The following is a 91,043-nucleotide window of genomic DNA, read 5'->3' on the forward strand; positions in this document are numbered from 1 at the left end:
TAAACGGGGCTATCCAGAACGACTCGCAAGCCGTGATCACACCTGACACGGGCGAGATCATCGCAGAGCAAGATTACTTACGGGACAGCCCTTAGTGACAGGTGGGGCGATGGCGGTAGTCCGATGGCGGAAAGCAGTCGAACGTTGACGCGATTGCGCTGAGCCGCTGGACGCGGACATGCGGCGGCCGCGACGGCTCCCCCTCCGCGCCGCCGCGGCCGTTCCCCCGTGCCCCCGTGCGGGTTTGGTCTACTTGGGCTTCGGCGCCGAGGCGTGGGCGTCGAGAGTGGTGATCTTCTCGTCCGAGGCATGCGCGTCAGCCGGCTTGAGGGGCTCGCTCGAAGCGTGAGCGTCCTGCGTGGTGATTTCCTCGTCCGAGGCATGCGCGTCGGTCGGCTTGATGATGCCGCTGTTGTCGGCCATGAAGGTCAACTCCTGAAAGCGTGGACGTAATGGATGGGGCGCCCGTCCGGCGGTTCCCCCGTGGATCGCCGGACGGGCATTCCAGGGCCGTTCACCCTAACGGTGAGGCCACACCACGATCCGCCTGCCCCCCGACGCGACGGATCGATGAGTAAGAGAGTGGCCCGGGGCGATAAACGAATGATGAACGCGGCTACCCGAACCTCAGACCACGGAAGCCGGGTGGAGAAGGGCACGCACATCGTCTGCTTCGGACGACCCCAACTCCTCGAAGACTGTGAGTGCTTCCAGCCAACAGGCCTGCGCGCGGTCGGTCTGGCCGAGCGGTGTGAGGCTGAGGCCGAGTACGGTCAGGATGTTCGCCCGTCGCCACTCCCCGCCGATCCCGTGCAGGACGGCGAGGGCCTGTTCCGCCTGTGAGGCAGCCTGTGCGTGCTGACGGTCGGCCAGGTCCACTTCCGCCAGCCGGAACAGCGTCATGCCGTGCCAGAACCGTTGGCGGCTCTCGCGGAAGACAGTCAGCGCCTCGGTGAGCACCTGACGTGCCTCGGAGGTCTGGCCCGCTCCGGTGAGGGCCAGACCGAGAGCGTACTTCCCATTGGCCAGCCGGAGCGCCTGTTCCCGTCCGCCCGACTCGTAGAGGGAGATGCCCTGTCGGGCCAGCACCACCGCACTGGTCTTACGGTCTGTGGCCAGGTGGACCCTGGACATGTTGCACAGCGCCGACGCTTCGCCCGACGTGTTCTGGTCGGCCCGGAAGGCGCCCAGGGCCTGGGCGAAGTGGGCCTCGGCCTCGGGGTGCCGGTTCTCGTACAGGGCGATGATCCCGAGCTGGTTGGGCGCTTGGCTGGAGGAGACCGGGTCTCCGGCGGCGAGTCCCAGTTCCAGGGCGCGTCGCGCATCGCTCTCCGCGTCGGCGAACCGCCCCGAAATGCTGTGGACATGCGTCAGCATGGTGCGGGCACGGCCTTCCGCCTGGACGTCCCCAGCCGCCTGCGCGGACTCGGAGACCGCCTTCGCGGCTTGGGCGAACTCATGCGAATTCGCCCCTGACTCGCCCAGGTCCACGGCAGCCATGAGGAGATCGGCGGCTTTGCGGAGCATGCCATGTGTCGCGGACTGCCGGGCGCACGCGAGCACCCCGCTGGACTCGCTGAACAGCCAGTCCAGCGCTTGTGCCGGAGTCGAGAACGGCAGGCCGGGCCGGCCCGTGGGCTCGAAGTGGTCGAGCACCCGTTCTCCCGGCCGCTCCAGCGCGTACACCCCCGCAGCCGTAGCCAGATAGAAGTCCAGCAGCCGCGACAACGCCGACTCCCGCTCCTGCGGAGCCTCCTCGTCCCGCTCCGCGCAGGAACGCGCGTAGAGGCGGACCAGGTCGTGGTAGCGGTAGCGGCCGGGGGCCGCCGACTCCACCAGGGACGTGTCGACCAGGGCCTCCAGGAGGTCCTCCGCCGCGTGCGGCTCCAGGTTCAGCAGGGCGGCCGCGGCGGCGAGGGAGATGTCGGGGCCGTCCGCCAGGCCCAGCAGGCGGAAGGCGCGGGCCTGGGCGGGCTCCAGCTGGCCGTAGCCGAGTTCGAAGGTGGCCTTCACCGCGAGGTCGCCCGCCTGGAGTTCGTCCAGCCGGCGGCGTTCGTCCGCGAGCTTGGCGGCCAGGACCGAGACCGTCCAGGTGCGGCGGGCGGCCAGCCGGGAGGCGGCGATGCGGATGGCGAGCGGGAGGAATCCGCAGGCGGCGACCACGTCCAGGGCGGCCTCGCGCTCGGAGTTGATGCGCTCCTCGCCCACGATGCGGGTGAAGAGCTGGAGCGCCTCCTCGGGCGACATCACGTCCAGGTCGACCAGGTGCGCGCCCGCCAGGTCCACCATCCGCACCCGGCTGGTGACCAGCGCCGCGCAGCCCGCCGTTCCGGGCAGCAGCGGCCGGATCTGGGCCGCGTCGTGGGCGTTGTCCAGGAGGATCAGGATGCGGCGGCCGTCCAGCGTGGAGCGGTAGAGCGCGGCGCGTTCGTCGAGGGAGTCGGGGATCGCGGAGTCGGCCGTGCCCAGGGCGCGCAGGAACGCGCCGAGCACCGTCTCCGGCTCTGCGGTGCGGGAGCCCGCGCCCTGCAGGTCGACGTACAGCTGGCCGTCCGGGAAGTGCGGGCGGGCCTGGTGGGCGACGTGCACGGCCAGGGTCGTCTTGCCGACGCCGCCGATGCCCGCGAGGGCGGAGACGGCCATCACGGAGCCCTCCGCGGTGGCGAGCCGGTCGCCCAGCTCGCGGACGAAGGAGGAGCGGCCGGTGAAGTCGGGGACGGTGGCCGGGAGCTGGGCGGGCCGGACCGGGGCGGCGGCCTGGACCGGCTCGTCGACCGGGCGGGCCAGCTCCTCGTCGGCCCGGAGGATGCGCTGCTGGAGCTGGGCCAGCTCGGGGCGCGGGTCCACGCCCAGTTCCTCGGCGAGCAGCCGCCGGGTGTCGGCGTACACCGCGAGGGCCTCGGCCTGCCGGCCGCTGCGGTACAGGGCCACCATCAGCAGCTCGCGCAGCCGTTCGCGCAGCGGGTGCGCGGCGGTGAGCGCGGTCAGTTCGGAGACCGCCTCCGCGTGGCAGCCGACCTCCAGGTCCAGGTCGAGCCGGGTCTCGGTCAGCTGGAGGCGCCACTCCTCAAGCCGGGTGCGCTGGTTCTCCGCGTACGGTCCGGGCACAGAGGCCAGCGCCTCGCCGTCCCACAGGGCGAGCGCCTTGTTCAGCAGCTCCCGGGCGCGGCAGCGGTCACCCGCGGCGCGGGCCTTCTCCGCGTCGGCGGCCAGTTCCTCCGCCACGGTCACATCGAGCGCGCCGGGCCCGGTGCGCATCGCGTACCCGCCGGAATCGCTCGCCAGGGTCTGCGGGCCCAGGACCTTGCGGAGCCGGGAGGCGTACGTGCGTACCGCGGCCAGCGCCTGGGAGGGCGGCTCGTCGCCCCAGATGGCGTCGATGAGTTCATTGGCCGTCGCGGTGTGGCCGCCCCGCAGCAGCAGGGCCGACAGCAGGGCGCGCTGCTGCGGCGAACCGGACGGCAGCGTCTCGTCGCCCCGCCTGGCCCGTACCGGTCCGAGCACGGAGAAGCGCAGCTCTGTACCGTCCGCCGGCTGCCGCTCCGGAGCTCGTTGATCCGGAACACGCACCCGTGACCCGTCGTCACGGCCCATTGCCGCCTCCTGTCCTGGTCTCTGCGCACTGCCCAGTGCCGCACCGAACATGTCGGGACACCGCCGAGGAGATCCGGATTGCTCCATACCGTTCGTATCGCCGTCAACAGTCTGCCTTGTGAAGGGCGGACACGTCAGCAGTGGGTGGCTGTCTGCACGAGCCCTCGACAACGATTGTGGAACGGAGCCTCGCACAGATAGCTGACGGTTCGTCAGATCAGCGCTACCGTGGTACGCATGGAGACCTTCCCGAAGATCATCTCGGTGGACGACCACACGGTGGAGCCCCCTCATGTCTGGCGGGACCGGCTCCCGTCCAAGTACGCGGACTCCGGTCCGCGCATCGTCCGGGCGCCGCTCAAGGAAATGACGTTCATGGGTGGAAAGTTCGCGCCCGTGATGGGCGCGAAGGGCGACGAGGGCCCGATCGGTGACTGGTGGGTGTACGAGGACCTGCACCGCCCGCTCACCCGCCTCGACACCTCCGTCGGCTACGACAGGGACGAGATCAAGCTCGAAGTCATCACGTACGAGCAGATGCGCCCCGGTTCGTTCTCGGTGCCCGAGCGGCTCGCCGACATGGACATCAACCACGTGCAGTCCGCACTCTGCTTCCCGACCTTCCCCCGCTTCTGCGGGCAGACCTTCACCGAAGCGAAGGACCGTGAACTCGGCCTGCTCGGCGTGCGCGCGTACAACGACTGGATGGTCGACGAGTGGTGCGGACCGGACGCGCACGGCCGGCTCATCCCGCTCACCCTGGTCCCGCTCTGGGACGCGCGGCTGGCCGCGGAGGAGGTCAGGCGCAACGCGGCGCGCGGGGTGCGTGCGGTGGCGTTCTCCGAAATACCTCCACATCTCGGACTGCCGTCCATTCATACGGACGAGTGGGATCCGTTCCTCCGGGCCTGCGACGAGACCGGGACGGTGATCGCCATGCACATCGGCTCGTCCTCGAAGATGCCGTCCACCTCGGCCGACGCCCCGCCCGCCGTCGGTTCCACCATCACCTTCGCCAACTGCTGCTTCTCGATGGTCGACTGGCTGATGAGCGGCAAGTTCGAGCGCTTCCCGAACCTGCGGATCATGTACGCGGAGGGGCAGATCGGCTGGATTCCGTACATCCTGGAACGCGCCGACGTGGTCTGGGAGGAGAACCGGGGCTGGGGCGGGGTCGCGGACAAGGTCCACCGGCCGCCGTCCGAGCTGTTCACCGAGCACGTCTACGGCTGCTTCTTCGACGACGCCTTCGGGCTGAAGAACCTGGACGCGATCGGCGTCGCCAACGTCCTGTACGAGACGGACTACCCGCACTCCGACTCGACCTGGCCCAAGTCCCGCGAGGTCGGGGAGGAGCAGATGGGGCACCTGGACGCGGACGTGGTGGACCGCATCGTGCGCCGCAACGCGATCGATCTGCTCGGGCTCACCGACGATGGGCTGTGGGCGGGCCCCGGCGCGTAGAGGTGGTGGGGCCGCCCGTATGACGGTCGGCCCCACTCTCAGGTCGGGCCGCCCGTACGAGGGGCCCCCGGGGTCGGGCCGCCCGTACGCGGGGCGGCCCGACCCCCAGGCCGTCAGGCTCCCCTGACCACCGGCTCCTGGAGCTCCGTCACCCACCGCGACTCGTCCTCCGGGCACTCCAGGGTGACCTCGCGGGCGTACCCGGCCGACCGGTAGCCGGAGCCGTCGATCCAGCGGGCCAGGGTCTGGGACGTCGGCAGTACGCCGTCCATCGCGCCCCGGTGGATGACCGTCGCCGCCTCGACCGGGGGCAGTTCGACCACCGTGATCCCGGTGTCACCCAGCGGTCCCGGCGGCGCGGAGACCGTCACCCCGGCGTGGACGACGACCGCGCCGCCGCCCTCCGGGGCGTCCTCGTAGCGCGCGATCCCGGGGCCCGCCGGGGAGACCCCGGCCCGGTCCAGCAGCGGGAACAGCTGCTCGTACAGGGGGCGGATCACCGGAGTGATGTCCTGCGGTCCGTAGCCCGCGGCCACCCCGGTCAGCTCCGCGACCCGTACCGCCGCGACGTTCCTGACCACTACATCGTCCACTGGCATGTGTCCCTCACTCTCGATCGACCGGAGCCTCGCCTCGACCTGGGCCAGCCGGGCCGCCGCCGCGGCCACCGCCTCCGCCAGCTCCGAGCGCCGCAGCCGGAGCATCCCGCGCAGCTCCTCCGGACCCACCTCCTCGTCGAGGACGGCCCGCACCTGCTGGAGCGTGAAGCCGAGATCCTTGAGGGCGATGATCCGGTTGAGCCGGGCGAGCTGACCGCCGCCGTAGTGGCGGTAGCCGGTTTCGGGGTCGGTACTGTCGGGGGGCAGCAGCCCGATCGCGTCGTAATGACGCAGCATCCGGGCCGACACCCGCCCGTGGCGGGCGAAGTCTCCGATGGTGAACATGATGTCTCCCAGTGCACGGCCTCACACGGTGTCAAGGTCAAGCATCGCGTGGCCCCGGCGCGGGTGTGACGCAGGCCACTGGAACCTGCCGCCCGCCGGGGACAGGACATGACGTGGAGCATTCTCTGAGAGCCCGGATACGGGCAGGCGACCCGGACGCGTTCGGCGGCCTCTTCGACGACCACGCGCAGACGGTGTTCCGGTACGCGGTCCGCTCGACCGGCGACTGGGCCGGCGCGGAGGACATCGTGTCGCTCACCTTCCTGGAGGCGTGGCGGCTGCGCGCGACCCTGCGGGAGTCGGACGAGGAGCTGAGGCCCTGGCTGCTCGGCATCGCGACCAACGTCCTGCGCAACACCCGCCGCGCCGCCCGCAGACATGACGCCGCGCTGACCCGGATGCCGGTGCGACCCGCCGTGCCGGACTTCGCGGACGAGCTGGTGGGCCGCATCCATGACGCGGAACAGCTCGCCGCCGCACAGGCCGCGCTGCGACGGCTCAGACCCAAGGAGCGGGAGGTGTTCCTGCTCTGTGTCTGGGACGGCCTGGACTACCGGGACACGGCGCGGGCGCTCGGAGTACCCGTCGGAACCGTCCGCTCCAGGCTCTCCCGGGCCCGGAAGCGGCTGAGGGAACTCACCGAGGACGAGAAAAAGAAAATCACAGAAACCGCAAGAAACACGGAACTACCCGGATCAGCCGGACAGTACCCGAGTGACCGCGCCACCGCGGTCCGGTCGAACGAGAAGGAGGGAAACCGATGAGTGCCGACGCGGAGAAGGTTGCGGGGGAGCTCAGGGCGCAGCTGCCCGAGCCGCACGGACCGGTCCTGCCGGGCGACCGTCACCGGCTGCTCAGGGAGCATTTGATGAACGAGATCCACCAGGCACAGGCGCAGGCGCAGGACAAGGCCCGGGGCGAGAAGGCCCCGGCGGCGATACGGCCGCGCCGCAACCGCGCCTGGTACGCCGTACCCGTGGGCATGGTCGCGGCCGGTGCGCTCGCCTTCACCTTCCTGGCGGGCCCCGGCGGGACCGGCGGCGACACCGGGTACCACCTCAGCGCGGCCCCGGTGGTCAAGGTCGAGGTCGGCTCGGCGAACGGCGTCGGCGCGCTGATGGAGAACGTCGCGGAGCGCGCCTCGCAGGGCCCCGCGGCCCGCGTCGGCGTGAACCAGTTCGTCTACGTGCGCTCGCACTACTCCAACATGCAGGCCGAGGGTGACGGCCCCTTCAAGCTGAAGACGTACTACCGGGAGGCGTGGACGTCCCAGAACCCCGACAAGGTGCGGAGCCGCCTCAAGCAGCCGGGCGACGACATCATCTGGTCGGCGCCGCGCGACGGTGACGAAGGACTGGCCGAGTGGAACCGCAACCACACCTACGCCGCGCTGGAGAAGCTGCCCACCGAGCCCGGCGCGCTGCTGAAGAAGCTCCGTGCGGACGCCGCGTACTCCGGCTCGTCGGATCAGAACCTCTTCGAGTACGTGGCCGGCCTGATCGACGAGAACATCCTGCCGCCCGAGACCGGCGCCGCGATCTACCGCGCGGCGGCGAAGATCCCCGGCGTCGTCGCGCTGGACAGGGCCCAGGACGGCGACGGCCGCCCCGGTGTGGCACTCGCCCGCACGGACGAGAGGGACCACGAGCGCAAGGAACTGGTCTTCGACGCCAACAGCTACGACTACCTGGGCATGCGCGCCTACCTGGTCCGGAACACCGAGCTGGGCAAGAAGGGCACGGTGACCGAGATGCAGGCGGTACTCGACCGAGGGGTCGTCGACAGCCGCGACGAGACGCCCAAGAAGTAGGGCACACAGGCAGGAGCCCCGCTCCTCCGCCGAGGCGGGGGAGCGGGGCTCCTTGGGTACTGCGTTACCGGCCGCGATCGGCCGACCCGGGCAACTAGGCCGGGGTGACGTTCTCAGCCTGCGGACCCTTGGGTCCCTGAGTGACGTCGAAGTTCACGACCTGGTTCTCCTCAAGGGAGCGGAACCCGGACGCGTTGATCGCGGAGTAATGGACGAAGACATCCGGGCCGCCGCCGTCCTGGGCGATGAAGCCGAAGCCCTTTTCAGCGTTGAACCACTTGACGGTTCCGGTAGCCATAAGCCCTCCTTGGGCCAAAGGGTTGCCCTGCTCCAGAACCTGCAAAGAAGTCTGAAAACTACAAAAGCCTGCGGGTTACATGCTCCGCAGGCTCTGTACTGCAAGGGAAACCAAACTGCAACTTGGCGTTGAGCCTAGCACGCAGGATGTGCGGAAGGGTAGAGGGAAAGATCACGCGACGCGAATGTTTGATTGCCGTGTGCGCGAGCGGTCCTGGACCCCTTCGAGCAGGGCCGGGAGCCCTTGGGAGAGCCCCCTCCGGCGGGGCTGCGAGGACGGGTCGGAGACCATTCCGGCGCCCCCCGGAAGAGGGGCGGGTGACCCGCCGGGAGAGGGATCGCGCGGCGCCGCGCGCCCCCGGTGGGGCTGTCGGGGGCCGACAGGTCTAGCCTCGCGATGTGGACAATTCAACCGTCTCAACCGTCGCAGGCGACGACCGTCGCAACCGGCCGCGCGTCGGCCACATCCAGTTCCTCAACTGCCTTCCCCTCTACTGGGGGCTGGCACGGACCGGGACCCTGCTCGACCTGGAGCTCTCGAAGGACACCCCGGAGAAGCTCAGCGAGCAGCTGATCAGGGGCGATCTGGACATCGGCCCCATCACTCTCGTGGAGTTCCTGCGCAACGCCGACGACCTGGTCGCCTTCCCCGACATCGCGGTCGGCTGCGACGGGCCCGTCATGTCGTGCGTGATCGTGTCGCAGCGCCCCCTGGAGGACCTCGACCGGGCCCGGGTGGCGCTCGGCTCGACCTCCCGCACCTCCGTCCGGCTGGCGCAGCTGCTGCTCGCCGAGCGGTACGGGGTGACCCCGGACTACTACACCTGCCCGCCCGACCTCGGCGTGATGATGCAGGAGGCGGACGCCGCCGTCCTCATCGGTGACGCCGCGCTGCGCGCCAACCTGCACGACGCCCCCCGCCTCGGCCTCCAGGTCCACGACCTGGGCGCGATGTGGAAGGAGTGGACGGGGCTGCCGTTCGTCTTCGCCGTCTGGGCTGCCCGCAAGGACTACCTGGCGGCCGAGCCCACCGCGGTCCAGAAGGTCCACGAGGCGTTCCTGGCCTCGCGGGACGTCTCCCTGGAGGAGGTCACCAAGGTCGCGGAGCAGGCCGCACGCTGGGAGGCCTTCGACGCGGAGGTCCTGGAGCGCTACTTCACGACCCTCGACTTCCGCTTCGGCCCGGCGCAGCTGGCCGGCGTCCAGGAGTTCGCCCGCCGGACCGGCCCGACGACCGGCTTCGCCGCAGACGTGAACGTGGAACTGCTCGGCGGCTGAGCGCACGCCCCGGACCCGTCGCGCGCACGCCCCGCCCGGACCCGCTGCCCGAATTCGGGCAGCGGGTCCCGTGATGTGGTTCCCGGGGTGCGTCCATGCGGAATTGGGCCGGATCGAATACCGACCCGCCGGGAGTCGGCCGGGTATCTATTTCAATTGCCCCGGAATATCGCTTCCATCGCAAAGGCGGCTGTCGTCCGGATTAGGAAGGGCGATCGCGGTAACCGGGAGCGAACCGGAATAAACTCCTCCGCGGCGGCACACTCATGCGTGGGAGTCCGGAGCCCTGCCCATTCGGCTATTCGCGCACCGATCGATTGCACCGGGCCGTGACGGAGCCCGGAAAGTCGCTGTTCGCATGGATGCCGGAATCGCCCTGTTCGAGATCGTGAGCCGGAACGGGGCATCGCTGAGCCGGACGGCGCGTCCGCCGTGTCACCCCGTCCGGCGCAGTCAGCACCTGGTCATTGCCCGGCGGTCCTAGGCCGTGTCTGCCACATACCGCCTGGCTCACGACGCCTGGCACTTCCCCGAGCTCTCGGCTTCGCTTGAGCAGGGGAGACCCCACTGCTCGCGGCGTTGTCGGAGTCGCCCGAGTACGGTCCAGCCCACGGGCGATCCTCCGCCTTGCGATCGCACGCACCAGGCGCCGCGAGCCCCGCCCTGTGGGCGGACGGCGCTATGTGGCAGACACGGCCCAGCGCTGACCTGAACGCTTCCGGCCATCGCGTGGTCTTCGCCTTCGACGAGACGGGCCGCGAGATGTCACGCCGGATCGGTGACTCGCTGACCGTCGAGTGCACCCACGACCCGGCGGGCCGCCTGACCGACCAGCACGTCCGCGCCCCGGGCGACCGGATCCTCCGGCGCCGCACGTACGAGTACCGTGCCGACGGCCACCTCACCTCGGTCGATGAACTGCCTGGCGGACACAAGCGGCTGGAGATGACCCGCGAGGGCCGGGTCACGGGCGTCACCGCCGACAACTGGTCCGAGCGGTACGCATACGACGAGGCCGGCAACCTCACCACCGCGACCTGGCCCGGTGGTGACAGTGCCTCCGGACCGCGCGAGTACACCGGGACCCGCATCACCCGCGCGGGCCGCGTCCGATACGAACACGACGCTCAAGGGCGTGTGGTCCTGCGGCAGAAGGCCCGCCTCTCCCGCAAGCCCGACACCTGGCGCTACGTCTACGACGCATTGGGGCGTCGCACCGCCAAGCAGCGGCTGTCGGTGGACGGTGCGACGGTTACCGAGGAGGTGACCTTCACCTGGGACAGCGACACCCTGTGCGAACAGGTCAGCTCCACAGCGGGCTCCTCGGACTCCGTCGCCCTCACCTGGGACCACGATGGCATGAAGCCCGTCACCCAGGTGGAGCGCAGGTTTCTGGACCAGTCGGAAGTCGACCACCGCTTCATGGCGATCATTACCGACCTGGTCGGAACGCCCCGTGAACTCATCGACGAACAGGGCGAGGTGGCGTGGCACACCCGCGCCACGCTGTGGCCCTGTGTGGATGACGAACGTGATGGGCGCCGTCGGAGATCGCGACACCACCCTGTCGATCACCCTCGACGGGATGCCGAACAGCCGGGGCGAGATAGGCAACTGGAACACCCCGCAAGACATCACGGACGCATTCCAGAGAGCAGCCCAGCACGGGGCGCAGTTCAATACCTCGCATGAAGCCAACTACCCTCGCTGCGGTGACGGAACTGCATGGGAGATGAGCGAAGTGGCCTACGCAGTCCGCAACTACGAAGGGGCTGCCGCGTGGCGGGACCCTGAGGACAAGCGCCCTGGAATGCTGAAGTGTCGCAGAACGCACAAGACATCGTGGCCGCAGAATGGGCGGCCGTTCTGGCTTACGGCCAGGACCGCATCGACCCGGTTGTGCCCCGCACGGCCTATGGTCACCCGTCGTTGCGCACCCTCTTTCCCATGGTCAGCCATGGGGTTCTGTACTTGAGCCGGTGCACCGGATACCCCTGGACGCACGACGTCGGAACCGCCTTTCCGCAGGTCGCCGGCGGATACCGAGTGCGTCGGGAATCCAACCACACCCTCATCGGGGAGGCGGCAACCGTTGAGGAGGCGTATGAACTGATCGCAGCCAGCCTTCCCGAAGGGTGTGGGCCGGCTATCGACGGTACGCCGGGAGATCTATGACTCAGGCCGTCCGACGCGGCTGAGGTGTGCGGTGTGCCGCACAGCTATCGTGTGGCACCGAGCGGCGGCACGCGCCGCGTGGGCGGGGGCGGGGCCGATGAGCGGGCACAGCACGACAGCGGATCCGCCGGGCACACCCGAGGCCGCGGTGAGCGGGCCGGGGCGGCCGGTTTCGGGCCTGCGGAAGCTGTTCGGCTCGCTGATGTGGGCCGTGCTCCTTCCCGCCCTCATGGTTCTCGGAGCCGCGCTCGCCAACTGGGTGATGTGGGCCGGTGTGGTCGTCATGCTCGCGGTCGTCGCGTTCGCCGCCTGCCTGATCGGTGGCGTCTGGAGCCGCGCGGGCGCCGCGACGCTGGTCTGCGTCAGCGGCTTCGCGCTGATGCTCTTCGCGGGCCCCGCGCTGTACGACGTCTACATGAAGACCGCGGGTGATCCGGTCGCGGCGGTGGTGACGGACGTGACCGAAGACAACGACGGCGAGGGCTCCGACTGGCACTGCAGCGTGGCGGAGGACGGCGGCGACCACGAGGAACACGAACTGTCCCAGCAGCAGAACTGCTTCGGCGGGGTCAAGACGGGCGAGCACGTCGAGATCCGCAAGGATCCGCTCGGCCTGTTCGAACCCCGGATGCCCGACGGCCCGGGGCACTCCGACGCGAAGATCTCGGCGGAGATCGCCGCGGGCCTCCTCCTGCTGACCTCGGGCACCGTGTTCTACGGAAGCCGGCGCCGACGGCCCTGACGCACGCGCCCTCAGGAAGGCGAAAGACTTTAGGCTTCGGTCGGAGGTCAGGGCCGGTGTCCACAGGGGGAGTCCGCATATGCAGCCGCTGGAAGCCGGCGAACCACTGAGCATCGGTGCCTACCGGCTGATCGGCAGACTCGGTGCCGGCGGCATGGGGCGCGTCTACCTGGGACGCAGCGCCGGCGGCCGCACCGTCGCGGTCAAGGTGGTCCATCCGCACTTCGCGCTCGACGAGCAGTTCCGCGCCCGGTTCCGCCGCGAGGTGGACGCGGCGCGGCGGATCGGCGCCCAGTGGACCGCGCCCGTCCTGGACGCCGATCCCGACGCCCCCGTCCCGTGGGTGGCGACCGGCTACGTGGCCGGGCCACCGCTCTCCGCCGCGGTCACCGAGCACGGCCCGCTGCCCGAACAGGCGGTACGCACCCTGGGCGCGGGGCTGGCCGAGGCACTCGGCGCGGTCCATGAACAGGGACTGATCCACCGGGACGTCAAGCCCTCCAACGTGCTGCTCGCCCTCGACGGCCCCCGGCTGATCGACTTCGGGATCGCCAGGGCCATCGACGCCACCGCCTCGCTCACCTCCACCGGCGTCTCCGTCGGCTCGCCCGGCTACATGGCGCCGGAACAGATCCGGGGCCAGGAGATCTCGGGCGCGGCCGACGTCTTCTCGCTGGGCGCGGTGCTCGCGTACGCGGCCACCGGTGCCGCGCCCTTCCTCGGGGACTCGTCCGCCGTACTGCTCTACAAGGTGGTGCACGAGGAGCCGGAGCTGGGCGGTCTGGAGGGCGAGCTGCGCGAGGTCGTCGCCTCCTGTCTGGCGAAGGACCCGGCGCACCGGCCCAGCCCCGCCCGGCTCGCGGACCGGCTGGCCCCCGGCGGCGCGGCGGCCCGGGTGGCGGCGGGCTGGCTGCCCGGACCCCTGGTGCGCGAGGTCAGCCGCGCCGCGGTCGCGCTGCTGGACCTGGAACCGCAGGACGCCCCGGTGCGGTCGGGGCCGGTGCCGTTCACCAACGCCTCGCACGGGTTCAACGGGGGCCCCGCCCTCGGGGTGTTCGGCCCGCCGGTCGAACCGGCGGCCCACCTGACCGGACCGGGTACGAGCCCGCCGCCGTACCCGCCCGGCTCCGGGACGGACGGGGTGCCGGGGCAGCGCGCGTCCGATTCCCGGTTCTCCGTGAGTGTCAGCGCCGACTCCCGGCCGGGCGAGCAGCACCGGGGGCGCAGGCTGAGCTGCACCGTCGCCCTCGCGGTGGCCGGTGCGCTCGCCGCGGTGACCGTGGGCAGCGCCTACGTCTTCGACCTGATGCCGGGCGGTGGCGGCAGCGACACCGCAGACCACGGAGGCACCGACCGCACCCCGGGCGCCACCGCCTCGCCCAGGCCGACCAGTCCGGGTGACAGCGCCGCCACCCCGGGCGGCCAGGTCAGCGAGGTGCCGAAGAGCTTCATCGGCACCTGGAAGGGGCCGCTCACCGAGAAGACGACCGGCCAGCCGCACGGCACGCTCAGCGTGGTGATCAGGAAGGGGAAGAAGGGCGCCGACGTGGTCCGTACGAGCACGACGATCTCCGCCCTCGGCGTAGAGGTCAGCTGCCACAGCGTCGCGTCTCTCGCCTCTGCCACCGACAAGGAGCTGACGCTGCGGGAGCGCGCCGACCCGGAACGCCCCGGCACCGCGGGCCTGTGCACGACCACCACCACGGACATCCACTTCACCCGCGTCGACGACGACACCCTCCGCTTCCGGTCCGACGAGCGGGGCGCCGGGCTCCCCTACGGCACGCTCAACCGGTCCGGCGGCTGACCTGCGGCAGGGCTGGCGTACGCTGAACCGGTCCGTAGATCCGTTGAAAAACCGCCGAAAGGTGACAGCCCGGTGACCGAGAAGGCCGACCTCCAGCCCATCCTCGACCGAGCCGCCGAAGGCGGGCGGATCACTCCGGCGGAGGCGCTCGACCTCTACCGCTCCGCCCCGCTGCACGCGCTGGGCGCGGCCGCCGACGCCGTACGCCGGCGCCGTTACGCCGGTACGGAGCACATCGCGACGTACATCATCGAGCGCAACATCAACTACACGAACGTGTGCGTGACGGCGTGCAAGTTCTGCGCGTTCTACGCCGCGCCCAAGGACACCGCCAAGGGCTGGTCCCGCGATCTCGACGACATCCTGCGCCGCTGCGCGGAGACCGTCGAGCTGGGCGGCACCCAGATCATGTTCCAGGGCGGCCACCACCCGGACTACGGCGTGGAGTACTACGAGGAGCACTTCTCCGCGATCAAGAAGGCGTTCCCGCAGCTGGTCATCCACTCGCTCGGCGCCTCCGAGATCGAGCACATGGCCCGGATCTCGAAGGTCTCCGCGGAGGAGGCCATCAGCCGCATCCACGCCGCCGGTCTCGACTCCTTCGCGGGCGCGGGCGCCGAGCTGCTGCCGGCCCGGCCGCGTACCGCGATCGCCCCGCTCAAGGAGTCCGGCGAGCGCTGGCTGGAGATCATGGAGATCGCCCACGGCCTCGGTGTCGAGTCGACCTCCACCATGCTGATGGGCACGGGCGAGACCAACGCCGAGCGCATCGAGCACCTGAGCATGATCCGCGACGTACAGGACCGCACGGGCGGCTTCCGCGCCTTCATCCCGTACACGTACCAGCCGGAGAACAACAAGCTGAAGGGCCAGACGCAGGCCACGCTCTTCGAGTACCTGCGGATCATCGCCATCGCCCGGCTCTTCCTGGACAACGTCGCGCACATCCAGGGTTCCTGGCTGACCACCGGCAAGGAGGTCGGCCAGCTGTCGCTGCACTACGGCGCGGACGACCTCGGCTCGATCATGCTGGAGGAGAACGTCGTCTCCTCCGCCGGAGCCAAGCACCGCTCCAACCGGCTGGAGATCATCGACCTGATCCGCAAGGCGGACCGGGTCCCGGCCCAGCGCGCCACCACGTACGAGCACCTCGTCGTCCACGACGACCCGGCGAACGACCCGGTCGACGAGCGCGTCGTCTCGCACATCTCGTCCACCGCGATCGAGGGCGGCACCGCCCACCCGGAGCTCAAGCTCCTGAACGCCAACTGACGCCGTCGTGCTGACCGTCCACGCCGCGCCGCTGGTCCTCCCGGTCGGCGCGGGCCCCGTCGAGCGGGGCGCGGTGGCGGTGGACGGGGACCGGATCGTCGCCCTCGGTCCGTACGAGGCGGTCGCCGCCGCTCATCCGGCGGCGCGCGTACGGCAGTGGCCGGGCGTCATCGCCCCGGGGCTCCGGCAGCGGCACGCGGAGTGGCTGCTGACCCGTTGCTACCACCCCGACCCGCGCGAGGCGGACGAACTCGGCGTCGAACCGCTGTCGGGCGAGGCGTTCGCACGGCTGGCACGGGAGCTGGACGCGACCCGGTGGGCGGGCAGCGTACGCCGGGGTCTCCAGCAGATGCTGCGGCACGGGACGACGCACCTCACCGGCCCGTTCCACGACCCGGCCGTGCGGACCGCGGTGTCCCGGTCCGGCCTGGTGGAGGTGCTGCCCGTCGCCGGGGCTCCCGAGGGTGAGGTCCTGGACCTCGATCCGCTCGCCGGGGGCCGTGACCTGGCGGGCTCCGTGCACGCCCCGCTCGTCACCGGCGCCCGCGCCGACTTCGCCGTGTTCGACGTACCGGACGAAGCCGCGCTCGTCGCGGTGGGGGCGGCGTCCTGCGTGGTCACCGTCCTGGCCGGGCGGCTGGTGTACCGGCGGCGCTGAGCGCGTCGGGCGCCTCAGGAGCCTCGGGTGCGTCAGAAGTCTCAGGGTACGGAGGGTCCGCCCAGGTAGTGGCCCTTGGCGTCGTAGGGCCAGGCGTTGGCGACGCATCCCTTGAGTCCGTCGATCTGCTGCATCATGGCGGGGGCCGGGCGTCCCTTGCCGGGGCAGGTTTCGTGGCCGTGGCCGAGCCAGTGGCCGACTTCGTGGTTGATGATGAGGGCGCGGTATTCGGCCAGGGGTCCGTTGAACTCGGGTGAACCGGTCTGCCAGCGCTTGAGGTTGACCATGACGTCTACGCCGACGCGGCAGTTGACCTCGCCGTGCGTGTCCAGGCCGCTCTTCCCGCAGATCCGGTCCGTGGTCCGGGGCGAGGCTATGCGTATGACCAGTCCCGCAGGGCCCTCTGCGACCTGGCGGAAGGTGTTCTCGCCGTGGTGCGACCAGCCCCGGGGCGCGGCCAGGATGCGGGCGACCTCGGCCGCCTCCTTGTCCGGGTCCAGGCCCGAACCGTCCTCCACCTCGACCCGGTAGGCGTGGCCCTTGCCGGTGTCCGACGCGGCCGCGCGGGCGACGGTGAAGGAGGCGGTGGAGCCGGAGCCGGCCGCGCGCTCGTGCTTCCACCGGAGCCCTGCCACGGTGGCCGCCACCAGCACGACCGGGACGACGGCCATGACGAACAGCCGTTTCCGGCCACGTCTCCGCTGACCCCGCTGACGCACGTCCGATCCGGACATCCGCGCCCCTCCTCAGTGCTCAGGTGTTCGTACTTCTCCCTGTAATGACTGTTGCCGGATCGGATTGGTTCAGTCCACTCACTTATGAAGCGGGCAGGGCGGGTGCCTCAGGAGTCACAGGAGCCTCATGGCACGGAGGGTCCGCCCAGGTACTGGCCCTTCGCGTCGTAGGGCCAGGCGTTGGCGACGCATCCCTTGAGTCCGTAGATCTGCTGCATCATGGCGGGGGCGGACCGGCCCCTGCCGGGGCAGGTTTCGTGGCCGTGGCCGAGCCAGTGGCCGACTTCGTGGTTGATGATGAGGGCGCGGTATTCGGCCAAGGGTCCGTTGAACTCGGGTGAACCGGTCTGCCAGCGCTTGAGGTTGACCATGACATCGACGCCGACGCGGCAGTTGACCTCGCCATGGGTGTTGAGGCCGCTGCTCCCGCAGATCCTGTCGACGGTCGCCGCCGTGGCGATCCGGACGACCAGCCCCGCAGGGCCCTTCCTGACCTGGTGGAACGTGTGCTCCCCGCCGTGCGCCCAGCCGCGCGGGGCGGCGAGGAACCCGGCGATCTGGGTGGCGGCCGCGTCCGGGTCGACGCCGGTGCCGTCCTCGACCTCGACCCGGTAGGCGTTGCCACCGCCCGAGGTCGCGCCCGCCCGCGCGACCGTGAAGGTGCCGGGGCCGTGGGAGGGAATGGCGGGATGGCCGCCGCCCTTGGAGCCGGAGCCCGGTTTGGTCTTCGCGCTGACCTTGGGCTTGGCGCGCGCCTTCGGCTTCGTACTCGCCCCGGCCTTCGAACCGGAAACGGAGGCGGAATCCTCTGCGAGCGACTCATCACCGGAAACGGAAGGGGAGTTGGCCGATCCGGACGCTGCTGCGGCGCTCGAAGGATCGTCCCCGCCGGTCCACAGCGGCGAGGCGGCCACCGCGACGCAGATCACGGCCGTCGGCACGAGGACCGCGACCAGCAGCCGTATCCGGCCGCGACGGCGACGTTCCTGCCGTGGGCGCCGCCGGGCCCCCCGGCCGCCCCGTCGCTGCCCCTGCTGTCTCCGTACCTCAGCCGACACGATCCGCGTACTCCTTCGATTCCATGGGGTGTGCCGCCGCGTACTTCACGAGATCCATGAACCCGGAGTCCCCCGCGACGGCGAGCAGTTGATCGGCGGTGACGGGTGACGGCCCCCCTGTGCCGTCGTCACCGCCGACCGAGAGGACGACCGCGCTGTCGCCGTACGTGAAGCGGACGAGGGTGCTCGTGGCGGCCGGTGACCCGTCCGGGCCGGCGACCGACGTCACGGCCTGGGCCTCGGTCCCGTCGGGAAGCACCGCCCGCTCGCAGCGCAGCAGGCCGTCCGGGTACTGGCGGCAGGGCGCTTCCTGCGGAGCGACACTCCGGTCGCTCTCGGGGCGCACCGAGAGGACGACCGGGTAGATCTCGCCGCCGACCCCGGCCCGGTACTGGCTGACGGCGAGGTCCACCGGGTGGACCGGGCCCACCTTCCGTGGCAGCAGCTTCCCGAGCACCAGCGCGACAAGCCGCTGGAACTTCTCCTGCCGCTTCCGTTCCGCGGCCGGCAGATCGGCCATGGTCGCCTGTCCGGGGGACGGCTCGATGTGCACGGTGGACGGTTCCGGCGCATCCGTGGGAACCGGTGACGTCGGGGCCGACGACGCCCCCGAGGGCGCGTCCGACGACACGGGTGACGGCACGTTCGTCGGGGCGTCCTCCGGGCCCGGCGTCGGCGCGATGCTCGTGGGCCGCGCGGCGGCGGACCACGTCCGGGCGGGTTCCGTACCGCCGCCCCCGCCCCACAGGGGCAGCACCGCGCCGAGTGCGCCGAGCGCCACCACCCCCGTCACCACCGCCCCTATGGTCGCGCGGGCCCGGGTGCGGCGCCGGTGGCCCTGGACCAGGGCGGCGGGCACCAGGTCCGGCAGGGTCGGCGCGCCGTCGGTCGCCTGCTCCATGGCCGCCCGGATCAGCAGGGTCTCGGCCACCTCCACTTCGGCGGCGGCCTCGGCCCCGTCGTCCGCGGCCCGGCCGGGAAAGCGGTCAGAAGACATGTCCACGACGGTTCTCCTCAGCTTCGGGTGGTGTAGAGGTGTGCGTCGCCCAGCCGCGTACGCAGGGTGGCGAGCGCGCGCGAACACTGGCTCTTCACGGTGGACGGGCTGCACCGCAGCAGTTCGGCCACGGTCTCCACGCTCAGGTCCTCCCAGTAGCGCAGTACGACCATCGCCCGTGCGCGGGGCGGCAGTTCGGCCAGCGCGGCCAGCAGGGTGACCGTCAGTTCGGGTCCGACCGCCGGTGCGTGCGCGGCGATCGGCGTATGGGCACGGACGTCGCGCAGCCGCCGGCGGCGCTCGGCGATGTAGGTGCGGGTCAGCACGGTCCTGGCGTAGGCGTCCGGGTGGTCGGCGGCGCTCACCCGGTGCCAGTGCTGGAACAGCTTGGCCAGCGTCGTCTGGGTCAGATCGCGGGCCGCCTCCGCGTCGCCGCACAGCAGGTACGCGGTCCGGTACAGCCGTCGCTGGCCCGCCCGCGCGAACTCCTCGAAGCTGTTGCCGGCGTCCCGGCCGGTCCCCGCGCTCATCCGGCCCCCTTCACGGTCCGTCGTGGTCTCTCCTCCTGTTACTGAGAGCGCACGGGCCGGAAAGGTTGAAGCCGAATTCAAACCCGTGTCCGAATCCCGGACAGGACGGTGCGAAGCGGGGCGGGGCCTCGGCGGCCGGGTGAGCAGGGCGGGGGAAACGGCCGGGTCCGGATGGCGGGGTCAGGACTGTTCGGGCCCCGGCACCGCAGGAGTCGCACAGGCCGAGGAGACGGCCGCAGGCTCCGGGAACACCGGCGCGCAGGCGCTGCACAGAGACGGCAGGCCCCTGCGGTGCAGCGCGGACAGCAGGCAGAGCCTGAGCCTCGGTATCCCGTCGAGTTTCGACCGGATATTGGTGAGGTGGAACTTCACCGTCCGCGGAGAAATATGCAGACGGGCCGCGATCTCCTCATTCGACGGCGCGCTGTGCAAGGTGGCGAAAAGCTGCTCTTCCGTGGCGGTGAGCGGACGGAGAGGCGGTGGTACGAGACGGGTCGCGGACGGGCTTTCATGCGGGTCGTCAAAAGCCCGGTCGTCCATGACCGGGCCGGTACAGACAAGGCATTGAACCGTCATGATCCCCCCAGGGTGCTGGTTCAAGAGCGGCAGGAACGTAGCACGGAGGGCGCACGGATTCTGGGCGCGGACCACGATGCGGGCGCCGCGAGAGGGGGGTTCGGGGCGATTTTTCAGGGCGACGCAATGAGTGAAGCGGCGAGTTTGAGTCGATTCTTGAGCTGCTTCTTTGCCAGGTCGAGCGTTTCTGCATTCTTGTCGATCTGCCGCTTCTGGTAAGCGGACTGGACCGCGAAGTACACGCCGACCAGGCCGACTTCCTTTTTGCAGGCGACATCAGCCCTGGCGGCGGTGATGGCGGCGGGGGTGCCGAGAGCGTCGTCGGTGATGCCCAGCTCTGTGGTGGCGTTCATCGGATCGCTCGCTGTGTGTCCCTTCCGCGCCATGCAGCCGGACCAGCGCTTGTTGACCTTCTTGGTACGGGAGTCCTCGCGCGAGCGTGACTCCGCCTGGGACTTGAGGTTGAAGACGTACAACGCGTCCACGGCGTTCGGCTCGGGGGCGTACAGCTTCAGGAACGCCTCACGTCCACAGCCGCCGACGGGCACCGCCCTGCCGTTGATCCGCTGCTTGCCGCCGCCCTTCTTCTCGGCCTCCGCCTGGCTCCTCGGCATGTCGCCGGGGGTCAGATCGGGTGCGCCGTGCAGCGCGATCTCCTCGGACGGGGTGAGGCTCTGCGGAGTCCGCCGGGGCGCTTGTGCTTCTCCTGGGTTGCCGTAGCCGTACTGGGCCGCCTCGCTCGCGTCCACCACTCCGAAGACCCGTGCGTTCGACCGGCCGGATTCGGCGGAGGCGGGTCGCGACGGGAGGCTGTAGCGGAAGCCGAAGCGTTCCATGCAACGGGAGATGAGAACGCCCTGGCCTTCCTGTAGCGCGGCGGCCTCCTCCTGCGTCGCGTCGTAGGCGTCCAGGGGGAACCGTGCCCCCACGGTGCTGAGCATCGTGGGAGTGGCCGAGATCTCGGGTTCCGACGCCCCGTCGGTCTGCCCCTTGTCGGTGGGGGAGGAGCAGGCGGCGAGAAAGGCGGCGGCGCAGATCGCGACGGCGGAGCGGTGGAGGTGGCGGCGGCCGGGGAGCGGGTGCATGCGGATCCTTCGCGGGTGGCCTGGTCGTACGATGTGGCAGCCGCTGTTCTGCCCGGCGCTTACGGGCAGAACAGCGGTGCGTATCAGCGGGTGGTGGTGTACGTCTGCGGGCCGGTCAGAAGTAGTACGCCGACGAGATCTCGTTCTTGAACGTGGCGGACGCGTTGCCGTAGTAGTCGAGCGGCAGGGAGCCGTGGATACCGCCTCGGAGCGGATTGGTGTACACGTCCCAGGTGGTCACGTCGCGATTCCAGTACGACGCGGTGTTGTCATCGGGGGTCTGGTTCTGACCGGGGCAGGTCTGCGAGGTGGTCGACGAGACGAAGCGGTCGTCGGAGAATCTCTCGTCCGAGTAGAGCAGGTCGAAGACGCAGCCGACGTAGTTCGAGTTGTAGTAGAGCCCGAACTCTCCGCTGTCGACGTTCCCGTTCTTGTGTCCGGCAGCGGTTGCCGTGCCGGCGGTCGTGAGTATCAGCCCGGTGACCGCGGTCGCGGCCAGGGTGATACCGGTCAGCCGCCGCATAGCGGTTGAACGAGTCATTTGGTCTCTCCTCCATGTGCTGACGGGTCGTGCTGGGGCTGATGAGTCGTGAGCGCCAGCAATTCAATGCGGCGTGCATGGAGATGGGTACTGCCCTCAAGGACAGTTGTTGTCCGCGAACGGGCTCGGTATCTTGGCTGTCCGATACTTCGTCACCGGCCGCCAAGTCGCCTGTCGAGAGCGTCTGTTGGATGCGTGATGAGCGGCGTCCGCCTCATGCGCGGTGACTGTTTCCCCCACGCCGCTGTTTCTCTCCCGGGAGTCCTGTATGCGCCCCGTTCCTGCTGTCGCCAGATGCGCCGCGGCGCTGGTGCTGCTCTCCCTCGTGACCGCCGGATGCTCCGGCTCGACGGCCACCGGGCAGGCGAAGCCCACCCGGGAAGCGACGGACACCGCGTATTACCGATGCCTGGAGGACCAGGGGATCCCGTTGGACACGACCGGCGACGGCGGGCTGCGGGTCAAGAAGGGGCAGAACAACGACACGGCCATTCTGGCGGCGGAGAAGGAGTGCGTAGGTCTCCAGCCCTCACCGACCACGGTGCCCGCGTCCGAGGAGGACATGGAGCGGGCCAGGAAGCTGAGCGCCTGTCTTCGGGAGCACGGGGTCAAGGGCTATCCGGAACCCGGTCCGGACGGGGCTGCCCCACTCAGCGGTGAGATGGCCCACGCGATGAAGACGAACCCCGACTACCGCAAGGCGAACCGAGTGTGTGACCCCCGGCCTGCGGGCGACACAGTAGTCGGCGGCTGACCTGTCCGGGGGAGAGGTCTTCGATGAGCAGCGAGCCTGTTGAGCCTGACGACAGCACCCAGAACGAAGAGGGTGGCGGCATCGACGGGCAGGCGCCGGACAGCGGGCTGGCCCGGCGCCGTCGTTGGGTGGTTGCGGTCGCCGTCGCCGCCGCGGTGCTCGGCGCCGCCGGGGTCGGTGCGTCGATGGTCATCAAGTCCCCCGCCCAGGCAGCGGCGGAAGCCCGTGCTCCGAAGGAGGATGTGCTGACCGCGGTGGTGGAGCGCCGGGTCCTGGTGTCCTCGGTGATCACCCGGGGCCAGGTGCGGGCGGGGCAGACCGTGAACGTCTCCCCGCAGGTGTCCGGCGGCGGCGAGGGAGCCACCGGCGCGGTCATCACCAAGCTGCCGGTCAAGGCGCAGGACGTCCTGAGCAGTGGTCGCCTGCTGATGGAGGTCTCCGGCCGCCCCGTGTTCGTGCTGCGGGGGAGGGTTCCGGTCTACCGGGACCTGCGCCCCGGCAGTGAGGGCGATGACGTCGGGCAGCTCCAGAAGGCGCTGCGGGACCTCGGACACCCCACCGAACCTGACGCGGACGGCACCTTCGGCGCGGGGACCAAGACGGCGCTCAACTCCTTCTACGCGTCCATCGGCTACGAACCGCTGCCGGCCCAGGATGACGACGGCGAAGGGGTCGGGGCGGCCGCGGAGGCGGTGCGGTCGGCCGAGCGGGCGCTGGAGGATGCCAAGGACTCCGGCCCCGCGGCGAAGGGCGATGCCGGCACCCCTGCCGATCCGCACAAGGCCGTGGAACGGGCCGAGGAGGACCTGGCCGACGCACGCGCCGACTATGCGGAGATACAGGCGAAGTCGGGCCCGATGCTGCCTGCGGGCGAGACGGTGTTCCTGGACAGCTTCCCGGCCCGGGTGAGCGCGGTGCAGGGCGTCGTGGGCGGCAAGGTGTCCGGAACGGTCATGACGCTGTCCTCGGGCAGGCTGGCCGTCCGGGCGTACGTCCCCGAGTACCAGAAGGGGCTGTTGCGTGCCGGCCAGCACGTGGAGATCTACTCGGAGGCCACCGGGGTGTCGGCGCGCGCCGAGGTCACCCGTGTCGCCGATACGCAGACGGCGCCGGACCGGAGTGACGCCGAGCCCGGGGCGGGCGGAGGCGAGGGTGGTGGCACTCCGGCAGCCGGACCCGTGGGCTATCTGGTGCAGATCACTCCGGACAAGTCGCTTGATGCCCAACTGTCGGGTCAAGACGTGCGGTTGACGATCGAGGCGGCTTCGACCGGCGGTCGGGCACTGGTGGTTCCGATCACCGCGATCACGGCGGGCGCGGACGGCAGGACGGTAGTGACCGTGGCCACCGGGTCCGGAGACCAGAAGCGAGTGGAGGTACGTCCCGGCACATCCGGCGACGGCTACGTGTCCGTCCAGCCTGTGGCGAAGGCCGCCCTGCGCGCGGGCGACAGAGTGGTCACCGGGGTGCGGAAGTGACTGAGCCCGAGCCCGAGCCCGCACCCGTACCCGTACCCGTACGCGTCCCCGTACCCGTCATCGAGTTCCGCCAGGTCGCCCTGACGTATCCCGGCCCACCGCCGGTCGCCGCCTTCCGGCCCTGCGATCTGGTGATCGAACGGGGCGAGTTCGTGACCGTCGTCGGTCCTTCCGGCTCCGGTAAGTCCACGTTCCTCAACATCGCAGGTCTGCTGGACGCCCCGACCGGCGGCAGCTACCTCCTCGACGGCCTGGACACCGGAGCGATGAAGGACGGCGACCGCACCGCGCTACGCGGCCGCCGGATCGGCTTCGTCTTCCAGTCGTTCCACCTCCTGCCCCACCGCAGCGCCCTGGAGAACGTGACGCTGGCCATGGTCTACAGCGGCGTCGCCCGCAAGGAGCGCCGCCGACGGGCGAACGAGGCCCTGGTACGGGTCGGGCTCGGGCACCGTGTCGACTCCCTGCCCACCCGGCTGTCCGGCGGAGAGCGGCAGCGGGTGGCGATCGCGCGGGCGCTGGTGGCCAGGCCCTCCCTGTTGCTCTGCGACGAACCGACCGGCAACCTCGACACGGCCAACGCACGCTCTGTGCTGACCCTGCTCGCGGACCTGCACGCCGATGGCATGACTGTGCTGGTGATCACACACGACCCGGAGGTGGCGGGACGCGGCGCGCGTACGGTCACGATCCGCGACGGCGTGCTGCACGAGCGCGAGGGGGCGGCCACGTGATCCGAGGGAGGCTGCGAAGGCGCCGGAGCCGCCTGGTGGAGTCCTCGGTGTTCTCCTCCGGCGACCTGCTGGCCGAATCACTCGCCGGCATGCTCCAACGTCCCGCCCGGTCGGCTCTGACCGCGCTCGGAACGGTCCTCGGTGTGGGGACGTTCGTCGCGATCCTGGGGCTGACCGCCACGGCCTCCTCGCAGATCGACGCGCGCTTCGACTCGCTGAGTGCCACGGAGGTGTCGGTCGAGGACAAGGCCTCGGAACGATACGAGTTCGCGGAGCCCGCGTTTCCGCCGGACGCCGACGTGCGGGTGGAGAGGCTGAACGGGGTGCGCAGCGCCGGGGTGTACTGGCCGGTGCGTCTGGCCGCCGACGTCACCGTGCGCTCCGCCCCGGTGGGCGGTACGGCCGGTGGCGGGCGGACGCAGGTGATCGCCGCTTCCCCCGGCGTACTGGAGGCGGCCGAGCCCTCGCTGGCCCAGGGCCGGATCTACGACGATCTGATGTCCGACGACGGTGCGTTCGTCGCGGTGATCGGGTCGGGTGTCGCGGCCCGGCTCGGAATCACCACTCTGGAGACCCGGCCGGCCGTCTTCGTCGGGGACCAGCCGTTCACCGTCACCGGGATCATCGAGAACACCGAACGCAAGGCGGACCTGCTGCTGTCGGTGGTCGTCCCGCGCACCACGGCCGAGAAGGTCTGGGGGCCGCCCGAGGGTGGCAGTGCGACGATGCTGGTCTCGACGGAACTGGGCGCCGCCCAGCAGATCGCCAGGCTGGCCCCGACCGCGCTGCGACCCGACCACCCCGAATACCTCAAGGCGCTCCCGCCGCCCGATCCCCGGATGCTCCGTTCCGGAGTCAGCGGCGACCTGAGCCAGCTGTTCCTGCTGCTGGCGGGCATCTGCCTGGTCATCGGGGCGGTCGGCATCGCCAACACCACCCTGGTGTCGGTCCTGGAACGCACCGGCGAGATCGGGCTGCGGCGCGCCCTCGGCGCACGGGCCAGACACATCACCCTCCAGTTCCTCGCCGAGTCCGGTGTGCTGGGAGCGCTGGGCGGCCTTGTCGGGACCTCGCTGGGTGTGGTGACCGTGGTGGGGGTGGCGGTAGCCCGCGACTGGACCCCGGTCGTGCACCCGGCCACCGCCGCGGCGGCCCCCGCGATCGGTCTGGTCACCGGCGTACTGGCGGGGCTGTATCCGGCATGGCGGGCATCCCGTACCCAGCCCGCCGAGGCGCTGCGTCGCTGACCCCACACCCCCGGCCCCCGACGGCGGCCCCGCCCCGGCCCCCGACGGCGGGCCCGCCCGGTCGCTCCACCGGCGGACTGCTTGAATGGGAGGCGTGACCCGAGCCTCTCTGGACAAGCAGCCGCACGAAGTCGCCTCGATGTTCGACGACGTGGCGGCGAACTACGACCTGACCAACGACGTGCTCTCGCTCGGCCAGGCCCGGCTGTGGCGCAAGGAGGTCGCCAAGGCGGTCCACGCCCGGCCTGCGGAGAAGGTCCTCGACCTCGCCGCCGGGACCGCGACGTCCTCGCTGCCGTTCGCCGCGACCGGGGCGTACGTCGTGCCGTGCGACTTCTCCATCGGGATGCTCCAGGAGGGCAAGAAGCGCAACTCCTGGCTGCCGTTCACGGCGGGCGACGCGACGCGGCTGCCGTTCCGGGACGAGACGTTCGACGCGGTCACCATCTCCTTCGGGCTGCGCAACGTCCAGGACACGGACGCGGCTCTGAGCGAGCTGTACCGGGTGACGAAGCCGGGCGGCCGGGTCGTCATCTGCGAGTTCTCCCAGCCGGTCTGGACGCCGTTCCGGACCGTCTACACCGAGTACCTGATGCGGGCGCTGCCGCCGGTCGCGCGCGCGGTGTCGTCCAACCCCGACGCGTACGTCTACCTCGCCGAGTCGATCCGCGCCTGGCCCGACCAGGCCGGGCTCGCGGCGAAGCTCCAGCGGGCCGGCTGGTCGGACGTCGCCTGGCGCAACCTCACCGGCGGCGTGGTCGCGCTGCACCGGGGCGTCCGGGCCTGACGGCCCCCGGCGCCGGGGCGCGGGCGCGGTCGACATGGGGGAGCCCTTCGGGAGCTTGATCAGCGGGCCCCCATAGACTGCACGGGCCATGTGCCGCGCGGCACGCGATTTCGAGTCTTCGGGAGATCCGACCGTGACCGAGCCCCTGTCCGAACACAGCGCGGATGTGATCGTCGTCGGGGCAGGCCCAGCCGGCTCCACGACCGCGTACTACCTCGCCAAGGCGGGCCTGGACGTCCTCCTCCTGGAGAAGACGGCCTTCCCCCGCGAGAAGGTCTGCGGCGACGGCCTCACCCCGCGCGCCACCAAGCAGCTCGTCTCCATGGGCATCGACATCTCCGAAGAGGCGGGCTGGCTCCGTAACAAGGGCCTGCGCATCATCGGCGGCGGCGTCCGGCTCCAGCTGGACTGGCCGGATCTCGCCTCCTACCCGGACTACGGGCTGGTCCGCAAGCGCGACGACTTCGACGAGCAGCTGGCCCGTCAGGCGCAGAAGGGCGGCGCGCGGCTGTACGAGCGCTGCAACGTCGGCGCCCCGATCACCGACCCCCGCACCGGCCGGATCACCGGCGTGCACGCGAAGCTCGGCGAGGAGAAGACCCCGGTCACCTTCCACGCCCCGCTCGTCGTCGCCGCCGACGGCAACTCCACCCGGCTCTCCCTCGCGATGGGCCTGCACCGCCGCGAGGACCGCCCGATGGGCGTCGCGGTCCGTACGTACTTCACCTCGCCCCGCCACGACGACGACTACCTGGAGTCCTGGCTGGAACTCTGGGACCGCCGGGGAACGGAGGACCGCCTGCTGCCCGGCTACGGCTGGATCTTCGGCATGGGCGACGGCACGTCCAACGTCGGCCTCGGCATCCTCAACTCCTCGGCCGCGTTCAAGGAGCTGGACTGGCGCGAGGTCCTCAAGGCGTGGTGCGCCTCGATGCCGGAGGACTGGGGCTACACCCCGGACAACATGACGATGCCGATCCGCGGCGCCGCCCTCCCGATGGCGTTCAACCGCCAGCCGCACTACACCAAGGGCCTGCTGCTGGTCGGTGACGCGGGCGGCATGGTCAACCCGTTCAACGGCGAGGGCATCGCGTACGCCATGGAGTCGGGCCAGATCGCGGCGGACGTCATCGTCCAGGCCCACGCCCGTGCGACCCCCGCCCAGCGCGAACTGGCCCTGAACAACTACCCGAAGGTCCTCAAGGAGACCTACGGCGGCTACTACACGATGGGCCGCGCCTTCGTGAAGCTGATCGGCAACCCGAAGGTCATGAAGGTCGCCACCCAGCGCGGTCTGACGCACCCGCTGCTGATGAAGTTCACCCTCAAGATGCTCGCCAACCTCACCGACCCGACGGGCGGCGACGCGATGGACCGCATCATCAACGGCCTCTCGAAGGTCGCGCCGAAGGCGTGACCGGGGGCCTCAGGCGGACTTCGTAGCCGAGCTGCGTGAGCGCGAGGCGTCGGAGGAGACCTGCGGGCCGTACCTCGAAGGCGGCCCTGGCCGTTCTCCTCAACCTCAGAGCCCCGGGCCAACGCCCGGGGCTCTGAGGCGTCCGGCCCACATCCGGCCCACATCCGGCCCGCATCCGGCCTGGACCGGCTTGGAAAGGTCTTGGTAGAGCAGTCCAGGAATGAGATTCTCTTCGCATCTGCATTCAGTGAACGCAGCTTGGTTCGGGGGGACTTCGTACTGTGTCCGTAACTGTGCCCGATTGGGCCGATACTCTGCTTGACGTCATCGGAGTCAATTGGCCGAACGTCGACGAAGACGCGTACCGAGACATGGCCGACGCTCTCCGGGAGTTCGCCGAGGACGTAGAGGACGACGGTCACCTTGCCAACCAATACGTGCAACGTTTGCTCTCGTCCGGTCATGGTGAAGCCCTGGACGCGCTGGGCAGCCACTGGGGCAAGATCAAGAACAGGCATGTAAAGGACCTGGCCGACGGCGCTCGCACGATTGCCGGAGCCCTGGACAACGCGGCCACGGCGATCGAGGCCATGAAGTACGCGGCGCTTGTCCATCTGAGCGTGCTGGCGGGCAAGGCGGGCATCTCCATGGCCCTGATACCGGTGACCGGCGGGCTGTCCATGCTCATCGGCGGAGGAGCGATCGCGGTCGCCCAGCAGGCCATCCGCCGGGTCATCAAGGAGTGCCTGGAGGAGGTGGTCAGTTACATCGTCTCCGCTCTGACCGAACCGGCCGTCTCCGCGCTGGAGAACATGGCCGCGGATCTGGCGATACAGGTCGGCGCCAGCATGCTCGGGCTGCAGGACGGCGTCGACATGAACCAGGTCGGGCAGTCGGGCAAGGAGGGCTTCAACGAAGGGGTGGCGGGGGCCAAGGAGTCCTTCCAGCTCGCTTCGGCGAACGGTCCGGGGGGCGCACCCGGCAAGGGCGTGCACATCGAACACGGGGAGCACGACCGGGCCGGCACCAGCCTGAAACTGGTAAGCGTCGACATCCACGGCAAGACTGCGGGCAGGCTGGCCAAGGCCGGTACGCACCACAGCCGGACCCGGGGCAAGGACGATATCGCCGGCGCCCTTGATCCCGTGCTCGACAAAGCCATGAAGGCGCTGGGCAAAGCCAACAAGGCGATGGGTAACCACCTCGGTGAGGACCTGCCGAAGGCGGTCAAGGAGATATCCGAAGCCCAGAAGAAGATCGACCTGGATATCAAGGACCGGTTGTCCAAGGTGCGCAAGGACGACGGAGAACCCCTGCCGCGCACCCGAACACGTCAGGGCTCCGCTCGCACCAAGGCGGACGTTCTGAAGAACGCCAAGGACGAGCCGCGCCGGCACAGCATCTCTCTGGACAAGAAGATTTGCGAGAACGACCCGGTGGACGTCGCCACCGGTGAGATGACCCTGCCGCAGACCGATGTAGCCCTGCCTGGAGTACTTCCACTCGTCCTCCGCCGGACACATCTCTCCGGATACCGATACGGCCAGTGGTTCGGCCGCAGCTGGGCATCCACGCTGGACGAGCGCATCGAGCTCGACCCGCTCGGCGTCGGCGCGGTGTGGTCGCGGGAGGACGGTTCGCTCCTCGTCTACCCACGGCTGCCGCTACCCGGTGACGACGACGGCGTCCTGCCCCTTGAGGGTGCCCGTCTCCCGCTGGTGCACGGCGGACAGGACAACGCGGAGACCACCTATCGCGTCACCGACCCGCACACGGGCCTGACCCGTTCCTTCCGTGGAGGCCCGTACAACACGTCGTCGGCCTACTGGCTCGGAGAGATCGAGGACCGCAACCTCAACCGGATCTCCTTCGTCCGCCTCGGTGACGGCAGTCCGTCAACGGTCGCCCACTCCGGCGGCTACCGGATCGATCTGGCCGTCGAAGACGCGCGAATACGAGAGATGTCGCTGCGTACGCCGGACGGCCCGGTCACCGTCACGCGCTACGACTACGACCACCTCGGAAACCTCGGCAGCGTCGTCAACTCATCAGGGCTGCCGCTTCGTTTCACCTACGACGCGGACGCCCGGATCACGTCCTGGACCGACCGTAACGACTCCACTTTCCGCTACGTGTACGACGATGCCGGTCGCGTCGTCCGCACGATCGGCCCGGCCGGCTACCTGTCGTCCACGTTCGCATACGACGTCCACCCGGAGACCGGCGACCGTGTCACCCGGTACACGGACTCTCTCGGCGCGACCAAGGTCCATCACTTCAACAACCGGCTCCAGGCCGTCGCGGAGACCGATCCGCTGGGCGGCATCACCCGCAGTTCCTTCGACCGCTACGACCGGCTCCTCTCCCGAACGGATCCGCTCGGCCGGACCACCGCTTACGCGTACGACGATCACGGAAACCTGACCCGGATCGAGCACCCTGACGGCAGCTCCGCCGACATCGAGTACAACGACCTGAACCAGCTCACCTCCGTCACCGGCCCCGACGGCGCGACCTCGCGGCAGGAGTACGACGACCGGGGCAACCCGACGCTCTTCACCCGGCCGAACGGCACGACAACCCGCCTCACCCATGGAGCGGATGGCCAGCTCACCGGTGTCGACGACTCCCTCGGCGCGCTGGACCGGCTGCGCTGCGACAGGGCCGGTCTTCCGCTGGCGGTGCGCGGGCCGCTCGGGACGGTCACCCACTACACCCGCGACTCGTTCGGGCGGGCGGTGAGGATCACCGACCCGCAGGGCCGCACCACCGAGCTGGAATGGACCGTCGAGGGCAGACCCGCCCGGCGTACGGACCCCGACGGCTCGCAGCAGTCGTGGACGTACGACGGCGAGGGCAACTGCCTCGTCCACACCGATGCGGCGGGCGGCGAGACCCGTTTCGAATACACGCACTTCGATCTCGTCTCCGCACGCATCACACCCGACGGTGCGCGCCAGGAGTTCACACACGACTCCGAACTGCGCATGTCCCGTGTCACCAATCCCCAGGGGCTGACCTGGGACTACATCTACGATGCGGCGGGACGCCTCACCTCGGAGACCGACTTCGACGGCCGCTCTCTCAGCTATGCACACGACGCCTGCGGGCACCTCACCTCCCGCACGAACGCTCTGGGCCAGACGGTCCGCTACACCCGCGACACGGCGGGCCGAATCACCGCCAAGGACGTCGGCGGCACGGTCACGCACTTCGACTACGACATTCACGGCCGCCTTGCCTCTGCGACAAGCCCCGGCACCGAGCTGTCCTACGTCCGCGACAGTTCGGGCAGGGCCCTCCGCGAGATCTGCGACGGCCGCGAACTGAGCAACACCTACGACGAGGCCGGCCGCCGTACTCGCCGGGTCACACCGTCCGGTGCTGTCAGCAGCTGGTCCTTCCCCAGCGGGCTGCGAGCCGAACTGAACGCTTCGGGGCGACACGTGGTCTTCGCCTTCGACGAGGCGGGGCGCGAGACGACCCGCCGGATCGGTGACGCGCTGACCGTGGAACACGCCTACGACCCCGCAGGCCGCCTGACCGACCAGAGTGTCCGCACGCCCGGCGACCGGATACTCCAGCGCCGCTCGTACACGTACCGCGCCGATGGCCACCTCACCTCGGTCGATGAACTGACCAGCGGGCACAAGCGGCTGGAGGTCACTGGTGACGGCCGGGTCACCGGTGTCACCGCGGAGAACTGGTCGGAGCGGTACGCGTACGACGAGGCCGGTAACCAGACCACTGCCTCCTGGCCCGGTACGGACCCCGCCACCGGCCCGCGCGAGTACACCGGCACCCGCATCACCCGGGCCGGCCGCTGCCGCTATGAACACGACGCCCAAGGCCGGGTGGTCCTGCGGCAGAAGGCCCGACTCTCCCGCAAGCCCGACACCTGGCGTTACGGCTGGGACGCCGAGGACCGCCTGATCTCGGTCACCACACCGGACGGCACGCGCTGGCGCTACCTCTACGACGCCCTGGGGCGCCGCGCCGCCAAACAGCGACTGTCCGGGGACGGAGCGACAGTCTCCGAGGAGGTGACCTTCACGTGGGACGGCGACACCCTGTGCGAACAGACCACCTCCACACCGGGCACCCCGGACTCCGTCACCCTCACCTGGGATCACGACGGTGTGAAGCCGGTAAGCCAGGTGGAACGACGGCTCGTGGACGAATCTGAAGTCGACCAGCGCTTCTTCGCGATCATCACCGATCTCGTCGGCACACCGCGTGAACTCATCGACGAGCACGGCGAAGTGGCATGGCACACCCGCGCCACCCTGTGGGGCACAACCTCGTGGAACCGCGCCGCCGACGCCTACACCCCGCTGCGCTTCCCGGGCCAGTACTTCGACCCCGAATCGGGACTCCACTACAACCGCCACCGCCACTACGACCCCGAAACCGGCCGCTACCTCTCCCCCGACCCTCTCGGCCTTACCCCCGCCCCGAACGCGATCGCCTACGTCGACAACCCCACACGGTGGATCGACCCGCTCGGGCTGGCGGGGTGCCCGCACCGGAGCGGGCAGGACCGTCACAGCGTGGTGCTGGGGGTGAACCAGGATCCCACGAACGCCTCAAACTCGCTGGCCGCGCACCTCCGCGCCAACGGCGAACCAGGAGCACACACTTACAACGGGGGCGACTACGCCCAGATCGAGCCGTCCGGGCCTGTGTGGATGACGAACGTCATGGCCGCTGTGGGCGATCGAGACACCACCTTGTTCATCACTCTCGACGGGATGCCGAACAGCAGGGGGGAGTATGGCAACTGGAACACCCCGGAGACCATCGTGGACGCCTTCCAGACTGCCGTTCGGAGCGGCCAACCATTCAGTACCACCCCCGGGAACTATCCGGGCCCAGGCTTGGGGACGGCTTGGGAGATGAGCGTCGTCGCACGCAATGTGCGTATGTACGAATCTGATGTGATGTTCAACGAGCCTGATCCACTCGGACGCCCCTGGGAGGAAATAAAATGGTACTCAGGCAATGAGGAAGTCGAAAATGTTCCGAAGCCGGACATTCCCGAGGTGCAACCTCCTAAACCCAGAAAGGGATGAATCGTCAAATGGTAGATGATGAGGACCGCCTGCGAGCGGCAGAAATCGTCGCAGCGAAATGGAAGACGGTCCTCGACTCCAGCGACGGATTGATCGACCCGGCTATGCCCCGAGCGGCGTACGCGGACCCTCGCCTGCGAGAACTATTTCCCGTGGTGAGCCACGGTGCCCTTTACTTCAGCCGGTGCATCCGATCCCCGTGGACCCAGGATGTGGGCGCCCTGTTCCCCCGCGGTGGCGGCGGGTTCGTGGTGATCCGCAACTCCGACGGCGCCACCCTCGGCGAGCCCGAGACAGTGGAGGGGGCAGTCGATCTGATCGTCGCCAACCTTCCCGAAGGATGCGGCCCCGTCATCGACGGAACGGCTGACGACCTGTAATCAAAGGATCTTGGTGGCCGGACTTACGATCGTCGCACTCGTAGCCTTCTCGGTGGCCTCTTCGACGGAACCTACGAGCGGCGCACGCTGACGGTGGACGGCATGGAACTTGCCAACCTCACCGACCCGACGGGCGGCGACGTGATGGACCGCATCATCAACGGCCTCTCGAGGTGGCGGGCCGGACGTCCGGCAAGGGCGCCGGGTGTCAGAGGCAGTGGCTGCGGATCGCCGCTGACCGCTGTGCGGTGGTGGCGCTTCCCTCCGTGGCGCGGTGCCGGCCGAGGCGGGCGCGGATCGTCTTCCCCTGCCCCGGGCCGGGGATCGTGGTCACGTCGTCGGCGAGATGGCGGACCATGTGCCAGCCGAAGCCGCCCGTGCCGCCGCTCAGGTCAGGGGTCCGTTCGTGCGGGGGTACGGAGCTGGGGTCGCTGACCGCCACGTGCACCGCGTCGGCGGTGGCGCAGAGGCGGAGGGTGTAACGGCCACCCCCGTGGCGCACCGCGTTGGTGGCGAGTTCGGACACCACCAGGGCGAGAGTGTCCGCCGCTTCGGCTTCCAGTGCCGGGTCAAGACTGTGCGCGAAGGTACGGGCGGCATCGCGGGCGCGAGCCACGCCCGCCGTGCTGTCGTCCTCGATGACCAGGGGCGCGGGCTCTGCCGCACTGGTCGTCGCTGTGCTGTTCATGTGCGATCACCCCACTGCGTCGGTTTTTGCCGCTGAGTGGGTGCTAGTGCCCGGCCCACCGGACTTCACACGCACAGTGGAGCAATTTCCCTCACATGGGTACAGCAGGAAGCCCCTGACTACGCAACGAAGAAAAACTGTCATGGCGGGAGTAGACATCCGGCTTTCGGCGTGAGTAGTGTTTTCCTCGTAGCCAGGACGGAAAAGACGGCACGGCAGACACGAACTGCCGTGCGTGCAGGACCAGAACAGGATGCGGAACGGCGGTGGAGTGGCGGAGCCGGAAACGGTGGGTTCCCTCACTGACAGCCGGGCCGAGCGGCCCCAGGGGCCGCACGCAGTACCGCAGGACCCGCAGTAACGACCGATGTTTCGAACGAGGTAAGGAGCAGACGCCATCAGGATCGCCCGGGTGGGAAGAAGCGCCACTCGGGTACCGCAGGCCCCAGAACGGAAGGTGGTCCCCGGTCACGCATATGCGATCCCCGCACCTCTGCCCTCCCAGGCGGACAAGCGGAACAAGATGGCCGGCGCAGTCAGCCGGTAGATGGTGTTGAAAGCTCGGGGCCCGAATGCCGCAAGGCACTCGGGCCCCTCGGACATGTCCCCGAAAGAAGAGGTGCTATGCCCCCTCACAGTCCCCGCCCCGCCGACACCCTCGACGATGACGACTACCCCGCCTACACCATGGGCCGGGCCGCCGACATGCTCGGCACCACCGCCGCCTTCCTCCGCGCCCTCGGCGAGAACCGGCTGATCACCCCGCTGCGCTCGGACGGCGGCCACCGCCGTTTCTCCCGCTACCAGCTGCGCATCGCCGCCCGAGCCCGTGAGCTCGTCGACCGTGGCACGAAGATCGAGGACGCCTGCCGCATCGTCATCCTCGAAGACCAGCTCGAAGAAGCCCAGCGCATCAACGCCGAATACCGCCGCGCGGCCGAATCGGGAAACCCGCAGGCAGCGGCCTCCCGCTGAGGGGCGCGGCTGAAGTCTGTGGTGGTCGGTACGTCTCCGGTGCGGGCGGGGTCTGCGGGACGGCCCTTAGACGGGCAGCGTCCAGCCGGGGCCGTCCGGAGACCCCAGCCACACCCGCTGGGCGCGCGGGGTGATCGTCATACCGAACTCGGACAGGTGAGGCGAGCCATGGGCCTGCCAAAGGGCAACCGCGTCCTCGACGGCGTCCCACAGCCCGAGCGGGCCGCGCTGGATCACCGTCCATCCGTCGCCGTCCTCGGCCACCATGGTCCGCGCCTGCGAGCCCGTGGCGATGTCGAGCAGGATCTGCTCGTGCCCGGTGCCGAGCCGTTCGGCCGACGGCGCGGCGAGCTGTGCGACGAAGCAGCCGGTCCAGTCGTCGAGGAGGGCGGGGTCGATCCTGCTCCGCCGCTGTCCGCCCGGCAGCAGCTCGACGAGGCCGTGCGGGGGACGGTCGTGCGTGCGGGCCATCATGAACGAGGTGCACCCGGGCAGGAACCCGCCGGTCGCTCCGCCTTCGCCGTCGACAGTGAGCAGCACCAGACCTTGACCGCCGCCCCACCCGCCCAGCGTGACGAGCAGAGTGCCCCCTTCCTCGACCTGCCGGAGCAGGCCGTACGGGACATGGCGCATGGAACAGAACGCGAGGACGACGTCGTACGGGGCCCGGTCGGGATGTCCGCGCAGCCCGTCACCCGTGACCAGGGTCGGTGTGTGCCCGGCCGCGGCGAGGGCCTTGCGGGCGCGCTCGGCCACGCCGGGGTCGGTCTCGATCGCGGTGGTCCGGCCCTCGCCCGCGATCTCGCACACGTAGGCGGTCGACAGCCCCGTACCGGCGCCGATGATCAGGACCCGCGTGCCGGCGGCGAGCCGGGCCTGCTCGATCATCCAGAGGATCAGCCCGGGGAGGGTCGAGGACGACGTCGGCGTGCCGCCGGTGACCGGCCCGGTGGCGTCCTCCGCGAGTACACCGTCGATCTGCGTCACCCACGTCGTGTTCCGGTAGGTGAGGCGCATCCACTCCTCGGCAGGGACATCGGCGCGCCGGGTAGGCGTCCACACGGTGACATCCGGCGGATCGCTCGGCACGTAGACCGCGCTGCCGAGGAACGTCTCGCGCGGGACGATCCGGGCCGCGCGGAGCACGTCCGAGTCGTGCAGCAGGTCCTCGTTGACGAGCTGTTCGACGAGGCGACGGCGCAGAGTCGCGGAGTTCTCAGGGGTCATGTGTGGGCGCCCTTCTGGAGGATGTCAGCGAGCGCGCTCGCGATGGCTCGGATCGTAGGCTCGTTGACGCATGCCCACTGCCCGTTCGGATTGCATTCGAGGAACCACCACCGGCCGCCCCCGCTCCCGCTGGGGAGCGGGCCCGCTCGACCCGGCCACCCTCGGCACCTCCGTCGCCGTCAGCCTGCTGCGTCAGGGCGCGCGTGAACTGATCGACGGCATCGCGCACTGAGCGCCGGGGGCGTGAGGGTCAGGTGGAGCAGGGGGCGCACGTGCCACTCGATATGGCGCCCCTTGCGGAGCAACAGCGTGAACCCGCACGGCTCGCCGCGATGCAGCGCCCCGAGCGCCTGGACCCAGCCGCCCTGGTCCGCCCAGTAGAGCGCCCGCGCCGCCTCGCGCGGGGTCAGCCCGAGTACGTGGCTGGCGCGGAGCTGGACGCGGATGATGCGGATCGCCTCGCGCGGGCCGGGCAGGACGCGGAGGTCGACCAGTTCCGGTACGAAGCCGGTCGCGGGTCCGTACCGGAGTACTTCGAACCGGAAGCCGCGCTGGACGCGGGCCTCCACGGAGGTGGGGCGGGGTGACGTACGCATGGTCGACCGTCCGATCACAGCGTGTGGGCGCGCGGAAGTTGCGGGTGGCCCTCAATGGGCCTGTACGCAGGGGGAGTTACTGCGTCGCCCGGTGCGGGGGAGCGGTGCGCTCGGCCGGGGTGGCGACGTACGGTGACGGTAGCGTCACATGACCACACGGCGCAACCATGCCCCGGGGCATGTATGTAGTTGGAAACGCGCGAGAGCCCCCGGCCGCTGGCCGGGGGCTCTCGCGCGGGCGATGTGGCTGAAGGGTCCTACTGGGCGAAGTGGTCGAACTCGCCTGCCTTGACGCCCTTGATGAACGCGGCGAACTTGGCCCGGCTCGTGGTGGTCACCGCGCTGGGATCGTCGCTCTCGCGCATCAGGATCTGCTCGGCGTGCTGGGCAACCTCGACGCACTGCTCTCCGCCGCCCCCGGAAAAGGACGACTTCTGCCACTCGATCTCTGTGTTCATGCTGCGGATTATCACAGGTCCCGTGCGATGTGGTGAATGAAGCTGCGCGACTCCTCGGGTGCCAACGAGACCTGCCGCGCGAAGTCGAGCTGCATCCGGTATCGGTGGAGATCGGCTGTCGCGTCCAACTGGACGCCCCCGAAGGGTGCGTCGATGTGCACGGTGTCCAGCTGGGGCACCACCCCGCCCGCGTAGAGCACGGTCTGTGTGACCTCGACGAACTGGTCGCTCGCGAAGGGGATCACTCGCACCGTTACGGCCGGCCGGTCCGTCGCATCGAGCAGACGCTCAAGCTGACCGCGCGCTACCTTGCGGCCGCCGACCCGCACCCGCAGGCTTGCCTCGTGCACGATGGCCTCGAACTCGGGTGGAGCGTCGCGATCGAGCACCGATGCTCTGCGCATGCGGTGTTCGACCCGCGCCGCCACCTCGTCTTCGGGAAGCCTGGGGAGCACCCCCTCGAACAGGGCCCGGGAATACTCCGGAGTCTGCAGCAGTCCTGGCAGCGTCATGGCCTGGAGGCACCGCAGGTGGTCCGCGTGGTGCTCAAGCTCAGCGATGTTCAGGAATCCGGGTGCGAGGGTGCCCCGGTATTCGTCCCACCAGAACTGGCCCCGGTGCTCTCGGGATATGGCGCACAACGCCTCGATCAGTGATTCGTCGTCGCAGGTGTAGAAACTCGCGAGCCGACGGATCCGCTCCTCGCCGATGCCGCTGCGACCTGCCTCGATGTGGCTGATCCTGGCCTGGTCGGTGTTGATGCGCCCGGCTGCCTCGCGGGCAGTTCTGCCCGCGCGTTCGCGGAGCCTGCGCAGTTCGCTGCCCAAGCGGGCCTGGCGTGCGGTCGGGTTATCCCTTGGCGGCATGTCACCTTCTCCTGTTCGCGTGTGCAGTCTCGCAGGGCCCTTGCTGCTGTGCGACGGGGTCACCCCTGGGTATGAAACGAGAGGGACAGTCTTGCACCGGTACATGTATGGCCCCTAACGTTTCCAGATGTCGACCGGAAACGGATCGGTGCTCCGAAGTGCAGCCACCCTTACGCGAGTTCACCTTGCCCGGGGCCCGGCCGATGCCACGGTGCGCCGGAACGGCCCGGCCACGTACCGGAGACCCGCACCCGTAGGGAGACCGCGTCATGACCCCCGTAACCGTCCCGCCCCCGCCCGCCCCGTACCTCCCGCAGCGCGGCGAGCGATACCGGCTGATCGCACCGAACAGCCCCACCGCACCCCGCGTCGCCCGGGATTTCGTGGGGACGCTGCTGCACACCACAGAGCACCCCGGACTGGTCGACGACGCCCGGTTGTGCGTCAGCGAGGTGGTGTCCAACGCGCACTGCCATACGCGGTCGGCGCGCATCCGGGTCGACGTGACGGTGAACCGGCGTCAGGTCATGGTCTACGTGACCGACGACGACCCCGGCCGGCTGCCGAAACCGAGTGCCGCGCCCCACGGGGAGAACGGGCGCGGGCTCGTCATCGTCGAGAGCCTGACCGACCGGTGGGGCACCACGACGCGCGGCGGGCGGGTGCGGAACGCCAAGACGGTCTGGTTCGTCCTCGTCGAACCGGCTGAGGCCCCGACACGGTGATTCGCCGGCTGACCGAGCCGGTCACACGGCAGGCTGTTGAAGCGGCTCCCGCTGGGAATGTTCGCAGTGGTGGGCCAGGAACGGCAACGGCAGGGGCAACCCGCGATGGCGTGGGGTGGGGCTATGACGAGTGGGACAGCGGGAGCGAGGTCGGCGCTGCGGCGTGCTCGCTTAGCTCGCAATCTGACGTTGGAAGAGGCTGCGGAGCAGCTCAATGCGGTCACAGGTGGTGCAACCGATGCGAGTCTGCTCAGTGCCTGGGAGTCGGGCCGAAGGCGCACCGGGATCAAGAACCGTGCGGGATTGTGCGAGTTGTACGGCCAGCCGTCGGGGGTTCTCTTCACTCACCAGGACGGGCTCGGCAGCATCAGTGTTCTGGAGGCGTCGGGTACCGATGTCGTTGTCCGGGTGCTGACCAGGTACACCGATCTCATCGCGGCCATGGTCGACGTGGTGGCTGGAGCGCGGGAGAGGCTCGTGGTGACGGGCAGCCGCAGCCGGGAGGGGGTCTATTTGGCGGCTATCGAGAGGGCGGTGGCCGAGCAGGCCGATCTGGTGCATTACCGGGTGCTCTACGGTCCGCCGCATCATCGGGCTCTTTCCGAGCACTTGGTGCGGTTGTTGGAGCTGCGTGATCCGTTGGAGCGCCGTAACGGAGTCAAGACGCTGCATATCGGGCTGGTGGAGCCGCTGTCGGCGATGGAACGCTTTTTCGTGGCCTCCGAGAGCGAGGCCGTAGTGCCGCTGCCGAGCTTCCATGGTGCTGAAGGCTTCGACTGTGGGGTCCTGCTGGGCCGCGAGGCGGCGGTGGGGTTGGTCCAGCATGGTCGAGAGGCCTGTGCGTCCGCCCGGCTGGTGGAGACGGTGGAGGCTGTGCGAGCACTGCCTTTGCGGCAGGCCGAATGCTGAGGCGAGGAGAAGCATGAGGAACAACTTGGGCGCCGAAGCTGCTGAACAGGCTTCTTCGGTAGTCGACTTGGCCCAGGAGTTGATCCGGCGGCCGAGCCGTGGCGGCATCGACGATTACGCTCCCGTCCTGGCCGTTCTGGAGTCCTGGCTAACGGGGCGTTCACTGCCGCATCGGCGCTTGTACGACGATCAGGGGCAGCTCGTCGGACTGCTCGTGGAGATCGCCGGTGGCCGGCCCGGCCGGTGGTGGGCCCTGGACGCATGCGTCGACACTGCGCCGTTCGGAGACGAGAGCGCGTGGTCGTTCCCGCCCACGATCGGTGACGTATCCGGTCAGTGGTTGAGGGGCAGAGGGGCGGCCGACTCGAAGCTGGCTGCCTCCGTGTTCTGTCACATCGCAGCCGACCTGCATCGCAATGCCAGCAGGCTGAAGGGGGGCCTGGCGGTGCTGCTCGATGTCGATGAGCACACCGGTGGCTTCGGCGGTGCTCGCGCATACCTGGCCGACCCCAGTGCTGAGCGCCCGGCCGGGGTGATGATCGGCTATCCCGGCTTGGACGAGGTCGTCGTCGGCGGGCGCGGGCTATGGCGGGCCGTGATCGCAGTGCACGCCCCCGCCGGGCACTCCGGGTCCAGACGCACGGTGGTCAGCGCGATCTCCCGTGCCGCCCGCCTGGTTCAGCTGCTGGAGGAGGCCGACCTGCCGGCCACCCCGGGCGACGGGTCGGGATTTCCGTTGTCGGCCAAGCTGAGCGTGACCGCTATCCGGGGCGGTGAGGGCTTTTCCGTCACCGCGGATCGGTGTGAGCTGAACGTGGACGTGCGTACGACTCCCGGGTTTGATGCCGAGGCCGCTGAGACACTGGTCCGCAAGGCCGCAGCCGGACTTGATGCCGAGTTCCCCGAGCCGACGCCCACAGCGGTAACGCCGATGGCATGCTGGCCTGCCTTTCAGCTGCAGCCCGACGAGCAGCCCGTTGCCGCGTTGATGGCTGCGGCGAACGCCATGGGACTGCCGGTGCGGGCGAAGGTCGCAGGCCCCTCGAACATTGGCAACCTGCTGGCCGGACATGGTGACGGAATTCCGGCCACCGCCGGTTTCGGCGTGCCCTACGAGGGCCTGCATGGCATCGACGAACGAGCCAGCCTTGCCGAACTGCCCCAGGTGTACGCGGTCTACCGCCAAGCCATCCTCGATCTCCTGGCTGCCCCCTGAGCTGCCTGAATACCAGCAGAGTCCCAGTCCGGTCCCACCCTTGAGTTCTACGAAGTCCCCAACTGCAGATCTGTCGGACCGTGCAGGCGGGCGGTGTCATAGAAGTAGTCCAGCAGCCGCCCAGGCGTCAGTGCCCAGGTGGCAGAGACACCTGCCGAGAAGGGGAATCCGATGGACGAACTGTCCAGCACCGACCAGGCCACAACCGAGGAACCGCTGCTCGTGGAGATCGGCGACGCCGCGACCCTGACCGAGGGACAGGGCCAGGGCAGCAGCGAGGACAAGCGTCGCGCCTACAACTGATGAGCCGCGCGGGGGCGGTGAGCCCGGTCGCGGGTGCCGCCGCCCCCTGTTCCCGTCCTCGTCTGCCCACTTCGCACGGAGGATGCCGTGATCTTCGGAGGATTCAGCACACCGATTGGCACCGGCCCGCGGCCGACCGGGTCCCAGCCCGTATCCGCCGACGTGAGGACCTGGTGCGTACAGGGTCTCGGTGTCTCCGCCCGCGTGGTCAGAGCCAGGACAGGGCGCCGACGCATCATCGTCCTCGGCCTTTGCGGCGCCTCGCGCGCTGACCTGGACGACCTCCTCGACCATCCCCTGCCTGACGATGTGGCCTGGCGCTGGCCCGGGGCCTACGCGGTCGTCGAAGAACGTGAGGACGCCATCCTGATCCACACTGACCCGGCCTCCGCGTATCCCGTTTACGCCATGCGTTTTCGCGAGGGCTGGGCGTGGTGTACCTCAAGCCGCCTCCTCGCAGCATTGCAAGGAGCAGGTGTCGACCCGGGGCGGCTGGTGTCCTCGATCCTGCTGCCCTCCGTGCCCGCCCTGGCCGGGGATCACACCTTCTTCAGCGGCGTGAAGCAGTTGCCGCCGGGCAGCCGGATCGTACTGCCCCCTGATATGCGGCCGTTCGGTTGCACCATGACCTGGCATCCAGCTCCGGTGTCCGGTCTGCCCGCACCGCGTCGACTGCGTGAGGTCCTGGCTGCAGCCGTGTCGCTGCGGGTAACCGCTGACCCGGCTCTGTCCTGCGATCTGTCCGGCGGGCTCGACTCCACCTCGATCGCCGTCCTGGCGGCGCAGGCCCTGCCGGTCGGCAAGCAGCTTCCCGCTGTCACTGTCCATCCGGACGGCGACCTTGAGGGTGCCGATCTGCGCTATGCGCGTCTGACTGCCGTGGCCAACGAGAACCGTATGGTTCACCTTCAACTACCGCTGGGGACCGAGCATCTTCCCTACACCGCGATCACCACGGTGCCGGCCACCGACGAGCCGGTGCCGTCCACTCTGACCAGGGCCCGGCTCATCGGCCAGATGCGGTGGATGCGTACGCATCTGGGCACGCGTACGCACCTGACCGGTGACGGCGGCGACAGCGTCCTGTTCCAGCCGCCACTCCACCTTGCCGACCTGATCCGCCACCGCCGCTGGCGGCAGGCGGCCGGCGAGGCCCTCGGCTGGGCGCGGCTGAGGCACGGCACTCCGCTCTCGCTGCTGCGTGATGCCCACCGGGCGGCCCGTCTCCCCCGGCATGAAGCCCTGCGGCAGCTGGCCCGGGATGTTGGAGCACCTGACCGGCACGACCAAGGTCGAGTGTGCTGGTTCCCGCTTGTGCCGTTTCCCTCCTGGGCCACCTCCGCCGCACGACATCTCCTGGCCGACGCAGCCGACGAGGCGGCCCGAGCAGAGGACCTGCTGCCGGGACTGGACGGCTCCATCCGTGCCCTGGCGGACGAGGTCCGTGAGATTGCTCGTAGTGCTACAGCTGACGCTGCCCTGGCCGCATCCTGCGGCGTCGGTCTGCATAACCCCTTCCTCGACCCGCAGGTGGTGACAGCGATGCTGACGGTGCCGCTGGAACAGCGTCCCGCCATCTATTCCTACAAGCCGGTACTTCGCGCCGCGATGACGGACCTGCTTCCCGACACTGTTGCGGCACGCGACACCAAGGGCAGCTTCGAAGCCGACCACTTCACCGGGATGCGCGCCAACCTCCTTGACCTCCTGGACCTGGCGGACGGCCACCTCGCCGAGCTAGGTCTCATCGACCCAGGCCGCTTCCGCACCAGACTCCGAGAGGCTGCCGCCGGCATCCCGGCACCGCTGGCATCGATCGAGCAGGCCCTGTCTGCCGAGGCATGGCTCCGCGCACACCACCGGACCCCCCTCTCCGCCTGGGGCCGCTCCGCCAAGGCGCACCATGGCTGACATCCCGCTGTTCGCCGCAGCCCGAAGCACGGTCCGGTCCGTCGACTTCGGGCACGTCATGGTCCTCATCGACTACTGCGACGGACAGGTTCGGTGCCTGCTGCCCTCCGCAGCAGCCCACTGGGTAGACGCCGCGCGGACCGGGCGGCTCGACACGATGCCCGTGGCCCTGTCCCGTGCCTTGATCACCGGCGGGCTGCTGACTCCCGCAACGGTCCCCGTGCCCTGGAGGAAGGTGGTTGCGGCCAGTACGCCCGGAGCGAGCTGGGGCGGCATCGAGCACCAGGCCGGTCTGCAGCGCCCGCAGCGCACCTCGCTGCCCGCGAAACTTGCCGCAGGTGCTGCCCTGGCTCTCGTGTTCGCGGTCAAGCATGCCGGAGCAGCCGGCAAGGCCATGCTCCGTATCGTCCGGCTCGTCGCCGTCGTGGCGTCAACCTCTCGCCGCCCCGCCACACCCTCGGCAGCTCTCGCCGCAGTCAACGCAGTCCGGGCAGCGGCATGGTGGTCACCGGGGCGAACGGCCTGCCTGGAGGAGTCCGCTGCCGTCGTTGTGCTGCTGGCGGCACGCCGACTCCATGTCACCTGGTGCCACGGCGTCGCCGCTGACCCGGTCCGGCTGCACGCCTGGGTGCAGACTGTCGACGAACGCCCCGTTGCCGAACCGTCGTCCACCCGGGCATACACACCCGTCCTCACCCTCGGAGCCCGCCATCAGCGCCCCTGAGCCGATCCTGTGGATCACCACCGAGACCTGCGCCCTCGGCCCCTACCGGCCTGACCTCTTGGAGACCTACTGGCGCTGGGAACAGGACCCCGGGCTCCTGGTCGGCTACGGGCGCCAGAGCCCCCAGTCCCTGCAAGCGCGAACCGAGGGCATGGCGGCCCAGCTCAGCGGCAGCAACATCCGCTTCACGGTCTACGACACCGCCGAGGAGACCCCTGTCCCGGTCGGCGTCACCACCCTGCTGCCCGACGACTCCGTGCGTACCGCCGAGTACCTCGTCATGCTCGGCCCCGAGGCGCGCGGCCGTGGCCTGGGCACCCAGGCCACCAGACTGACCCTCGACTACGCCTTTCACATCACCAACCTGCGCATGGTCTGGCTCAAAGTCCTCGCCCCCAACGCCGCCGGCATCCATGCCTACGAACGAGCCGGATTCCAGCGCGCCGGCACCCTGAGACAGGCCGGGTACTGGCTCGGTGAAGTGTGCGACGAGGTACTCATGGACGCACTCGCCACCGGCTTCACCGGCCCATCAGCGGTCAAGAACCTGCTACGCGGATAGGCCGAGGTCGGCGCCTTCCGGCGGTGGTGTTGCGTCGCCGCCCATGTGTGCGAGTAGCAGCGGTGGGAGGCGAGGCCGCCGGTGTTGCCCTTCCGAATATGTGGCCATGACGGCCCGGTCGCCGTCGCCATCCGTGGTCATTGAGCCCGTGCACGGAAGCGGCGGCCCGCGTCCGTGCCGGGGAGTTCGTCCTGCGGGGCCGCCGCCGTTACGGCTACCACCACCCCCGCCACCCCCGCCCCGCACCACATGACCGTCCCGAGTGAGGTGTGGTCGACGACCGCGCCGCCCGTCAGCGCGCCGGCGGCGAGGGTTGCCTGGAAGGACGCGGTGAACAGGACCGTGGCGGCCTCGGGTGCCTGGGGGGCCGCGCGGGCGAACCAGGTCTGGGAGCAGACCGGGACCGCGCCGTAGCCGAGTCCCCAGACGACGAGCAGCGCGAGGGCGCCCGCGTCGGTGCGGCCCAGGACGGGGAGCAGGGCGGTCGCGGCGGCGATCGTCGCGGCGGCCGCGCCGAAGGCGAGGCGGGGCGCGCGGGTGACCAGTGCGCCTCCGATGAAGTTGCCGGCCACCCCGGCGGCGCCGTAGATCAGCAAGTACCCGGTGATCCGGGCCGGATCGGTGCCGGTGACCTGGTGGAGAAAGGGGGTTACGTAGGTGTACGTGGCGAAATGCGCCATGACGATGAGGAACGTCATCAGCAGCGCGTACCGGGTGCCCGTGGTGCGCAGCAGGGCGCGGAGCACCGAGGGGCGGGTGATCTCGGCCGGGGGCAGGGCGGGGAGCGTCAGGAGCAGCAGGGCCAGTGCGCCGGTGCTCAGCAGCCCCAGCGCGGCGAACGCGGTGCGCCAGCCCGCCAGATCGCCGACGAGTGTGCCGGCGGGGACGCCGAGGACCGAACCGAGGGGGACGGCCGCGAAGACGACCGCCGTCGCCCGTCCGGCCGACGCGGGGCCGACCAGGCGGCCTGCCAGCCCGACGCCGATCGACCAGAAGCCGCCGATGGTGATGCCGACGAGCACCCGGGCGACCAGCACCAGCCAGTAGGCCGTCGCGGCGGCGGTGAGGAAGTTGGCCACCGCGAGCAGCAGGACCAGGGCGCAGAGCATCAGCCTGCGGTCGACGCGGGCCGTCGCGAGGGTCACCGTCGGGGCGGCGACGGCGGCGAGGAGGCCGGGCATCGTCATCATCAGGCCCGCCGTGCCGTCCGCGACGCCGAACTCGGCCCCGATCGGGGTGAGGAGGCCGATCGGCAGGATCTCGGTGGTGACGATGGCGAAGAGGGCCAGCGTCATCGCGGACACGGCCCACCGGCCGCGTAAGGGCGTGCGGGGCGGGGTGTCGGTGGTGGCGGTGGCTGTGCCGGGCATGGTGGGCCGTCCTGTGCTCGCGGGCTGGGCTGTTCGCTCCAGTTCACAAGCGCGTGCGGCCGGTGTCCGGCAGGTTCCCGACGTCAGCGTCGCCCAGCGGCGGTGACGTCGGGTTCCCGCCGGAGACGGCCCCCGGAAACGCCGAACGGCCGTGCTCCCGAGCGGGGGAGCGACGGCCATTCGAGGTGCGCCGAGGCGCTTGTGAATCCGTGAACTCAGGTGATCCGAATCAGAGGACGCGGACCGCGCCCGTCGGCATGTCGTAGTCCAGCGGGCGCTGCACCACGCCGGTCGAGGAGTTCTGCGCGCCGACGAACTGGCCGCCGCCCACGTAGACCCCGACGTGGTACGCGCTGCCCGCGCCGCCCCAGTACAGGATGTCGCCCGGCTGGAGGTTGCCGAGCCCGACCTGGGTGCCCGCGGTCGACTGGCTCTGCGAGACGCGCGGCAGGTCGACGCCCACCGTGCGGAACGCGGCCTGGACGAGGCCGGAGCAGTCCCAGGAGTTGGGGCCGGTGCCGCCGGACACGTACGCGTCGCCCACCTGCATCTGCACGAACGAGACGACCGAGGCCGCGGAGCCCGATGCGGAGGAGGAGGCCGGTGCGGAGGCGGTCGACACCGAGGAGCCGGAAGAGGAGGAGCCCGAGGGGGCGCTGAGCGTCGTGCGCTCGGTGGAGCGGGAGGCGCGCTCGGCGGCCTCCGCCTTGGCCTCTGCCTCTGCCTTCGCGGCGGCCTCGGCCTTCTTCTTGGCCTCTGCCTTGCGGACGGCCTCTGCCTTGGCCTTCTTGGCGGCCTTGGCAGCGGTAGCGGCTGCCGCGTCCTCGCTGGCCTGCGTCTCCAGGTCGAGGGCGACCTGCTGCGTGGCCTCCGCGGACGCCGCGACGGTGGTGGAGAGGCCGGCCGTGATGGTGGGCATCTCGATGGTCTGGGTCACCGGCTCGGCCTGGGCCGGACCGGCAGCGCCTGCGACCGCGATGGTGCTGAGGACGCCACCGGCAACTCCGGCCCGCAGCGCCGTCTTCGAGGCGCTCTGGCGGGGCTTCCGGTGGCTGGGTATGAGAGCGGTGTGGGACATGGGTACTAGCGCTATCAGGGCCCCAGGGGTCCCATCAAGAAACGTGTGTTGCGACACAGTTACGTCCGGAATCTGTGAATCCGCTTTCCGGCGGCCTTTATTGACGCCCTAACGGGCAAATCGGGCAGACGTGATCACGGCTGTGATCACGGGTTTTCGGCAATACGCCCGAATTGCCCGTCACTTACCATCCGTTCACACCGTTGGCCAAGCCCGCTTGTGTGGCGGCGATGGTTGAGTGACGCAGGTCACAGCATGGTCTCGGCGTGATGGGCATACGAGCGCCTCGCGCGAGAGGTGTGGAGCGGGTGCTGAACTGGGCGTGCGCGATGACCCATTCGCCCGAAAGTGGCCGGTAGTGGATTGATGTCCGGATGCTTGCGTTTCGTTCATCGCGTCATCTCGGGGCGACCCCCGGCCCTCTCCCCGGCGGCCCTCTGGCCGCCCTCCGGCGACCTCGGTGGCCCGCCCCCGTACCCAGAGTGGGGCAGATCCCTATATCACCGCATCGCGTCCATCGCCAATTTTGCTGTAGCCACCATCTCTTGATAGGGCAACACCTCTTTGACCAGCCATGACGGCACCGGATGTCACGTCTCGTGATCACTCGGCCGCTTCGTGTATGAAGATCACCGCTCATCCGACTTCATGATCGTTCGTCAGGTGGTGGAGATCACAAAGGCGTTGTCGTACCCCGTGTCGCAGATCACAGGACGGCGGGCATAGGATGCGGGGCAGTCGGGCTTGTGAACTGCCTCACATGTGCACGATCTTGGTGAGGTGGCGAGCCAGATCGCCCGATGCGGTCCAACGGTCAAGGACGACTGGAAGGAGCGAGGAGCGTGAATGCCTACGCGCCCATCCTCGTGCTCGGCGCCCTCGGGGCGGGGTTTGCGATCTTCTCCGTGGTCAGCGCCACGCTTATCGGCCCCAAGCGCTACAACCGGGCGAAGCAGGAAGCGTACGAGTGCGGTATCGAACCCACCCCCACTCCAGCCGGAGGCGGCCGTTTCCCGATCAAGTACTACCTGACGGCGATGCTCTTCATCGTCTTCGACATCGAGATCGTCTTCCTCTATCCCTGGGCGGTCACCTTCGACGCCCTGGGGATCTTCGGGCTCGTCGAGATGCTGCTCTTCGTGCTCACCGTCTTCGTCGCCTACGCGTATGTGTGGCGTCGGGGCGGCCTGGAATGGGACTGAGGGGCTGAGGGGCACTTATGGGACTCGAAGAGAAGCTGCCCAGCGGCTTCGTGCTGACCACTGTCGAGCAGGCCGCCGGCTGGGTACGGAAGTCCTCCGTCTTCCCGGCCACCTTCGGCCTCGCCTGCTGCGCCATCGAGATGATGACGACCGGGGCAGGTCGCTACGACCTGGCCCGGTTCGGGATGGAGGTCTTCCGCGGATCGCCGCGGCAGGCGGACCTGATGATCGTGGCGGGACGGGTCAGCCAGAAGATGGCGCCCGTCCTGCGGCAGGTCTACGACCAGATGCCGAACCCCAAGTGGGTCATCTCCATGGGGGTTTGCGCGTCATCGGGCGGGATGTTCAATAATTACGCCATTGTTCAGGGTGTTGATCATATTGTGCCGGTTGATATCTATTTGCCGGGTTGCCCGCCGCGTCCCGAGATGCTGATCGACGCGATCCTCAAGCTCCACCAGAAGATCCAGGGCTCCAAGCTCGGGGTCAACGCGGAGGAGGCCGCCCGCGAGGCGGAGGAAGCGGCGCTCAACGCACTGCCCCTGATCGAGATGAAGGGGCTGCTTCGATGAGCGAGCAGGAGCCCGGCGCCAACGGCGTCCCCTCCCCGCGCGACGAGACCGGCGAGGTCATCGGCGTACGCAAGGGCATGTTCGGCGCCAACAACGGCGGCGACACCTCCGGCTACGGCGGGCTCGTCCGTACCGTCACGCTGCCGGGCGCCACCTCGCGCCCGTACGGCGGCTGGTTCGACGAGGTGGCCGACGAGCTCGAAGGGGCCCTGGAGGAACAGGGTCTCCTCCCGGACAACGCCATCGAGAAGACCGTCGTGGACCGCGACGAGCTCACCTTCCACATCGCCCGCGAGCACCTGCCCACCGTCGCGAAGACCCTGCGCGACGACCCGGCACTGCGCTTCGAGCTCTGTACGGGGGTGAGCGGCGTCCACTTCCTCGGTGACAAGGGGCGCGAGCTGCACGCCGTCTACCACCTGCGCTCGCTCACCCACGGCCGGCTCATCCGGCTGGAGGTGTCCGCGCCGGACAGCGATCCGCACATCCCGTCGCTCGTCGCGGTCTACCCGACCAACGACTGGCACGAGCGCGAGACGTACGACTTCTTCGGGCTCGTCTTCGACGGGCATCCCGCCCTCACCCGGATCATGATGCCGGACGACTGGCAGGGCTTCCCGCAGCGCAAGGACTACCCGCTCGGCGGCATCGCCGTCGAGTACAAGGGCGCCCAGATCCCGGCTCCGGACCAGCGGAGGTCGTACTCCTGATGACCACTCCCCACGCAACGCCCAGGGCCACGACCGAGGGGACTGTATATACAGTCACCGGCGGCGACTGGGACGAGGTCGTCGAATCGGCGGCCAAGTCCGACGACGAGCGCATCATCGTCAACATGGGCCCCCAGCACCCGTCCACGCACGGGGTGCTCCGGCTGATCCTGGAGATCGACGGCGAGACCGTCACCGAGGCCCGCTGCGGCATCGGCTACCTCCACACCGGCATCGAGAAGAACCTCGAATTCCGGAACTGGACGCAGGGCACCACCTTCGTCACGCGCATGGACTACCTCACGCCGTTCTTCAACGAGACGGCGTACTGCCTGGGGGTGGAGAAGCTCCTCGGCATCGAGGACCAGATCCCCGACCGGGCGACCGTCCTGCGCGTGCTGCTGATGGAGCTCAACCGGCTCTCCTCGCACCTGGTGTGCATCGCCACCGGCGGCATGGAGCTCGGCGCCACGACGATCATGATCTACGGCTTCCGCGATCGTGAACTCGTTCTCGACCTCTTCGAGCTGATCACCGGACTCCGGATGAACCACGCGTTCGTCCGGCCCGGCGGGCTCGCCCAGGACCTGCCGCCGGGCACGGTCGACCACCTGCGCGAATTCGTGAAGACCATGAAGAAGAACCTGCCGGAGTACGACAAGCTCGCCACCGGCAACCCCATCTTCAAGGCCCGCATGCAGGACGTCGGCTACCTCGACCTGACCGGCTGCATGGCGCTCGGCGCCACCGGTCCCGTCCTGCGCTCCGCCGGACTCCCGCACGACCTGCGCAAGACCGATCCCTACTGCGGGTACGAGGACTACGAGTTCGACGTCCCCACGGCCGACAGCTGCGACTCCTACGGCCGCTTCCTCGTCCGTCTTGAGGAGATGCGGCAGTCGCTGCGGATCATCGAGCAGTGCATCGACCGGCTGGAGCCGGGACCGGTCATGGTCGCCGACAAGAAGATCGCCTGGCCCGCGCAGCTCGCGCTCGGACCGGACGGACTCGGCAACTCGCTCGACCACATCAGGAAGATCATGGGCACCTCCATGGAGGCCCTGATCCACCACTTCAAGCTGGTGACCGAGGGATTCCGGGTCCCCGCCGGGCAGGCGTACACCGCCGTCGAATCGCCCAAGGGCGAACTCGGCGTGCACGTCGTCTCCGACGGTGGCACCCGCCCCTACCGGGTCCACTTCCGCGACCCGTCCTTCACCAACCTCCAGGCCATGGCGGCGATGTGCGAGGGCGGCCAGGTCGCTGACGTCATCGTCGCCGTCGCGTCCATCGACCCCGTGATGGGAGGCGTCGACCGGTGACCGAAGCACGCAGCGAAGTCAGTCTGGGGATGCCGCAGCTCCCCGCCCCCGCCTACCCGGCCGAGGTGCGCGCCAGGCTCGAAGCGGACGCGAAGGAGGTGATCGCCCGCTACCCCGGCAGCCGCTCCGCGCTGCTCCCGCTGCTGCACCTGGTGCAGTCGGAGGAGGGGTTCGTCTCCCGTACGGGCATGGCGTTCTGCGCCGAGCAGCTCGGCCTCACCACCGCAGAGGTCACCGCGGTCGCCACCTTCTACTCGATGTACCGGCGCAGGCCCAGCGGCGACTACCAGGTCGGCGTCTGCACCAACACGCTCTGCGCGGTGATGGGCGGCGACGCGATCTTCGACCGGCTCAAGGAGCACCTCGGCGTCGGCAACGACGAGACGACGGAGGACGGCAAGGTCACCCTCGAACACATCGAGTGCAACGCGGCCTGCGACTTCGCGCCCGTCGTGATGGTGAACTGGGAGTTCTTCGACAACCAGACGCCCGAGAGCGCGACGCGGCTCGTCGACGACCTGATCGCCGGACGCACCGTCGAGCCGACCCGCGGCGCCCCGCTGTGCTCGTACAAGGACACCGCCCGGATACTGGCCGGTTTCCCCGACGAGCGCCCCGGCGCGGTCGAGGCGACCGGCGGCGCCGGACCCGCCTCGCTGATCGGTTTGAAGCTGGCCAAGGGTGAGGCCACGCCGCAGCCCCGCGTGGTCAGCCCGCGCGGCGAAGCCCCGCGTGACGCGGCCCCGCGCGACGAACCGCAGAAGGGTGCCGAACACCTCAGCTCCCACGACGCACCACAAGAGACCTCGGCATCCGACCCGGACCACCCGGCCGGTCCCGCAGCCGAGGAGGGGGAGTGATGACGTTGGCCGCCGAAATCGACAAGAACGGGACCAGCCCCGAGAAGCTTCTGGCACCGGTCCTGTCCGCCTTCTGGGACGAGCCCGAGTCCTGGACCCTGGAGACCTACCGCCGCCACGAGGGGTACGAGGGACTGCGCAAGGCCCTCGCCATGCCCCCGGACGACCTCATCGCCTACGTCAAGGACTCCGGTCTGCGCGGCCGGGGCGGCGCGGGCTTCCCCACCGGGATGAAGTGGCAGTTCATCCCGCAGGGCGACGGCAAACCGCACTACCTGGTGGTCAACGCCGACGAGTCGGAGCCGGGGACCTGCAAGGACATCCCGCTCCTCTTCGCCAACCCGCACAGCCTCATCGAAGGCATCGTGATCGCCTGCTACGCGATCCGCTCCTCGCACGCCTTCATCTACCTGCGCGGCGAGGTCGTCCCCGTACTGCGGCGGCTGCACGAGGCCGTGCGCGAGGCGTACGAGGCGGGCTATCTCGGCAAGGACATCCTGGGCTCCGGTCTCGATCTGGAACTCACCGTGCACGCGGGTGCCGGCGCCTACATCTGCGGTGAGGAGACGGCGCTGCTCGACTCCCTCGAAGGACGGCGCGGCCAGCCCCGGCTGCGGCCGCCCTTCCCCGCGGTCGCCGGTCTGTACGCCTGCCCCACTGTGGTGAACAACGTCGAGTCCATCGCCTCGGTTCCCGCGATCCTGAACAAGGGCAAGGACTGGTTCAAGTCGATGGGCAGCGAGAAGTCCCCGGGCTTCACGCTCTACTCGCTCAGCGGACACGTCGCGGGACCCGGCCAGTACGAGGCCCCGCTCGGCGTCACCCTGCGCCAGCTCCTCGACATCAGCGGCGGCATGCGCCCCGGCCACCGGCTCAAGTTCTGGACCCCGGGCGGCTCCTCCACCCCGATGTTCACCGAAGAACACCTCGACGTGCCCCTCGACTACGAGGGCGTCGGCGCCGCCGGTTCCATGCTCGGCACCAAGGCGCTCCAGTGCTTCGACGAGACGACCTGCGTGGTGCGGGCCGTCACCCGGTGGACCGAGTTCTACGCCCACGAGTCCTGCGGCAAGTGCACGCCCTGTCGCGAAGGCACCTACTGGCTCGTCCAGTTGCTCCGCGACATCGAGGCCGGCAAGGGGCAGATGTCCGACCTGGACAAGCTGAACGACATCGCCGACAACATCAACGGCAAGTCGTTCTGCGCCCTCGGTGACGGCGCCGCCTCACCGATCTTCTCCTCGCTCAAGTACTTCCGCGAGGAGTACGAGCAGCACATCACGGGCCAGGGCTGCCCCTTCGATCCCGCCAAGTCGACCGTCTGGGCCGACGACAAAGACGACAAGAACGCTCACCGGGGGGTGAACGCATGACAGTCACCACGAGTGCGCCCTCCGGGGGCGGCGAGGCGGCTCTCCCGCCCGAGGACCTCGTCACGCTGACCATCGACGGCATCGAGATCAGCGTGCCCAAGGGCACCCTGGTCATCCGGGCCGCCGAACTCCTCGGCATCGAGATCCCGCGCTTCTGCGACCACCCGCTCCTCGACCCGGCCGGCGCCTGCCGCCAGTGCATCGTCGAGGTCGAGGGCCAGCGCAAGCCGATGGCGTCCTGCACCATCACCTGCACCGACGGCATGGTCGTCAAGTCGCAGATCACCTCGCCCGTCGCGGAGAAGGCCCAGAAGGGGGTGATGGAGCTCCTGCTCATCAACCACCCGCTGGACTGCCCGGTCTGCGACAAGGGCGGCGAGTGCCCCCTGCAGAACCAGGCGATGTCGCACGGCGGCGCCGACTCCCGCTTCGACGGGAAGAAGCGCACCTTCGAGAAGCCCGTCCCGATCTCCGCCCAGGTGCTGCTGGACCGTGAGCGGTGCGTGCTCTGCGCGCGCTGCACCCGGTTCTCCAACCAGGTGGCGGGCGACCCGATGATCGAGCTGATCGAGCGCGGCGCACTCCAGCAGGTCGGCACCGGCGAGGGCGACCCGTTCGAGTCCTACTTCTCCGGCAACACCATCCAGATCTGCCCGGTCGGGGCGCTGACCTCGGCGGCGTACCGGTTCCGCTCCCGCCCCTTCGACCTGGTGTCCTCGCCCTCGGTGTGCGAGCACTGTGCCGGCGGCTGCGCGACGCGGACCGACCACCGGCGCGGCAAGGTCATGCGGCGGCTCGCCTCCAACGACCCGGAGGTCAACGAGGAGTGGCTCTGCGACAAGGGCCGCTTCGGCTTCCGCTACGCCCAGCAGCGCGACCGGCTCACCACCCCGCTGGTACGGGGCGAGTCCGGTGAGCTGGAGCCGGCGAGCTGGCCGGAGGCGCTGGAAGCGGCGGCCGCCGGGCTCGCCGCCGCCCGCGGCAGGGCCGGGGTCCTCACGGGCGGCCGGCTGACCGTCGAGGACGCCTACGCGTACAGCAAGTTCGCCCGGATCGCCCTGGACACCAACGACATCGACTTCCGGGCCCGGGTGCACAGCAGCGAGGAGGGCGACTTCCTGGCCGCCCGCGTCGCCGGGCGCGGCCGCGACCTGGACGGCGTCGGGGTCACGTACACCTCGCTGGAGAAGGCCCCGGCCGTGCTGCTGGTCGGCTTCGAGTCGGAGGAGGAGGCGCCCGGCGTCTTCCTGCGGCTGCGCAAGGCCAGCCGCAAGAGCGGTCAGCGGACCTTCGGGATCGCCTCGCACGCCACCCGAGGGCTCACCAAGGCGGGCGGCACCCTGCTGCCGGCCGCCCCCGGTACCGAGACGGAGTGGCTGGACGCGATCGCGGGCGGCGTCGGCCTGGACGGTGACGGAGCCGCCGCGGCCGAGGCGCTGCGCGGCGAAGGCGCCCTGATCGTGGTGGGGGAGCGGCTGGCCGGAGTACCGGGCGGGCTGAGCGCCGCGGTACGGGCCGCCACCGCCACCGGCGCCACCCTGGTGTGGATTCCGCGCCGGGCCGGCGAGCGCGGCGCGGTGGAGGCGGGCGCGCTCCCGTCGCTGCTGCCCGGCGGCCGCCCGGCCACAGACCCGAGGGCCAGGGACGAGGTGGCGGCCCTGTGGCGCGTCGCCGAACTCCCGTCCCGGTTCGGCCGCGACACCGGCCAGATCATCGAGGCCGCGGCCTCCGGTGAACTGGGCGCGTTGCTCGTCGCCGGGGTCGAGACCGCGGACCTGCCCGATCCCGCCGTGGCCCTGGAGGCCCTGGACCGGGTCGGCTTCCTGGTCTCGCTGGAGCTGCGCCCCAGCGAGGTCACGGACCGCGCCGACGTGGTGTTCCCGGTGGCCGCGGTCGCGGAGAAGTCCGGCACCTTCCTCAACTGGGAGGGCAGGGCGCGGATGTTCGAGGCCGCGCTCAAGCCGGAGCAGATGACCCGGACCCTCGCGCCGGGCGACGCCCGGGTGCTGCACATGCTGGCCGACGCCATGGACGTCCACTTCGCGCTGCCGGACCTCAAGTCGGTCCGCCGCGAGCTGGACCGGCTCGGCGGGTGGCAGGGCGCGCACGCGGACGACCCGCGTGCGGCGTCCCAGCCGCTGCCCAGGCCCGGCGACGGCGAGGCGGTCCTCGCGGGCCACCGGATGCTGCTCGACCTGGGCCGGCTCCAGGAGGGTGACACGGCGCTGGCCGGGACGCGGCACGCCGCCGTCGCCCGGCTCTCCGCCGTCACCGCCGCCGAGACCGGCGTCAAGGACGGCGACCTGCTGGCCGTCAGCGGACCGGCCGGGAGCGTCGAACTCCCGCTCCAGGTCACCGACATGCCGGACCGGGTGGTCTGGGTGCCGCTGAACTCCACCGGACGGGGCGTGCCGGCCACCACCGGCGCCCAGCCCGGCGGTCTGGTGCGGATCGGTCCCGCCGCACCGGGTACTCCCGACGAGACACCGGAGGTGCGAGCGTGACTGCCCTCGCTCAACTGGCCGCGGCCCCGCACGGCGCGGTGCTCGCCGCCGAGGACCTGTCGATGTTCGGCACCGACCCCTGGTGGCTCGTCGTCGTCAAGGCGGTCTTCTGCTTCGCGTTCCTGATGGTGACCGTGCTCTTCTCCATCGTGTGGGAGCGCAAGGTCGTCGCCTGGATGCAGCTGCGCATCGGTCCCAACCGGCACGGCCCCTGGGGCATGCTCCAGTCGCTGGCCGACGGCATCAAGCTGATGCTCAAGGAGGACCTGGTCGTCAAGCGGGCGGACAAGGTCGTCTACATCCTCGCCCCGATCGTCGCCGCCGTACCGGCGTTCATGGCGATCGCGGTGATCCCGTTCGGCCCGTCCGGCAACGAGGTCTCGATCTTCGGCCACCGTACGGCGATGCAGCTCACCGACCTGCCGATCGCGATGCTCTACGTCCTCGCGGTCGCCTCGGTCGGGATCTACGGCATCGTGCTGGCGGGCTGGTCCTCCGGATCGACGTACCCACTGCTCGGCGGTCTGCGCTCGTGCGCGCAGATGATCAGCTACGAGATCGCGATGGGCGCCGCGTTCGCCTCGGTGTTCCTCTACTCCGGGTCGATGTCGACCTCGAAGATCGTGGAGGCGCAGCAGGACCGCTGGTTCATCCTGCTGCTGCCGGTCTCGTTCATCATCTACATCATCACGATGGTCGGTGAGACCAACCGCGCCCCGTTCGACATGCCCGAGTCAGAGGGCGACCTGGTCGGCGGCTTCAACACCGAGTACTCGTCCATCAAGTTCGCGATGTTCATGCTCGCCGAGTACGTCAACATGGTCACCGTCTCCGCGGTCTCCATCACCCTGTTCCTGGGCGGCTGGCGGGCCCCGTGGCCGATCAGCACCTTCTGGGAGGGCGCGAACCACGGCTGGTGGCCGATGCTCTGGTTCGTCCTCAAGGTCCAGCTGCTGCTGTTCTTCTTCATCTGGCTGCGCGGCACGCTGCCCCGCGTCCGCTACGACCAGCTGATGAAGCTGGGCTGGAAGGTCCTGATCCCGGTCTCCGTGGTCTGGCTGATGCTGGTCGCCACGGTGCGGGCGCTGCGCAACGAGGGCTACGACTACTCGAAGATCCTGCTCTACGTGGCCGGGGCCGTGATCGCGATCCTGCTGATCTCCTTCGTCGTCGACATGTTCCGCGACAAGAAGGGCCGGGCCGCCGAGGCGGAACGGGAACCGGAGCCCGCGTTCGACCCAATGGCGGGCGGATTCCCGGTGCCGCCACTGCCCGGACAGAGCCTGCCGCCGGTGCCGAGGCGAGTGCCGCGCCGTGAGCGCGAGCTCGTTGTCAGTGGCGGGGTGGATACTCAGAGTGACGGAAATCCGAGTGACGGAAAGGAGGCCGACCATGTCTGAACTGCCTGAGTCGCGGGGGTCCGAGAGGCCCCCGAAGGCCGCCGGGCCGACGGGGTCGAGCGTGGCTTCCGGGGGTTCGGGGGCCGGCGGGTCCGCCCAGTCCCCGCAGTCCTCGGAGGACAAGTTCCAGAATCCGGTGGCCGGCTTCGGCGTGACCTTCAAGGCCATGTTCAAGAAGCGGCTGACCGAGCAGTATCCGGAGACGCCGAAGGTGACGGCGCCGCGCTTCCACGGCCGGCACCAGCTCAACCGCCATCCGGACGGCCTGGAGAAGTGCATCGGCTGCGAGCTGTGCGCCTGGGCCTGTCCGGCGGACGCGATCTACGTAGAGGGCGCGGACAACACCGAGGAGGAGCGCTACTCCCCGGGGGAGCGCTACGGCCGCGTCTACCAGATCAACTACGCGCGCTGCATCCTGTGCGGACTGTGCATCGAGGCCTGCCCGACCCGGGCGCTGACGATGACCAACGAGTTCGAGCTCGCCAACACCACCCGCGAGAGCCTCATCTACACCAAGGACGAGCTGCTCGCGGGCCTGGAGGAAGGCATGGTCGACAGCCCGCACGCGATCTTCCCCGGCACGGACGAACAGGACTACTACCGGGGCCTGGTGACCGAGGTCGCCCCCGGTACGGAGCGTCAGGTCGCCGTCTCCAAGGGCGAGAAGCCCGCAGAGGACGCGCACGAGAGCAACGGCTCGGAGGTGGACGCATGACCGGCCTGGCCGCAGCGGCCTCCCAGACGTCCACGGGCGAGGCCGTCCAGTTCTGGGTGCTCGGCACCGTCGCCGTGATCGGCGCCTTGTCCACCGTCCTGATGAGGAGGGCCGTGCACAGTGCGCTCAGCCTCGCCGGAACCATGATCATCCTGGCGGTCTTCTACCTCGCCAACGGGGCGTACTTCCTGGGCATCGTCCAGGTCGTCGTCTACACCGGCGCGATCATGATGCTGTTCCTCTTCGTGGTCATGCTCGTCGGCGTCACGGCGGCGGACTCCCTCAAGGAGACCCTCAAGGGCCAGCGCTGGCTGGCCATCGGCTGCGGCCTCGGCTTCGGCGTCCTCCTGATCGCCGGCATCGGCAACGCCTCGCTGAACAGCTTCAACGGGCTCGGCACCGCCAACGCCGAGCACGGCGGAAACGTGGAGGGGCTCGCCAGCCTCATCTTCACCAAGTACGTCTTCGCCTTCGAGATCACCGGCGCCCTGCTGATCACCGCGACCGTCGGCGCGATGGTGCTCACGCACCGCGAGCGCACCGAACGGGCCAAGACCCAGCGGGAGATGTCCGAGGACCGCGTACGCGGCAGCCACCTGCCGCCGCTGCCCGCCCCCGGCGTCTACGCCCGGCACAACGCCGTGGACATCGCCGGTCTGCTCCCCGACGGCACCCCGTCCGAACTCACCGTGATGCAGACGCTGCGCAAGCGCGGCCAGATGCGCGATGTGTCCAACGAGTCGCTGGCCGAGCTCAAGGCGCTGGAGCAGCGCTCCGGCGAACGGCTCGGCCGGGACACCGCAGAAGAAGAGGAGGAGGTCGCCAAGTGAACCCGGTCAACTACCTCTATCTCGCCGCACTGCTGTTCACCATCGGCGCGTCCGGAGTGCTGATCAGGCGGAACGCGATCGTGGTGTTCATGTGCGTGGAGCTGATGCTCAACGCCTGCAACCTCGCGTTCGTCACCTTCTCCCGCATGCACGGCAACCTCGACGGCCAGATCATCGCCTTCTTCACGATGGTCGTCGCCGCCGCGGAGGTCGTCGTCGGGCTCGCGATCATCGTGTCGCTGTTCCGTTCCCGCCACTCGGCCTCGGTCGACGACGCCAGCCTGATGAAGCTGTAAGGGGAGCTAGGAACCGTGGAGAACCTGATTGCGCTGCTTGTCGCGGCGCCCCTGCTCGGAGCGGCGGTGCTGCTCTGCGGCGGCCGGCGCCTTGACCGCGTGGGCCACTATCTCGGCACCCTGCTCGCCGGCGCCTCCTTCGTCATCGGCGTGGTGCTCTTCCTCGACATGCTGGGGAAGGGTGCGGACGACCGGGCCCTGCACCAGAAGCTGTTCAGCTGGATTCCGGTCGAGGGCTTCCAGGCCGATGTGGCCTTCCAGCTCGACCAGCTGTCGATGACGTTCGTGCTGCTGATCACCGGTGTGGGCACGCTGATCCACATCTACTCGATCGGCTACATGGCGCACGACGAGCGCCGGCGCCGCTTCTTCGGCTATCTGAACCTCTTCCTCGCGGCGATGCTGATCCTGGTCATCGCCGACAACTACCTGCTGCTGTACGTCGGGTGGGAGGGCGTCGGTCTGGCGTCGTACCTGCTCATCGGCTTCTGGCAGCACAAGCCCAGCGCGGCCACCGCCGCGAAGAAGGCCTTCCTGGTCAACCGGGTCGGTGACATGGGCCTGTCGATCGCGATCATGCTGATGTTCACCACCTTCGGCACCTTCGCCTTCGGCCCCGTCCTGGAGGCGACCGGCGGCGCGACCGAGGGCAAGCTGACGGCGATCGGCCTGATGCTGCTCCTCGCCGCCTGCGGCAAGTCCGCCCAGGTGCCGCTGCAGTCCTGGCTGGGTGACGCGATGGAGGGCCCGACCCCGGTCTCGGCCCTGATCCACGCCGCCACCATGGTGACCGCGGGCGTCTACCTCATCGTCCGGTCCGGCGCGATCTTCAACGCCGCCCCGGACGCACAGCTGGTCGTCGTGGTCGTCGGCGCGGTCACCCTGATCTTCGGGGCGATCGTCGGTTGCGCGAAGGACGACATCAAGAAGGCCCTCGCCGGCTCGACGATGTCGCAGATCGGCTACATGATCCTGGCCGCCGGGCTCGGCCCGATCGGCTACGTCTTCGCGATCATGCACCTGGTGACGCACGGCTTCTTCAAGGCCGGGCTCTTCCTCGGCGCCGGTTCGGTCATGCACGGCATGAACGACGAGGTCGACATGAGGAAGTTCGGCGGACTGCGGAAGTACATGCCGGTCACCTTCGTCACCTTCGGCCTCGGCTACCTCGCGATCATCGGCTTCCCCGGACTGTCCGGCTTCTTCTCCAAGGACAAGATCATCGAAGCCGCCTTCGCCAAGGGCGGCACCGAGGGCTGGATCCTCGGCGCGGTCACCCTGCTGGGCGCCGCGATCACCGCGTTCTACATGACGCGCGTGATGCTGCTGACGTTCTTCGGCGAGAAGCGCTGGGTCCCCGACGCGGAGGGCCACGAGCCGCATCCGCACGAGTCCCCGAAGTCCATGACGATCCCCATGATCGTGCTGGCCTTCGGTTCGGTCTTCGCCGGTGGCTTCTTCTCCATCGGTGACCGCTTCCTGCACTGGCTGGAGCCGGTCACCGGTCACTCCCACGGAGACGCCCCGGTCAGCGCGACCACCGTCACCGCCGCCACCATGGTGGTGCTGGTCATCGGAGTCGGCATCGCCTGGCTGATGTACGGGCGCAAGCCCGTGCCTGCGGTCGCCCCGCGCGGCTCGCTGCTCACCCGGGCCGCCCGCCGCGATCTCCTCCAGGACGACTTCAACCACGTGGTCCTGGTCCGCGGCGGCGAGCACCTCACCCGCTCCCTGGTCTACGTGGACCACACCCTGGTCGACGGGGTCGTCAACGGCACGGCCGCCTCCATGGGCGGGCTCTCCGGCCGGCTGCGCAAACTGCAGAACGGCTACGCCCGCTCCTACGCGGTCTCGATGTTCGGCGGTACGGCGGTTCTCATCGCCGCGACCCTGCTGATGAGGGCGGTCTGATCACATGTCCTTTCCCCTCCTGACAGCGACGGCGGTGCTCCCGGCGATCGGCGCGATCGCCACCGCCGCCGTCCCGGCCGCACGGCGCACCGCCGCCAAATGGCTGGCACTGCTCTTCTCACTGGGCACCCTGGTGCTCGCGGGCATCGTGCTCGCCCGCTTCGAACCCGGCGGCAGCCGCTTCCAGCTCACCGAATCGCACGCCTGGATCAAGGACTTCGGCGTCCGGTACGAACTCGGGGTGGACGGCATCGGGGTGGCGCTCATGGCGCTCACCGCCCTGCTCATGCCCTTCATCATCCTGGCGGGCTGGCACGACGCCGATCCCCTGGAGAACCAGAGCCGACGCTGGCGGCCCACCCAGGGCTTCTTCGCCCTGATGCTGATGACCGAAGCGATGGTGATCCTCTCCTTCGAGGCCACCGACGTCTTCGTCTTCTACATCCTCTTCGAAGCCATGCTCATCCCGATGTACTTCCTCATCGGCGGCTTCGGTGACCGCGCCACCTCCTCCGCGGCAGCCGCCGCGGCCGGTGGCGGCGACGAGAACGCCTCTGCGCAACGCTCGTACGCGGCCGTGAAGTTCCTCCTCTACAACCTGGTCGGCGGCCTCATCATGCTGGCCGCGGTGATCGGGCTCTACACGGTCGCGGGGACGTTCTCGCTCTCCGAGATCGCGGAGGCCCGCGCCAACGGCACGTTCTCCATGGCGACCAGCACCGAGCGCTGGCTCTTCCTCGGGTTCTTCTTCGCCTTCGCGGTGAAGGCCCCGCTGTGGCCGCTGCACACCTGGCTGCCCAACGCCATGGGCGAGGCGACCTCCCCGGTCGCCGTGCTGCTCACCGCGGTCGTCGACAAGGTCGGCACCTTCGCGATGCTGCGCTTCTGCCTCCAGCTCTTCCCGGAGGCCAGCAAGTGGGCCACCCCGGTGATCCTGGTCCTGGCGCTGATCAGCATCGTGTACGGGGCGCTGCTCGCCGTCGGCCAGCGCGACATCAAGCGGCTGATCGCCTACGCGTCGATCTCGCACTTCGGCTTCATCGTCCTCGGCATCTTCGCGATGACGAGCCAGGGCCAGTCGGGCGCGACGCTCTACATGATCAACCACGGCATCTCGACGGCCGCGCTGATGCTGGTGGCGGGCTTCCTGATCACCCGGCGCGGCTCGCGGCTCATCTCCGACTACGGCGGAGTCCAGAAGGTGGCGCCGATCCTGGCCGGCACCTTCCTGATCGGCGGTCTGGCCACCCTGTCGCTGCCGGGGCTCGCCCCGTTCGTCAGTGAGTTCCTGGTCCTGGTCGGCGTGTTCTCCGCCTATCCGGTGGCCGGCATCATCGCCACCACCGGGATCGTGCTCGCCGCGATCTACGTCCTGGTGCTCTACCAGCGGACGATGACGGGACCGGTCAAGGCCGAGGTCCAGGGCATGGCGGACCTCAAGGTCCGTGAGCTGGTGGTGGTCCTCCCGCTGATCGCGCTGCTGATCTTCCTGGGCGTCTACCCGAAGCCGCTCACCGAGATCGTCAACCCCGCGGTGAAACACACCATGTCGGACGTACAGAAGAAGGACCCGCAGCCCGAGGTGGAGGCCGTCAAGTGAGCGCAACAGCTGTCCACAGCCTGTGGACGATGGCGGGCGGGGTGACATCGGCCGCGCCGGACGAGAAGTTCAAGGCACCGGTCATCGAGTACACCCAGCTGACCCCGGTCCTGATCGTGATCGGAGTCGCCGTACTGGGCGTGCTCGTCGAGGCCTTCGTGCCGCGCCGGGCCCGCTACCACACGCAGATCTTCCTGACCGTCGTCGCGCTGGTCGCCGCGTTCGCCGCGGTGATCGGCCTGGCGGCCGACGGGTACGGCACGACGAAGGCGCACATCGCCGCGATGGGGGCGGTCGCCATCGACGGGCCCGCCCTGTTCCTCCAGGGCACCATCCTGCTGACGTCGCTGGTCGCCGTGTTCACCTTCGCGGAGCGGCGGCTCGACCCCGCCTCGCACGGGAACAGGGTCGACTCCTTCGCCGCGCAGGCGGCCTCCGTGCCCGGCAGCGACAGCGAGAAGGCCGCGGTCAAGGCCGGCTTCACCACCACAGAGGTCTTCCCGCTGATCCTCTTCTCGGTCGCGGGCATGCTGGTCTTCCCGGCGGCCAACGATCTGCTGACGCTCTTCGTGGCCCTGGAAGTCTTCTCGCTCCCGCTCTACCTCCTGTGCGCCGTCGCCCGCCGCAAGCGGCTGATGTCACAGGAGGCCGCGGTGAAGTACTTCCTGCTCGGCGCCTTCTCCTCGGCGTTCCTGCTCTTCGGGATCGCCCTGCTCTACGGGTACGCGGGCTCCGTCTCGTACGCCAAGATCGCCTCGGTCGTGGACGGCTCCATCCAGAAGATCGACCCGGCGCTCGCGGACACCATGGGCAACGACGCGCTGCTGCTCATCGGCGGCGCGATGATCCTGACCGGGCTGCTCTTCAAGGTCGGCGCCGTCCCGTTCCACATGTGGACCCCGGACGTCTACCAGGGCGCGCCGACCCCGGTCACCGGCTTCATGGCCGCGGCCACGAAGATCGCCGCGTTCGGCGCGCTGCTGCGCCTGCTGTACGTGGTGCTGCCGGGCCTCACCTGGGACCTGCGCCCGGTCATGTGGGGCGTCGCGATCGTCACGATGCTGGGCGGTGCGATCGTCGCCATCACCCAGACCGACATCAAGCGGCTGCTGGCCTACTCTTCGATCGCGCACGCCGGATTCATCCTGGCCGGTGTCATCGCGGCCACGCCCGAGGGCGTCTCCTCTGTCCTCTTCTACCTGGTCACGTACTCCTTCGTGACGGTCGGCGCCTTCGCCGTCGTCACCCTGGTGCGCGACGCGGGCGGCGAGGCGACGCACCTGTCGAAGTGGGCCGGGCTCGGCCGCCGCTCCCCGCTGGTCGCCGCGGTCTTCGCGGTGTTCCTGCTGGCCTTCGCCGGTATCCCGCTCACCTCGGGCTTCTCCGGGAAGTTCGCGGTGTTCAAGGCCGCGGCCGACGGCGGTGCGGGCGGACTGGTCGTCGTCGGTGTGATCTCCTCGGCGATCGCCGCGTTCTTCTACATCCGGGTCATCGTGCTGATGTTCTTCAGCGAGCCGAAGGCGGACGGCCCCACGGTCGCCGTCCCGTCCCCGCTGACGATGACCACGATCGCGGTCGGTGTCGCGGTCACGCTGGTGCTGGGCCTGGCCCCGCAGTACTTCCTGGACCTGGCGAGCCAGGCGGGAGTCTTCGTGCGGTAGGGCGGTAGAGCGAGGTGTACCGCCGCCGGTACAGCGCCGGACGGGCTTGGAAGTCAAGCCCGTCCGGCGCTGTCGTATGCGGCGCCTATCGTGGCAGGAGAGCGCGATGACAGAACGGGCCGGATGCCGGGGGAACAGTGCGATGAGCGGGACGGGCAGGGCAGGCGTGACAGGCGTGACAGACGTGACAGACGTGACAGACGTGACCGTGGATGTGACCGAGAGCGACGCACGGCAGACGCTCCACCGGGTCTTCGGGTACGAGGCGTTCCGGGGCGAGCAGGAAGCGGTCGTCGACCATGTGGTGGCCGGCGGAGACGCCGTCGTGCTCATGCCGACCGGTGGCGGCAAGTCGCTCTGCTACCAGATCCCGTCCCTGGTCAGATCCGGTACGGGCATCGTCATCTCGCCGCTGATCGCCCTGATGCAGGACCAGGTGGACGCGCTGCGGGCGCTGGGCGTGCGGGCCGGGTTCATCAACTCCACGCAGGACTTCGACGAGCGGCGCTCGATGGAGGCCCAGTTCGTCGCGGGCGAGCTGGACCTGCTGTACCTCGCGCCCGAGCGGCTCCGGCTGGACTCCACGCTCGGCCTGCTCTCGCGCGGTGAGATCTCCGTCTTCGCCATCGACGAGGCGCACTGCGTCGCCCAGTGGGGCCACGACTTCCGGCCCGACTACCTGGCCCTGTCCGTCCTGGGCGAGCGCTGGCCCGACGTACCGAGGATCGCGCTGACGGCGACCGCGACCGCGGCCACGCACCAGGAGATCACCCAGCGCCTCGGCATGCCAGACGCCAAGCACTTCGTGGCGGGCTTCGACCGGCCCAACATCCAGTACCGCATCGTGCCCAAGGCCGACCCGAAGAAGCAGCTGCTGTCCTTCCTCAAGGAGGAGCACGCCGGGGACGCGGGCATCGTCTACTGCCTCTCGCGCAACTCCACCGAGAAGACCGCCGAGTACCTCTGCCGCAACGGCATCGAGGCGGTTCCGTACCACGCGGGTCTGGACGCCGGGATCCGAGCGCGCCACCAGTCCCGCTTCCTGCGCGAGGAGGGCCTGGTCGTCGTCGCGACGATCGCCTTCGGCATGGGCATCGACAAGCCGGACGTCCGCTTCGTCGCCCACCTCGACCTGCCGAAGTCCGTCGAGGGCTACTACCAGGAGACCGGCCGAGCCGGCCGTGACGGCGCCCCCTCCACGGCCTGGATGGCCTACGGACTCCAGGACGTCGTCCAGCAGCGCAAGCTCATCCAGGGCGGCGAGGGCGACGAGGCCTTCCGCCGCCGGGCCGCCTCGCACCTGGACTCCATGCTGGCGCTGTGCGAGACCGTGCGGTGCCGCCGGGCCCAGCTGCTGACGTACTTCGGCCAGGAACCCGCCACCGCCTCCTGCGGCAACTGCGACACCTGCCTGGCCCCGCCCGAGACCTGGGACGGCACGGTGGTCGCCCAGAAGCTGCTGTCCACGGTCGTACGGCTGAAGCGGGAGCGCGGGCAGAAGTTCGGCGCGGGCCAGATCATCGACATCCTGCTGGGCCGCAAGACGGCCAAGATCATCCAGTTCGACCACGACCAGCTCTCGGTGTTCGGCATCGGGGAGGAGCTGGCGGAGGCGGAGTGGCGCGGTGTGGTCCGCCAGCTGCTGGCTCAGGGCCTGCTCGCGGTCGAGGGCGAGTACGGCACGCTGGTGCTCACGGAGGAGAGCGGTTCCGTGCTCGGCCGGGAGCGCGAGGTGCAGCTGCGCAAGGAGCCGAAGAAGGTCGCCCCGGCCCGCTCCTCGTCGAAGAGCGGCAAGGGCAAGGCGGCCGCCGTCGCCGACCTCCCGGAGTCGGCGGTCCCGGTCTTCGAGGCACTGCGCGCCTGGCGCGGCGCCCAGGCGAAGGAGCTGGGCCTCCCGGCGTACGTGATCTTCCACGACGCGACGCTGCGGGAGATCGCCACGCTCCGGCCGGGTTCGCTCGCGGAGCTGGGCGGCATCAGCGGCCTGGGCGAGAAGAAGCTGGCGACGTACGGGGAGGGCGTGCTGGAGGTGCTGGCGGGGCTCCCGGCCGCCGACGCGGAACCCGCCGCCCCGGCGCCCGTACCTGCCCCGGCAGCGGCTGCCCGCCCCGCGGCTCAGGCCCAGGTGCCCGCACCGGCACCCGCCGCTGCCCCCGGCGCCGACCCGGAGTTCGGCTGGGACGAGGAGCCGCCGGAGTACGAGTGAGCGGTGCCGGGCGCGGTCCGCTGCCGTGCCGTTGCCCGCGCCTGCCGCCGGGGCTCCGCCCCGGACCCCGCGCCTCAAACGCCGGCGGGGCTGGATTTGGCGGGGCTGGGTTCAGCGCGCGTCGGACGTTGGCGGCGCTGGGTTCAGCGGGGCAGGACTCGGCGGGCCTACTGCGGGTCCGCCGTCCGGCGCCTGGAGACGATCGCGGTCAGGTCGAGATCGACAGTGAAGGGCGCGGACACCTTCATCCGGTCGTGAAAGATCCCGGTGGAGGTGTACGCCCCGGTCGCCGGCTCCAGCTCGAAGACGTACACAACCGCGCGGCCGTCCTGGTTCTCCACCCGCCAGTAGTGCGGGATCTTCGCCCGCGCGTACTTCACGGGCTTGGTCTCCCGGTCACGCGTGATGGACTCGTCGGACACCACCTCGATCGCCAGTACCACACTGCTCGCGGGGAACCGCGTCTGCCGCAGACTCTCGACCGCGTCGGCGCGGACGACGACCACATCGGGCTCGGGCCGGTTCTGGAAGTCGACGTCGATGGTGAATTCCCGCACGACCTCCAGGTCGGGCGGGGCCAGTGACTGCAACTGCCAATTGAAGAAGTCGACCGCCCGCGAATGAAAAAGCGTCTGCGGACTCACGAAAACCAGGCTCCCGTCGATCAGCTCCGTGTGCGGAGGCAGATGGGGGAGTGTGTCCAGGTCATCGGCGGTCCAGCCGCCCACGGGCGGGACCGCCCACCGCGGCTCGGAGGCCTCGGGTTCGATGCTCATCAGTGCTCCCATGGGCTGGAGTCTGCCGGGTGCGCCCAGCGTATCCGCCGGGAACCGGCTACGGCCTGCCTGAACGTGTGAACGAGTCACGCGTCGTTGACCGCCGTCCCCGGGCGTCCCCACCGTCACCTGCCCCTACCCCCCGCCCCCCGACTGGTTCGCCCTGTCCTGGCGGATGTTGCGGAGCACCGCGTGGGCCGGCCAGTGGTCGTGGACCAGGTGGCGCATCGCGCTGCGGCTGCCGCGGCCGGTGCCGATGGCGCGGGACAGGCCCGACGCGGAGACGAGGGCGGCCAGGGACCGGCTCCGGGGGTCGGGGAAGCCCGCGCGCTCGGCGGCGTCGAAGCGGGTACGGGCCAGGGCGGCCAGGTCCTTCGCCACCACCGGGTGGCGGTGGTACGGGAGCAGGCCGAGGAAGCGGCGGGTCTCGCGGCGCAGGACACCGCGCTCCACCAGGGCGTCCAGATACAGGCCCTCGACCCGCCGCCCGGCGTGCCGCACCCATCTCTTGGCCGACGCCCCGGAGCCCCCTCCGCCCTTGCCGGGGGCCGGCAGGCTCCGCAGCACCCCGGCGAGCACCGGGTCCGGCGGCTCCAGCGGGTTGACCAGCTGGAAGCGGCCGCCCTGTCCGGCGACCCGGCCCTGGAGCTCCAGTTCGGCCAGGGCCGCCCCGGCCATCGCGTACTCCAGGAAGCGGTTGCGGCAGAGGGGTTTGCCGCGCACCGGGTCCAGGGCCAGCAGCAGCAGTTCCTCCGGCAGCGTCGGCGTGGGCGGTGTCGGTCCGGGAGCGGGGGTCATGGCGCGGACACGATCCGTCCGGTCACGTCTCCGAGGCCGACCCGGGTGCCGTCCGGGCCGGGTGCCCACGCCGTCAGCGTCACGGTGTCCCCGTCCTCCAGGAACGTCCGCTTGCCCTCGGGCAGCTCCAGCGGATCGCGGCCGTTCCAGGTGAGTTCGAGCAGGGAGCCGCGCTGGGCGGGCTCGGCGCCGCTGATGGTGCCGGAGCCGTACAGGTCGCCGGTGCGCAGCGAGGCGCCGTTCACCGTCATCTGGGCCAGCTGCTGGGCGGCCGTCCAGTACATGGTGGAGAACGGCGGCTCCGCGACGACATGGCCGTTGACGGCGACGGAGAGCCGGAGGTCGTAGCCGCCGGGCTCGTCCTCCTCCGCGTCGTCGAGGTAGGGCAGCAGCGGGAAGTCGCGGGCGGGCGGGGCGGTGCGGGCGGCGTCCAGGGCCTCCAGCGGGGTCACCCAGGCGGAGACCGAGGTGGCGAAGGACTTGCCGAGGAAGGGGCCCAGCGGGACGTACTCCCAGGCCTGGATGTCGCGCGCCGACCAGTCGTTGAGCAGCGAGAGGCCGAAGACGTGCTCGCGGAAGTCGGTGAGCGCGACCGGGTGCCCCTGCTCGGAGGAGGTGCCGACGACGAAGCCGACCTCGGCCTCGATGTCCAGCTTCACGGACGGTCCGAAGACCGGGGCCGGGTCCGCGGGGGTCTTGCGCTGGCCCGACGGGCGCGCCACATCCGTACCGGAGACCACGACCGTGCCCGCCCTTCCGTGGTAACCGATCGGCAGGTGCTTCCAGTTGGGCGTGAGCGCGTCGCCGTCCGGGCGGAAGATCCGGCCGACGTTGGTGGCGTGGTGCTCGCTGGCGTAGAAGTCGACGTAATCCGCCACCCGGTAGGGCAGGTGGAGCGTCACGGACTCCACCGGGTGCAGCAGCGGCTCTATGTCCGGCCGGTGGGCCGGGACCGTCACCCACGCGGTCAGGGCGCGGCGCACATCGCTCCAGGCGGTGCGGCCGGCCGCGAGCAGCGGCATCAGGTCGGGCTGGGCCAGCAGTTGCGCGTAGGGCGAGCCGAGGGCGAGCGCGGCCGCCCCGGCGTCGAGTACGTGGCTGCCGATGCGGACGCCGACGCGTCGCTCTCCGGGCCGGTCGGGGGCGGAGAACACGCCGTACGGAAGGTTGTGCGGACCGAAGGGATCGCCCTCGGCCAGTTCGAGCGGGCTGCTCTGCTCGGGCATCTGTTGCTGCCTCGCTTTCCGGTTCGCTTGGGGGACACGTTACGTCGGGGGTGTCACCCGGCGGCAGAGACCCAACTACCCCCCAATGCCCGGAAAGTCCCGCCGTATCCCCGCGCGCCCGCAAGTGCGCGGGGACCGGCGGTGTGATTCACCCGGCCGTGCGCGGAATGCGCTTCTCCCAGGTCCGGTGGAAGACGACCTCGCCGCTGTCCTTGCAGACCACCTCGTTGGAGGTGATGAAGTGGGTCGCGTCGGCGCTGATCTCGGAACGTGTCTCGATCAGCGCGTCCCAGCCCGCCTCCGGCCGGTGCAGGCGGACCGTCCAGTCGGAACGGGTGTGCGCGGAGAGCGGGTCGCGCTCCTGGATCGTGTACGTCTCGACCGCGTCCTCGGTGAATTCGAGGCCGTCGGGGTAGATCCGGGTGCCGCCGTAGCGCGGGTCGACCTCCATCCGCCACTCGCCCTTGGCGACGTCGCGGATCACCAGCCGCTCGGGGCGCTGCTCGTCGAGGGTGGCCGGGTAGACGACACCGAGCGGCTCCGACTGCTCGGGCTCCTCGAAGTGGATCGCGGGGTCCTCGGTGTGCCGGCGCACCGGCAGTTCGACGAGGCTGCCCCCGGCGTCCAGCGTGAAGCCCTTCGAGCCGGCCTGCGGCCAGATCCACGGCCAGTACGAGGAGGAGACCGCGATCCGGATGCGGTGGCCGGGCGGGAAGGTGTGCCCGATGCCGTTCAGTTCGAACGTCACGTCCTCTGTGGACCCGGCGGGCCAGTCCTCCGCGCGGTCCCGGCCGTGCCGGGCGGCGAGGTTGAGGACGCCCCGGGTGACGAGCGTGGAGGAGCCGTCAGGGGCGACGTCGCAGAGCCGGGCGATGGCCTGGCCCCGGGGGACGTCCATCCGGATGCGCAGCCGCACCCGGGGGCGGCCCAGGATCTCGATCGGGGCGTCCTCGACCGGGAATTCGAAGGACACCGACTTGGCGTCCTCGTCGCGCTGGTCGGGCGGCAGGTCGGCGTCGTTGCCGAACGGGAAGAACCGGCCCGCGTCCACCCCGGTCTGCTGCGGTGAGTCGACGGTCTGCGGGCCGCCCTTGAGGGCGTACGCGACCGGCGAGACGTTCTCCGAGGGCCAACTGGTCTCCCCGACCCAGCGGCCGGGCAGCGTCTCGTACACGGTGGCGGGCCGGTGCGACTCGCTGATCCAGGACCTCAGCAGCGGCTCCGACATGACGCCGGTGTCCTTGTCCTTGAGGTGCTGGTCCCACCAGCGCAGCGTCTCCTGGAGGAAGCCGATGCCGGGCCCCGGCGGCAGACCCCGGTCGGGGTACTGGTGCGACCACGGCCCGATCAGGCCGCGGACCTTCGCCGGGTCCAGGTGCTCGACGAGCCGGAGCACGGTGTCGCGGTAGGGGTCGTGCCAGCCGCCGACCGCGAGGACGTTCGCCTGGATGGCGGAGTAGTCCTCGCAGACGCTGCCGTGCTTCCAGTAGTCGTCGCGGGTCTGGTGGTCCAGCCAGGTGTGGATGAACGGGTCGACGGCTTCGAGCCGCTCCAGCCACATGTCCTTCCACGCGTCGCCCACCTGCGCCGGGTCGGGCGGGCGGCAGACGAAGGCGAGCATCGTCGCGGCCCAGGCGTGCATGTCCACGGCGAGGACGGAGCCGCCCATGTAGTGGACGTCGTTGTCGTAGCGGTCGTCCGCAGAGCAGACGGTGACGATCGCCTTGAGCGGCTCGGGGGCGAGCGCGGCGATCTGGAGGGAGTTGAAGCCGCCCCAGGAGATGCCGAACATGCCGACGCGCCCCGAGCACCACTCCTGCCGGGCCAGCCAGTGGATGACGGCGACGCCGTCGGCCAGCTCCTGCGCGTCGTACTCGTCGCCCGGCAGCCCCTCGCTGTTGCCGTGGCCGCGTACGTCGACGCGCACCGAGGCGTAGCCGTGGCCCGCGTACCAGGGGTGGCGCTGCCAGTCGCGCGGCGCGGTCCAGTCGCTCAGCCGGTAGGGCAGGTACTCCAGCAGGGCGGGCACCGGTTCGTCGGTGACCGGCCGCCAGATCCGGGCGTACAGCCGGGTGCCGTCCGGCAGCGGGATGTAGAGGTCCTCGCGGGTCGTCTCGTACGGGAACGCGGTCTCGATGTGCATGGGGCCACCTCAGTGGACGGGGTGCATGGTGCGCTTCAGCCAGGGGGCGGCGGCGACGACGGCCAGACCGGCCACCACCGCGATAGCGCCATTGACACCGAAGTAGGCGGGGTTGGAGACCTCGCCGTACAGCTTCACGATCTGTGCCTGGATGCCGTTGGCGAGGGCCAGTGAGAGGAACCAGAGCGCCATGGTCTGGCTGGCGAACGCCTTGGGGGCGAGCTTGGTGGTGGCGGACATGCCGGAGGTCTCCAGCAGGATGTCGCCGAGTCCGAGCAGCAGGTACGAGCCGACGATCCACCAGGCGGCCATCTTGTAGCTGTCGTCGGCGTGCCCGGAGGTCGGCAGGACCATCAGCAGGAACGAGAGACCGCCGAGGATCACGCCCATCGCGATCTTGTTGGACGCGTGCGGCTGGCGCGGCCCCATCTTCGCCCAGACGGCCGCGACCACCGGGGCGAGCGCGACCTCGAAGGCGCCGAGCGCGGAGGCGTACCAGCTGGCCGGGAAGTGGAAGCCGAAGATCTCCGTGCGGGCGTTGGTCGACGCCAGCAGCATCATCGTCGAGTACGCCTGGAAGAGGATGAAGTTGAAGACCACGGAGGCCAGGAACAGCACCACGTACGGGCGCAGCCTGCCGCGCTCCTCCGGGGAGACCTGCGGACTGCGGAACATCACCACGAAGTAGACGACCGGCGCGATCACCGAGATGACCGTCAGTACGTCGACGAAGCGGTCCATGGTCAGCCAGCCCACCAGGGCCAGTACGGTCGCGACGACCGCGACCACGACGACGCCCAGGACGATCCGCCAGACGACCGTGCGCTTCGCCTCCGGGGCCAGCGGGAATTCGGCGGAGTGCTTACGCCCGGCCAGGTGACGGCGGCCCAGTACGTACTGGATCAGGCCGAGCGTCATACCGAAGGCGGCGGCCGAGAAGCCCCAGTGCCAGCTCGCGTGGTCACCCAGCCAGCCGGTGATCAGCGGGCCGAGGAACGCCCCGATGTTGATGCCCATGTAGTAGAGGGCGAAGCCGGCGTCGCGGCGCTCGTCGTCGGTGCGGTAGAGCTTGCCGACCATGGTGGCCACGTTGGGCTTGAGCAGCCCCGTACCGGCGCTGATCAGGCCGAGCCCGACCCAGGTCATGGTCGCGGTCGGCACCGCCATGGCGTAATGGCCGCAGGCGATGAGGATGCCGCCGTACAGGACGGCCCGGTAGGAGCCGAGGATGCGGTCGGCCAGCCAGCCGCCCGCCACGGAGACCAGGTAGACCAGGGTTCCGTACGCCGCGGAGACGGAGGCGGCGGTGCCGGGCTCCATGTCCAGGCCGCCGTGGGCGACCGTGTCGGCGAAGTACAGGACGAGGATGGCCTGCATGCCGAGGAACGAGAACCGCTCCCAGACCTCCAGGCCGGACAGGGTCATCAGACCCCGTGGCTGGCCGAAGAAGGCGTGGTCGTCGCCCGGCGCCGGCTGGGTCGGATCGGTGTCGTGAGCGGTGTGGGACAAAGGGACTACTCCTGATCGTATGAGCTGATCCCGAACATACCGGCGGTGGCGGGAAGGCGCCCACGGTGATCCAAAGGGGACCGGATACGCTGACTTGAGTGATGGCAGCGACACATCGACATTCCGTGTGATCGTCAGCAGACAGGAGATCCCCTCGTGACCGTCGTCGGGCCGTTCGGACTGAGCGTGCGGGACCAGGCTCTTGAGGCCGGTGTCCAGGCCGGTTTGGCTGCTGTCGAGTCGGGGCTGCTCGATGCGACCAAGAGCGAGGTGCCCTTCATCACCGAGGCCGCCCAGCACCTGGTGCACGCGGGGGGCAAGCGTTTCCGGCCGCTGCTCGCGATGCTGGCGGCCCAGTTCGGTGACGCCGACGCCCCGGGCGTGGTGCCCGCCGCCGTGGTCGTCGAGCTGACGCACCTCGCGACGCTGTACCACGACGACGTGATGGACGAGGCGGACGTGCGGCGCGGGGTGGACAGCGCCAATTCCCGCTGGGGCAACTCGGTGGCGGTGCTGACCGGCGACTTCCTCTTCGCGCGCGCGTCGCACATCCTGGCCGACCTCGGCCCGGAGGCCGTGCGCATCCAGGCGGAGGCGTTCGAGCGCCTGGTCACCGGCCAGATCCTGGAGACCGCAGGTCCGCGCGACGGGCGTGACCCGATCGACCACTACCTGGAGGTCATGCGCGGCAAGACCGGCTCGCTGGTCGCCGTGGCCTGCCGCTTCGGCGCGATGATGGCCGGTGCCGACGACGCCACGACCGACACGCTCACCCAGTACGGTGAACGGCTCGGCGTCGCCTTCCAGCTCGCCGACGACGTCCTGGACATCGCCTCCGACTCGCACGAGTCCGGCAAGACCCCCGGCACCGACCTCCTCGAAGGCATCCCGACCCTGCCCGTCCTCCACCTGAGGGCGCAGGCCGAGGCCGACGGCAAGCCGGAGGACCTGGAGCTCGTCGCGCTGCTGGACGGCGACCTCACGCAGGACGGCCGGCTGGCGGAGGCGCTGCGCCTGCTGCGCGCCCACCCGGCGCTCGAACAGGCCCGCCGCGACACCGTCCGGTACGCGGAGGAGGCGCGGGCCACGCTGGCACCGCTGCCCGGCTGCTACGCCAAGTCCGCGCTGGAAGAGATGTGCGACGCCGTGGTGCACCGCGCGGGCTGAGCGGTCTGCTCGCCGACCCCTACGGGACGGTGGAGCAACTGCCTCCCGGTGTCATACCGAAGAGGTATGAGGAGTTGCACCCCCGGGCTGACGCTTCGGGCTCCCCGATTTGGTCAGATGGAGAACAACCACTCCTGACCAAAACGGGTGAGAATGGCGGCACGGAGTGGACGAGTGCATCCCGACGGAAGCCGCCGACCACGGAGGTAGGGCACACATGGCACCGAACGACAGCGCAGACACCAACGGCACGGCCCCGCACGGCCCCGCGCGAGCCGTAGCGGGCCGCCGCAAGGCGGTGCGCTACATCGTCCCGGTCGCGGTGGCGGGCGTCGCGGCCGCGACGATCGGGCTGGTCCCGGCGCTCGCGAGCTCGGGCGATCCCGATCTGCCGGAGATCACCGCGCAGGAACTCATCGAGAAGATCGCCGCCTCGGACACGGAGCAGCTGTCCGGCACGGTGAAGATCAGCACCGACCTCGGCATCCCGTCCCTGGGCGGACTGGCCGGTTCCTTCGTGCCGGACGGCGCGGGGGACAAGGGCGGCGCGAGCGCGGACCCGCAGTCGAAGCTGACCGAGCTGGCGTCCGGCACGCACACCCTCCGGGTGGCCGCCGACGGCCCCGACCGGCAGCGGGTGTCCATCCTGGACAACGCGTCCGAGTACAGCATCGTCCACAACGGCGACGAGGTCTGGGCGTACGACAGCAAGTCCAACGCCGTCTACCACGCCGAGGAGAAGGCCGGGGAGCACGCGAAGCGCGGCGAGCAGCCGGTCCCCGACGGCGTACCGACCACCCCGAAGGCCTTCGCCGAACAGGCCCTCAAGGCGGCCGACGGCACCACGTCCGTGAAGGTCGGCGGCACCGCGCAGGTCGCGGGGCGCGACGCCTACCGGCTGGTCGTCAAGCCCGAGCAGAGCGGCTCGACGATCGGCTCGATCACCGTCGCGGTGGACGCGAAGACCGGCGTGCCGCTCAAGTTCACCCTCCAGCCCAGCAGCGGCGGCAAGGCGGCGATCGACGCGGGGTTCACCTCCGTCGACTTCGGCAAGCCCGCCGCGTCCTCGTTCTCCTTCACCCCGCCCAAGGGCGCGGAGGTCACCGAGGCGGACAGCGCCGCGAACCACGAGAAGGCGCACAAGGCCGAGGGCGGGCTCGGCCCGTTCGAGGGCCTGAACGCCAAGGGCGAGGGCGTGAAGGTGACCGGCAAGGGCTGGAGCGCGATCGCCGAGATCAAGGCCCCCGGCGGCAGCGGCCTGCCCTCGAAGTCCCCGGGCGACAAGGCCTCGGACGGCATGCCGGCCGAGGCGCGGGGGCTCCTGGACTCGATGGGCGACAAGGTCACCGGCACGTTCGGCTCCGGCACGGTCTTCAAGACCCGCCTGGTCAACGCGCTGATGACCGATGACGGCCGGGTGTACGTCGGCGCGGTCACGAAGGACGCGCTGGTGAAGGCTGCGGACAACGCGAGCTGAGCCACGCCGGTACGCCATCGCGTGACGTATCCGCCCGCCTCGCCGTAGCCTCCGTACGGCGGGGCGGGCGCGATTGTGGGGAGCAGAGATGACAAGGGCGGACACCGTGCCCGTGCGCGGCCCCGTTCCGGTGGGCGGGCCCGTGCCCGTGATCGAGACCCGGGGGCTGACCAAGCGGTACCGGGGCGGCCAGCTCGCCGTCGACGGGCTCGACCTCACCGTCCCCGGCGGCAGCGTCTTCGGCTTCCTCGGCCCCAACGGCTCCGGGAAGACCACCACCATCCGGATGCTGATGGGGCTGATCGACCCCACGTCCGGCACCGCGAGCGTCCTGGGCCGCCCCATGCCCGGCGCCGCCCGCACGGTCCTCCCGCACGTCGGGGCGCTGATCGAGGGGCCCGCCCTGTACGGGTTCCTGAGCGGCCGGGACAACCTGGTGCGCTACGACCGGGCCGACCCGACCGCGGACCCGCGCACCCGGACCGCCCGTGTCGGCGACGCCCTGGACCGGGTCGGCCTGGCCGCCGCGGGCGGCAAGAAGGCGCGGGCGTACTCGCTGGGCATGAAGCAGCGCCTCGGCCTGGCCGCCGCGCTGCTCAGGCCCCGCAGGCTGCTCGTGCTGGACGAGCCGACCAACGGCCTTGACCCGCAGGGCATGCGGGAGATCCGCACCCTGGTACGGGAGCTGGCCGCGGAGGGCACCACGGTGTTCCTCTCCTCCCACCTCCTGGACGAGATCGAGCAGGTCTGCACCCACGCGGCGGTCATGGCACGCGGCCGGCTGCTCACCCAGGGACCGGTCACCGAGCTCGCGGCGGGCACCCGCGGCCGGCTCGCCGTCACGACCCCGGACCCGGCCGACGCCGCCCGCGTCCTGACGGAGCACGGAGTCACCGGAATCACCCTCGACGGCGACCGGGTACGGGCCGACGCCCCGCCGGGCTCCGTCGAACTGTCGGACCTGAACGCGGCCCTGGTGAACTCCGGCGTCCGGGTACGGTCCTTCGGCGTCGAACGGGCCTCCCTGGAGGACGCCTTCGTCGCGCTCACCGGAGAGGGATTCGATGTCGCGGGCTGAACAGGTACGCGAGGAGGCCCGGCCGCTGCCACGCAACCCGCTGTGGACGCTCGGCATCCTGCGCTCCGAACTGACCACCACCCTGCGCCGCTGGCGCACCCTGGCCCTGCTCGGGGTACTGGCCGCCGTGCCCGTACTGATCGGGATCGCGGTGCGGATCGAGACGGCGAACGGCTCACCGGGCGGACCCGGCGAGGGCGGGGCCGGGCCCGCGTTCCTCTCCCAGGTGACCAACAACGGCCTCTTCCTGGTGTTCGCCTCGCTCGCCGCCACGCTCCCGGTCTTCCTCCCGATGGCGGTCGGCGTCATCGCGGGCGACTCCGTAGCGGGCGAGGCCAACGCGGGAACGCTGCGCTACCTGCTGGTCGCGCCCGCAGGCCGGACCCGGCTGCTGCTCGCCAAGTACGCCACCACGCTGGCCTTCTGCCTGCTCGCGACCCTGGTCGTGGCGGCGTCCGCGCTGGCGGTGGGCGCGCTGCTGTTCCCCGTCGGCGACGTCACGACGATCTCCGGCACCCGGATCGGTTTCGGTGAGGGCCTGGTGCGGGCGGCGGTCGTCGCGGTCGCGGTCGCGGTGTCACTGATCGGCTTCGCGGCGCTCGGGCTGTTCGTCTCGACCCTCACCAACAGCGGCATCGCGGCCATGGCGGCGACGGTCGGAGTGCTGATCACGGTGCAGATCCTGGACACCATCCCGCAGTTGCACGGGATGCACCCGTACCTCTTCCCGCACTACTGGCTGTCCTTCGCGGACCTGCTGCGCGCCCCGGTCTACTGGGACGACCTGGTGAAGAACCTGGAGCTCCAGGGGCTGTACGCGGCGGTGTTCGGCTCGGCGGCCTGGGCGCGTTTCACCGCGAAGGACATCACGGCGTGACCGTGGAAGGGGGCCTCACCCGTACCGTCGGCCGGGCGAGCCGTCCCCCGATCGGCTCGTCGCGGCACGAACGGCACGAACGGTGCGAAGAGTGAGAACGAGCCGACACGCTACGTTCCGTTTCCGCTTGAGCATTGTTCGACTTCTGGCGACGGACTGTCAATAAGGATTGGCTCGAACAGCCCTATGCTCACCGAATGATCACATCGCCGAGTTCGCTGCGCCGCAGCGAGAGCTCACGCAGGGCGACGCTGGAGGCGGCCCTCGAACTCTGCACGGAGAGGGGTTACGGCCGCGTCACCGTCGAGGCCATCGCGGCGCGGGCGGGTGTCAGCAAGAAGACGATCTACCGCTGGTGGCCGTCGAAGAGCGCGGTGCTGCTGGAGGCGTTCACGGAGGCGCTGGTTCAGGGCGCCCCGGCCGCCGACACCGATGACATCGCGGCGGATCTGCGGACCCACGTGACCGGAGCGGTCGGCGTGCTCTCCGTACCGCCCTTCGGCCCCGCGTACGCCGGAATACTCTCCGAGCTCCACCACGACGACGAATTGGCCGAAACGGTTCGCACGCAGCTGATCGAGCCCCGCTTCGAAGAGGTGGTCGTCCGGCTGCGCGTGGCCCAGGAGAGGGGGCAGATCCCGCCGGGCGCCGATCTGCGGCTGGCGGTGGAGATGCTGTACGGCCCGGTCTACTACCGCCACGTCCTGCGCAAGCCGATGCAGGACCCGGAGGATGTGGCGGTGCTGGTCGATCACGTGCTGCGCGCGCTCGGGGTGACGGTGGGCTGACGCCCGCGACGGCTCGCCTTATGGCTCACGGCTGCTGCGAGGCCTGCCAGCCGTGGGTCAGCAGATCGAACACCGTCTCCACGGCGGCGCGGGGATCGTGCCCGGAGGCGGCCAGGGCCGGGACTTCCAGCACGAACCGTGCGAGCGCCGCACACGCGAGGTCATCGGCCTCCCGGCCGAGCTCCCGCGCGATCACGGCGCCGAGGGCGCTCGCGTGCCGCATCCACATGCGTTCCCAGTACTCGCGCAGCGCGGGCGTCCCGTCCACCAGCTCGGTGAACCGGTCCCGGCGCGGGTCCGACGCCATCCGCGTCCAGGACGTCAGCGCGTGGGCGCGGAGCGCCTCGACCACGTCCTGACCCGGGGGCCGTTCGCGGACGGCGGCGGTCAGTGAGGCCTCGACCTCCGCCTCGCGGTCGAAGACCAGCGCCTCCTTGCCCGGGAAGTGGGCGAACAGGGTCGTCGTCGACACGTCAGCCTTCTCCGCGACGTCGCGCACGCTCACCCGCTCGTATCCGTGCTCCAGGAAGAGCTCCAGGGCGGCATCGGCGATGGCCTGCCTGGTCGCGGCCTTCTTGCGCTCGCGGCGGCCGAGGGCCGGAGTGTCTGGCATGGCGCCCACCCTACCGCATAACCGGAATGAAGCAGAAACTTGAACGGTTGCACTTTCTGACTCGTTCCTGCTTTGCTGGGGTCGGCAGGGGCTGCCGCCCATCGGGGCGTGACGTCACAGGGACCCCGCCGACGGAAGGAATCCGCCATGAACACCGCCATGAACACCGCCATGAACAGTCCGACACCCGCCCGAGCCCGCATCGCCGTCATCGGCGCCGGACCCGGCGGCCTTACCTGCGCCCGGATCCTCCAGCGGCACGGCATCCCCGTGACCGTCTACGACCGTGACCCGGACGAGAACTCCCGGAACCAGGGAGGCTCGCTCGACCTGCACGACGACAACGGCCAGATCGCACTCCGTGAAGCGGGCCTGCTGGAGGAGTTCTTCGCACTCGCCAGGTCCGAGGGGCAGGAGATGCGCCGGCTGGACCCGGCGGGAAGCGTCCAGTCCCACCACCTGCCGGACGAGGACGAAACAGCCCGGCCCGAGATCGACCGGGGACAGCTGCGCGATCTCCTGCTGCGCTCGCTCACCGGGGGGACGGTCCAGTGGGGGCGGGCCCTCGACTCGGTGAGCGAGGCGGCCGACGGGGCGCGCACGCTGAGGTTCACCGACGGGACGACCGCCGAGGCCGATCTCGTGATCGGCGCGGACGGCGCCTTCTCCCGCGTCCGCCCCGCACTCTCACCCGCGACACCGCACTACACGGGGGTCGGCTTCCTCGAAGCACGGTTCGACGCCGTGGAGACCGCGCACCCCGAGCTCGCGGAGCTGGTCGGAGGGGGCAGCGCCCATGCCGCCGACGGGGACCGAGGCCTCTTCGCGCAGCGCAACAGCGGCGGCCACCTGCGCGTCTACATCATGCGGCGCGTCCCGCTGGACTGGATCGCGGCGACGGGGCTCCGCCCGGAGGACACCGAGGGCATCCGCGCACAGCTGCTCCGCGAGTACGCGGACTGGTCACCGCGGATGCTCCGGATGATCACGGAGAACGACGGCCCCTACGTCGACCGGCCGATCCTCGCCCTGCCGGTGCCGCACACCTGGGAGAGCGCACCCGGAGTGACGCTCCTCGGAGACGCGGCACACCTCATGCCGCCGCTGGGCGTCGGCGTCAACCTCGCCATGCTCGACGCCTGCGAGCTCGCCCTGTCGCTCGTCCGGTCCGCCACCGTCGACGACGCGGTGCGCGGTTACGAGAAGACGATGCTCCCGCGCTCGGCCGACGTGGTGCGGAAGCTCGAAGGCGGCGCCGAATTCCTGCTGGCCGCGCCCGGCCCCGACGACGAGGAGGACGGCCCGGACCGGGACCGGCTCTGACACCCGCGCGGGGGAGCCGTTCAGCCGAAGACCCGCTCCAGGACTACCGCGACCCCGTCGTCCTGGTGGGACAGGGTCACCTCGTCCGCCGCCGCCCGCAGGAGCGGATGGGCGTTGGCCATCGCCACCCCGTACCCGCAACTACGGAACATCGGCAGGTCGTTCGGCATGTCACCGAAGGCGATCGCGGTGGCCGGGTCCAGCCCCAGGTGCTCGGCGGCGAACGCGATACCGGCCCCCTTGTCGATGCCGTACGGCTGGAGCTCGACCGTGCCGGGCCCGGACAGCGTGACGGTCGCCAGATCCCCGACGGCCGCGTGTGCCGCTGCGGCCAGGGCGTCGTCGTCCAGCTCCGGGTGGCGGATCAGCACCTTGATGACGGGGGCGGCCCACAACTCGTCACGGTGGGACGTCCGGTGGGCGGGCAGCGCCGGGTGCGGCATCAGGTAGCCCGGCTCGATCAGCGTCCGGCCGTCGGGCCCGTCCTGGTCCACCGCGGCGAAGACCTGCCCCACCTGGGCCTCTATCTTGCCGAGCGCAACGGCTGCCGCCTCCCGGTCCAGGCAGAGCGTCCGGATCACGCGCCCCGCCCCGGCGTCGTACACCTGGGTGCCCTGCCCGCAGACGGCGAGCCCCCGGTACCCCAGCGCGGCGAACAACTTCCGTACGCCGGGCACCGGACGGCCGGTGGCGACGAGGTGGCGGGCCCCGGCGGCGGCGGCGAGACCGAGCGCGGCGCGGGTGCGGGGGCTCACCGTGTCGTCGTGGCGCAGCAGGGTGCCGTCCAGGTCGGTGGCGACGAGGGCGTATGCGGGTGGGAGAGGCATGGGGCGAGGGTATGCGGTCCGCGTCCGGCGTCCGGGGGCGCTGCCCGGGGGTGCGCTGAGGGGGCATCGAACCATCAGGAGCACGGGGGAGCGGGCCGATGAAGAGCTGCTGGCCCCGCTCTCGGCGGCCGAGCGGGACCAGTTCCCCGACATGCTCCGTAGGGTCGGCGGGGTGGGGTTACCCGGCAGGCCGCAAACCTTCGCGTGTCCGGCACTGGGCTCCGGGTGCCGGGGGCGATCAGGTGCCTGCTCGTCCCGTCGTCCGTCATGAAGACGCCCGCGCCCTCGGCGACGGCGTCCGGTGGCATGTATCCGCCGGTGATCGGATGGCCGCCCACGGCACCGATGATCCGGCTCTCCGGCCGCTTCCCGGAATCGGCCGTACCTGACGGTCAGTGCGCTGCCGGCTCGGTGCGGATCTGAGGGAGGACCTTGGTGCCGAGAAGCTCGATGGCGTGGAGGAAGTCGCGTTGGGGCATGCCGCCGACGTCCATCTGGAGGATCTGGCGGGTGTGGCCGAGCAGGCTGCGCAGATGGAGGATGCGGTCGGCGATCTCGTCGGGGCTGCCGGCGAAGACCATGCCGCCGGGGCCGCAGGCCGCGGCGCGGTCGGCCCGCTGTGGGGCGGGGCGGCCGAGTTCGGCCATGGCCTCGGCCATCATGCGGTGCTCGTGTGCCAGGAAGGCGGCGCGGGCCTGCTCGCCGGTGTCGGCGACGAATCCGTGGACGGCGACGGCGATGTCGGCCTGTTCGGCGGGGCGGCCGGCCTGTGCCCAGGCGGCGCGGTAGGCGTGGCCGTACTGGGCCCAGTGCTCGGGGGTGCCGCCGAGGATGCCGAGGAACATCGGCAGTCCGAGCTCGACCGCGCGGTAGACGGACTCGGGGCTGCCGCCGGTGCCCAGCCAGATTTTCAGCGGCTCCTCTGGGCGTGGGAAGACGGTCGCGTCGCGAAGGGCGCGCTTGCGGTGCGGGCCGTCGAAGGAGACGCGCTCGCCGGCGTTGACGGCCATGAGGAGTTCGAGCTTGGAGGCGTAGAGCATGTCGTAGTCGTGCTCGTCGTGGTCGAAGAGCGGGAAGGTGATGGTGGAGGAGCCGCGTCCAGCGACCGTCTCGATGCGGCCGGGCGCGAGGGCCGCAGCCGTGGAGAGCTGCTGGAAGACGCGGATGGGATCGTCGGTCGACAAGACGCTGACGGCGGTGCTGAGCTTGATCCGGTTCGTGGACGCGGCGGCAGCGTTGATGACGGAGGTGGGTGAGGACAGGGGCATCGCGTGCATGTGGTGCTCGCCGACCCCGAAGTAATCCAGTCCGACCTCGTCGGCGAGCTTGATGGCCTCCAGTACGTCCCGGACGGCCTGGGCGGTGGGGCCGCGGCTGCCGTCGGCCGTGCGGGGGGTATTGCCGAAGGAGTAGACGCCGAGTTCGAAGGACATGGCCGGTCTTCCTGCGCTTTCGTTGCCGGAGGTCGGGTGGGGTGCCGGCACCGGGGAAGCGCCTGCGGCGCGTCCCGGTGCGTGGGGAGCGGTCAGAAGCCGTAGGGGCCGAAGCGGCCCCAGGCCACGAGGACGGCCAGGGCGAGCAGGACGGTGTTGAAGGCGATCGCGGTGGGTTCCTTGCGGCGAGCGTGGGTGATCGCGGCCAGGAGCATGGTCACGGCGAGTCCGGTGGCGGCCAGCGGGGTCAGGACCGGGGCTACGCCGGTGACGGCGGGCAGGATCAGGCCGAGGGCGGCGGCCAGTTCCGCGATGCCGATGAAGCGGACGGTGGCCGGGGAGAAGTCGGCCACCCAGGGGAGCTTCTCGGCGAGTTCGGGCTTGGGCCGGGTCGACTTCATTGCTCCGGCCATCGCGAACATGGCGGCGAGGACGGCCTGCACGATCCACAGGAAGACATTCACGGGGAGAGATCCTTCAGGAGAGGGGAGAGGGGAGAGGGGGCACGGGCTGCGGAGGAGGCGGGCGTGTCGTTCGCCGTGCCTCCACGGGCCGTCGGGCCCAGGTCTTGAGGTGGCAGGCGACCGCCGGGACGGGAAGGCCTCATTCGGTGTGAGCGCACTGTGACCGCACGTGCCATTAAGTGGAACGGCCTTCCCGTTTCTCTCTGCCCAGCTTAACAACAGAAGTGGGCACCCTGTTCCGCTTGGATAGGATCAGTGCATGACGTCCTCAGCAGACCCTCCCGCCACCCCGGACGACCAGCCCGGAACGGGGCTGCGTATCGACGCCGAGCGCAACCGCGACCGCATCCTGGCCGCTGCACGCCGCCTCTACGCCAGCGAGGGGCTCGGCGTCTCCATGGCCGCCGTCGCCCGCGAAGCCGGCGTCGGCAAGGCAACACTCTCCCGCCGCTTCACTACCCGCGAAGAACTCGTCAACGCCGTCTTCGCCGACCGCATGGACGCCTACGCCGCCGCCGTCTCCACCGCACTGAAAGACCCCGACCCCTGGCACGGCTTCACCGGGTACGTCCGGACCGTGTGTGCCATGCAGGCCGCCGACCGAGGCTTCGCGGACGTACTGACCATGACCTTCCCCGCGGCCCTGGCCCTCGAAGAACGCCGCGCCGAGGCGTACTACGGCTTCCTCGACCTCATCGCCCGCGCCAAGGAGACCGGCCATCTGCGCGAGGATTTCACCGACCGCGACATGCCGATCCTCCTCATGGCCAACGCCGGCGTCATCAGCGCCGCCGGCGATGCCGCCCCCGACGCCTGGCAGCGCCTCGTCGCCCACATGCTCCGCTCGTACGCCGCCCCCGGCGCGCCGCTGGCACCGATGCCCGGCGCCCCCGCGTCCGCCGCCCTCTATCGCGCCATGGTCCGCCTGGCCCGACCTGGCGGCTACCACGGCGGCGAAAGCCGCTGAACGGCGCGCATGCGCATGTCGTAAGGCCTGGAGAGAGGCGGGCTGCGCCCACGTCCCGGACCTCGCGCCCCGCCGTGCGCAGCCGCCGGGCCGGGGCGTCCTGCTCGGCCTGCGGCCCCGGTCCGACCCGGGGTGAACGACCCCTGCGCGGAAGTCCGTTGAGGAAGCCGTTGCCCGGGGAGTGGCAGTCGCGAGCGTGAGTTGCGGGTCCGCTGCCCCGGGCAACGGCTACTGCACGCAGAACTCGTTCTCCTCAGGGTCCGTCATGACGGTCCACGTCCCGCCCGGCTCCGCGACCTGGCGCACCACCTTCGCGCCCAGCCGCTCCAGCCGGGCCACCTCCGCTTCACGGCGGCCGGGCCCGGCGTGCACGTCCAGGTGGAGGCGGTTCTTCACCGTCTTGGGCTCGGGGACGCGCTGGAAGAGCAGGCGGCGTCCGCGGCCCGTACCGCTCTCCGGCTCGAAGGGGTCGTCCGGGTGCCGGGCCGCCGCCAGGTCGAGCCAGGCCTTGCGGCCGTGCGCGGTCGTCGTGATCGCCTCCGGTACGGCGCCGAGGCCCAGGAGGCGTTCCACCAAGGGGCTGTTGTCCTCGATCTCGTAGCCGAGGGCGGCGGCCCAGAAACCGGCCTGGGCGTGCGGGTCCGCGGCGTCGATGACGATTTTCCAGTCAAGGGGCATGGCGCCATTCTGGTCCGGGCGGCCCGGCTCCGTGGGCCGATTCGGCATTCGGGCGTGGCGGCTGTCAGCCCGGCCGGACCGGTCGCCGCGCCGGTCGCCGTGCCGGTGCCGGAGAGGCTGTCGGAGCGGGAGCCGGTCGGGGCTGTGGAGCCGTCACCCGCGTCGGCCGGGCCGCCGCGACGCGCTCAAGCTCGCTCCAATGCCCCACACTTCAGGTACGCGGCGACGGCGAGGTGGTCCCCGGCCGGGGCGATCAGCCCGACGTGGTTGTCCGGGCGGATCAGTACCAGGACGTCCTCGTCCGGCCCGATGCCGTACGCCGAGCGGGCCCGGCCGTCGTCGTCGGCCAGCCCCTCGGCGCCGCCCGCGGCCACTCCGTACGCCCGCAGTTCACCGGCGTGCGCGGCGGCCGCCTCGCGCAGGGCCGGGGCCGTTCCCGTACCGAAGCCGAGCAGGGTGAAGTGCGGTCCGGCGAAGGCCTCGAACAGCCGGCGGGGGGCTCCGGTGGCCGCGTCGGCGCAGGGCGCGTCCGGCGCGCGGTCGCCCGCGCGCAGCCGGGCGGTGGAGCCCCCGGGCGCCAGGGAACTCCAGCGGTAGCCATCACCCAGGCCGTAGGTCTGCGGGGTGATCGCCGAGTCCAGGCCGCCGCCCGGCTCCTTGATCGCCTCCAGCGTGGCCCGCAGCCGCTCCGCGGTGATGTCCAGGGTCCTGGCCGCGATCGGCAGCCGCTCCTCCTCGTAGCTGTCGAGCAGCTCGGGCGGCGCCTGCCCGGTGGCGGTCCTGGCGAGCTTCCAGCCCAGGTTGTACGCGTCCTGGATGCCGGTGTTCATGCCCAGGCCGCCCGCGATGGAGTGCACGTGCGCGGCGTCCCCGGCCAGGAACACCCGGCCCACCCGGTAGCGGTCCGCCAGGCGTTCGTTGACCCGGTAGGAGGAGAGGAGCGTGGCCCGCGTGAGGAGTTCGCCGGGCAGCCGGGCGTGCTTGGCGAAGAGCCGCCGGAAGCCGTCCAGTGACGGGGGCAGGGGGCGACCTGCGGCGTCCGTCTCGGGGGAGGCCTGGAACCACCAGCCGGAGCGGGTGCCGGGGATCGGGCAGAGCATCACGCCGCCGTCCTCGTCGAACCACTGGTGCCAGAGGCCCCGGTCGGGTCCCACCGCCTCGACGTCGCCGCAGACCATCGCCTGTTCCTCGTCGGTGCTGCCCTCGAACGGGACGCCGAGCAGCTTGCGGACCGCGCTGTGGCCGCCGTCGCAGCCCACCACGTACCGGGCCGCGATCTCCCGGCCGCCGGTCAGGGACGCCGTCACGGAGTCGTCGTCCTGGGCCAGCCCCACGAGTTCGGCGCCGAGTTCGACCCGTACGCCGTACTCCGCGAGGCGGGCGCGCAGGATCTCCTCCAGCCGCCACTGGGCGATCAGCCAGGGCCGCTCGAAGGGGGTGTCCGGCGTCGGGCGGGCCGCCGCGTACGGGTCGGTGTCCGCGATCACCTCTCCGGCGCGGTACTTGCGCATCGGCAGCGGCGCCGATCCGGCGGCCAGCACCTGATCGATGACGCCGAGGTCCTCAAGGACCTCCAGTGAGCGCGGGTTGGGGCCCTTGGCCCGCGAACTGCGTGGGAATTCCGGGGACTTGTCGATGATCCGGACGCCGATGTCCCGCCGGGCCAGATCGATGGCCAGGGTCAGGCCGGTCGGTCCGGATCCCACGATCAGCACGGTGCTCGTGGACTTGGGCATGCGCACTCCTCGGTTGCCGTTTCCGTCGGGACCAATAGAAACGTAACCGAGTTAAAAAAGCAACCAGGTAACTATTGTGGGGCGGGGGTCATGGCGTCGGGGTCGTCACCATGGACGAGGGCAGACGGGGGCGGGGCGGAACCGGAATCGTCCGGGGCGGGCCTCGCCTGCTTCGCCGCCGCCTCCCGCGCGGCCAGCGCACGCATCCTGGTACGCCGTGACGTCCGCAGCGCGTCCCAGGTCAGCAGGGTGAGCGCCAGCCAGACCAGGCCGAAACCCGCCCACCGCTCGGGCGGCATCGCCTCGTGGAAGTAGACGATCCCCAGGATGAACTGGAAGACCGGCGCCAGGTACTGCAACAGGCCGAGCGTGGAGAGGGGCACCCGGATCGCCGCCGCCCCGAACAGGATCAGCGGACCGGCCGTCACCACCCCCGTCGACGCGAGCAGCGCGCCATGGCCGATGCCTCCCGAGAGGAACGTCGACTCGCCCCGAGCGCCCAGCCACAGCAGGTAGCCGAGCGCGGGCACGAACACCACCGCCGTCTCGGCCGCGAGCGACTCCAGGCCGCCCATGTTCACCTTCTTCTTCATCAGGCCGTACGTCGCGAAGGAGAAGGCCAGGACCAGCGAGATCCACGGCGGCTGCCCGTACCCGATCGCCAGGACGAGCACAGAGGCCACGCCCGTGCCGACCGCCACCCACTGCACGGGGCGCAGCCGTTCGCCCAGGAGCAGGACGCCCATGGCGATGGTGACCAGCGGGTTGATGAAGTAGCCGAGCGAGGCCTCGACGACGTGGCCGTGGTTCACGGACCAGATGTAGAGGCCCCAGTTGACGCTTATCACGACCGCGGCGACGGTGATCAGCGCCAGCTTCCGGGGCTGCCGCAGCAGCTCCCCGATCCAGGACCAGCGGCGCAGCGCGAGGAGCGCGACGCCGACGACGCCGAGGGACCAGACCATGCGGTGGGCGAGGATCTCGACCGCGCCGGACGGCTTCAGCAGCGGCCAGAAGAGCGGGACCAGGCCCCACAGTCCGTATGCGGCGAATCCGGACAACAGCCCGGCCCGCTGGTCGTTCGTCCCCTTCACGGGCCCTCCCGGCAGATGTGCGTCGACGCTTCGTCAGCCAGACGAAGGTAGCGCCGACCGGGCCCGGTGTCATTGCCGTATCGCCAGACGGTCATGACACGGGCCCCCGGGCCGCCGGGCTAGCGCTGAGCGGCGACCGCCTCCGCGACGGTGTCCGCGAGCGGGGTGGTCGGGCGGCCGATCAGCCGGGCCAGTTCGCCGCTGGTACCGGCGAGGCGCCCACGCCGTACCGCCTCGTCCACGTCCACCAGGATCGCGGCGAAGTCGGCCGGCAGACCGGCGCCGACCAGGATCTCCTGGTGCGCGGCGGCCGGGACGTCGTTGTGGACGATCTCCTGGCCGGACGCCCTGGACACCTCTGCGGCGTACTCGTCGAACGACCAGGCGACATCGCCGCTCAGCTCGTAGGCCTTGTTCAGGTGGCCCTCGCCGGTCAGTACGGCGACGGCCGCCGCAGCGTAGTCCGCACGGGTGGCGGAGGCGATCCTGCCGTCGCCCGCGTTGGCGACGACGGCGCCGTGGGCCAGGACGGGGGCCAGGTTCGCCGTGTAGTTCTCGGTGTACCAGCCGTTGCGCAGGAAGGTGTACGGCAGGCCGGAGTCCAGGATCAGCTGCTCGGTCACCTTGTGCTCGTCGGCCAGCAGGAAGTCCGCGTCCGGGCCGCCCTGGATGCCGGTGTACGCGAGCTGCGCGACGCCCGCCGCCTTGGTCGCGTCGATGACGGCGCCGTGCTGTGCGACCCGGCTGCCGACCTCGCTGCCGGAGATCAGCAGGACCCGGTCACCGGCCCGGAAGGCGCCGTCCAGGGTCTCCGGGCGGCTGTAGTCCGCGATCCGGAGCTCGACGCCGAGGGCGGCGATCCCGGCGGCCTTCTCCTTGTTCCGGACGACGGCGGCGATCCCGGCGGCCGGCGTGGTGGCCAGCAGCTGGTCGATGACGAGGCGGCCGAGCTCTCCGGTGGCTCCGGTGACGACGATGCTCATGGGTTCTGCTCCTCTTTGGGTGCTCATGCTCTGTTCGTTCTGTTCGTTCGTTCTATTACTCACCATAGAGGCAGCGCTAACCAAAAGAAAGTACGCACTTTGAAGTAAGGTACTGGTATGAGCGTAAGCAGCGTGAGCGATGCGGGCAGTGCGAGGGGCGTGGTTCCCGCGGCACGGCGGCCGGGTGCGCGGGCGGTCGATGTACGGGAGCCGCTGTGCCCGTCCCGGGTGGTGCTCGAACACGTCACCAGCCGCTGGGGGGTCCTGGTGCTCGCCGCCCTGCTGGAGCGCTCGTACCGCTTCAGCGAGCTGCGCCGCGAGGTCGGCGGGGTCAGCGAGAAGATGCTTTCGCAGACGCTCCGGACGCTGGAGCGGGACGGTTTCGTGGACCGGGACGCCAAGCCGGTCATCCCGCCCCGGGTGGACTACACGCTCACCGCGATGGGCCGGGAGGCCGCCGAGCAGGTGTGGGGCCTGGCCCGCTGGTCGGAGCGGCAGCTGGACGCGGTGGATGCGGCGCGCAGGACGTACGACGCGAGCGGCCGGGGTTCCGGCGGCTGACCCGTGCGCCGGGCGGTCAGCCCGCACGGCGCCGGTGCCGCTCCTCCATCGCCCGCAGCGCCCGTGAGACGTCGAACGGCAGGATCGTCACCACCACGTGCGGAAGCCGCGTCAGCGCCTTGCCCAGCTTCTCGCCGGTGCCCCGGTGCAGCAGCTTGCCGAGCGCGTTGCTGTACGTCCGCCGGGGCACCAGGACCGTCAGCCAGGTCTCCCCGTCCTCCGTGCTGCGGTACGCGAGCTCCTTCATCGCGTGGCGCAGCCGCCGGTCCGGGCACGCCACCAGCTCCAGCGGGACGGCGGTGGCGGAGGTCGCCTCCCAGCGGGCGGCCAGCCGCCCGGCGTACGCCTCGTCGATCGCGAAGTGCACCGCCCGGATCTCGTCGGGCCGCAGCTCATGGGCGTACCGCAGGGCCGTCAGCGACGCAAGGTCGAGCGTTTCGACCAGTACCAGGACCAGATGGCGCGCGTACACCGCCCGGTCCGCGCCCGGGGCCTGGATGCCCTGGAGCGCGGCGGCCTCGCGCCGGTACTCGCGGTTGATCCGGGTCAGCGTCCACACCCCCAGCGGGAAGATCACCACGACCAGCCAGGCGCCCTCGGTGAACTTGGTGACCGCGAAGATCAGCACGACGGCGGCGGAGGTGACCGCCGCGAGCGCGTTGAGCGTGATCTTGGCCCTGCGGTACCGGTCCCGGCGCCGCAGGTGGTAGACGGTGAGCCCGGCCCCCGCCATGGTGAACGCGGTGAACACGCCGATCGCGTACAGCGCCACCAGCTTGTCCACACTGGCCCCGGTCACCAGGAGCAGCGCCAGCGAGACGACGGTCAGCGCGATGATGCCGTTGGAGAACGCGAGGCGGTGCCCGCGCCGGGTCAGCACCCTCGGCAGGAACCGGTCCTCGGCGACGAAGCTGGCCAGGTAGGGGAAGCCGGTGAACGGGGTGTTGGCGCCCGTGTAGAGGACCAGCGCGGTCGCCAGCTGCACGAACACCAGCCCGGCCGTGCCGAGGAGCCCGTCACCGAAGGCGAGATGGGCCTCCTGCGCGATGACGGTCGGCGTGCCGTCCGTGTACGGGACCGCATGGGTGAAGTGGGCCAGCGTCGAGACCCCGAGTACGAGGACACCCAGGATCACGCTCATCGCGATGAGGGTGCGCCGCGCGTTGCGGCCCTGGGGCTCACGGAACGCGGAGATGCCGTTGGAGATCGCCTCCAGCCCGGTGAGCGAAGAGCCGCCGTTGGCGAACGAGCGCAGCACGATGAAGAGCGAGGCCCCGTACAGCCAGCCGTCGCCCGGGGTGCCGAGCGGTACGACCCCGGCGGCGTGCAGATCCGCGTGCGGCAGCCCGCCGGTGAGTCCGCGCAGCGCGGCGGCCAGCAGGACCAGCCCGACGGCGGCCATGAACAGGTAGGCGGGCAGCGCGAAGAGCCGGCCCGCCTCCCGGACCCCGCGCAGGTTCCCGTACGCGAGGAGCACGATCACCGCGACGGAGACCGGCAGCTGGAGATGGTCCAGGCCGGTGAACTCGTCGCCCGCCAGATGGGCCAGCGAGATGAGGGCGTTGGTCCCGGCCGAGACCTGTACGGCGACGGTGACGATGTAGTCGACGAGCAGCGCCACGGCGGCGATCTGCGCGACGTTCGGCCCGAAGTTCTCCCGGGCGACCACGTACGAGCCGCCCGCGCGGGTGTAGATCGTCACCACATCGCTGTAACAGAGCGTCAGCAGCAGCAGGACCAGCAGGATCGCGAACGTCACCGGCATGAGCAGGGTGAACGCGGCGGCTCCGACGACCGGCACCAGGACCCGGAGCATCTCCTCCGAGCCGTACGCGGACGAACTGATGCAGTCGGAGGCCAGCACCCCGAGCGCCGTCCGGTTGCCCAGCTTCTCCTCGCTGATGTGCTCCGTGGTCAGCGGCTTGCCGAGCAGTCGTGTCTTGACGCGGTACACCGGACGGTCCAGGGTCATGGCCCCATCGTGCGCGGACGGCGGCTGGGACCCCGTCCGCCACCGCCGCGCGCCCCGGAAAGTCAGCCCGTTCGGCAACGCGACGCGACGCGGCCCCCGGGAGGAGTTCCTCCGAAAAGCCGCGTCGCGTCGCGTCGCCTTGCCGAACGGGTGGTGGACACCCCCTAGCCGACCACGGTCCAGTTGTCGTTGCCCGCCAGCAGCGCGCCCAGGTCGCCCTTGCCGCTCTGCTCGACGGCGGTGTCCAGCTGTTCGGTCATCAGCGTGTCGTAGACCGGCCGTTCGACGCTGCGCAGGACTCCGATGGGGGTGTGGTGGAGGGTGTCGGCGTCGGCCAGTCGGGACAGTGCGA

The 91,043-nt window shown here is 70.3% G+C and carries 80 protein-coding genes and 2 pseudogenes; 50 read left to right on the forward strand and 32 right to left on the reverse strand.

Going from position 1 to position 91,043, the window contains the following annotated elements; genetic code table 11:
• Nucleotides 1–249 precede the first annotated feature (249 nt).
• A complete protein-coding gene (locus ACZ601_RS37130) occupies nt 250–423 on the reverse strand; it encodes a hypothetical protein (RefSeq protein WP_402141799.1) in 174 nt (57 codons plus the stop codon).
• Nucleotides 424–627: 204 nt separating this feature from the next.
• On the reverse strand, nt 628–3,594 hold the full coding sequence (gene afsR, locus ACZ601_RS37135) for an SARP-family global regulator AfsR (RefSeq protein ID WP_469546185.1): 2,967 nt from the start codon (nt 3,592–3,594) through the stop codon (nt 628–630).
• A 237-nt stretch (nt 3,595–3,831) separates the two neighbouring features.
• Between afsR and ACZ601_RS37140 the strand changes: the two genes are divergently transcribed.
• Nucleotides 3,832–5,058, forward strand: a complete 1,227-nt coding sequence (locus ACZ601_RS37140) for an amidohydrolase family protein (RefSeq protein ID WP_311303874.1) — start codon at nt 3,832–3,834, stop codon at nt 5,056–5,058.
• 113 nt (nt 5,059–5,171) lie between these two features.
• Here the strand turns inward: ACZ601_RS37140 and ACZ601_RS37145 are convergent, their stop codons facing one another.
• Nucleotides 5,172–6,002, reverse strand: a complete 831-nt coding sequence (locus ACZ601_RS37145) for a MerR family transcriptional regulator (RefSeq protein ID WP_469546188.1) — start codon at nt 6,000–6,002, stop codon at nt 5,172–5,174.
• A 113-nt stretch (nt 6,003–6,115) separates the two neighbouring features.
• Here ACZ601_RS37145 and ACZ601_RS37150 point away from each other — a divergent pair, with 113 nt between their 5' ends.
• Together ACZ601_RS37150 and ACZ601_RS37155 are read left to right on the forward strand one after the other, a co-directional pair.
• A complete protein-coding gene (locus ACZ601_RS37150) occupies nt 6,116–6,766 on the forward strand; it encodes an RNA polymerase sigma factor (protein ID WP_469546192.1) in 651 nt (216 codons plus the stop codon).
• Entirely contained in the window at nt 6,763–7,812 is a 1,050-nt protein-coding gene (locus ACZ601_RS37155; protein WP_469546195.1) for a CU044_5270 family protein, read from the forward strand. The genes ACZ601_RS37150 and ACZ601_RS37155 overlap by 4 nt, the downstream gene beginning before the upstream one ends.
• Nucleotides 7,813–7,906: 94 nt before the next feature.
• On the opposite strand, the gene ACZ601_RS37160 is transcribed toward ACZ601_RS37155, so the two are convergent.
• Nucleotides 7,907–8,110, reverse strand: a complete 204-nt coding sequence (locus ACZ601_RS37160) for a cold-shock protein (protein WP_003967102.1) — start codon at nt 8,108–8,110, stop codon at nt 7,907–7,909.
• A 398-nt stretch (nt 8,111–8,508) separates the two neighbouring features.
• On the opposite strand from ACZ601_RS37160, the gene ACZ601_RS37165 reads away from it, so the two are divergent.
• The 7 genes from ACZ601_RS37165 (at nt 8,509) to ACZ601_RS37195 (ending at nt 16,041) form a co-directional block, all read left to right on the forward strand.
• A complete protein-coding gene (locus tag ACZ601_RS37165) occupies nt 8,509–9,387 on the forward strand; it encodes a menaquinone biosynthetic enzyme MqnA/MqnD family protein (protein ID WP_440576272.1) in 879 nt (292 codons plus the stop codon).
• Nucleotides 9,388–10,068: 681 nt separating this feature from the next.
• Entirely contained in the window at nt 10,069–11,079 is a 1,011-nt protein-coding gene (locus ACZ601_RS37170; RefSeq protein WP_469546198.1) for an RHS domain-containing protein, read from the forward strand.
• Nucleotides 11,080–11,205: 126 nt separating this feature from the next.
• On the forward strand, nt 11,206–11,562 hold the full coding sequence (locus ACZ601_RS37175) for a DUF6193 family natural product biosynthesis protein (protein WP_469546201.1): 357 nt from the start codon (nt 11,206–11,208) through the stop codon (nt 11,560–11,562).
• Nucleotides 11,563–11,659: 97 nt separating this feature from the next.
• Entirely contained in the window at nt 11,660–12,304 is a 645-nt protein-coding gene (locus tag ACZ601_RS37180) for a hypothetical protein (protein WP_469546203.1), read from the forward strand.
• A 79-nt stretch (nt 12,305–12,383) separates the two neighbouring features.
• Complete coding sequence (locus tag ACZ601_RS37185; RefSeq protein ID WP_469546205.1) at nt 12,384–14,111, forward strand: serine/threonine-protein kinase; 1,728 nt, start codon at nt 12,384–12,386, stop codon at nt 14,109–14,111.
• A gap of 72 nt (nt 14,112–14,183) precedes the next feature.
• On the forward strand, nt 14,184–15,383 hold the full coding sequence (gene mqnC, locus ACZ601_RS37190) for a cyclic dehypoxanthinyl futalosine synthase (RefSeq protein WP_073732770.1): 1,200 nt from the start codon (nt 14,184–14,186) through the stop codon (nt 15,381–15,383).
• 7 nt (nt 15,384–15,390) lie between these two features.
• Complete coding sequence (locus ACZ601_RS37195; RefSeq protein WP_469546207.1) at nt 15,391–16,041, forward strand: imidazolonepropionase-like domain-containing protein; 651 nt, start codon at nt 15,391–15,393, stop codon at nt 16,039–16,041.
• 41 nt (nt 16,042–16,082) lie between these two features.
• On the opposite strand, the gene ACZ601_RS37200 is transcribed toward ACZ601_RS37195, so the two are convergent.
• The 7 genes from ACZ601_RS37200 to ACZ601_RS37230 form a co-directional block, all read right to left on the reverse strand.
• On the reverse strand, nt 16,083–16,775 hold the full coding sequence (locus ACZ601_RS37200) for a DUF3152 domain-containing protein (RefSeq protein WP_469546210.1): 693 nt from the start codon (nt 16,773–16,775) through the stop codon (nt 16,083–16,085).
• A gap of 125 nt (nt 16,776–16,900) precedes the next feature.
• A complete protein-coding gene (locus ACZ601_RS37205) occupies nt 16,901–17,734 on the reverse strand; it encodes a DUF3152 domain-containing protein (RefSeq protein WP_469546334.1) in 834 nt (277 codons plus the stop codon).
• 88 nt (nt 17,735–17,822) lie between these two features.
• Complete coding sequence (locus ACZ601_RS37210) at nt 17,823–18,836, reverse strand: hypothetical protein (RefSeq protein WP_469546213.1); 1,014 nt, start codon at nt 18,834–18,836, stop codon at nt 17,823–17,825.
• A gap of 11 nt (nt 18,837–18,847) precedes the next feature.
• Complete coding sequence (locus ACZ601_RS37215) at nt 18,848–19,360, reverse strand: SigE family RNA polymerase sigma factor (RefSeq protein ID WP_469546215.1); 513 nt, start codon at nt 19,358–19,360, stop codon at nt 18,848–18,850.
• Between the two features lie 180 nt (nt 19,361–19,540).
• Nucleotides 19,541–19,900 (reverse strand): helix-turn-helix domain-containing protein, encoded by a 360-nt coding sequence (locus ACZ601_RS37220; RefSeq protein ID WP_469546217.1) that lies wholly within the window; start codon nt 19,898–19,900, stop codon nt 19,541–19,543.
• 149 nt (nt 19,901–20,049) lie between these two features.
• The gene (locus tag ACZ601_RS37225) at nt 20,050–21,021 is read right to left on the reverse strand and encodes a hypothetical protein (RefSeq protein WP_469546219.1); all 972 of its coding nucleotides are present in this window, start codon (nt 21,019–21,021) and stop codon (nt 20,050–20,052) included.
• A gap of 115 nt (nt 21,022–21,136) precedes the next feature.
• Entirely contained in the window at nt 21,137–21,562 is a 426-nt protein-coding gene (locus ACZ601_RS37230; protein ID WP_363222411.1) for a peptidase inhibitor family I36 protein, read from the reverse strand.
• 268 nt (nt 21,563–21,830) lie between these two features.
• On the opposite strand from ACZ601_RS37230, the gene ACZ601_RS37235 reads away from it, so the two are divergent.
• The 8 genes from ACZ601_RS37235 to ACZ601_RS37270 all read left to right on the forward strand — a co-directional run bounded on the left by ACZ601_RS37235 (nt 21,831) and on the right by ACZ601_RS37270 (nt 33,431).
• Complete coding sequence (locus ACZ601_RS37235; RefSeq protein WP_469546221.1) at nt 21,831–22,316, forward strand: hypothetical protein; 486 nt, start codon at nt 21,831–21,833, stop codon at nt 22,314–22,316.
• A 23-nt stretch (nt 22,317–22,339) separates the two neighbouring features.
• Entirely contained in the window at nt 22,340–23,794 is a 1,455-nt protein-coding gene (locus tag ACZ601_RS37240; protein ID WP_469546223.1) for a peptidoglycan-binding protein, read from the forward strand.
• Nucleotides 23,791–24,528, forward strand: a complete 738-nt coding sequence (locus ACZ601_RS37245; RefSeq protein ID WP_469546225.1) for an ABC transporter ATP-binding protein — start codon at nt 23,791–23,793, stop codon at nt 24,526–24,528. Before ACZ601_RS37240 ends, ACZ601_RS37245 begins: the two co-directional genes overlap by 4 nt.
• Nucleotides 24,529–24,563: 35 nt before the next feature.
• Nucleotides 24,564–25,775 (forward strand): ABC transporter permease, encoded by a 1,212-nt coding sequence (locus tag ACZ601_RS37250; protein ID WP_469546227.1) that lies wholly within the window; start codon nt 24,564–24,566, stop codon nt 25,773–25,775.
• A 94-nt stretch (nt 25,776–25,869) separates the two neighbouring features.
• Nucleotides 25,870–26,562, forward strand: coding sequence for a demethylmenaquinone methyltransferase (locus tag ACZ601_RS37255; RefSeq protein ID WP_073733152.1), 693 nt, complete (start codon nt 25,870–25,872; stop codon nt 26,560–26,562).
• 133 nt (nt 26,563–26,695) lie between these two features.
• Complete coding sequence (locus tag ACZ601_RS37260; RefSeq protein ID WP_311303867.1) at nt 26,696–27,979, forward strand: geranylgeranyl reductase family protein; 1,284 nt, start codon at nt 26,696–26,698, stop codon at nt 27,977–27,979.
• A gap of 281 nt (nt 27,980–28,260) precedes the next feature.
• On the forward strand, nt 28,261–33,051 hold the full coding sequence (locus ACZ601_RS37265; RefSeq protein ID WP_469546231.1) for an RHS repeat-associated core domain-containing protein: 4,791 nt from the start codon (nt 28,261–28,263) through the stop codon (nt 33,049–33,051).
• 8 nt (nt 33,052–33,059) lie between these two features.
• Nucleotides 33,060–33,431, forward strand: coding sequence for a DUF6193 family natural product biosynthesis protein (locus tag ACZ601_RS37270; RefSeq protein ID WP_469546233.1), 372 nt, complete (start codon nt 33,060–33,062; stop codon nt 33,429–33,431).
• A gap of 208 nt (nt 33,432–33,639) precedes the next feature.
• Here the strand turns inward: ACZ601_RS37270 and ACZ601_RS37275 are convergent, their stop codons facing one another.
• Nucleotides 33,640–34,119: an ATP-binding protein gene (locus ACZ601_RS37275; RefSeq protein WP_469546236.1), complete on the reverse strand. Its 480-nt coding sequence runs from the start codon at nt 34,117–34,119 to the stop codon at nt 33,640–33,642.
• A 624-nt stretch (nt 34,120–34,743) separates the two neighbouring features.
• Between ACZ601_RS37275 and ACZ601_RS37280 the strand changes: the two genes are divergently transcribed.
• The gene (locus ACZ601_RS37280; RefSeq protein WP_440576326.1) at nt 34,744–35,094 is read left to right on the forward strand and encodes a MerR family transcriptional regulator; all 351 of its coding nucleotides are present in this window, start codon (nt 34,744–34,746) and stop codon (nt 35,092–35,094) included.
• Nucleotides 35,095–35,160: 66 nt separating this feature from the next.
• On the opposite strand, the gene tgmC is transcribed toward ACZ601_RS37280, so the two are convergent.
• Nucleotides 35,161–36,321 (reverse strand): ATP-grasp peptide maturase system methyltransferase, encoded by a 1,161-nt coding sequence (gene tgmC / locus ACZ601_RS37285; protein WP_469546240.1) that lies wholly within the window; start codon nt 36,319–36,321, stop codon nt 35,161–35,163.
• A 136-nt stretch (nt 36,322–36,457) separates the two neighbouring features.
• On the opposite strand from tgmC, the pseudogene ACZ601_RS37290 reads away from it, so the two are divergent.
• Nucleotides 36,458–36,553: pseudogene (locus ACZ601_RS37290) on the forward strand (hydroxymethylbilane synthase); the annotation flags it as partial.
• Between the two features lie 621 nt (nt 36,554–37,174).
• Here ACZ601_RS37290 and ACZ601_RS37295 read toward each other — a convergent pair.
• Both ACZ601_RS37295 and ACZ601_RS37300 read right to left on the reverse strand, forming a co-directional pair.
• Nucleotides 37,175–37,375: a DUF397 domain-containing protein gene (locus tag ACZ601_RS37295; protein ID WP_401457247.1), complete on the reverse strand. Its 201-nt coding sequence runs from the start codon at nt 37,373–37,375 to the stop codon at nt 37,175–37,177.
• 11 nt (nt 37,376–37,386) lie between these two features.
• Nucleotides 37,387–38,241 carry a helix-turn-helix domain-containing protein gene (locus ACZ601_RS37300; RefSeq protein WP_469546244.1) on the reverse strand — a complete coding sequence of 285 codons (855 nt, stop codon included), beginning with the start codon at nt 38,239–38,241 and terminating at the stop codon, nt 37,387–37,389.
• 269 nt (nt 38,242–38,510) lie between these two features.
• On the opposite strand from ACZ601_RS37300, the gene ACZ601_RS37305 reads away from it, so the two are divergent.
• The 7 genes from ACZ601_RS37305 (at nt 38,511) to ACZ601_RS37335 (ending at nt 44,591) form a co-directional block, all read left to right on the forward strand.
• Nucleotides 38,511–38,966 (forward strand): ATP-binding protein, encoded by a 456-nt coding sequence (locus ACZ601_RS37305; protein WP_469546246.1) that lies wholly within the window; start codon nt 38,511–38,513, stop codon nt 38,964–38,966.
• Nucleotides 38,967–39,155: 189 nt separating this feature from the next.
• On the forward strand, nt 39,156–39,875 hold the full coding sequence (locus tag ACZ601_RS37310) for an XRE family transcriptional regulator (protein WP_469546248.1): 720 nt from the start codon (nt 39,156–39,158) through the stop codon (nt 39,873–39,875).
• Nucleotides 39,876–39,888: 13 nt separating this feature from the next.
• Nucleotides 39,889–41,091: a M20 family metallopeptidase gene (locus ACZ601_RS37315; RefSeq protein ID WP_469546250.1), complete on the forward strand. Its 1,203-nt coding sequence runs from the start codon at nt 39,889–39,891 to the stop codon at nt 41,089–41,091.
• A gap of 171 nt (nt 41,092–41,262) precedes the next feature.
• On the forward strand, nt 41,263–41,394 hold the full coding sequence (locus ACZ601_RS37320; protein ID WP_469546252.1) for an albusnodin family lasso peptide: 132 nt from the start codon (nt 41,263–41,265) through the stop codon (nt 41,392–41,394).
• An 87-nt stretch (nt 41,395–41,481) separates the two neighbouring features.
• A complete protein-coding gene (locus ACZ601_RS37325) occupies nt 41,482–43,305 on the forward strand; it encodes an albusnodin/ikarugamycin family macrolactam cyclase (protein WP_469546254.1) in 1,824 nt (607 codons plus the stop codon).
• A complete protein-coding gene (locus tag ACZ601_RS37330) occupies nt 43,298–44,029 on the forward strand; it encodes a lasso peptide biosynthesis B2 protein (RefSeq protein ID WP_469546256.1) in 732 nt (243 codons plus the stop codon). Before ACZ601_RS37325 ends, ACZ601_RS37330 begins: the two co-directional genes overlap by 8 nt.
• A gap of 4 nt (nt 44,030–44,033) precedes the next feature.
• Nucleotides 44,034–44,591, forward strand: coding sequence for a GNAT family N-acetyltransferase (locus ACZ601_RS37335; protein ID WP_469546336.1), 558 nt, complete (start codon nt 44,034–44,036; stop codon nt 44,589–44,591).
• Nucleotides 44,592–44,728: 137 nt separating this feature from the next.
• Here the strand turns inward: ACZ601_RS37335 and ACZ601_RS37340 are convergent, their stop codons facing one another.
• Entirely contained in the window at nt 44,729–45,961 is a 1,233-nt protein-coding gene (locus ACZ601_RS37340; RefSeq protein ID WP_469546259.1) for an MFS transporter, read from the reverse strand.
• 229 nt (nt 45,962–46,190) lie between these two features.
• A complete protein-coding gene (locus ACZ601_RS37345) occupies nt 46,191–47,039 on the reverse strand; it encodes a C40 family peptidase (protein WP_469546261.1) in 849 nt (282 codons plus the stop codon).
• Between the two features lie 842 nt (nt 47,040–47,881).
• Here ACZ601_RS37345 and ACZ601_RS37350 point away from each other — a divergent pair.
• The 15 genes from ACZ601_RS37350 to recQ all read left to right on the forward strand — a co-directional run bounded on the left by ACZ601_RS37350 (nt 47,882) and on the right by recQ (nt 66,201).
• On the forward strand, nt 47,882–48,241 hold the full coding sequence (locus ACZ601_RS37350; RefSeq protein ID WP_024491741.1) for an NADH-quinone oxidoreductase subunit A: 360 nt from the start codon (nt 47,882–47,884) through the stop codon (nt 48,239–48,241).
• Between the two features lie 17 nt (nt 48,242–48,258).
• On the forward strand, nt 48,259–48,813 hold the full coding sequence (locus ACZ601_RS37355; protein WP_024491742.1) for a NuoB/complex I 20 kDa subunit family protein: 555 nt from the start codon (nt 48,259–48,261) through the stop codon (nt 48,811–48,813).
• Entirely contained in the window at nt 48,810–49,523 is a 714-nt protein-coding gene (locus tag ACZ601_RS37360; protein ID WP_469546263.1) for an NADH-quinone oxidoreductase subunit C, read from the forward strand. The genes ACZ601_RS37355 and ACZ601_RS37360 overlap by 4 nt, the downstream gene beginning before the upstream one ends.
• On the forward strand, nt 49,523–50,845 hold the full coding sequence (locus ACZ601_RS37365) for an NADH-quinone oxidoreductase subunit D (protein WP_469546265.1): 1,323 nt from the start codon (nt 49,523–49,525) through the stop codon (nt 50,843–50,845). The genes ACZ601_RS37360 and ACZ601_RS37365 overlap by 1 nt, the downstream gene beginning before the upstream one ends.
• 29 nt (nt 50,846–50,874) lie before the next feature.
• Nucleotides 50,875–51,705, forward strand: a complete 831-nt coding sequence (nuoE, locus tag ACZ601_RS37370) for an NADH-quinone oxidoreductase subunit NuoE (RefSeq protein WP_469546338.1) — start codon at nt 50,875–50,877, stop codon at nt 51,703–51,705.
• Nucleotides 51,702–53,078 carry an NADH-quinone oxidoreductase subunit NuoF gene (gene nuoF / locus ACZ601_RS37375; RefSeq protein WP_440575279.1) on the forward strand — a complete coding sequence of 459 codons (1,377 nt, stop codon included), beginning with the start codon at nt 51,702–51,704 and terminating at the stop codon, nt 53,076–53,078. Before nuoE ends, nuoF begins: the two co-directional genes overlap by 4 nt.
• Nucleotides 53,075–55,582, forward strand: a complete 2,508-nt coding sequence (locus ACZ601_RS37380) for an NADH-quinone oxidoreductase subunit G (protein WP_469546268.1) — start codon at nt 53,075–53,077, stop codon at nt 55,580–55,582. The genes nuoF and ACZ601_RS37380 overlap by 4 nt, the downstream gene beginning before the upstream one ends.
• The gene (gene nuoH / locus ACZ601_RS37385) at nt 55,579–56,982 is read left to right on the forward strand and encodes an NADH-quinone oxidoreductase subunit NuoH (RefSeq protein WP_440575277.1); all 1,404 of its coding nucleotides are present in this window, start codon (nt 55,579–55,581) and stop codon (nt 56,980–56,982) included. Before ACZ601_RS37380 ends, nuoH begins: the two co-directional genes overlap by 4 nt.
• Nucleotides 56,975–57,697 (forward strand): NADH-quinone oxidoreductase subunit NuoI, encoded by a 723-nt coding sequence (gene nuoI, locus ACZ601_RS37390; RefSeq protein WP_469546270.1) that lies wholly within the window; start codon nt 56,975–56,977, stop codon nt 57,695–57,697. The genes nuoH and nuoI overlap by 8 nt, the downstream gene beginning before the upstream one ends.
• Nucleotides 57,694–58,527: an NADH-quinone oxidoreductase subunit J gene (locus ACZ601_RS37395; protein ID WP_469546272.1), complete on the forward strand. Its 834-nt coding sequence runs from the start codon at nt 57,694–57,696 to the stop codon at nt 58,525–58,527. The genes nuoI and ACZ601_RS37395 overlap by 4 nt, the downstream gene beginning before the upstream one ends.
• Entirely contained in the window at nt 58,524–58,823 is a 300-nt protein-coding gene (gene nuoK, locus ACZ601_RS37400; protein WP_024493678.1) for an NADH-quinone oxidoreductase subunit NuoK, read from the forward strand. The genes ACZ601_RS37395 and nuoK overlap by 4 nt, the downstream gene beginning before the upstream one ends.
• 15 nt (nt 58,824–58,838) lie before the next feature.
• Nucleotides 58,839–60,734, forward strand: coding sequence for an NADH-quinone oxidoreductase subunit L (gene nuoL / locus ACZ601_RS37405; RefSeq protein ID WP_469546275.1), 1,896 nt, complete (start codon nt 58,839–58,841; stop codon nt 60,732–60,734).
• Between the two features lie 4 nt (nt 60,735–60,738).
• On the forward strand, nt 60,739–62,334 hold the full coding sequence (locus tag ACZ601_RS37410; RefSeq protein WP_469546278.1) for an NADH-quinone oxidoreductase subunit M: 1,596 nt from the start codon (nt 60,739–60,741) through the stop codon (nt 62,332–62,334).
• On the forward strand, nt 62,331–63,995 hold the full coding sequence (gene nuoN / locus ACZ601_RS37415; RefSeq protein ID WP_469546280.1) for an NADH-quinone oxidoreductase subunit NuoN: 1,665 nt from the start codon (nt 62,331–62,333) through the stop codon (nt 63,993–63,995). The genes ACZ601_RS37410 and nuoN overlap by 4 nt, the downstream gene beginning before the upstream one ends.
• Nucleotides 63,996–64,137: 142 nt before the next feature.
• Nucleotides 64,138–66,201, forward strand: a complete 2,064-nt coding sequence (gene recQ, locus ACZ601_RS37420; protein ID WP_469546282.1) for a DNA helicase RecQ — start codon at nt 64,138–64,140, stop codon at nt 66,199–66,201.
• Nucleotides 66,202–66,368: 167 nt separating this feature from the next.
• On the opposite strand, the gene ACZ601_RS37425 is transcribed toward recQ, so the two are convergent.
• The 5 genes from ACZ601_RS37425 to ACZ601_RS37445 form a co-directional block, all read right to left on the reverse strand.
• A complete protein-coding gene (locus ACZ601_RS37425; protein ID WP_469546284.1) occupies nt 66,369–66,977 on the reverse strand; it encodes a Uma2 family endonuclease in 609 nt (202 codons plus the stop codon).
• A 135-nt stretch (nt 66,978–67,112) separates the two neighbouring features.
• Nucleotides 67,113–67,775, reverse strand: coding sequence for a GOLPH3/VPS74 family protein (locus tag ACZ601_RS37430; RefSeq protein ID WP_469546286.1), 663 nt, complete (start codon nt 67,773–67,775; stop codon nt 67,113–67,115).
• Nucleotides 67,772–69,001 carry a fumarylacetoacetase gene (gene fahA / locus ACZ601_RS37435; RefSeq protein ID WP_469546289.1) on the reverse strand — a complete coding sequence of 410 codons (1,230 nt, stop codon included), beginning with the start codon at nt 68,999–69,001 and terminating at the stop codon, nt 67,772–67,774. Before fahA ends, ACZ601_RS37430 begins: the two co-directional genes overlap by 4 nt.
• Nucleotides 69,002–69,149: 148 nt before the next feature.
• Nucleotides 69,150–71,144, reverse strand: a complete 1,995-nt coding sequence (locus tag ACZ601_RS37440; RefSeq protein ID WP_469546291.1) for a CocE/NonD family hydrolase — start codon at nt 71,142–71,144, stop codon at nt 69,150–69,152.
• 9 nt (nt 71,145–71,153) lie between these two features.
• A complete protein-coding gene (locus tag ACZ601_RS37445) occupies nt 71,154–72,653 on the reverse strand; it encodes a peptide MFS transporter (protein ID WP_469546293.1) in 1,500 nt (499 codons plus the stop codon).
• 156 nt (nt 72,654–72,809) lie between these two features.
• Between ACZ601_RS37445 and ACZ601_RS37450 the strand changes: the two genes are divergently transcribed.
• From ACZ601_RS37450 to ACZ601_RS37470, 5 genes are all read left to right on the forward strand, one after another.
• Complete coding sequence (locus ACZ601_RS37450) at nt 72,810–73,820, forward strand: polyprenyl synthetase family protein (protein WP_440577027.1); 1,011 nt, start codon at nt 72,810–72,812, stop codon at nt 73,818–73,820.
• 217 nt (nt 73,821–74,037) lie between these two features.
• Nucleotides 74,038–75,297 (forward strand): LolA family protein, encoded by a 1,260-nt coding sequence (locus ACZ601_RS37455; protein WP_469546296.1) that lies wholly within the window; start codon nt 74,038–74,040, stop codon nt 75,295–75,297.
• Nucleotides 75,298–75,385: 88 nt separating this feature from the next.
• Nucleotides 75,386–76,375, forward strand: coding sequence for an ABC transporter ATP-binding protein (locus ACZ601_RS37460; protein ID WP_469546298.1), 990 nt, complete (start codon nt 75,386–75,388; stop codon nt 76,373–76,375).
• Nucleotides 76,362–77,252: an ABC transporter permease gene (locus ACZ601_RS37465; protein WP_469546301.1), complete on the forward strand. Its 891-nt coding sequence runs from the start codon at nt 76,362–76,364 to the stop codon at nt 77,250–77,252. The genes ACZ601_RS37460 and ACZ601_RS37465 overlap by 14 nt, the downstream gene beginning before the upstream one ends.
• A 197-nt stretch (nt 77,253–77,449) precedes the next feature.
• Nucleotides 77,450–78,040 carry a TetR/AcrR family transcriptional regulator gene (locus tag ACZ601_RS37470; RefSeq protein ID WP_469546304.1) on the forward strand — a complete coding sequence of 197 codons (591 nt, stop codon included), beginning with the start codon at nt 77,450–77,452 and terminating at the stop codon, nt 78,038–78,040.
• Between the two features lie 25 nt (nt 78,041–78,065).
• On the opposite strand, the gene ACZ601_RS37475 is transcribed toward ACZ601_RS37470, so the two are convergent.
• The gene (locus tag ACZ601_RS37475) at nt 78,066–78,653 is read right to left on the reverse strand and encodes a TetR/AcrR family transcriptional regulator (protein ID WP_469546307.1); all 588 of its coding nucleotides are present in this window, start codon (nt 78,651–78,653) and stop codon (nt 78,066–78,068) included.
• Nucleotides 78,654–78,824: 171 nt separating this feature from the next.
• Here ACZ601_RS37475 and ACZ601_RS37480 point away from each other — a divergent pair, with 171 nt between their 5' ends.
• Nucleotides 78,825–79,976, forward strand: coding sequence for an FAD-dependent oxidoreductase (locus tag ACZ601_RS37480; RefSeq protein WP_469546340.1), 1,152 nt, complete (start codon nt 78,825–78,827; stop codon nt 79,974–79,976).
• Nucleotides 79,977–79,996: 20 nt separating this feature from the next.
• Here ACZ601_RS37480 and ACZ601_RS37485 read toward each other — a convergent pair whose 3' ends face one another.
• The 3 genes from ACZ601_RS37485 to ACZ601_RS37495 all read right to left on the reverse strand — a co-directional run bounded on the left by ACZ601_RS37485 (nt 79,997) and on the right by ACZ601_RS37495 (nt 82,700).
• Nucleotides 79,997–80,803, reverse strand: a complete 807-nt coding sequence (locus tag ACZ601_RS37485) for an HAD family hydrolase (RefSeq protein WP_469546309.1) — start codon at nt 80,801–80,803, stop codon at nt 79,997–79,999.
• Between the two features lie 392 nt (nt 80,804–81,195).
• Nucleotides 81,196–82,236 carry an LLM class flavin-dependent oxidoreductase gene (locus tag ACZ601_RS37490; protein ID WP_469546311.1) on the reverse strand — a complete coding sequence of 347 codons (1,041 nt, stop codon included), beginning with the start codon at nt 82,234–82,236 and terminating at the stop codon, nt 81,196–81,198.
• 92 nt (nt 82,237–82,328) lie between these two features.
• Entirely contained in the window at nt 82,329–82,700 is a 372-nt protein-coding gene (locus ACZ601_RS37495) for a DoxX family protein (protein ID WP_469546314.1), read from the reverse strand.
• Between the two features lie 259 nt (nt 82,701–82,959).
• On the opposite strand from ACZ601_RS37495, the gene ACZ601_RS37500 reads away from it, so the two are divergent.
• Nucleotides 82,960–83,667, forward strand: a complete 708-nt coding sequence (locus tag ACZ601_RS37500) for a TetR/AcrR family transcriptional regulator (protein ID WP_469546316.1) — start codon at nt 82,960–82,962, stop codon at nt 83,665–83,667.
• Between the two features lie 228 nt (nt 83,668–83,895).
• Here ACZ601_RS37500 and ACZ601_RS37505 read toward each other — a convergent pair whose 3' ends face one another.
• The 4 genes from ACZ601_RS37505 to ACZ601_RS37520 form a co-directional block, all read right to left on the reverse strand.
• Nucleotides 83,896–84,345 carry a VOC family protein gene (locus tag ACZ601_RS37505; protein ID WP_469546319.1) on the reverse strand — a complete coding sequence of 150 codons (450 nt, stop codon included), beginning with the start codon at nt 84,343–84,345 and terminating at the stop codon, nt 83,896–83,898.
• Between the two features lie 185 nt (nt 84,346–84,530).
• Nucleotides 84,531–86,081 carry an FAD-dependent monooxygenase gene (locus ACZ601_RS37510; protein WP_469546322.1) on the reverse strand — a complete coding sequence of 517 codons (1,551 nt, stop codon included), beginning with the start codon at nt 86,079–86,081 and terminating at the stop codon, nt 84,531–84,533.
• 71 nt (nt 86,082–86,152) lie between these two features.
• A complete protein-coding gene (gene rarD / locus ACZ601_RS37515) occupies nt 86,153–87,175 on the reverse strand; it encodes an EamA family transporter RarD (protein ID WP_469546325.1) in 1,023 nt (340 codons plus the stop codon).
• 119 nt (nt 87,176–87,294) lie between these two features.
• Entirely contained in the window at nt 87,295–88,158 is an 864-nt protein-coding gene (locus tag ACZ601_RS37520) for an SDR family oxidoreductase (protein ID WP_469546327.1), read from the reverse strand.
• Between the two features lie 117 nt (nt 88,159–88,275).
• Between ACZ601_RS37520 and ACZ601_RS37525 the strand changes: the two genes are divergently transcribed.
• On the forward strand, nt 88,276–88,719 hold the full coding sequence (locus ACZ601_RS37525; protein WP_469546330.1) for a winged helix-turn-helix transcriptional regulator: 444 nt from the start codon (nt 88,276–88,278) through the stop codon (nt 88,717–88,719).
• 16 nt (nt 88,720–88,735) lie between these two features.
• On the opposite strand, the gene ACZ601_RS37530 is transcribed toward ACZ601_RS37525, so the two are convergent.
• Complete coding sequence (locus tag ACZ601_RS37530; protein WP_469546332.1) at nt 88,736–90,691, reverse strand: APC family permease; 1,956 nt, start codon at nt 90,689–90,691, stop codon at nt 88,736–88,738.
• Between the two features lie 164 nt (nt 90,692–90,855).
• Nucleotides 90,856–91,043 (reverse strand): annotated as a pseudogene (locus ACZ601_RS37535) (2-oxoacid:ferredoxin oxidoreductase subunit beta); the annotation flags it as partial.

The organism is Streptomyces sp. NPDC104307 (genome assembly GCF_055584045.1).

What these genes read in the sequence shown, in the direction of transcription:
- ACZ601_RS37455 (WP_469546296.1), top strand. Translation starts at nt 74,038, where the DNA reads ATGGCACCGAACGACAGCGCAGACACCAACGGCACGGCCCCGCACGGC.
- ACZ601_RS37235 (WP_469546221.1), top strand. Translation starts at nt 21,831, where the DNA reads ATGCGCCCCGTTCCTGCTGTCGCCAGATGCGCCGCGGCGCTGGTGCTG.
- ACZ601_RS37520 (WP_469546327.1), bottom strand. Translation starts at nt 88,158, where the DNA reads ATGAGCATCGTCGTCACCGGAGCCACCGGAGAGCTCGGCCGCCTCGTC.
- ACZ601_RS37505 (WP_469546319.1), bottom strand. Translation starts at nt 84,345, where the DNA reads ATGCCCCTTGACTGGAAAATCGTCATCGACGCCGCGGACCCGCACGCC.
- ACZ601_RS37430 (WP_469546286.1), bottom strand. Translation starts at nt 67,775, where the DNA reads ATGACCCCCGCTCCCGGACCGACACCGCCCACGCCGACGCTGCCGGAG.
- ACZ601_RS37225 (WP_469546219.1), bottom strand. Translation starts at nt 21,021, where the DNA reads ATGCACCCGCTCCCCGGCCGCCGCCACCTCCACCGCTCCGCCGTCGCG.
- ACZ601_RS37230 (WP_363222411.1), bottom strand. Translation starts at nt 21,562, where the DNA reads ATGACTCGTTCAACCGCTATGCGGCGGCTGACCGGTATCACCCTGGCC.
- ACZ601_RS37155 (WP_469546195.1), top strand. Translation starts at nt 6,763, where the DNA reads ATGAGTGCCGACGCGGAGAAGGTTGCGGGGGAGCTCAGGGCGCAGCTG.
- ACZ601_RS37270 (WP_469546233.1), top strand. Translation starts at nt 33,060, where the DNA reads ATGGTAGATGATGAGGACCGCCTGCGAGCGGCAGAAATCGTCGCAGCG.
- ACZ601_RS37365 (WP_469546265.1), top strand. Translation starts at nt 49,523, where the DNA reads ATGACCACTCCCCACGCAACGCCCAGGGCCACGACCGAGGGGACTGTA.
- ACZ601_RS37460 (WP_469546298.1), top strand. Translation starts at nt 75,386, where the DNA reads ATGACAAGGGCGGACACCGTGCCCGTGCGCGGCCCCGTTCCGGTGGGC.
- ACZ601_RS37480 (WP_469546340.1), top strand. Translation starts at nt 78,825, where the DNA reads ATGAACAGTCCGACACCCGCCCGAGCCCGCATCGCCGTCATCGGCGCC.
- tgmC (WP_469546240.1), bottom strand. Translation starts at nt 36,321, where the DNA reads ATGACCCCTGAGAACTCCGCGACTCTGCGCCGTCGCCTCGTCGAACAG.
- ACZ601_RS37180 (WP_469546203.1), top strand. Translation starts at nt 11,660, where the DNA reads ATGAGCGGGCACAGCACGACAGCGGATCCGCCGGGCACACCCGAGGCC.
- ACZ601_RS37315 (WP_469546250.1), top strand. Translation starts at nt 39,889, where the DNA reads ATGAGGAACAACTTGGGCGCCGAAGCTGCTGAACAGGCTTCTTCGGTA.
- ACZ601_RS37440 (WP_469546291.1), bottom strand. Translation starts at nt 71,144, where the DNA reads ATGCACATCGAGACCGCGTTCCCGTACGAGACGACCCGCGAGGACCTC.
- ACZ601_RS37240 (WP_469546223.1), top strand. Translation starts at nt 22,340, where the DNA reads ATGAGCAGCGAGCCTGTTGAGCCTGACGACAGCACCCAGAACGAAGAG.
- ACZ601_RS37410 (WP_469546278.1), top strand. Translation starts at nt 60,739, where the DNA reads ATGTCCTTTCCCCTCCTGACAGCGACGGCGGTGCTCCCGGCGATCGGC.
- ACZ601_RS37475 (WP_469546307.1), bottom strand. Translation starts at nt 78,653, where the DNA reads ATGCCAGACACTCCGGCCCTCGGCCGCCGCGAGCGCAAGAAGGCCGCG.
- ACZ601_RS37470 (WP_469546304.1), top strand. Translation starts at nt 77,450, where the DNA reads ATGATCACATCGCCGAGTTCGCTGCGCCGCAGCGAGAGCTCACGCAGG.
- ACZ601_RS37295 (WP_401457247.1), bottom strand. Translation starts at nt 37,375, where the DNA reads ATGAACACAGAGATCGAGTGGCAGAAGTCGTCCTTTTCCGGGGGCGGC.
- ACZ601_RS37360 (WP_469546263.1), top strand. Translation starts at nt 48,810, where the DNA reads ATGAGCGAGCAGGAGCCCGGCGCCAACGGCGTCCCCTCCCCGCGCGAC.
- ACZ601_RS37170 (WP_469546198.1), top strand. Translation starts at nt 10,069, where the DNA reads ATGTGGCAGACACGGCCCAGCGCTGACCTGAACGCTTCCGGCCATCGC.
- ACZ601_RS37330 (WP_469546256.1), top strand. Translation starts at nt 43,298, where the DNA reads ATGGCTGACATCCCGCTGTTCGCCGCAGCCCGAAGCACGGTCCGGTCC.
- ACZ601_RS37200 (WP_469546210.1), bottom strand. Translation starts at nt 16,775, where the DNA reads ATGTCCGGATCGGACGTGCGTCAGCGGGGTCAGCGGAGACGTGGCCGG.
- ACZ601_RS37345 (WP_469546261.1), bottom strand. Translation starts at nt 47,039, where the DNA reads ATGTCCCACACCGCTCTCATACCCAGCCACCGGAAGCCCCGCCAGAGC.
- ACZ601_RS37510 (WP_469546322.1), bottom strand. Translation starts at nt 86,081, where the DNA reads ATGCCCAAGTCCACGAGCACCGTGCTGATCGTGGGATCCGGACCGACC.
- ACZ601_RS37485 (WP_469546309.1), bottom strand. Translation starts at nt 80,803, where the DNA reads ATGCCTCTCCCACCCGCATACGCCCTCGTCGCCACCGACCTGGACGGC.
- fahA (WP_469546289.1), bottom strand. Translation starts at nt 69,001, where the DNA reads ATGCCCGAGCAGAGCAGCCCGCTCGAACTGGCCGAGGGCGATCCCTTC.
- ACZ601_RS37280 (WP_440576326.1), top strand. Translation starts at nt 34,744, where the DNA reads ATGCCCCCTCACAGTCCCCGCCCCGCCGACACCCTCGACGATGACGAC.
- ACZ601_RS37500 (WP_469546316.1), top strand. Translation starts at nt 82,960, where the DNA reads ATGACGTCCTCAGCAGACCCTCCCGCCACCCCGGACGACCAGCCCGGA.
- ACZ601_RS37300 (WP_469546244.1), bottom strand. Translation starts at nt 38,241, where the DNA reads ATGCCGCCAAGGGATAACCCGACCGCACGCCAGGCCCGCTTGGGCAGC.
- recQ (WP_469546282.1), top strand. Translation starts at nt 64,138, where the DNA reads ATGAGCGGGACGGGCAGGGCAGGCGTGACAGGCGTGACAGACGTGACA.
- ACZ601_RS37145 (WP_469546188.1), bottom strand. Translation starts at nt 6,002, where the DNA reads ATGTTCACCATCGGAGACTTCGCCCGCCACGGGCGGGTGTCGGCCCGG.
- ACZ601_RS37490 (WP_469546311.1), bottom strand. Translation starts at nt 82,236, where the DNA reads ATGTCCTTCGAACTCGGCGTCTACTCCTTCGGCAATACCCCCCGCACG.
- ACZ601_RS37275 (WP_469546236.1), bottom strand. Translation starts at nt 34,119, where the DNA reads ATGAACAGCACAGCGACGACCAGTGCGGCAGAGCCCGCGCCCCTGGTC.
- ACZ601_RS37320 (WP_469546252.1), top strand. Translation starts at nt 41,263, where the DNA reads ATGGACGAACTGTCCAGCACCGACCAGGCCACAACCGAGGAACCGCTG.
- ACZ601_RS37530 (WP_469546332.1), bottom strand. Translation starts at nt 90,691, where the DNA reads ATGACCCTGGACCGTCCGGTGTACCGCGTCAAGACACGACTGCTCGGC.
- ACZ601_RS37305 (WP_469546246.1), top strand. Translation starts at nt 38,511, where the DNA reads ATGACCCCCGTAACCGTCCCGCCCCCGCCCGCCCCGTACCTCCCGCAG.
- ACZ601_RS37465 (WP_469546301.1), top strand. Translation starts at nt 76,362, where the DNA reads ATGTCGCGGGCTGAACAGGTACGCGAGGAGGCCCGGCCGCTGCCACGC.
- ACZ601_RS37215 (WP_469546215.1), bottom strand. Translation starts at nt 19,360, where the DNA reads ATGAGCGCGGGGACCGGCCGGGACGCCGGCAACAGCTTCGAGGAGTTC.
- ACZ601_RS37425 (WP_469546284.1), bottom strand. Translation starts at nt 66,977, where the DNA reads ATGAGCATCGAACCCGAGGCCTCCGAGCCGCGGTGGGCGGTCCCGCCC.
- nuoE (WP_469546338.1), top strand. Translation starts at nt 50,875, where the DNA reads ATGCCGCAGCTCCCCGCCCCCGCCTACCCGGCCGAGGTGCGCGCCAGG.
- ACZ601_RS37380 (WP_469546268.1), top strand. Translation starts at nt 53,075, where the DNA reads ATGACAGTCACCACGAGTGCGCCCTCCGGGGGCGGCGAGGCGGCTCTC.
- ACZ601_RS37130 (WP_402141799.1), bottom strand. Translation starts at nt 423, where the DNA reads ATGGCCGACAACAGCGGCATCATCAAGCCGACCGACGCGCATGCCTCG.
- ACZ601_RS37220 (WP_469546217.1), bottom strand. Translation starts at nt 19,900, where the DNA reads ATGGACGACCGGGCTTTTGACGACCCGCATGAAAGCCCGTCCGCGACC.
- ACZ601_RS37525 (WP_469546330.1), top strand. Translation starts at nt 88,276, where the DNA reads ATGAGCGTAAGCAGCGTGAGCGATGCGGGCAGTGCGAGGGGCGTGGTT.
- nuoI (WP_469546270.1), top strand. Translation starts at nt 56,975, where the DNA reads ATGTCTGAACTGCCTGAGTCGCGGGGGTCCGAGAGGCCCCCGAAGGCC.
- ACZ601_RS37355 (WP_024491742.1), top strand. Translation starts at nt 48,259, where the DNA reads ATGGGACTCGAAGAGAAGCTGCCCAGCGGCTTCGTGCTGACCACTGTC.
- ACZ601_RS37340 (WP_469546259.1), bottom strand. Translation starts at nt 45,961, where the DNA reads ATGCCCGGCACAGCCACCGCCACCACCGACACCCCGCCCCGCACGCCC.
- ACZ601_RS37140 (WP_311303874.1), top strand. Translation starts at nt 3,832, where the DNA reads ATGGAGACCTTCCCGAAGATCATCTCGGTGGACGACCACACGGTGGAG.
- ACZ601_RS37185 (WP_469546205.1), top strand. Translation starts at nt 12,384, where the DNA reads ATGCAGCCGCTGGAAGCCGGCGAACCACTGAGCATCGGTGCCTACCGG.
- ACZ601_RS37395 (WP_469546272.1), top strand. Translation starts at nt 57,694, where the DNA reads ATGACCGGCCTGGCCGCAGCGGCCTCCCAGACGTCCACGGGCGAGGCC.
- ACZ601_RS37160 (WP_003967102.1), bottom strand. Translation starts at nt 8,110, where the DNA reads ATGGCTACCGGAACCGTCAAGTGGTTCAACGCTGAAAAGGGCTTCGGC.
- afsR (WP_469546185.1), bottom strand. Translation starts at nt 3,594, where the DNA reads ATGGGCCGTGACGACGGGTCACGGGTGCGTGTTCCGGATCAACGAGCT.